The organism is Williamsia soli, from assembly GCF_017377795.1.
In the GTDB taxonomy this organism is placed as follows: domain Bacteria; phylum Actinomycetota; class Actinomycetes; order Mycobacteriales; family Mycobacteriaceae; genus Williamsia; species Williamsia soli.
Genome location: NZ_JAFRDR010000001.1, coordinates 400,233 through 515,575 on the forward strand (window position 1 = coordinate 400,233; position 115,343 = coordinate 515,575).

A 115,343-nucleotide genomic window follows, 5' to 3' on the forward strand; every position below is an offset into this window, starting at 1 on the left:
TCCCGCGAGGTCCCTGGCAGACATCCGAGGCCCTGTTGCCATACGTCGGGTACTCCTTCAGATCTTGAGTCGGTGCAGCGGGCAGTTAAAGCGAGACTAACAGCCGAGGTCGTCGCAGCCGGGCACTCAGCTCGGCCCTCTCCACCGGTACATTGGCTGACCATGCGTCCCCAGCGGCAGGCCGGCGCCCCGGCTGCCTTCGTGCCTGCGCTCGAAGGCATGCGTGCCCTGGCGGCTGTTGGGGTCATGACCACCCACGTGGCCTTCCAGACGGGCGCAGTGGACGGCAGTGTCCTCGGGGCGATCTGGGGTCGCTTCGACATGGCCGTCGCCCTCTTCTTCGCGCTCTCGGGGTTTCTGCTGTGGCGTCCGCACGCCGCCGCCGCGCACGATCCTTCGCGCACGCCCCCCGGCGTGATCCGATACCTGCGCCATCGCGTCGTGCGCATCTGGCCCGCGTATGTGGTGGTCGTGGTCGTCGTCCTGATGTTGCTGCCCGACGCCCGGCCCGCCGACGCCACCGTGTGGCTGGCGAATCTGACCCTCACCCAGGTCTTCGTGCCGCTGACGTTGACGGCCGGACTGACCCAGATGTGGAGCCTGTCGGTCGAGGTCAGTTTCTACCTGGCGCTGCCGCTGTTCGCCTGGCTGCTCGTGCGGTTGCGCGGGCGACGAGCGCGGTGGCGGATACCGATGTTGTCCGCTGCGGCCGTGTTCAGCCTGGGCTGGGCCTGGGTCGCCGACGCGCTGCCGCTGGCCGCCGGGGTCGAGGCCAAGAACTGGCTGCCGGGTCATCTGCCGTGGTTCATCAGCGGGCTGATCCTGGCCGAGCTGGTGGTGTCGAGGTCCGGGGGTGTCGTCGCGAGGCTGGGGTCGCGGCCCTGGTGGATGGCAGGCGTCGCGGCGGGGGCGTTCGCGTTGTCCTGCACCGAACTCGCCGGGCCCACCGGGTTGGCCCCGCTGGCACCCTGGCAGTTCGCCGTCAAGATGGTGCTGGGTGCGATTCTCGGTTTCGCGTTGCTCGGACCACTGGTTCTGGGGCCACCTCGGACTCATCGGATCCTGGACTCGGCGCCGATGCAGGCCCTGGGCCGGTGGTCGTATGCCATCTTCATCTGGCACCTCGCGGTCCTGGCCGCGGTCTTCCCGTTGGCCGGCGTCATCCCGTTCTCCGGTTCGATGGTGGTGGTCTGGTGTTTGACGTTGCTGCTCACGATCGGGGTCTCGGCGGCGAGCTATTCGTGGATCGAGGATCCGGCACGACGGTGGCTGCGTCGCTCCGAGCAGCGCGCTGCGTCAGCGTCGACGACGGTGCAGGTTCGCCCGGATCAGCCATCGAGGCAGTCCGATCGCATGCCACGCGACGAGTACGACCGCCAGCAGAGCCGGTAGCTGTACCCACCAATCCCAGCCGTTGTACCCGAGCGATGACCGCCACGGTCCGGCAGCGAGCCCGAACGTGGCGGCGGTCATCAACGACGCCACGAGCGCCGGAGTCCGCTGCTTTCCGCGCAGCGAGCGGGAGACGAGAGGTGCCGCGGTGCTCGTGATGGCGACTACTGCTGCCACGGCCACCGCGATCGGACCTGTGAGCAGGTAGACCACCGCGCCGAGCAGCAGCGGTAGCACTGTGCGGCTGTCGAACGGCCGAGCCACCGGCAACGACACCGACGTTCGCCGGGCCGGGACGAAGGTGCAGAGCAGCAGTAGCGCCAGCAGGGCGAGTCCGCCTGCGATCGCCCACCGGTAGGGCTGATCGAGCGGGAAGGTCAGATCGATGGCGCCGGCAAAACCTGCCGGAACAATCCAACCCTGCTGCCAGCCATTGACGACGATGGGCTGCAGTTCGTCGTCTCCGGCATGCGCCTGCCACCCGGGATTGGTGCTCTCCGGCACGATGAGTACGCGCTCGCTGCTCTCACCGGCGACCGTGACGCTGCGATCGGTGGCGTTCCACCTGTTCACGGTCACCGGTGTCGGGGTGGCACTCGGTGAGGGGTCTTCGTCGCCGAGATCTGTAGCCGTGAGCTCGACCCCGGCCACGGTGAACGCCGGACCGGGGTTGACCGCGAGTTCCTGCTCACCGGCGGCAAGGTCGACGGGCCGTTGGTCGCAGGCCTGTGCACGGATCGGTGCTCCCGACGCGAGGGCCGCTGCGGTGGTCTTCAGTGAGAACCGCTGCACGCTACCGGCAATGGTCAGACCCGGCCCGTCGACACAGGAGACCTCGATCGGGCGGTCGGGGTCCGGCGGGGTCGGCACGCCCCCGAGGACGGTGATCTCGGAGATCCCGGACGGGGCGATGGCGGCGAATCCGAGACTGTTGACGTCGAGGACCTCATCCTTTTCGAGGACGGTGATCGAGATCGTCGAGGTGAGATGGGGATCGAGCGCGATCCGTCCGTCGGCGGGGATCGTCCGTACCTGGCGTCCGTTGCCGAGATCGATCCCCACCGTCACCGGTCGCGCCGGGAATTGGCCAGTGGGGACGGTGATCTGGAGTCCGTCGACCTCACGCGGACTCGGCAGCGTGAGTTCGATTGTCGGCCGCTCGGCGCCGGCACCGCTGTCGCGGGCCACCCAGGTGGTGCCGGGGTCGCCATCGACGGCCGCGCCGGCGTTGCCGCGGGGGTCGATGCTCGCCGACGGCGCGGTCGCGACGATCTGATCCTGGCCGGCCAATAATCGATTGAGTTCCTCGGAAGGGTTGGCGGTCAGTGTGATCGAGGGTTTCACCGTCACCGGGCTCGGCACCGACAACACCCGTCCGAAGATCCCGGGCTCTTCGGGCGCGAGTCCCAGTGCGCCCGAACATCGCGTGACGTCGCGGTCGGGTACACACGCGTCACGCCCGGGTAGTTCGGGGGCCAGTGCCCACCCCGCGATCTGTTGACCGGCCACCAATTGCGGCAGTACGACCCGGTGCCGAATGGGCAGCGTCCGCGCCTGCGTGGCATCGCGGAGCTCGATCTCCGAGATCGCGAATTGGTTCCCGGCCGTCCCGTTGTCGGTGCCGATGGCCCTGATCTGCACCCATCGGGTCGGACCGCTGGGCGGCACCACGGACGTGGGCTCGCCCGGGGTCACGCCGGTGGCCACGGTGCTCCCGGCCTCGGTGGTGATCAGCAGCGTACTGACGCCGGCGCCGAGTGCCTTGCCGACGGTGACGTCGAGGGCCAGCCGCTCCCGTGGTCTGGTGAAGTCGAGCTGCAACCACTGTCCCACTGCGGAGTCGAGTCCGCGGCTGACCCACGAGGTGTTCGGGTTCCCGTCGAATGCGGCCGCCGGTGAGCTACCAGGAGCACTCTGCCCCAGTTGTGTTGCATCGGAGGCGGACCCGGATGCACTGACAGACAATTGTCCGGGCTCACCGTCGAGCAGCCACTCGCCCTGGACCAGTGGCTGCCCGTCGACCGGGTAGTCCGTCGCGGCGTTCTGGGTCAGTCGTGGATCTCCGGGCGCGCGGATCGCCGAACTGTGGTCGTCGACGCGCCCGAAGTCGATTTCACGGTCGGTGGGGGTATCGGTGACGATCAGTGGTGCATCGGGGAGTCCGGCCCGCTGCGCATCGGCCTGCAGGAGGACGGGTCCCAGGGGTGGACGACCGCTCAGCGCCGCTGCATTCTGTAGTGGTGCAAGGGTTTCAGGTCCACCTGACACCCGGGGCATCTGGTTCAGCGGTACGGTGGCAGGCCGGGTACCGGGGAACGCGACGTCAGAGTCGACCTGAAAGATCTGCACTGCAGGCATCGTCGGACGCAAGCCGTCATCGGAGACGACGTCGTCGATGCGCGGCGGACCGACCTCGGGTCCGAACTGCGCAACCGGTGTCAGACCCGGCGAACCCGCAATCGCATTGTGGGCCAGGATCGGTCGCGCAGACCTCGAGGTGGACGGATCGAGGTCGGCGCGTACGACCACGTATGAAATACCCTGCTGGGCAAGCGTGGCGGCGAGGCCGGGGAGCGGTCGTCCGGCGGCGATCGCCCGCTGCACCGAATCCAGGGCCCGGATGGCGCCGGGCGGTGTCAGCGGGATGGCATCGCGCACCGCCCACGGTTCATCGGCGAGCACCTGCAGCGGTTCGTCACGGGTCAGGCCCCAGGTCTGGTTGGCGAAAGGGGAACCGGGGACGACCAGGGCGCGCCGATTCTGGTTCGCACCATTGTCTTCGAGCCACTGGGCCGTCTGCTTCCAGTACGACGGGATGGAGCTGTAGCTGCCCGGGGCTGCGAGGGAGGCGGTCCAGACCATGGAACCTGCGGCGAGCGCGGCCACCAGGACCACGATCGCGGCCGACACCGGCCGAGAACGCTCCGGGTGGGCGAACGCGCGGCCGGTACCGCGCCAGCCGGCGACGTCTGGGGTGGGGACGCGGGCAAGCAGGTGAGCGATGCCCAGTGCCAACGGGATCCGGATCAGCGGATCCCACTTGTGGACGTTGCGCAAAGGTGCGCCCGCGTCGTCGAGGAACACCCGCACCGACTCCGAGAGCGGCGACCCGAGCTGCCCGGGATAGCCGAGGCAGATCATGAGCAGCCCGATGATCACGATGGTGATGAGTCGACCGCGTCCGGGCATGGCCCGCATGGCGAGCCCGGTCAGTCCTGCCGCCGCGAGCAACCCGGTGGAGAGCACCGCAACCGGCTGAGTGACCAGGCTTGCCCCCGCGACCCGTTCCGGTGAGACGAACGGTGTCCAGGCGCTGGTCCCGCGCAACACCTCGGTCAGGGACACCCATTCTGTTGTCACCCGGGAAGATTCGATGAAATCCAGGAACGGCGGGCTGACGCGGGACAGGATGAGCAGCGGGACGACCCACCACAGGCATGCCGCCGTCGCCCCGAGCGCCCACCACCCGCCGAATCGCAACCAGCGCGCGGCCGGTCTCTTGATCGGGGTGTGCAGCAACCACCACAGTCCGGCGACCGACGCCGCGGCAAGTGTTGCGACCGCGTTCACCGCGCCCATCAGCGCCAGCGCGCAGGCAGATTGGAAAGCCAGCTGCCGCAAATTCTTTCGCGGCTCGCTGTGGTTCAGTGCGACGACGACGGGAGCGAGCACCCACGGGGCCAGCATCACCGGCAACGTCTCCGAGGAAATCGATCCGATGGTCGTCAGGACTCGCGGGCTCGCGACAAAGATCACCGCGGCGAAGATCCGGGACCACCGCGAGCCGACACCCACTGCGTCGGCGAGGCGGACGAACCCCACGAAGCCGACCCACAGCAGCAGGGCCCACCACAGGCGCTGGGTCACCCAGGGCGGAAGCGTGAGCAGGTCGCCGACAGCGAAGAAGGCCCCATGCGGGAAGAAGTAGCCGTAGGCCTGATTCTGCACCTGGCCGAGCGGTGCGATGGACGACCACAGATGCGCGGCGCGACCGAGAAAGCCGAGAGGGTCGGAGGTGAGGTCGAGTTTGGTGTCGGCGGCGATCAGGCCGGGCGATTGGGCGAATGACGCCACCAGCGCCCACAGAGCTGCAAAGAGCAGTCCCCGTTTGGTCAGTTTGTGACTCCGGCGTTGTCCCTGGTGCCGTAGTCGACCGAGCCCTGAACGAATCCGCTGTCGGCGTTGAAGCTGTTCACATCGGTTGCTGGCTTGTCCTCGGAGGTCAAGACGCCACCGAGGAACACCGCTCCAATGGCCACGACCACGCCGAGGAGGCCGGCGACAGCGCCGGCGATCAGGCGGTTGTTCATCATGGCTGCGAAGTTACCACCCGGGCCTTGCTCTTCCGGTCAGCCGCCTTCCGGCCGGCGACGGCGCCCTCGCCGCGGCGGGCACACCCGGCCGGGACCACGAGTACCGGGCGGTGGCAATGCTTCAGTACGTGCTCGGCAACACTGCTGTGCAGTAGCGCTCGCAAACCCGATGAACCGCGGGTTCCCGTGACGAGGATGTCGACCTCCAGGGTGTCCGCGGCATCGACCAGTGCACCCCAGACAGTCGTGTCGACCTCGGCGAGGCGGCCCTCGGCAGCCAGGCCCGCCGCCCGGGCCCGCGCGACGCCTTGGGAATTGCGGGTACGGGCGTCGACATGCAGTGCGTCGTCGATGTCCTGGTCGACGACCGAATGCAGCACGGGCTGCATCCCGCCCGACAGCGCGGACAGACGGGCGCTCTGGTGGACTCCCGATTCCCACGCCGTCACGACATAGGCGCGATGGGAGGCCAGAAAACGCCCCGCGTAGTCGATCGCGCGATCGGCGTTCTCGCTGCCGTCGTAGGCGATCATGATCGTGTCTTGGTGGGTGTCACCGATTTGACCGGACATGGCTTTTCCTCCCGCAGGGGCTGAGGGCTTCGAGGATACCCGGCAAATGTAACGTCCGTCACATCAGTGGCCCGTGCAAGACTCGACGCATGTTTTTCCCCGTGCAGTCCTCTCGTCGTGCCTCCCGTCCTGGGCGGTCGAGATGTCTGGCCGTGCTGACGGTGACGGTGGCGTCCGTGCTGGCCGCGTGCAGTAACGGTGACGGGGGTCCGGAGATCCCGCCGACCTCGGCCTACTCCAGCAGTACGGCTTCGAGTGTCCCGGTGTCGTCGTCGCCTGCGGTGACGCCGGTGTCGTGCGGGGAGGACGAACTCGAGTCGATGAGCCTGCGGCGCAAGCTCGCCCAGCTGCTGGTCGTCGGCGTCACCGGCACGTCGGATGCCCTGGACGTCGTGCAGACCGAACAGATCGGCGGCGTGTTCATCGGTAGCTGGACCGATCTGTCGATCCTGTCCGACGGCGGCATCGAGACGGTGCAGGACGCGGCAAAGACCCCGGTGATGGTCACCGTCGATCAGGAGGGCGGCCGGGTGTCGCGGCTGTCGTCGCTGGGAATCGACAGCCCGTCGGCCCGAGAACTCGCCCAGACCGAGACTCCGGCGCAGGTCCGCGCGCTGGCGAAGGCGCAGGGTCTGAAGATGAAGGAACTCGGGGTCACCGTCGATTACGCACCGGTGGCGGACGTGAGCGATGAGTCCACCGACGACGTGATCGGCGACCGTTCGTTCAGCGACGATCCCGAGGTCGTGACCCAGTACGCGAACGCCTATGCCCACGGCCTCCAGGATGCAGGCATCATGCCGGTGTTCAAGCATTTCCCGGGCCACGGTCACGGATCCGGCGACTCACACACCGGCACCGTCGCGACCCCGCCGCTGGACGAGCTGCAGGACGACGATCTCGTCCCGTATCGGTCGCTGATCCAGCCCGGCGTCGGGGTGATGGTCGGACATCTCATCGTCCCGGGTCTGACCAAACCCGACACCCCGGCGAGCATCAGCGAACCGGCGATGTCGTTCCTCCGCGAGGGCACCGGCTACGGCGGCAAGCCCTTCGACGGTCCGATCTTCACCGACGATCTGTCGGGCATGGCGGCCATCAGTGCCAAGTACGGCATCGAGAAGGCCGCGACCCTCGCGCTGTCCGCCGGCGCCGACATCGCGCTGTGGCTGTCCACCGACAAGGTGCCCGCGGTGCTCGATACGTTAACCGCGGCCGTGAAGGCCGGCGAGTTGCCTGCCACGCAGGTGGACGAGTCGGTGGTGCGGGTGCTCCGGGCGAAGGGCGTGCTCGACTGCTGACCTGCTCGACCCCGCGAATGCGGCGACGATTCCCCACTTCGGGAACCCGAAACTTACCGGCTGGTAAGGTAGTCCGGACGTCCATGTGTCCAGAAACTGGCAGGAAGAGTGGTTGTGGTGGCCGGAGGAACGAAGCGCCTACCGCGCGCCGTGCGCGAGCAGCAGATGCTCGATGCGGCCGTACAGGTGTTCGCCGCCAACGGCTTTCGTGAGACCTCTATGGATGCCATTGCGGCACAGGCCAGCATCAGCAAGCCGATGCTGTATCTGTACTACGGGTCGAAGGACGAACTGTTCGGCGCCTGTATCAATCGGGAGGGTGGCCGCTTCATCGAGGCGATGAGCGCCGGCTTCGACCCGAATCTCCGGCAGCACGATCAGGCCCGCACCGTCATCTACGACTTCTTGCGGTACGTCCACGACAACAAGGAGTCGTGGCGGGTGCTCTATCGCCTCGCCACCGGCCAGGCCAACTTCGCAGGACTGGTCGCCGCCAGTCGGGCGCGACTGATCGAGATGGTCGCCGACCTGCTTCGCCGCGGGACCACGGTTCCGCACCCGAGTGACACCGACTTCGAACTGATGGCCGTCGCGCTGGTCGGTGCCGGTGAGGCGGTGGCCGACCGGATCTCCGAAGGGGACATCGACCTCGACACCGCGGCCGACCTCATGGTCTCCATGGGCTGGCGCGGCCTTGCAGGCGACCGCCCCTAGCATCCGAAAATGGTGGGTTTTGGCGACCTCCACCTGGGGAAATGCTCGCCAAAACCCACCAATTCCGGGATTACCGGAGTGTCGCGGTGAGGTGCGGGTAACCCTTTTTCGGGTTGAGCACCGAGATGTCGAACGCGCCCGATCCCGCGCCCTCGACCGGCTTGGTGTAGACGTTCACCGTCGCGGGCAGGATGACCGGCTTACCGAACCGCACGTTGTACGTGACCTTGCCGTCGAGTCGTCCCTCGACGTTGGCCACCACGCGCGCGGCGGTCCACATGCCGTGTGCGATGGCCCGGGGAAAGCCGAACGCCTTGGCGCCCAGATCACTCATGTGGATCGGGTTGCGGTCGCCGCTGGCTGCCGCGTACTGCCGGATCAGACCCAGATCTGCCTTCAGCTTCGCGTCCGGGGGCGGGGGCCGATGGTCCTTCGGGGCCTCGGGCCGCGGTCCACCGGACAGGCTGGTGCGCTGCTGACTCAGGAACGTCGCGGTCTGCCGGGCGACCGGCTCATGGCCGACGGCGAACTCGGAGATGACGTCGACCAGCATGCCCTTGCGGTGTTCGCGGAGGTTCTCCGCATGCGTGGTGATGGTCAGCGGCTCGGTGACCCCGATCGGCCGGTACCGCTCGATGGTGTTCTCGATATGGACCGAACCGATGGCCGTGAGCGGGAAGTCGCCTGCCACAAGCAGTTTCATGACCAACGGGAACTGGAGGACGAACGGGAACGTCAACGGGAGCGTGTCGCCGAACCGCTGACCCGTCGCGGCGCAGTACGCGGCGAGCTGGTCGAGGTCGACCTTCACGCCGGACAGCGTCAGCTCGGTGTCGGGAAGAGTGGCGTCAGGAGACACCTTTCCCGACTTGCCGACCACCGGGAGCATCCCGATGATGGCCCGCCGGTAGATGTCGGCGGTCCCGGGGAGCTCTTTCAGTGCAATGGTTTTGGCCATGTCAGGCACCCAGCATGCTCTGGCCGCAGACCCGGACGACGTTGCCGGTGACCGCACTCGACGCCGGGTTGGCGAAGTACGCGACGGTCTCTGCGACGTCGACGGTCTGGCCGCCCTGCTGCAGCGAGCTGATGCGACGACCCACCTCGCGGGTGGCCAGCGGGATCGCGGCGGTCATGGCGGTTTCGATGAAGCCGGGCGCGACCGCGTTGATGGTGATCTTCTTCTCGGCAAGGATCGGCGCATAGGCGTCGACGAGTCCGATCACGCCGGCCTTCGAGGTGCCGTAGTTGGTCTGCCCGCGGTTGCCCGCGATGCCCGCGATGGACGACACGTCGATGACCGAGCCGCCTTCACGCAGTGCGCCCGCCTCGACCAGGTCGTCGACGAGCTGCTGCGGCGCAATGAGATTCACGCCGATGACCGAACTCCAGCGGGCGTCGTCCATGTTGGCGAGCAACTTGTCGCGGGTGATGCCTGCGTTGTTCACGATGATGTCCACTCCGCCGTGACGTTCGAGGACGTGTTCGGCGAGCTTCTTGCCGGCGTCGGCGGCGGTGACGTCGAGGGGCAGTGCGGTGCCGCCGACCTTGTTCGCGGTCGCCGAGAGGGCGTCGCCCGCAGCGGGGATGTCCGCGGCGATGACGTGGGCGCCATCGCGAGCGAGCACCTCGGCGATGGTGGCGCCGATGCCGCGGGCGGCGCCGGTGACCACGGCCACCTTGCCCTGCAGCGGCTTGTCCCAGCTGGCCGGGGCGACGGCATCTTTCTCGTCGACGCGGATGACCTGGGCGTCGACGAAGGCCGACTTGGCCGACAGGAGGAATCGCAGTGTCGATTCGAGGCCGGACAGCCCGGTCTTGGCGTCGGGGGAGACGTACACGAGTTGTGCCGTGGCACCCTTGCGAAGCTCCTTGCCGAGGGACCGGGTGAAGCCTTCGAGGGCGCGCTGGGCGATGTGTTCGCTCGGGTCCTTGATCAGCTCCGGGGTGGTGCCGATGACCACGAACCGCGCCGAGTTGCCGGTGGAACGCAGTGTCGGGCCGAAGAACTCGAAGAGCAGCGAGAGCTCGGAGGATTGTGTGATCCCGGTCGCATCGAGGACGACGGCGCCGAGCTTGTCCGCGCCCCGGCCCCCGGTGTTGTTCGTGATCAGTTCATAACCGCTGTCGGGATCGCCGAGGATCTCGCGCAGCGGTTCGATCAGCCGGCCGTTGCCGCCGAGCAGGACCGGGCCCGACAGGGCGGGTTCGCCGGCCTTGTAACGGCGCAGGACCGGCGGCTGCGGCAGGCCGACCTTGCCGGCGATGAACGATCCGGGTCCGGAGCTGACGAACGTCGAATACAGGTCGGTGGTTCCAGTGGCTGACACGAAGCACTCCTAGGTCGCTGACGGCATCTGAAGTTGTTTTCCGCCGCCCATCAGGGGTAGTCCCGGGCGGAGTCGACAACTAACTTACTCGCGAGTAAGAATACGCTATACGAGTCATCCACTACATGGGAGATCCACAGTGTCGACGAGCAATGGACCATCAAACAGCGGGCCAACAAACAGCGGGTCAGCGGAGACCAGCGGGGCTGCGACCACGTCGCGCGCGTCCCGCAGCGTGCGGCCGGTCGCTATCGTCGGTGGCAACCGGATTCCGTTCGCGCGCCAGGACGGTGCGTACGCCAAGGCGAGCAATCAGGACATGTTCACCGCCACGCTCGATGGCCTGATCAGCCGATTCAGCCTGCAGGGTGAGCGTCTCGGCATGGTCGCGGGCGGCGCGGTGCTCAAGCACTCGCGCGACTTCAACCTGATCCGTGAGTCGGTACTGGGTTCGGCGTTGTCGCCGTACACGCCTGCCTTCGATCTGCAGCAGGCCTGCGGTACCGGTCTGCAGGCGATCTCCGCGGTCGCCGACGGCATCGCCACCGGCAAGTTCGAAGCGGGCATCGGAGGCGGCGTCGACACCACATCGGATGCCCCGATCGGGGTTTCCGAAGACATGCGTCAGGTGATGTTGCAGGTCAATCGGGCTCGCAGTCTGGCTGACCGGCTCAAGGCCATTGCCAAGCTCCCGACCTCGCTGGGCATCGAGATCCCGCGCAACGGCGAGCCGCGCACAGGTATGTCGATGGGCGACCACGCGGCCATCACCGCAAAAGAGTTCGGCATCAAGCGCGAGGATCAGGACGAACTGGCTGCGGCCAGCCATCAGAAGATGGCGGCCGCGTACGACCGCGGCTTCTTCGATGACCTGATCACCCCGTTCCAGGGCCTGGCCCGCGACCAGAACCTGCGTCCGGGCAGCACGGTCGAGAAGCTGGCGACCCTCAAGCCGGTCTTCGGTGTCTCGCTCGGCGACGCGACCATGACCGCGGGCAACTCGACCCCACTGACCGACGGTGCGTCGGCGGTGCTGCTGTCCACCGACGAGTGGGCTGCGGAGAAGAAGCTGCCGGTGCTCGCGCATCTGGTGGACGTCGAGACCGCTGCGGTCGACTACGTCAACGGGCCCGACGGACTGTTGATGGCCCCGACCTACGCCATTCCGCGACTGCTCCAGCGCAACGGCCTGACCCTGCAGGACTTCGATTTCTATGAGATCCACGAGGCCTTCGCGTCGGTGGTGCTCTGCACCCTCGCGGCGTTCGAATCCGAGGATTACTGCAAAGAACGCCTCGGCCTCGACAACGCACTCGGCTCGATCGATCGCACCAAGCTCAACGTCAACGGGTCGTCGTTGGCTGCGGGTCACCCGTTCGCCGCGACCGGTGGCCGGATCGTCGCGCAGGCGGCGAAGCAGATCAAGGAGAACGGCGGCGGCCGCGCGCTGATCTCCATCTGTGCCGCCGGCGGTCAAGGCGTCACCGCGATCATCGAGGGCTGATCCACCCCCCCGATAATGGGGCCTTTTGGCGAACAAAACCCCAGGTGGGGTCCGCCATAAGGGCCCATCATCGGGAGGTGGGAAAAAAGTTTTGGCGGGTGTGTAACGTCCCGGCAGAACTCTGCGATGAACCAAGTAACTCCGGCTGAGCTGCACGACCCCCGACCCTGTAGCTCAGTCGGAGTTACCTAAATTCTGGCGCGATCACATCCTCGGCCGGACCTAGTTCTGAAGGTAACTCCGCGGCTTGCCCGTGCTCTCGTCGTCGCCGTACTTCTCGGTGAACTCGGTCTCGAGCGATTCCAGCGTTCGGCCCTTGGTCTCGGGCAGGTACAACTTCACGAAGGTGAACGCGCAGCAGCCCAGGACGAAGAAGATGAAGAACGTCGTGGAGATGCTGAACCAGTCCACGAGCTGCAAGAAGAAGAATCCGACCCCGAAGTTCACCAGCCACAGCACGCAACCGGTGACGCCGAACGCGAAGCCACGGATCTCGAGCGGGAAGATCTCGGAGAGCATCAGCCAGGTCACGGGTGACGTCGCACCCTGCTGGAAGGCCAAGAACGTCACCGTCAGGGTCAGTACCACGAACGCGCGGCCCGTCCCCGACGGCAGGATCAGCGAGAAGATCCCGATCAGCAGCAGTGCCGTGGCGGTGCCGGCGACGCCGACCATCAACATGGGCCGACGACCCACCTTGCCCAGCAACCAGATGCCGACAAACGTGGCTGCCACGGAGATGACGCCGTTCGCGATGTTGGCCGTGAGGGCGGCGTCCTTGTCGAAACCGGAGTCCTCCAGGATCTGCGTCCCGTAGTACATGATCGAGTTCACTCCGCTGATCTGCTGGACGACCGCGATGCCGCAGCCGATCACCAGCACCCGCCGGATCCACGGGACGTCGCGCAGGACGGTCCACTGCATCTTGACCGTCGACTTCTCTTCCTCGGCCATCCGGGTGATCTCGTCGGCCTCGATGCGGGCCTGCTGCTCTTCGCGGACCTGATGCAAGACGCGCAGCATGTCGGCGGTCCGACCCTGTCGGCCGAGCCAGCGCGGACTCTCGGGCATCACCAGCATGCCGAACCACAGCACCAATGCCGGCAATGTGGCGATGACCAGCATGTAGCGCCAGACGTGGTTGTCCTCGGTGAGGTTCGCGAGAATCGCATTGAACGTGAAGGCGAGAAGCTGCCCGCTGACGATCATCAGCTCGTTCTGGGTGACCATACGTCCGCGTTTCTCGGCCGGTGACATCTCGGCGAGATAGGTGGGTACGGTGACCGACGCGCCGCCGACCGCGAGTCCGAGCACGAAACGGAAGGCCACCATGACCTCCATCGAGGGGGCGAAGACACAGCCCAGGGTCGCGAAGAAGAAGATGACCGCCAGGCCGATGATGTTGCGTCGACGCCCATATCGGTCGGCGAGACGACCGCCCGCGATCGCGCCGACCGCGGCCCCGAAGATGAGCGAACTTGCCACCAGGGACTCGGTGAACGACGTCAGATTCAGCTGGTCCTTCTCGGCCATGTACGGCAGGGCGCCGTTGATGACGCCTGTGTCGTAGCCGAACAGCAGCCCGCCGAACGTCGAGATGATGGTGGCCAGGCGCAGGAACTTCGCAGGTGAACGGGTGGCTCCGCGCCGGCTCATACGCCTGCCTTCCGGTGTGATCTGGCTCGCTCTCGGCCAGCTGTGAAGTTAGCACTGGTCGGGGCCTGAAGCGGGGCGGAGCTCAAAGTGCGCGTCTGGCGTCGAGCGCTGGTTAGGGTAGCCTTCGTTTCATGGGATTTTCGTTTGGGCGCGTGGTCGAGAAGACAGAGCTGAACCCCCGGCTGATCCGGATCGTCTTCGCGATCGCCGATCTCGATCAGCTGCAGGTGCCGGATGTGGCCGACGCGGCCGTCGGGATCTACTTTCCCGAACCCGGCGAGCGCAAGGCGCCGGCGATGGAGAACCGCGACGGTGTCTGGAGCTACTACGACATCGATCCGATGCCGGAGGGGCGCAATTACTCCGTGCGTTATCTGGACCGTTCGGCGGCGACGATGACCATCGACTTCGTGGTCCACGACCACGGCACCGCGACCCTGTGGGCTCAGCGAACAGGGATCGGGGAGGAGGTCGCGATGTCGCACGCCCGGTCCTGGTATCGGCCGGAGCCCAGCACCGAATGGCAGTTGCTGGTGGCCGATCTCGCCGGACTGCCCGCGCTGGCGCGCATTCTCGAGGAGCTCCCCGCGAATCCGCGGGTGACGGCGATTGTCGAGGTGTGCGATGACGAGGATCTCTCCTACCTACCGAAGCGCGCCGACGTCGAAGTGATCGCGCAAGTGGGCAGTGGCAACGGATTCGGCGAGAGCAAGCTCGGTGACGCCGTCGAGGAGTTCGTGCACACGTACGGCCGCGGCTACTGCTGGTTCGCTGCCGAGGCCAAGGCGTCGCGGACTGCGCGCAAGCACTTGCGCAAGCAGTACGGCTGGAAAGCCGATCAGTGCGACATCATCGGCTACTGGCGCTTCGACGGTGAGGCCTGGGCCCGCAAGTTCGAAGAGGTTGGTGCCGAACTGTTCTCGGTGTATTCGACGGCGATCGCGGAAGGCAAGAGCGAGAAGATCGCCAGCGAGGAGTTCGACGACGCCCTCGAGAGAGCGGGATTGTGACCACGCAACCCTTAGCGTTCTAGGGTGGTGGGCACGCGCACGAACAACGGCTTGGGGGAATGTGTAGTGGACACCGACGCGATGTTGCGTCAGGAGGAATCCGACTCATACAGATCTGGCACCCGGTGGCCGGTCTGGTTCGTCCCGCCGGCTGACCCTGTCCGCGGCAAAGAGATCAGGGTTGATGCGGAGACCACCCCTCGACAACTGGCGGTGCGGACCGTCTTCGGCGCAGGCAAGTACACCCTGCCCGCGATGGTCCTGATGATCGGGCACTTTGTCGGTGAGGCGCTGGTCCCGGTGATCATGGGCATCGCCATCGATCGAGCGGTCGCAACCGGGGACGTCGGGTCTCTGGTGATCTGGGTGGTCGCGCTCGCCGCGAACTTCGTGTTGCTCTCGCACACCTGGCGTTTCGGTGAACGGTTGGCGGTCTACGGCCAGACCATGGTCGAGCATCACTTCCGGATGCGCGTCACCGACCGCATTCTCGATCCGATGGGCATGGCGGGGCCTGCGCGACTGCCGGGCGTGTCGTTGAACATCGCGACCTCGGACGTCAACCGCCTCTCGTACGCGGTGTTCCTGGCGGTGTTCCCTGTCGGTGAGATGGCGGCGGTGTTGGTGGCAGGTGGTGTGCTGCTGTTCATCTCGTGGCCACTCGGGCTCGCCATCCTGCTCGGGGCTCCGACCCTGTTGTGGATTCTCGACCTCAGTGGTGGCCCACTTCGCGCACGCACCGAGCACGAGCAGGAGGCCGCGGGCGAGGCCGCCGGGACGGCCGCTGATCTGGTCGCGGGCTTCAGGATCGTCAAGGGCCTCGGCGCCGAAGGCGAAGCGGGCCGGCGCTATCGGGTTGCCAGCCGCCGCGCGAGAGACGGAGCCATCCGGGCCGGACGCTCCCAGGGGGCGTACATCGGTGTCATGCAGATGGTCTCGGCGCTCTTCGTGGTCGCAGTCGGCATCGCCGCCGGTCTGATGGCGCTGAACGGCGCGATGAGCCTGGGTGCGCTGATCACGGTGGTGGGCCTGACGCAGTTCATCATGGGACCGCTGAACAACCTGGGCACCAACTTCGGCGCGGTCTGGAACACCGCTGTGCCCTGTGCCAAGCGGGTGCTGTCGGTGTTGCAGGCCGAGCCGTCGGCGCAGACCGGCCGCGTACGAGATGCGCGCGGCGCAGTCGCCTTCCGGAACTTCACGCTCGGGCCAGTCCACGATCTCGATCTGGAGTTGCCGCCGTCGGGGCTGATCACCGTGATCTGTGGACCCGAGACCACCGATGCCCTGACGTCGGTGCTCGCCCGCAAGGTCCATCCCGACGCAGGCAGTGTCACGTTGGGTGGCGTCGATCTGTTCGACCTGGACAACGACATCTCGCAGCAACTGGTTCGCGCCGTACCGCATTCGCCCGATCTCTTCGAGGGAACAGTGCTCGACAACATCGGCGCCGGAGCCGGAAACCTGCCGGACCGTGATTCCCGGGTCACCCGGGCGATCTTCGCCGCCGCCTGTGACGACGTCGCCGAGGTGCTGCCGCTCGGTCTCGACACCCCGGTCGGGGAGGCAGGGCGCATGTTGTCCGGTGGCCAGAGGCAGCGGGTGAGTCTTGCCAGGGCGCTCGCGGCGGACTCCGCGGTGCTCGTGCTCGACGACCCGACCACCGCGGTCGATTCGGTCACCGAGGCCACCGTGGCACAGCGACTCTCGCAGGCGCGACAGGGGCGGACCACGGTCATCTTCAGCAATTCACCTGCCTTGCTCGAGGCCTCCGATCAGGTGATCGTCTTCGACGGTGCCGCCTTGGCCTATCAGGGCGATCTCGCCGGTGCGCAGGCGGCGTACGCGAACTCGAACGGGGGCTCGCGATGAGCGCCACGCCGGCGCCGGTGGCACCCACCGGAAACAAGCTCGCGATCGCCGACTTCAAGGTGACGATGGGTTACCTGGGGCGAGAGATGCGCAGGCACACCTGGCAACTCGTGCTGCTCGCCGTGATCATGACGATCGCGGCGGCTCTGGGCCTGGTGACCCCACGCTCACTGGGCACCATCATCGATATTGCCAACGACAACGGTGACGCCTCGGAGATCTGGCGTCTGTCCGGGATCATGGCTGCCTCGGCGATCGGTGCCGCGGCATTCGCAGGTCTCGGAGTCATGCTGTCCGCGAGGATCTTCGAGTCGATCCTCGCCGATCTGCGAGAAGCGATGATCGATGCGTCACTCCGGCTGCGACTCAATCGGGTCGAGGCGGCGGGCAGCGGCGACCTGGTCTCGCGGGCGACGGCCGACGTCAGCACCGTCAGCGAGGCAATCGGCTCGGCGGTCCCGACCTTGCTGACCGCGGCGTTCACCGTCGGCGTCACGTTCCTCGGTCTGGCCACGCTCGACTGGCGGTTCCTGATCGTGCTGGTCGTGATCATGCCGGTGTACATCAACGGGATCCGGATGTACCTGCAGCGCGCGCCGGGGCTGTACGCCGCGGTTCGGGCCTCGACGGCCGATCGCGCCCACCATGTACTCGGCGCGATTCGCGGACTCGAATCGGTGCACGCTTTCCGGCTCTCGGAGTCGTTGAACCGGCGGATCGACTCACATTCGTGGGAGGTGGTCCGGTGGGAGATGCGAGCCAGCGTCTTGCAGAGCCGTCTCGGGGCACGGGTCAACCTCGGCGAATTCATCGGGATGACAACCATTCTGGTCGTCGGGTTCACCCTCGTCGACGCCAATTCCCTCACCATCGGTGCGGTCACCGCGGCCATGCTGTTCTTCCTGTTGCTGTTCGATCCGATCGGGCAATTGCTGTTCGTCGTCGACGACCTGCAGTCCGGCGCCGTCGCACTGGGCCGCATCGTCGGGGTGATCGAGGAGTCCAAGACCATCGTCGCCCCCACCTCGGACGGTTCCACAAACCCCACTGCACCACTGTTGGAACTGCAGGACATCACCCACGGTTACTCGGCCGACCACCTGGTGCTGCACGAGATCTCGCTGACCTTGTCTGCGGGCGAGCACGTGGCCGTCGTCGGATCGTCGGGTGCGGGCAAGACCACGCTCGCGGCAATCGTGGCGGGTATCCATCAACCGTCTCGCGGGCGGACACTCCTCGAAGGCGTCGACATCGCCACGGTCGAACCCACCCAACTGTCGCGTTCGATCGCGCTCGTGACCCAGGAAGTGCACGTGTTCGCGGGCACACTCGGGGATGACCTGAGGATGGCCGCGCCTGACGCCACCGACGAAGAACTCTGGTCAGCTCTCGAAGTGGTCGGCGCTGCGCAATGGGTACGAAAACTCTCGGACGGTGTGAAAACGACTGTCGGGCAGGAAGGTCACCAGCTCACCCCGATGCAGTCACAACAGCTCGCCCTCGCGCGGCTGGTCTTGCTCGATCCGAAGGTCGCGATCCTCGACGAGGCGACGGCCGACGCGGGCAGCGTCGGGGCAGGGATGCTCGAGGAGTCGGCCCAGGCGGCGCTACGCGGTCGCTCTGCTCTGATCATCGCGCATCGGCTGAGCCAAGCCGCGCGGGCCGATCGGATCGCGTTCATGGAGCGCGGCCGCATCGTCGAGGTGGGTACGCACGAGGAGCTGGTGGCCCTCGGTGGACGCTATGGGGCGCTCTGGAAGGCATGGTCGCGAGGTCGCGGCGATGTCGGTGGGAACTGAAGCCGTAGGGCACTAACTAGCCTTTCGTTTTGTGGGCCAGTGTGACGACGCTGACTTCCTAATTCTGCGTATTTTGTCTAGGCTATTCTTGTGAACGTCGGCGTGGTCCGGTGGCGCTCCGACCACCCACGAGGCGTAGACAAGGAGCTGAGGAATTGAGTCAGCAGAATGTGTCGACAACTCTGTCGCAGCAGCAGGTGATCGCCGATATAGCGGACGCACTCGGCGTTTCGCCCGCGAACCTGTCGATGGATGAGGACCTGTTCGACGCCGGTCTCGATTCCATCCGCTTGATGTCCTTGATCGAGAAGTGGCGGACCGCAGGCTCTGCAGGCGCGGACTTCCCGACGCTCGCGGCGGAACCTGCGCTCGGTACCTGGCTCGAGGTGATCCTGGGTGCCGATGCGCCTGCGGCCGGGGCGGAGCAGGCATGAGGACGTGCATGGCGACGGTGTCGTTGGGTGGGAGCCTCGAAGAGAAGATCGATGCGATAGCGGCCGCAGGTTTCGACGGCATCGAGCTGCTCGACGACGACTTGCGAAAGTCCGCGCTGACGGCGAGCGAATGTGCTCGCCGGTGCGCCGATCTCGGATTGAGCATTGATCTGTACCAACCCTTTCGGCGGGCCGAAGGTGTTTCCGGGCGCGAATTCAGGGACGTCCTCTCGCGCTTCGAACGCGAACTCGAGGTGATGCACGAGGTCGGTTGTGATTCGATCCTGGTGGTGTCCAACACCGATGACGATGCGGATGGCAGTCGGGACCTCTCGGTGGAACAGCTCGCGGCCCTGGGGGACAACGCGGTTGAGCACGGTATGACGGTGATGTTCGAGGCGCTCGCGTGGGGCACCCACATCAGCACGGTCGTCGACGCCTGGGATGTACTGCGCGAGGCAGATCACCCGGGTCTGGAACTGGTGGTCGACACGTTCCATCTGATCTCTCGCGGCGAGGGCGCAGACACCCTCGACGCACTTCCGCACGAGTCGGTCGGATTCTTCCAGCTCGCAGATGCCCCGTGGAAGTCCATGGATCTCAAGCAATGGAGCCGAGGACATCGCTGCTTCCCGGGCGAAGGTGAGTTGGACCTTCTCGCTCCCATCGCATCGGTTCTCGCCGGGGGATACAACGGGCCGCTGTCGCTCGAGATCTTCAACCCGGGCTATCGCGAGCGTCCGGCGCACGAGGTGGCCAAGTCTGGTGCCGAAGCGCTCAGCAGGATCGTCGCCGCGCTGGAGCGGGCGGCGAAGCCCGCCGAAGATGTGACCGAGTGGGTGTCTCGATGAGCGCGGGCAACTCTGATCGTCCTGAACTCGCCCCACTCGTGCTCGACGGGGTCGTGCCGTACCCGGAGGAAATCGCTGCGCGGTATCGCCGGGAAGGTCATTGGGTCGATCAGACCCTCGGGGAGATGTTGTTCGAGGTCGTCGAACGCGCTCCTGACAAGACCGCGATCATCTCGGGTGACACTCGGATCACCTACGCAGAGTTGGGGGAACTCGTACTCGGATACGCCGCGGGGTTCTCCCGGCTGGGCATCGGTCGTGGCGACAGGGTTGTGCTCCATCTGCCGAATGTCTCCGAGTACGTGCCGATCCTGTTCGGGCTCTTCGAAGTCGGGGCGATTCCGGTGTTGGCGCTCGCCGCGCTGCGACGTCACGAGATCGAGTACTTCGTGGAGTTCACCGAGGCCCGGGCGTACATAACCGTCGAATCGCATGCCGGCAACGATTTCGCGACGCTGGCCAGGGAACTCGAGCTCTCCTCGCCCACGTTGGAGCACACTGTCGTGTTGTCCACGACCGGCGGAGGTCGCGACGTGGAACGTCTGCTCTCCCACGGTGTCGCGACCCATCATCGGCGGTCCCTACCGTCGGACGTCGCCTTCCTGCAATTGTCCGGCGGCACAACGGGTCAGCCGAAGGTGATCCCGCACACCCACGAAGATTATCTGGCGTCCGTGCGGGCCAGCGTCGAGATCTGCGCAATCGCCGAGGACACCGTCCAACTCGTCGTTCTGCCCCTCTGTCACAGCTTCGCCATGCGGTCCCCCGGGTTCCTCGGTGTCCTCAGCGCGGGCGGAACGATTGTGCCGGTCACCAGCGGTAGTCCCGATGTCGCCTTCCCGCTCATCGCCGAACACGGCGTGACCGACGTCTCTGTGGTTCCGCCGCTCGCGATCGTCTGGCTCAACTCCTCCTTGAAAGACGACTACGACCTGACGAGCCTTCGCGTTCTGCGGGTCGGGGGAGCCAGATTCAGTGCCGAAGCCGCACGTCGGGTGCGCTCTGAACTGGGTGCGGTGGTGCAGCAGAGTTTCGGTATGGCTGAAGGTCTCACGACATTCACCGGACTCGACGAAGACGATGACACGATCACGACGCGGCAGGGCCGACCGACCTTGGTCGCCGACGAGGTGCTCGTGGTCGACGATGACGGACACGAGGTCGCCCGAGGCGATGCGGGGCATTTGCTGACCCGGGGGCCCTCGACCATCCGCGGCTACTACCGAGCACCTGAGCACAACGCGCAGAACTTCACGGCAGACGGGTTCTATCGGACCGGGGACATCGTTCGCGAGGACGAACGCGGATACCTGACCGTCGTCGGCCGCTCGAAGGATCAGATCAACAGGGGCGGGGAGAAGGTCGCTCCTGAAGAAGTGGAGAACCTGATCCTCGCGTTCGACGCCGTGCACGACGTCTCCGTCGTGGGCATTCCTGACGAGATGCTCGGTGAGCGTACGAAAGCCTTTGTGATGCCACGTAAAGGGGGCGACACATCGACACTGACCTTGGCCGGGATCAGGAAGTTCCTGCGGGACAAGGGTCTCGCCGCGTACAAACTGCCGGATGTGGTCGAACTGGTCGAAGAGTTCGAGCGGACGCCCGTGGGCAAGGTCAGCAAACGCGGGCAGCGAGCGCGTTGAGCCATATGGCCTTGGACAAAATAGCTTATACTTCGTACAACTAGGCTAACTGAGATAGGTCCGATAATGATCAATCGAGCGGGCTCCAGCGTGAGCCAGGCAGGAGGAGTCGATTCGTGAGTATCGACAGCAGTGCTCCGGTCGACGTGGTGGGTGTGGGCTTCGGTCCATCGAACCTCGCGTTGGCGATCGCGATCTCCGAACACAATGAGCGAGCGGACCCGTCCGATCGGATCACGGCCGGCTTCGTGGAGAAACAGCCGCGATTCGGTTGGCACCGAGGAATGCTGTTGCCCGGCACGACGATGCAGATCTCGTTTTTGAAGGATCTCGCCACGCAACGTGACGTGTGCAGTGAGTTCTCGTTCCTGAAGTACCTCTCCGATCGGGGCAGGTTGACCGACTTCATCAACCAGCAGAGCTTCTTCCCGACTCGGCTCGAGTTCCACGACTACCTGGAGTGGGCCGCGGCGAAAGTCGATCTGCCGGTCACCTATGGCGCTGAGGTGAACTCGGTGACCTGGTCGGGGGACACCTTCGAGGTCAGGGTCTCCGACTCCCGTTCCATCAGGGGGCGCAACGTGGTGTTGGCGGGTGGCCTTCGCTCGAAGGTCCCTGACGGTGTTCGCCTGGGTAAGAGGGTGTTCCACAATCATCGGCTGCTGCAGCACCTCCAGGAACTGCCGCCCTTGCAGCATCAGAGGCTCGTGGTCGTCGGGGCCGGGCAGAGTGCGGCGGAGGTGGCTGCGTACCTGCACGAGTCTTATCCTGACGCGGAGATCCACGCGGTGTTCGGCAAGTACGGCTACACACCTGCCGACGACAGCCCGTACGCCAATCGCATCTTCGATCCCGACGGCGTTGTCGACTTCCATCAGTCCTCCGAAGAGCTCCGCGCGCAGTTGCTCAGCTACCACCGCGGCACCAACTATTCGGCTGTGGACCCGCCACTGATCGAGGAACTGTATCGACGCGAGTACGGCGAACGGGTTTCGGGTCGGCGCCGCCTGTTCGTGCGGGGCGCATCTGAGACGAGCAGTGTGCGCGAGACCGACACCGGTGTGGCGGTACGGATCACACACCGTCCCTCTCAGGCCGTAGACGATCTCGACTGCGACGCAGTCGTCTTCGCGACCGGATTCGAGCCGACCGGCCTGAGTGACCTGCTCGGTCCGCTGGCAGACGCCTGCGACGTGGATGACAAGGGTCGACCTGTGGTCGACCGTGACTATCGGGTGGCGACCAGCGGGAAGATCGCCGGAGGCATCTACCTGCAAGGCAACACCGAACACACCCACGGTCTGACCTCCACCCTGCTGTCCAATCTGGCCGTCCGCTCCGGCGAACTGGTCGAGTCATTCGTCGAGACCAAGAGGTCGCGGGCGAGCGCGGAGCGTGTCACCCACACGAGCGAATCGCGAACAGAAGGAGAGAAGAATCTTGTCTACCAATCCCTTTGATGATGAAGACGGCAAGTTCTACGTCCTGATCAACGGCGAGGAACAGTACTCGTTGTGGCCGACGTTCGCAGCTGTGCCCGCGGGTTGGCACATCGTGCACGGCGAAGGCGGTCAGACGAGTCGTCAATCATGCCTCGAGTTCGTCGAGGAACACTGGACTGATCTGCGACCCAAGAGCCTGCGAGATGCCATGGACCGCGATGCGGCCGAACCGGTTGCGCGTCAGACCACCTGAGAACTCACCGTCACAGTTCACCCCAACCTCGAGGAAAGAACCATGCTCCGCACTCTGGTCAACGGCAAGATCCACCGTGCCACCGTCACTCAAGCCGACCTGCATTACGTCGGATCGATCACCATCGACGAAACGCTCATGAGGGCGGCAGATCTGGTGGAAGGCGAGAAGGTCCAGGTTGTCGACGTCACCAACGGCGCACGGTTGGAGACCTACGCGATCACCGGCGCGGCCGATTCGGGAGTCATCTGTATCAACGGTGCTGCGGCACATCTGGTCAACCCGGGCGATCTCGTGATCATCATGTCGTTTCTGCAACTCGAGCAGGCCGAGGTGATCGTCCACGAACCGAAGGTCGTCCATGTCGACGCGGACAACTCGATCGTCGCTCTCGGAAACGATCCGGCACAACCGGTCCCCGGGTCGACCGACCAGCTGCCGAGTCGGTAGTCCACGATTCGCGGCACGTCACGATTTCGACGGATCGGCTCGTGGATCCTGAGCGCAAAGGGTGTGATCGGCAATGGAACGTCGTCTGAGGTCGTCTGATGCCCTGAGGTCGGCTTCAGCCCTGAGGTTGTCTCACGCGCAGTGGGGTGTCTGGTTCGCGCAAGAACTCGCGCCGCAGTCACCGGTGTTCTCGATCGGGCAGATCGCCTGGTTGCCCATGGGGTCCGATGCGGAGCTGCTCTCCCGTGCGGTGGGGGTGGCGGTTCATGACGCCGAGGTGTTGTGGATGGTGTTCGACGTCGACGAGAGCGGCCCGCGGCAGTTCGTGCGACGTCCGGACAGCCCACCCGCCGTCGCCGTATCGATGTTCGACGGCACCGCCGATGCCCTTCGCGCCCAGGCGAGAGTGCGCGTGTCAGAGCCGGTCCCACTCGATGGTGATCAGCTCTTCAGCGCGACCGTGTGGCGGTTGACCGACGGGCAGCTCGCGTGGGAGTTCCGGGCGCACCACATCCTTCTCGACGCCTACGGCATCTCGTTGCTGACCCGTCGGGTGGCAGAGGTGTACACCGCGTTGGCGAGGGGTGCGGCGGTACCGGAATCCAAGTTCGGCACGGTCGCTGAGATGATCGCAGCCGAGGACGATTACGACAGCAGCGACGTCGCCGAACGCGACCGCGCCTATTGGCGCGCACTCGTCGAATCGTGGGGTCACGAGCGACGAGTGCAGGTTTCGGCGGCGCCTGAGCCGGCGATGCCGATCAGCGTCTCGGTGGAATTGGACCGAGACATCATCGATCGCGTCGACCAACTCGCCAAACCCCTCGGGGCGACCTGGGGCGACGTCATGATCGCCCTGTGGGGCTGGTTCAACGCGGTGAGAGACGGCGATACCGCGGCGACCATCGGTATCCCCGTCATGGCGCGCCGCGGAGTGGGACTGCTGACCCCCATGATGCAGGTGAACATACTGCCGCTCGACCTGCAGTTCGACCCTCATGACCGGGTCGGTGACGCGATCACGCGGGCGACTACCGCGATGAGGGACATCCGTCGTCACCAGCGGTTCCGTGGCGAGCGGCTCGTCGAGGTGGTCGACGGTGTCAAACCGGCACTGTCGCAGATCAATTTGCATGTCTTCGACTACAACGCTGACTTCGACGGCGCAGTGGCCGTCACCGAGGCGCTGGCCACCGGACCCGCAGAAGACCTGAACCTGTTCGTCTACAACGACCCGGTCAACGGGTTCGTGCTCGAGTTGAAGGCGAGCCCGGCCAGGTACGACGAGCCGGCGTTGCGAGTGCACCTGCGCCGGATCGAGAGTGCAGTCCGCGAGTTGTCCTCGCTGACAGGTGATGATCCGCTCCGCGCGCTCTCACCGGCCGATCACACCGACCTCGTATCGCTCGCCGAGTGGGCGTCGCAGCCGGCTGCGGTCCGCCAGACTTCTGTGATCAGCGGGACGACCCGGCCCGCCACGACGATCGACGCTCGCCTGCAGGCGGCCGCGCAAAAACATTCGACACGGGTCGCAGTCATCGCCGGAGACGACATCCGACTCACCTACGCCGACTTCGATACTCTGGTGAATCAGGTTGCGCGGTACCTGATCTCGATCGGCATCCGCACCGGCGACCGCGTCGCGGTGATGGCCGGGCGCGACGAATGGTTGCCCGTCATGTTGGCGGCCGTCATGCGAGCCGGCGCCGTGTACGTCCCGATCGATCCGGACAATCCGGTCGATCGAATTCGCTATCTACTCGGTGATGCCGCGCCGGGCGTCGTCCTGACGAATACCGGAACAGCGACAGAAATCGATGCGGTTCTCGCCGATGCAGGTACCCCGATCGTCGATCTCAGCGATTCGAAGACGCGCCGAAGGGTTGCCGAGCTGTCGCCTGCGCCGGTCAAGGATGTCGACCGGTCCCGTCGCCTGATGGCAGAGGACGCTGCGTATCTGATCTACACCTCGGGCACCACCGGAGCGCCGAAGGGTGTGGTGGTCAGCCATGCCAATGTCATCGCTCTCTTCGACGCCACGCAGCACTTCGACTTCTCCGCCGACGATGTGTGGATCCTCCTGCATTCCTACGCATTCGACTTCTCCGTCTGGGAACAATGGGCGCCTTTGACAACCGGTGCGACCCTCGTTGTCGTCGACCAGGAGGTCCTGCGCGACCCGATCCTGATCGGTGACGCGATCCGTCGACATCGCGTGACCGTGCTGAATCAGACGCCGTCGGCGTTCTATGCGTTGATCGACGTCGAAGACGATCGCCCGGACACGGCGGACCTTGCCTTGCGGACAGTGATATTCGGCGGTGAAGCACTGAATGCGGCGAGACTCTCGTCCTGGCAGCAGCGACATCGCGGTGGGCCGACCCTGATCAACATGTACGGCATCACCGAGACCACCGTGCACGTGTCCGAAACGGTGGTGACCGGCGAATCGGCGACCGGCAGTGCGTCGATCATCGGACGGCCGCTGCCCGGTTTGCGCGCCGACGTGTTCACCCCGCATCTGCAGTGCGCACCCGTGGGTGTGGTGGGTGAACTCTACGTCGCGGGACCGCAGGTGACCCACGGCTACCGCGGTCGTGCGGCGTTGACGGCGACCCGTTTCGTCGCGAACCCGAATGGGTCGGGCGACCGGATGTACCGCACCGGCGACCTGGCGAGGTGGAATACGACCGGAGAGCTCGAGTATATCGGCCGGATCGATGATCAGGTCGAGATCCGTGGCTTCCGAATCGAACCCGGCGAGGTCGCCGCGGCCGTCCAGTCACATCCGGCGGTGACGGCCGCAGCCGTCGTCCCGATCCGACAACCCGATTCAGGACATCTGCTCGCTGCGTACTACTGCACGCAGGCCGGCACCGACGTCGAAGGCGGGCCACTCGAGGACGCGTTGCGCGAGTGGGCGGCGGCAGCCCTACCCGCCTACATGGTGCCGTCGGTGTTCGTCAGGGTCGACGCGTTACCGATGACGAAAAACGGCAAGCTGGACCGACGCGCATTGCCGACCATCGACCTCGCTGAGCACGCTGGACGCGGTCGAGAGCTGCTGAGCGAGGACGAGTATGCGATCGCGTCGGTGTTCCGAGACGTTCTCGGACTGGTGCCCAACGCACCGATATCCGCCGATGACGACTTCTTCAAGCTCGGCGGCGACAGCATCGTGTCGATTCAGGCGGTGTCTCATGCCCGGCGCATCGGGCTGGTGACCACCGCCAAGCAGGTGTTCGAACACCGCACGGTCGCTCGGATCGCGGCGTCGGCCGTACCCGTCGCCCGCGTGCCAGATGTGTTCGGACGAGACTCGGCCGATGATCAGGGGGTCGGGGCGGGCGCCCCGCTCATCCCGATAGCGCACCGGCTGCACGGAACGGCCGGATTCGACTCGTTCGCCCAGACTTTCGTCTTCGCAGGCCCGGCAGCGGTCACGGCGACGCAACTTCGCGGCGCGTTCGAGAGGTTGGTCGACAGGCACCCCGCGCTGCGAGCGCGGGTCGGTGAGCGTGGCGGCGAACTTCAGCTCGAGATCGACTCGGCCGCGCACTCGGTCGCAGAGCAACTCGATCATCACGAGCTCGACGACGCCGCCACGTCCCACTGGGGCTCGCAGCGATGGCAACAGCAGCTCGACGCGATCACTGCGACGCTGGCACATTCACTGAATCCCTCGAAGGGCACGATGTGGCGCGCGACGTGGGCCACTGCCGAAGGCGAGGCGACGGGCCGTCTGGTGGTGGTGATCCACCACCTGGTCGTCGACGGGGTGTCCTGGCGCATCCTGGGAGACGATCTCGCCGCGGCGGTACTCGAGGGAGGCCACGGCTACGCGGCCCTCTCGGCGCCGGGTACAGGGCTGCTGGCGTGGTCGCGGGCACTGACCGCGGTCGCCGATACTGCTGCGCTCGAAGGGCAACGGCCGCTGTGGCTGTCGATGACGAACCCGTCGGAGCGGCCGCTGGGCGCCCGACACCTCGATCCGCGCCGCGACACCTACGAGCAGGTGCGGCGTGTGACGGTGAGCGCCTGCGGCGAGACCTCAGCGGCGTTGTTGGCCGAGATACCGCAGATCGTCTCGGGCACCGTCAACGACGTTCTGCTGGGTGCTTTGTCGGCGGCCCTCGGGATCTGGTCGAGCACCCGCGACGCAGGAATCGATCACGGGATCGTGCTGGGATTGGAGGGGCACGGCCGCGAAGAGAGTGTGGTCGAGGGCAGCGAACTCTCGACGACCGTCGGATGGTTCACCTCGTGGTACCCGGTGCGTCTGCCCGTGTCGACCGGGGACGCCGACGATCTGACGATGGCGTCCCCCCAGCGGTTGGTGGCCGCGGTGCTGGCGGTGAAGGAGACCCTGGCGGCCATCCCGGACAAGGGAATCGGCTACGGGATCCTCCGTCACCTCACGCAGGCCCCCGATGACTTGCTGCGGACGCTCGATCACCCGCAGGTGTCGTTCAACTATCTCGGGCAGTTCACGGTCGTCGATGACGACGTCGCGCCGTGGCGACCCGCTCCAGAAACCGGCGGGATCGCGCTGCATGTGGCTGATGAGGCCCCCGCGCCGGCAATCGTCGACATCACCGCGCGGTCGATTGTCTCGGACACCGGCGTCCGGCTGGTCGCGGATTTTGCCTACGTGCACACCGTCATCGATGAGGACGCGGTACAGGAACTCGCCGAGTTGTGGGTCCAGGTGCTGTCCACACTGGCCGAGTATGCCAGGGGGCCCCGGGCGGTCCTCTCACACTCGCCGAGCGACTTTCCGCTCGTGAACATCTCGTCGGCCTCCATCCGGGACTGGGAAGATGAGTTCGGAGAACTGGCCGACGTCCACCCCTTGACCCCGGCACAGCGCGGCGTGTTGTTCCATTCGCAACTGAGTATGGGACATCCAGGTGTGGACCTGTATGTCGCGCAGCACATCCGGGATGTCGTAGGCCCGCTTTCGCAGGACCGGTTGCAAAACGCGTGGTTGGCGGTGTCGGCAAAGCACCCGCAGTTGCGCGTGGCTGTACGGGCCGGCAACGACGGGACGCCGGTGGCGGTCGTGCCGAAAATCATGCACGAACCGGTGACCGTTCTCGATCTGCGTGCGAGTGACCACCCGGATCGCGACCTGGAACGGTTCGCCGACGAGGACCGCGCCCGGGGATTCGACCTCCAACCAGGCGAGGGTGGTGTCCGCGAGAGGGCCGCGCTGGTCCGTCTGGCCGTCGCGCTCGTGGATGACTCGACCAGCGTCCTCGTCCTCACCTCGCATCATGCGGTGCTGGACGGCTGGTCGACCCCGTTGCTCGTGCAGGAATTGCTCCGTGCTTACCAGGATCCGGAATCGGTGGCCTCGCGCGTCGATGACACGTTCCACCGATTCGTGCGCCGGTTGGCCGCCGCGGATGACGAACAGGCGGCGCAGACCTGGCGTGCCGCACTCGCCGCTGTCGACGAACCCACTCTGATCGCCGGGGGTTGGCAGCCGGATGGTCGCGGCTTTCCCGATACCACCGTCGCTGCCCTCACTGCAGAGGAGACGGCAGCGCTGACGGAACTCGCGGGGCGTCGGGGCGTGACCCTCAACACGGTGATCCAAGCGGCGTGGGCGGTGACCTTGCACGCCCACACAGGTTCGAGCACAACGGTCTTCGGGTCCGTGGTGTCGGGCCGTTCGGAGGACGTGGACGGCATCGAGACGGCGATCGGAATGTTCGTCAACACCATCCCCACTGTGGTGTCGCTGACGCCGGACATGACGATCGGGTCCGTGCTCTCCTCGACACACCGGTTCAACGTGTCGGTTTTGGACTGCCATCACACCTCGCTCACCGAGATGCACCGGCTGAGCGGACAATCGGTCCTGTTCGACACCCTTGTGGTGATGGAGAACTACGTCACCGACGATGCCGTCCTCGCCGAACTCGAACGGGCGAGCGGACTCTCTGTCGGACTCAGGCAATGGCGTGACTCGACGAACTATCCGCTCACGCTGCGGATTCTCCCTGCCGCAGAATTGTCGCTGGAACTGTCACACTATTCGGACGGGCTCGGTGCCGCAGCGGTCGAGCGAGTCCTCACCACCTTGGTCCGCACGCTCCGGGCGTTCGGCTCGGGTGTCGACGAGGTGGTGTCGCGCCTCGACCTGGTCGACGACGCGGACGCTGCACTGCTGCAGCGGATGTCGCAAGGGCCGATGATGCAGTTGCCGGACCTCACTGTCGACGCACTGTTGTCGGCAGCGGCGCACGAGCACGGTGACCGGCCCGCGGTGACTTTCCGGGACGTGGAACTGACGTACGCCCAGTTCGACAGCAGGGCGAACCGCCTGGCACGGCTTCTGATCGCGGCCGGAGTACGCGTCGGCGATCGGGTCGTGTCGGTCGCGGACCGAGACGATTGGCTGCCGATCTCGACGGCGGCCATCATCAGGTCCGGTGGTGTCTACGTCCCGGTGGATCCGGAGTTGCCCGCCCAGCGGCGGGATCAGATGATCGTCGATTGTGCCCCCGCGGTGATCCTGATCAACTCCGACGGGCAGACCCTTCGCGATCTACCAGAAGTCCACGACGGCGTCAGACTGATAGACCTGCGAGCGCCGTCGATCCATGATGAGATGGCCGCTGCTTCCGATGCGCGCGTCACGGACGCCGAACGAAGCAGACGACTGCTCACCGAGGACTCGGTCTACCTGATCTACACCTCGGGTACGACTGGCGTGCCCAAGGGTGTCGAGGTGAACCATCGGGCCCTGGTCAACAGGTTGTCTTGGGCCGCAGCACGATCGGATGTCCCGCACCCCGTTGGCGTCGCCAAGTCGGGCGTCGGGTTCATCGACGCGCTGACCGAGATGCTGCAGGTGATCACCGTCGGTGGTCGACTGGTCATAGCCGATCGCGACGCGGCGAAGGACCCCGCCCTGCTGTCGCAGTTGTGCGACGCGTTCGGGGTGAGCGACGCGGTCATGGTTCCGTCGCTGGCCCGCACCCTCGCTTCGGCCGGCATGACCCTCGGCGGCCTGCGCCGACTGACCTGTTCGGGCGAGCAACTCGATCCCGCGGCTCTGGATCAGCTCAGGTCGGCGTTCCCGCACGCCGCGGTGTCGAACTATTACGGATCGACCGAGGTCACCGGTGACGTGACCACTCACGCCGTCACGTCGGCGGATGCGGGACCCATCCCTATCGGTACTCCTGTCCCCAACAGCGGTGTGGTGGTCCTGGACTCGTGGCTGCGTCCCGTGCCACTGGGTGTCGTGGGTGAGTTGTACGCATCGGGTGTGCAGCTGGCACTGGGTTACCACGCCGGGTTCGCGCTGACCGCGTCCCGCTTCGTCGCGGATCCGGCAGGGACGGGGAACCGTCTCTACCGCACTGGAGATCTCGCGCGGTGGAACGCAGAAGGCCTCGTGGAGTATGTGGGTCGCGCGGACGATCAGGTGAAGATCCGTGGCCAGCGAGTGGAACCAGCCGAGGTCGCTGCCGTTCTCGGAACCCACCCAGAGGTGGGGGAGGCCGCGGTGGTCGCTGCGGCGGCGCCGGATTCGGCCATCATGTTGGTCGCCTACTACACGGTCGCCGACGACGCACAGCCGTCGGCGGTGGAGGGACAGGACCGTACCGGAGCACGGCTCGACCATCGGCTGCGTGACTGGGCCGGTGCCCGGTGTGCGGCGCACATGGTGCCGACGGTATTCGTCAGACTCGACGCGTTGCCGGTGACCGTGAACGGCAAACTGGATCGACAAGCGCTGCCGCCGGTCGATCTCGGTGCGCTCACCGGTGAGGGCCGAGCATTGGCGACCGGAACCGAGCGCGTCGTCGGGGAGCTCGTGGTCGAGGTACTCGGGCTCGGTGACACCGATTTGTCGGCTGACGACGATTTTTTCGCGCTCGGTGGGCATTCCCTGGTCGCGACGCGATTGGTGGCATTGCTCAACGAGCGGTGCGCGTGTGCGCTGACGTTGCGATCGGTCTTCGATCATCGAACGGTCGCCGCGCTGGCCGCTGCCGTCGACGCAGCGGTCGCCAACTCGGGGTCACGACAACTTCCACTGCCCGGCGACGTCTCGCGACCCGAGCAGATCCCGGCTTCGTCCGGGCAGCAGGCGCTCTGGGCGATCGAGGCGCTTTCCGACACGGACGCCCGGTACGTGGTGCCGGTGAAGTGGCGAGTTTCCGGCCGGTTCGACCCGTCGGCATGGGAACGGGCGATCGAGCTGGTGGTCCGCCGCCACGAGGCCCTGCGAACGAGACTGGTGGAGGCCGGCGCAGATGGTCTCGTGCAAGTCGTGGAGCCGGCCGAATCGGTGGGACGATGGCTCACCACCGAGCGCCTCGACCTCGACGGCAACACCGACAGCACCTGGGATGCGATCGAGGACTGGGCGCAGAGCCCGATCTCGCTTCGATCCGATATGCCGATCCGCTCGCTGATCGCAACAACCGCTGATCGAACCCATATCATCGCGGTGGCGATACACCACGCGTTCGTGGACGAATGGTCGATGTCGACGATCGCGAGCGAACTCTGGGCGGCGTACGAAGCGTATGTCGAGGGACGACAACCGTCCCTTCCGGAGATCCCGGTGCAGTATGCGGATTTCGCGGTATGGCAACACGAGCTGTCCGAGATCGGTGCGCTGAACAGCGATGCCGAGTACTGGGCCGAGGCGCTTGCCGGCGCCCCGGAGCTCTCGACCCTGCCCCCGGATCGATCGCGGCCGGCCACACCGACCTACGAGGGCGGCCATCGCGAAATCGTGGTCGACGAGTCGACAACCGCTGCACTGCAGAAGATTTCCAGCGACACCGACGCCTCGTTGTTCGTGATCGTGCACGCGGCCGTGGCGCTGACTTTGCACCGCATGGGAGCCGGCTCGGATCTGTTGCTCAGCTCGCCCACCGCGGGCCGAGCAAGTGCCGCAGTGCTGTCGACGGTCGGCTACTTCATCAACACGGTGGCGTTCCGCCATCGCCTCGACCCGACCCTGACACCGGGTGAGTTCGTGCAGGCAACGCGGGAGATGGTGCTGGAGGCACTCGATCACCAGGCGGTCCCGTTCGACGAGGCGGTCGCGGCGTCGAAGGTCGCTCGCGTGGCCGGCGCGAATCCGCTCTGTCAGGTGTTGCTCAATGTCATCACCGAGGACGAGCAGATCCGCGATGAGATCCGGGTGCCCGCAGGGCTCTCGCATCTCGAGAAGATCGGCGGCACCCTGAGGACTGTCAAGGCAGATCTGGAGATCGAGTTCCGGGTCGTCGGTGGTCGTCTCACCGGTGATGTGTCCTATGCGGCGCAGTTGTACGAGCCCGCGACCATCGACCGGCTTGTCGACGTGTTCACCGCCGCACTCGAGGTGATCGCGCACGATCGGGATCGGACACTGGGCGCGATCGAGTTCGGCGGATACGACGAGCACATCTTGACCGAGGCCCGGATCCCCGGTGCGCCTGTCCATCCCGAGCGGACCGTGGACGCGATGGTCCAGTCGGCCGTACGTGAGCGGCCGGCCGCGCGGGCGGTGGTCTTCGGCGATCGTACGTACACGGCTGGTGAATTCGACGCGCAGGTCAATGCGCTGGCCCGTCATCTGATCTTCTCCGGTGTACGGGTCGGTGACCGGGTCGCGGTGCTCATGCGCCGGCGACCCGAGCTGCCGATCGCGGTGGCCGCGGTGGTACGGGCAGGTGCGGCGTTCGTCCTGATCGATCCGGTGCATCCACAGGAGCGGATCCGCTACCTCATCGAAGACAGCGCGCCGTCAGCGATTCTCACCGCGGACCCCGCGGAAGACGTTCCGGTGCACGGCGACGAGGCCGTGATCGACCTGGTGGATCCGGGTGTGATCGCGACACTGAACGCGACGGACTCGGCCACTGTCGACGACAGCGAACGCTCCCGGGTCCTCCATCCTGACGACTCGGTATACGTCGTGTACACGTCGGGGACGACAGGGCGTCCCAAGGGCGTGGACATATCTCACCGCGCTTTCGGCGAGTTGCTCCGCCGCCGCCAGGAGCTGTGCGAGCTCACTCCGGGCGATCGCGTGATGGCCAGGACAGCAATCGGATTCGACCCTGCCGCGGCGGAGTTGTTCTGGCCCCTGGTCTTCGGGGGCGTGGCGCACTACCTCGACGACGACGAGTTCGCGGATCCGGCCAGGATAGTGGATCTGCTGAACCGCAACGAGTTCGTCTGGATCGACTTCACCCCCTCGCTCATGGAGGAGATGTTGCGGCACAAGGAGCTGACCCGGCTCTGTCCGCGGGTTCTGTCCCTTGGCGGCGAAACGGTTCCGTTGGCGCTGGCCCGAGAGCTCCACGAGCGATTCGGCATCCGCGCCTGGAACATCTACGGGCCCGCGGAGGCGACCATCGAGATCGTGGCAGGCCGGTTCGACCCCGCGGCCGAGTACCCCGGCGGCCGACTGCCGATCGGCCGGCCGCTGACCAACACGAACGCAGTGGTCCTGGATTCGTGGTTGCGGAGGGTGCCCCCCGGCACGATCGGCGAGTTGTACGTGTCGGGCGTCCAGTTGGCGCGCGGCTACCATCGTCGGCCAGGCCAGAGCGCCGCGAGCTTCGTCGCCGATCCGTGGAACACCGGAGGCCGGCTATACCGGACCGGTGATCTGGCCCGCTGGAATGCCGAAGGATCACTGGAGTACCTGGGACGCGTCGACGATCAGGTGAAGATTCGTGGACAGCGCGTCGAACCGGGCGAGGTCGCCGCGGTGGTCGCCGACCACGAGTGGGTGGGCTCGGCGGCGGTCGTGGCGGTCGATCGCGCGGTGTCGGGTATGACGCTGGTGGGGTATGCGACGGCGCGCGGTGCGGGCGCGGGCGTACCGGAGGTGGTTTTCGCGGAGCGGGTGCGGGACTGGGTCGCGGAGAAGGTCCCAGCGCACATGGTGCCCTCGGCGATCGCGCGACTCGATGTGTTGCCCGTGACGGCCAACGGAAAGGTCGACCGTAACGCTCTACCCGCGGTAGAGCCCGGTGTCGACACCGGGCGGGGCGGAGAGTTGACCACCGACACCGAACGTGTGGTCGCCGACGTCGTCGCCGCTGTGCTCGGGGTGGGTGACGGGACCCAGATGTCGGCAGGCAGCGACTTCTTCGCGCTCGGAGGTCATTCGCTGCTGGCGACGAGGTTGATCGCCACGCTCAACGAGCGGTGTGGATCAGCATTGACGATGCGGGCGGTGTTCGAGCATCCGACCGTCTCGGCGCTCAGCGCAGCAGTGGACGAGGCCGTCGCGGACACACGGTCGACGCCGAGCCCTCAGCTGCTCGATGCCCTGGATCGCCCGGAACACATCCCTGCGTCCTACGGGCAGCAGGCGCTGTGGGCCATCGGTCAGGCAACAGGACCCAGCAGTCAGTACGTCATCGGTGACGCCCTCCGGGTCGACGACCAGATCGATGCCGACACACTGCGCGCGGCGGTCGTGTCCGTGGTGCGGCGTCATGAAGCCCTGCGTACGCACTTCGCTTGGCAAGCGGACGATCTGCTGCAGATCATCCGCGATCCCGATGAGGCACAGTCAGTTCCGTACGACATCACCGAGGTCGCCGACGACGACGTGGCTCCGGTGGCAGGCCGGCTGCTCGGCCGACCACGGGACGGTTCGGAGGCGTGGCCGGTCGGGTTCGTGCATCTGCGCAGTCCCCGCGGCCAGTGGCTACTCGTGTCGGGGCATCACATCGTGTTCGACGAGACCTCGTTCGATGTCTTCCTGTCCGACCTCGACCTCACACTGCGCGCCGAGCGCGGTGACCGCGATGCTCGTGGTCGTCTCGCAGTGGGCGAGCGCGCACTTCGGCAGTTCGCCGATTGGGCTGTACGTGAACGCGCCGTGCTCGACGCTGCGCCGGGCGGTCGAGAAGCGCTGCTGGAGAAAGTCACCACGCGACTCGCGGAATATGTCGTCTATCCCTATCTGCCGTACGACCACCACGGGACGGGGCGTCCGGCGGCCTCCGAGTCGGCCGAAGCGGAATGTCTTCTTCCTCGATCGGTCGTCGATCAGTTGCAGCAGTTCGCTGCGCACAGCCGCACCACGCCTCTGATGCTCCTGAATGCGGCGCTGTCTGCCGCGTTGAGTTCGGCCGGGGCACCGGCACGGTCTGTGTACGGCACGCCGGCGACCCTGCGGGAAGGCCCCGACGAGCGGCAGTCCATCGGGTACCACCTCAACACCGTGCCGGTTCCGGTGTCGACCGAACCCGCGCTGAGCTTCGGCGAGAACGTGTCGGAAGCCCGCAGACTGATGCTCGAGTCGCTCGACACCCGGGACATGCCTTTCGAGTTCGTGGCCTCGTCACCGACGTTGCGGGTGAGTGCCGACAGTACATCGCCGGTCTTCCAGGTACTCACCGCATTTCGTGGCGCTGCACCGGAGGAGACCCATCGTCACCTGACCCGGGCCGTCGACGTCCTGGACGCCGGCCGCTCGGCGTCGGTCGCGAAGTTCGACCTCACGGTCGCAATCATCGCCGTGGGCGGGGCCTGGAGACTGTGGTTCAGTTATGCCTCGGCGCTGTTCGACGCCGCGACCATCGAACGCACGATGGAGGCCACCGCCTACCTCCTGGCCGCGGGAAGTCAGTCGCCGGAAAGCTCGGTGCGGCATCTGTACGACGAGTACCTGGCATCGGCGAAGTTCCGACGCCGCGGGTCACGGGGACCAGACCGCGCATTGTCGAACACCGATGTGGGATCGCTCTTCGGTCGGCAGATAGGTCTGCCCGCAGACAGATTCAGCATCAGTGAGGTCCGCGCCGCGACGCTGGCCGTCCTCGGTTGGAACCTCGCCGGGTCCGGCGAACTCGACCTGCCCTTTGAGGTGCTGCGCACCGAGGACGCGCCGATCTCGCGGCCGGCGGCGGCCGGACCTTCGGTCACGTGTCGTACCTCCGACGGCATCAATGCCGTTGACCTGCAGATCCGAGTCCCCGATGACGGCCGATATGATCTCGAATCCGTCGACGTGATCGCGAGTCTCGTGCGGGCGATCCTCGACACACCGGACAAGGCCACGCTGCAGATCGACCTCCCGTCCCCCGGGCTGGTAGCGCAAGAGCGCGATGCCGCAGGCAGACGTGTCGAGGACCTCACCGATCTGTGGCTGAACTACGCGGATACCGCTGACAGCGTGGATCCTGCGGTACCGCTGGTCGATTCAGAGCCCCGGTGGCGGGTGGGCGGGACCGTCGTGCACGCTGATCCCGCAGAGCACTCGGTCCGCATCACAGCGGTGTCGGCGACGGTCGGTGCGCTGGCATCGGCAGGCATTCTCGCGCCGGATGATCTCGTTGCCGAAGGCGTCATCGTCGATGTCGACGAACCATCGCGTGACGGCCTGCGCAGCTTTGTCGTCGGGCGTTCGCGGCGGACTTTCCCGGTTCTTGTCACGTGGCGTTCGGAAGCAGGCGACCTCGACGACGACAGCCGCGACGCCCTGTCGATGTCCGGCGACGAAGCCGAAGGCTTCCTGATTCTGCGCGACCACAGCCCGTCGACCATCGGCGTCTTCGACGAACTGCCCGATGCGCAGGTCGCGGTGCGTATCCACCACTCCGACAGCCACACCGCGCCCACCCCTGACCCGGCCGAAGACCACTGCATGATCGTCGACGTCATCGTGGCCCGGACGCAGGAGTCGCCTGTCCCGGTGACGGTCAGGGTGTCGACCGCGCTGGTGGTCGATGCACAGGACCTGGCCGAACGGATTGCTCGCGACATCAGTGCGACGGGAATCTCCGTGGGTGACCCGGCGGTGCTCGATCCCCGCGCAGCAGGTGTCCTGTCGGAGAAGGGTTCAGCTGACGAACTGGTTGCGGTGGAACCTCAGGTCGCCGATGAGTTGTCTGCGACGTTCGGGGCGATTGCAGAGATCCTGCCGGTCAGCCCGCTGCAGGAGGGTCTGCTCTTCCACCTGCTGTCCGCGTCTGCCGCAGAGTCGACGGACGTCTACTCCTCACAGTTCGTCATCGATTTCACCGGCCCCGTGGACCCCGCCAGGTTCCATGCTGCGACCACGGCGCTGCTGTACCGCTATCCCAACCTGCGGGCCGGTTTCCATCTCGACGGTGATTCGACGTTCCAGGTCATCGCGAGCCGGGTCGTGGCGCCGTGGACGTACTATCGCGCCGACGAGACGACCAGAGCCGGCCGCACGGCGATCTTGCGCGATGAACGTCGGCGGCCCTTCGCGGCCGACGCCCCGCCGCTGATGCGGTTCGCGTTGCTGCAGCACGATCCCGAGCGCTGGACCCTGTCCGTGGTGTTCGAGCACCTGTTGATGGACGGCTGGTCCAGCGGACTGATGGTGCAGGCACTGTTCGCGCTGTACGACGAGATCGACGTCGCGGCCGATGCCGTCCCCGAGCACACGGCCGCCGCCGAACCGGCGTTCCGGGATTACCTGCAATGGCTGGCTTCCCGCGACATCGCGCAGGGGTACTCGGTGTGGACACGTGAACTGGCGGGCATCGAGTCGCCGACCCTGATTCGTCCGGGGGTGACCGAACCGGCCCGGGCAGTCCACGCCCGGGACCACGACATCGACATCGACGACACGCTCGCGGCCGCGCTGCGGACGATCGCCACCGAAGCCGGCGTCACGCTGGCCTCGGTGCTCTACACGGCCTGGGGCGTGCTCCTCAGCAAACTGGTCGGCTCCGACGATGTCGTGTTCGGCACGGTGGCCTCCGGCCGGAGCCCGGACCTGGAGGACTCCGACCAGATCGTCGGATTGTTGTTCAACACGGTTCCCGTCCGCACGACGGTGCAGCCGGGGGTATCGGTTCGCGAGCACCTGCGCGCACAGCAGCGTAGCCAACTCGAGACCATCGATCACCCGTATGTGCAACTGTCGCAACTACACAGCGCGCTCGGGGTGGATCAGCTGTTCGACACGCTCTTCGTGCTGCAGAACCACCAATGGACCGACACGGACTCGAGGCGAATCGGCCCCGACGGAGCCATCGCGGTCGATGATGTCGCACTGGTGGATTCGACGCACTACCCGGTGTCGGTGGCATGCCATCCCGGAGACACGATCCACCTCCGATGCGCCTATCGCAGCGACCTCATCTCGCCCGACGAGGTCGCCTCCCTCATGGCGAGATTCGTATCCGTCCTGCAGGGTTTCGTCGCCGATCCCGGTGTCCCGATGGCCCGGATATCGGTACTGTCCGACGCCGAGGCAACGGCCGGGGTGACGGCGGAACTGGTCACGAGGCCGATTCCTCAGGAGACGATCGCTTCGTTGCTGGCCAAGCAGGTCGCAACCCATCCTCAGCGAATCGCGCTGGTGTCCGGCGACGTTCGCCTCACGTTCAGCGAGATGTCGACGCAGGTCCGCACGATGGCCGCCGAACTCATCCGACGCGGCATCGGTCCGGAGGATCGGGTTGCCTTGTTCCTGCGCCGCGACCACCGGATGGCGATCGCGATGTTTGCCGTGTTCGAGATAGGGGCGGCCTATGTGCCCATCGACACCGAATTGCCATCGGCACGTGTGGAATACATCTTGGCCGACTCTGAGTCGTCCATCGTGTGCACGTCCGTCGACCTGCTGCAATCGCTGCCGGACCCTGCGCCTGCGGTACTGCGGGTCGATGACGAGATCACCCCGATCGACACCGGTGACGCGGTCCGGCCGGTGGATCCCGACTCGCTGGCGTACATCATCTACACCTCCGGCTCGACGGGGGAGCCGAAAGGCGTTGCGGTTCCTTACCGTGGTCTGATCAACATGTTCTTCAACCACGTCGAGCGGATTTTTCGGCCTGCGACCGAGGGACGCGGCGGAGAACCGATGAAGATCGCGCACACCACGTCGTTCTCGTTCGACGCGTCATGGGAGCAGTTGTTCTGGTTGCTCGACGGGCACGCCGTGTACGTCATCGACGAGAGCATGAGAAAAGATCCGGCGGCGTTGCTCGCCTATTACGCGGAGAACCGGATCGATGGGTTCGACGTGACCCCTTCATACGGTGAGCTGCTGGTGGAATCAGGGCTGTTCACGCCGCGCCCCGAATCCGAGCACGGTGGTATCTCCTTGTTCTCGCTCGGCGGCGAGGCCGTGCCCGAGGCGTTGTGGAGGACGTTGCGGGAACGCGAGGGGATGTGGTCGTACAACCTCTACGGCCCTACGGAATACACGATCAATGCACTCGGTGCCAATCTCGCCGAGAGTGAACGCCCGAACGTCGGCCAGCCCATCTTCAACACCATGGCGATGCTTCTCGATCGGTCGATGACGCCGGTCCTGCCCGGCGTCGCCGGTGAGCTGTATCTCAGCGGGGTGGGCATCGGACGCGGATATCAGGGACGGCCGGGGCAGACCGCTGCGGCATTCGTGGCTCATCCCTGGCAGGCGGGCGAGCGGATGTACCGCACCGGCGATCTGATGCGGCGCCTGCCCGACGGCTCCCTGGAGTATCTCGGCCGCTCCGATGATCAGGTGAAAATCCGCGGGTTCCGGATCGAACCCGCCGAGATCGCCAGCGTGCTCGTGGCCCGTGACGACGTGTCCCGGGCGACGGTGATCGTCCGCAAGGAATCGACCGGGAAAGCGTTGCACGCCTACGTGGTTCCGTCGGGTGATGGGGTGGCCCTCGAGGTCACCGACCTCCGCGACCATCTCGCGGCCCGGTTACCCGAGTACATGGTGCCCTCGGCGATCGGTGTGGTCGAAGACATTCCGTTGACCGTGAACGGCAAGGTGGACGTACGCCGACTACCCGAGATCGACGTGGCCGACCACGTCGTCATCGGGCCACGGACCGAGACGGAGCGCACCATCACCGATGCTGTCGCCGACACGCTCGGGTTGTCGCAGGTGTCAATCGATGCGGACTTCTTCGGTATGGGCGGGCATTCACTTCTCGCGATGCGCCTCGCGGGGCGATTGAGCAACACGCTCGGCCGCCAGGTCTCTGTGCGGGCGATCTTCGACCATCCGACGGTGATCGAGCTGGCAGGGGTCCTCGATCGCGACGTCCGGTCCGATGCTGCGACCGAGGAAGCGGGATTGCCGAGGGTTGGTGACATCGAGCGACCGGCCCAGATCCCGGCATCCCACGGACAGCAGTCCCTCTGGGTGATCGACGAACTCGCGGGCGCGAGTCCGACGTACACGGTGACCATCCTGTGGCACATATCGGGAGAGTTGGCCGTCGACGCCTGGACTCTGGCCTTGCACGATGTCGTCGCCCGTCACGAGCCGTTGCGCACCAGGCTGGCGGAGGCCGCCGACGGCGCCATCACACAGATCATCGCGCCACCCGAGTCGGTGGGCCGGTGGCTGCAGATCGACCGTATCGAGGCTCTCGGGCGCAGCGATTCCGACACGATCGCACTCATCGAGCGCTGGGGACGCAAGCCGATGTCGGTCGGCGCAGACTCGACTCTGCGTGGTGTGATCGTCGACCGCGGTGACCATCACCACGTCGTGGGGATGGCGCTGCATCACGCGTTCGTGGACGAGGGGTCGATCGGCTCGGTGTCCGGTGATCTGTGGGGCGCCTATGCCGAGCGCCGTCGCGGCCTGGCACCTTCGTTTGAACCACTGCGTGTGCAATTCGCTGATTACGCCGTCTGGCAGCGCTCGATGTTCGACAGCGGCAGGTTCTCGGAAAGCGCGCGCTACTGGACCGACCAGTTGTCGGAGGCACCCGAGTTGTCGACGCTCCCGCCGGACCGGACCCGTCCGCGACAGCAGAGTTTCCGGGGTGTCGACGTGGCGATCCCGTTGGATCGCAGCCTCATGACTCGCCTCCGAGCGGTCACGGGACAGCTCGACGTGTCGATGTTCATGGCCCTGCACGCGGCGATCGCGATGACGATGAACCGCCTCGGGGCCGGCGCCGACGTCGTTCTGGGATCGCCCGCGGGCGGACGTGAAGACGAGGCTGTGGCCGACACTGTCGGCTACCTGGTCAACACCCTGCCCATACGTCATCGCATGTTCCCGCAGGACACCTATCGAGCCGTCCTCACCCGCGCCCGGGACACGGTGCTGGAGGCCTTCGATCATCAGCGGGTGCCGTTCGATCAGATCGTCGCCGCCAGGAATGGTGCGCACGTCGCCGGAGCCAATCCGTTGGTCCAGGTTCTCGTGAGTTACGTTGCCCAGTCGGCCGATTCGAACGAACGGGACCTCCTCGCTCGCTCGGGCCTGGATCTGCTCGAGCCGCTGGGCGGCAGCCTCGGAGTGGTCAAGGCAGATCTCGACATCTTCTTCGTCGACGACGGTGAGGGCATGGACGCGAACCTGTCCTACGCCGTCGACCTCTACGAGGAATCGACGATCGGGCGGTTCATCGACACCTTCATCAACGTCCTGCATGGGATTGTCGACGAACTCGATGTCTCGCTCGCTGCTGCCGAACCACTCGGGCGGCGTCACATGAGCCACGTCGGGGCTGCCGCGGGCACGGGGGATGCCGAGGGTACGGGTGACGCCGAGGGCACTGGGGACGTGGTGTCCACAGTCGATGGGTTGCTGACATCGGCTGCCGCCGCGCACAGCCCACAAACGGCCGTGGTGCACGGCACCCTCGAGTGGTCGTTTGCCGAATTCGACAGCCGGGTCAACCAGGTTGCGCGACAACTACTCGCCGCGGGTGTTCGGGTCGGCGATCACGTGGCCGTGGTCGGACGTCGTGATGAATGGCTACCGGTGATGGTCGCCGCCGTGCTCCGCGCCGGCGGTGCTTATCTCCCGGTGGATCCGGACCAGCCAGAGGACCGGATCGCCTATGTGCTCGGCGATTCGTCGCCGGCCGTGATTCTGACGAACTCGGCCGGGTGGCGAGCACCGGTGGGTGTCGAGACGGCCGTGATGGGCGCAGTGACCACCATCGATGTACACGACAGCCGCATTGCCCAACAGTCTGATTCGCCCATCACAGACTCGCATCGCAGTCGTGAACTGCTCATCGATGATGCGGCGTATCTGATCTACACCTCGGGGACGACGGGCCGCCCCAAGGGTGTGGTGGTGTCGCATCGAGCGTTGGCGAATCGCTTGCTCTGGGGTCGTGGCACCTATCCGCTCGCGGGTGGGGTGCTCGCCAAGACGCCGATCGGATTCGACGTGTCGTTGCCCGAATTGCTGTCACCGTTGGTCGAGGGGTACCCGGTCGTGGTGCTCGCCGCGGGCGACCACCGTGATCCGTGGAAGATTGCAGAGACGCTCAGGCGTGGTGACGTCGAGCGGGTGAACTTCGTCCCGTCGATGGCCGACGTCCTGGTGGAGAATGTCGATGCGGCCACGGGGGCCCGGGTGCGCGAGGTGATGCTCGCCGGTGAGGCACTGCGCTGGAGTCTCGCAGAGTCGGTCGGGTCATCGCTGGGTGCGAAGGTCTTGAACATCTACGGACCGACAGAAGCCGGGGAAGTGATGTACTTCGACTGCGCGACTGATTCCGGTGTTGCGCGAGAAGGCTACGTCCCGATCGGTCGTCCGGTGTCGAATTCCACTGTGGCGGTGCTTGACTCGTGGTTGCGCCCAGTCCCGGCCGGAGTGGTCGGTGAGTTGTACCTGTCGGGCGCACAGGTGGCCCGGGGATATCACGACCGGTTCGGTCTGACCGCGTCCCGGTTCGTCGCCGATCCCACCCGATGCGGTGAAAGGCTCTATCGGACCGGCGATCTGGTCCGATCGAATGTCCACGGACAGGTGGAATACGTGGGGCGCGCCGACGACCAGGTGAAGATTCGCGGGCAGCGGGTGGAACCAGCTGAAGTCGCGGCAGTGCTCGACACACATCCGCGGGTCTCGGCGGCGGCCGTGATCGCCGTGGATCACCCGGTGGCAGGCAAGACGCTGGTCGCCTACGTCACCTCGTCCGAACCCGATCTGGACGCGGCGGCGTTCGTTGCTCAGTTGCGTGATTGGGCCGGGCTGAGGTTACCGGCCCACATGGTGCCGACTGCGTTCACCACGCTCGAGACGTTGCCGGTGACGGCGAACGGCAAGCTGGACCGAAAGTCCCTGCCTGCAGTGGATCTGGGCGGAGGTGGTGGCGGCGGCCGGCAGTTGTCGCCAGGCACCGAGCGAGCCGTCGGCGAACTCGTCGCGGCGGTTCTGGGCCTCGAGGATGTGGAGCTGTCTGCCGACGACGACTTCTTCGCGCTGGGTGGACACTCGTTCACCGCGGTGCGGTTGGCTTCTCGCATTGCGGCAGAGTTCGGCGTGGTGGTCGGGGTTCGGCACATTTTCGACAATCCCGTGCTGTCTGCGGTAGCGGACCTCGTCGACCGTTCCGCAGCCCACACCGACGCCGACCAACTCCGTGAGTCGGTGTTGCTGGAACTGTCGCCGGCGATGGAGACGGGCAATCGAGAGCACCTGTTCTGCGTGTACCCGGCGTCGGGCTCAGCGGTCATGTACGAGCGTGTGGTGACGCACGTACCGGAAGGAGTTGCTGTCCACGGCCTGCAGAATGTGGCGCTCTTCGATCCCGATATCGATATGGGTGACCTGGAATCCACGGCGCGTTGGTATTTCGAGATCGTCGACGATGCTGCCGCCGGCGAAGACATCCATCTGCTCGGATGGTCGTACGGCGCCCATCTGGCGTTTGCGCTCGCGAAACTCATCGAGAAGCACAGCGATTCCCGGGTGCTCACCCTCACGCTTCTCGATTCCGGGCCCACCCCGGAACCCGGCTTCTGGGACCGGATGTCGATTCAGGAGTCGATCATCGATTTCTGCTACGCATTCGACATCGCTGATTCGGAAGAAATTACTTCGATTGACGAACTTGTTGCCCACGCTGTTCACGTCGCTCCGTTGTGGCCGGGTGTCAGCGAATCCGATGTAAGGGGAATGCTGAAATCCGGAGCCACCGCCACCGAGCACCTTTCGAGGCCGACTCAGGGGCAGGTTCACGCGGATGCTTTGCTGTTACAGGCTTCCGAGCGCGGCAATCTCGACACATTCAACTGGCGCGAGCACATCGTCGGAAAGGTGGAATATTCTACGACCATCAAGGGGCACAGAGAGATGCTCGACGACGATGTTGTCGCGCAGTGGGGAGGCCGGTTGCGCCGGATCATCTCCGGTACCCGACAGTGAAAGATGTACGAACCGTGTGGCTGGACACCCGGAAATGGTTTCCGGGTGAGGAAAGAGGACAAATGAATACGTGGAAGAAACTGAGACCGTGGTCGTTGTTGGCTGCGCTGACGTTGTTCCTGGTGGTGCTGATGACGGGATGTTCTGACAGCTCGGACGACAATGCCGAGTCCGGCGAGACCGTCACCGTCGAATCGGTGGATGGTCCGGTGGAGATCCCGGCAGATCCGCAGCGCATCGTTGCGTTGCGCGGCTCGGCCGAGGCGTTGTTGAGCCTGGGCAGTGACAATGTCGTCGGTGTGCCGGATCTCTACACAGAGGACTATTTCGGCGAGGACACGGCAGCATGGGAGAAATACCAGAGTCTGCCCAAAGTCGGAACCATCGCCCAACCGGACTATGAAGCAATTCTCGCCCTCGAGCCGGATCTGATCGTCGGAAACATGCTCGAGAAGCACTGGGAGACCGTTGACAAGGAGAAGCTGAAGGCCATTGCGCCGGTCGTGAATCTCGAGGGTGGGTCGCTGCTGGTCACCGACTGGTACGAGACGTTCGATGAAGCGGCAGGTATGGCCGGCATGTCCGAGCAGGCGCAGGAGCAGAAGGATCAGTTCCACGCCCGGGCCGACGAGATCCACCAGAAGTACGCCGACAAGATCGACGGCAAGAAGTTCGTGGCCGTCGCCTCCTGGTCACCGGGTACCTTCTGGGACCAGAACTCGGGAACGTATGTGCCGCACAAGCTCGAGGCCGCAGGCCTGACGTTCCCCACGGCGGAGGGGCAGGAGCGCTCGTACGAGCAACTCGGGATGCTCGCTGACTACGACGTGATCGTGTACCCGGTCAAGCCGGACGGTTCGGCGACGCCCGAGGTGCAGGCGATGCTCGACTCGGAGTTGTTCAAGAGTCTTCCCGCCGTTCAGGCCGGTCGGGTTCTCGCCGTGGCGTACACGGATCCGTTCACCTACTCGTCCGGAATGGCGAGCTTGAACAGTCTGGATGAACAGCTGGCCAAGCTTCCGCAGCAGTAACATTCGCGAGTAGAAGGTGGCGCCGACGGTTGTGTCGGCGCCACCTTTCGCGTATCGGCTCAGTGGCGCGCGGCGTCGAACAGCTCGCGGTACGACGGGTAGAACTCCTCGAGGACGCCCAGGTCGGTCGCGCGGTCGAAGTTGGGATGATCGCGGTGTTCACCGATGGTTCTCAGCTTCTTCATGCCGAAATACTCACCTGGGGAACTGGTCTCGAGCTCACCTGTCGATTGAGGCTCCCGGTCGAGGGTGCCGAGATTGTCGGTGAAGATCTCGTGGCAGGCCTCGGTCACCTGCAGCGAGAGGGTCTCCAGGGTCGTCGAGTCCGACATCGGGAACATACGTCGATCGATGATCGCGCCGGTGTCGATCCCCGCATCGACACGGTGCAACGTCACGCCGAACTCCCGCTCCGACTGCAGGATTGCGAACACTGCGGCGGCGATGGGCAACCCTCGATACTGCGGGAGAGGTCCGCCGTGGATGTTCACGATGGTCAGATCGAGTTCTAAGATCGGCTCGCGAAATATGAACGGATTGCCCACCGAGCACACGAGTTGGTCGGAGGTGACCTCGTCGATGCCGTCGGCCAGTTCGTTGACATCTGCAGTGGCCACACATTCGAGCTCGCCGGCCCAGTCCGGAACAATTTCGGCCTCGGGATGGATCACCGCGTCGACGGTTTTACCTGCTGATACGGCGTGTGCCGCAGCGCGCCAGAACAGGGCCCCCGAGCCGACCAGGATCACCGCGCGCACCCTTCTGTGCAGCAGGTTCTTCGCGCCAGACCTGCAGTAGAACTCATGTCGCTCTAGGGTAGCCTAAACCACATGACGACATTCGGGCATCCCGGAGACTCGCAGACGACTGGTGGGGATACGGCACTGCTGCACGAGCAGTGGAACGACCGATCGTCGCCGACGGTGACAACAAACGTCCCTGACCTGTTCGCCGCCGTGGTCGCGACAACGCCGGATGCGCTTGCGCTCGTCGACGGAGGGACGCGGCTGACCTACCGCGAGCTGTCCACCAGGGTGGGAGAACTGGCTGATCGCCTGCGCCGGTCCGGACTGGACGCCGAAGGCCGCGTTGCGATCGGTATGCCCCGGTCGGCCGAGATGGTCGTCGCCGTACTCGCCTCGATGACCGCGGGTGGCGCGTTCGTCCCGGTCGATCCGCAGTGGCCGGTGGCCCGTCGCCGTCAGGTGATGGCCGATGCCGCGGTGCACATCGCGCTCGTGGACCCCGATGATCGATCGGACTGGCAGGTCGACACCATCGGGGTGCGGCTGAAGGACTGGCACCACGAACGCACCGCCCCGCCACTGCCTCCGGTCGACATCGTCGGGGCCCAACTGGCCTACGTCATCTTCACGTCGGGGTCGACCGGCACCCCGAAGGGGGCGATGATCCGCCACGAGGCGATCTGTGAGCGGTTGGTGTGGCAGCGAGACCACATACTCATGTTCGGCCGCGACGACGCGTCGTTGTTCAAAGCGCCGTTGGCATTCGACATCTCGATCAACGAGATCCTGCTGCCGCTGGTCTCCGGCGGGTACGTGGTGGTCGCGGCGCCGGGTGGTGAGAAGGATCCCGAGTACCTCCTGGACGTCATCGCCGCCGAACGCGTCACCTACCTGTATCTGGTGTCGTCGATGCTCGACGCCCTGCTGGCACTGGATCGCGAGAGGTCGGTCGAGTCCGGGTCCGCGTTGGCCCCTGTCCGGCACGTCTGGTGTGGTGGCGAGGTTCTCACCCCCGATCTGTTCAGTAGATTCCGAGAGCAGTTGTCCACCACCCTGTATCACGGCTACGGACCGGCCGAGGCGACGATCGGGGTATCCCACGTCATCTACCGTGACCAAGCGGAGAGGATCGCGACCTCGATCGGCCGTCCGAACCCGCACACTCAGCTGTACGTCCTCGACGATGACCTGGCGCCGGTTCCGATCGGCGTCGGTGGCGAACTCTATGCTGCCGGATTCCTGCTGGGCCGTGGGTATGTCGGCAACTCCACCTTGACCGCTGCCAAGTTCGTGTCGAATCCGTTCGATCCTGACGGCTCGCGGATGTATCGCACCGGGGATCTCGCCCGGTGGCGCGAGGATGGGTCGCTGGAGTTCTTGGGCCGGGCAGACAATCAGGTCAAGATCCGCGGGAGACGGGTCGAACTCGAAGAGATCGAAGTGATCATCTCGGGGCACCCGCGGGTTCGCCAGGCCGTCGTGGCCTTGACCGGCAGCAGTGCGGGGGCGGACATCCTCGTCGGCTATGTGACCCAGAATCCGGGAGCCACAGTGGATCTAGAAGACCTCCAGGCGTGGTGCCGTGACCGGTTGCCGGAGTACATGGTGCCCACGAGCCTGATGGTGCTCGATGCTTTCGCGGTCACCGCGAACGGCAAGGTGGATCGCCGGGCACTGCCTGCGGTGAGCGAACCACGACGCGGAACACTGATCGCGCCCCGTACGCCGGGTGAGAAGCTCCTGTGTGATGTCTTCGCCGCCACCCTCGGAGTCGGTAAGGTCAGCGTCGACGATGACTTCTTCGCCCTCGGTGGTGACAGCATCGTCGCGGTCAAGGTGGCGCTGGCGCTGCGGCCCGCGGGTTTCAAGCTCCGATCGCAGGACATCGTCGCCCATCGGACCCCGGAGCGGTTGGCCCCGGTACTGACCGAGTCCGCGCCGGTGACACCACCGCAGAACGCTGAGTCGCAATCACCTCTGGTTCAGCTCGATACGCAGGAGACCGCAGAGATCTCCGCGACGGCAGGCGATCTGCGCGAGATAGTGCCGCTGACCTCGGTACAGTCCGGGATCTACTTTCACTCGGTCGCTTCGCGCGGCCACGATCCGTACACGGTCCAGCAGATAGTCGAGTTGTCCGGTCCGGTTGACGTTGCCAGGCTCGAGCGGGCTGCCCATTCGGTGATCACGCGGCACGGTGCGCTCGCGACCGGCTTTCACACCACCCGGTCCGGCAGGGTCGTCGGGGTGGTCGGCCCCGGGCACGCCCCGGAGTTCCGGACGCTGACCTTCTCTGGTGACAGCGATGACGAGGCAACGGCGTTCGTCGATCAGACCGCTGCCGAGGAACTCGAGCGACGGTTCGACCTCACCCGGCCGCCGCTCATGCGCTACACCCTGATCACCCTGGGTGCAGGACGGCACCGGCTCATCCAGACCGTGCACCACCTCATCGCCGACGGCTGGTCCGTGGCCCTGATCTGGAACGACATCGTGACCGCCTATGACGGTGAGAGGTTCGACTCCGCTGCCCCCCAACACCGCGACTTTCTCCGATGGTGGTCGCGAGAGCGAACGCCCGAGCGTGAGGTGTCGGCCTGGCAGCACTATCTCGAAGGTATCGACGGCCCGACACTGATCTCCGCGGTGCTGCCGAACGGTGCGGCAGGGAGCGGGTTCGGTCGCCGGCGCCGTGAGCTGGGCCGCGACCATCGGCAGGCGCTGACCGCCTACGCCCGCTCGCGATCGGTCAGCGAAGGCACCGTCATGACCGCGGCCTGGGGAATTCTCGTGGGTGCTCTGATGAGCCGCGATGACGTGGTCTTCGGTTCGACCACCGCTGGGCGTGGTGAGGACGTCGAGGGAATCGACCGAATCGTGGGCATGCTGATCAACACCGTGCCCACGCGCGTGCGCTGGTCGCTCGGCGAGCCGATCGACGATGTGGTGCAACGCTTTGTCGCCGCGGAGACCACCGTTGGAGATCATCAGCACGTGCCGCTGCTGGACCTCCACACTGCACTGGGCGTTCGTGAGTTGTTCGACACGCTGTTCTCGATCGAGAACCTCCAGCGCCCGGACAACGACGGCGACCTTCATCTGGGATCGATCGAATACATCCAGGCGCCGCACTATCGGTTGACCGCGCTGGTCACCTTGCATGAGTCCGTGTCGGTGGCGCTGACCAACGACCGCACCGCGATCGACGACGCGCTGGCCGATCGGATCGCGGATCTGTATCTCACGGTCGTCGAGATGATCATCGACGGCGGGCACCGCGACGTCGGTGGTTTCCGGGCGATCACGATGGCAGCCCCCGCCGATCGCGAACTCGTCGTAGACAGCTGGAACCAGACGGTGGTGGACACAGACTCGCCGGTCTCGGTCGCAGAGCTTCTGGCGCGGCGGTTCACGGAATCGCCGACCGCGGTCGCCCTGGTGCAGGAGGACACCCGCTGGACGTACGAACAGCTCGGTGTCCGGGTCAATCGCCTGGCACGGTTGCTGATCGAGGCCGGTGTCGGTCCCGAGAGGCGAGTGGCGTTGCTGCTCCCGCGGTCTCCGGAATTGGTAGTCGGGCTGCTGGCAGTCATTGCTGCCGGCGGTGTGTACGTGCCCATCGACACGCGTCACCCGGCCGACCGGATCCAGCACTACCTGACGGATTCCTCACCTGCGCTGGTACTCACCACCGACGTGATCGCGACAAGCCTGCGAGAGGCCGGAGTTCGGTTTCCTGGCCGGGTGATCGGAGTGGACGACGAAGAGACCGCACGCGGGCTCGCCGCGCAGTCCGGTGACCGGATCGACGACGCCGACCGGATTGCTGCGGTCAGGGCGGACAACGCCGCGTACGTCGTCTACACGTCCGGTTCCACGGGTGAAGCGAAGGGCGTACAGGGTTCCCAGGCCGCACTGGTCAACCGGCTTGCGTGGGCACGCGACAACTGGGCTGATGACGGGTCCGGGATACGGCTTGCGAAGAGTTCGATCGGCTTCATCGACGGGTCCACCGAAGTCCTCGGGGCGGTCGTGGCCGGCCACGGCCTGGTCATCGCCGACGAATCCGAGATGTCCGACGCAGAGCGTCTGGCTGACCTCGTTGCGGCGCACGGCATCACACAGTTGACCGGAGTCCCGACACTGTTGCGCGCAGTTGCCGAGGTGGGTGGGCATCGGGTCGCGGGCGTCGAGCTGTGGATCTGTAGCGGTGAGCCATTGTCGCCGGCAACGGTCAACGCGATTGCCGCTGTCGCACCAGAGGCGAGCATCGTGAACTCGTACGGATCTTCCGAGGTGGCCGGTGACGTCGCGTATGCCGCGATGTCTGCAGAGCGTGGTGACGGAGCGGTCCCCATCGGCGGTCCGGTGCCCGGCACGGCGACGTACCTGCTCGATGCCTGGCTGCGGCCGGTGCCGCCGGGAGCAATCGGAGAACTCTATGTCGGCGGGACACAGGTGGGTCGGGGTTACTACGGACGGCAGACCCTCACCGCTGCCCGCTTCGTCGCAGATCCGTTCGGACCCGCGGGTTCCCGGCTCTATCGCACCGGGGATCTCGCCCGGTGGTCTGTCGAGGGTCGCCTCCACTACCTGGGGCGAACTGATTTTCAGGTCCAGGTCAACGGCGTCCGAATCGAGCTGGAAGAGGTCGAGGCCGCCTTGACGGGCGTCGCCGGGGTGGCGGCCGCAGCAGCATTCGTCCACCAATCCGCCGGGTCGAACCGACTGGTGGGCTACGTGACCGCTGTGGCCGGCGCCAGGCTCGACGAGCGATCGGTGCGGGATGCGGTGGCCGCCGTGCTGCCCGTCCACGTCGTGCCGACGGTACTGGTGGTCGACTCGCTGCCGATGACGTCGACCGGGAAGCTCGATCGGGGTGCTTTACCCGCACCGGACTTCAGCTCGCGGGACAGGACCACGAGGGAGCCTTCAGGTGACGCGGAACGCGTCCTCGTATCGGCCTTCGCCGAGGCGCTGGGGCTACCGACTGTCGGCGTAGACGACGATTTCTTCGACCTCGGTGGCGACAGCATTTCCTCGATCGCGGTGGTGCGCCGCGCAACCCGAGAGGGGTTGTCCGAAGGCGGGTCGGCACTGACGATCCAAGACGTCTTCGGGCTGCGCACACCCGCGCGGTTGGCGCAGGGGCGAACGGTGAACCCATCTGAAACCGCAGCACCGCACCCGGATTCGCAGGCGGCGACTGTTACACCCACCGTGACCCAACACCGATTGCGGCTCGCGGACCTGGCGATCGACGACCACGTCCTGACGGAGGTGCTCGATCTCACGCAGCGGGTCGACCCCGCGGAGCTGCAGTCGGCGGTCGGCGAGTTGCTACGCGAGTTCGATTGTCTTCGCCACCGGGTGACACCTCGTCATCGGTTGCTGTGGACGACGGAAATCGAACCGTACGCGGAAGGTTTCGAGGTCGGCGCGGTCGCAGAACACGATCGATCCGATGAGTCGGCGGCGCAGGCCATCCGTGCCGTACGGACAGACGTGATCGAGCGCGTCGACATCACGACAGGCCGTGGTCTGCACGTCGCGCAGGTGACGTCGGCCGAGGGTGTCCACCTGGTGGTGGCAGTGCACGGGGTGGCCGCCGACCGTCGAACCGTCCATCGGATGACCGCGGCGTTGGCTGCACATCTCGACGGGACCGATGCCGGGAAGTCGGCTCGTGGCCGATCGACGTCCGATGCGGCGGAAGAGTTGGCGGGCCTTGCGCAATCGCCCGAGGCCGACGCCGTGCTCGCCGACTCGGTCGAGCGCGTGCTCGCGTCGCCGGATGCCGAGGAAGTGGAGACGGGTGCCGGCGCGCACCTCGCGACGCGCGAGGTGACGGTGAACTGGAAGTCGGAATCTGTACGGGCTCGGCGAGAATCGGTCGAGCGTACTTTCCTCTCCGCCGTCGCGGACTGGTCGTACCCCGACCGAACTGTCGACCTGGAGTGGGACCTACGGACCCATTTGGCTTCGGAGGACGAGGCGCCGGGTGCATTCACCGCCGCATACCCGCGGCGCGCGGGAGCAGCGCAGGCCGAAACGCCCGCCTACGCACCCTGGTACGACCTGCTGCGCTTCCAGAACAAGGCCGGCCGCAAGAAGTTGCGCCGCGCACCGACGCCGGCGGTGCTGCTCACGCAGTTGTACGGCAGGATGGCCGATCCTGCGTGTTCGGAGGGCTTCGAGGGGCTGTACCGCGTTGTCGCCCGGTATGGGTTCACCCCGGACGGTCTCGAACTCCACGTGCTGGGCCCGGAATCGGTGGATGGCTTGCTCGACCAGTGGGTCGCAGGTTTGGGATAGGTCAGATCGGGGGTCGCGGCCTCCAGTGGCGAGTAAGTGAACCGATGGAGGATTGATGACCGGCACCGTGCGCGAGCTGTCTGTGAGCCCCATATGTCTGCGTGAGTTCGATGTGGTGCGGGTGTGGGATGTGACGCCGGGGATGCGTCGAGTCGTACTGGGCGGGCCCGCGATCGGAGAGCACGTACGCGACGGCGTTCGGATTCCCGCGGTGCAGACGACCGGGTTCGACGACGATGTGAAGATCATGCCCCCCGACCCGGTCACCGGCGGGTTCCCGTTCGAGGTCCCGCGAAACACCACAACGGGTTTGGTGGAGTGGACTCCGGGAAGCTTCGAGTACACCCGTACTTACACGGTGCGCTCGTTCGATGCCGAGGCGGGCGAACTGGCCATCGATTTCGCGCTTCACGAGTCGGGTCTGGCCTCCACGTGGGCGCGCAGAACCAGGCCGGGCGAGAAGATCCTCGTTGCCGGACCGAAACATTCGGCCGGCCTGCCGACGGCCGCGGACTGGATGTTGATCGGCGGGGACGAGACCGCGTTGCCGGCCATCGGACACTGCCTCGAGAAGTTGCCTGCGACCCTGCCCGCGACCGTGGTGATCGAGGTGGCCGACCCGTCGCACCGGCAGGAACTGATCAGCACCGCACCCGTCGACATCACCTGGCTCTATCGCAGCGAGGCCGGCGGTCGATCGCGCCTTGCCGACACGATTCAAGCCGTCCCCTGGCGCGAGGGTCAGGTGTACCTGTGGGTTGCCGGCGAGACCCTGGCGGTAAAACCTCTGCGGCGATGGGCCAAGCGGGACAAAGGGATTCCGAAAGATTTCACTGACATCTCGGGCTATTGGCGGGCGCGCACGGTCGCCACCGTCGACGGTGATCCCCAGTTGGTCGATGTGTCGGCCGCAGGCCCGGATCCTTTCGAGGCGATTCACGAATACTCGGAGGTGTTACCGCCGTTCGTCTTACGTGCTGCGGTGAGTCTGGGGGTCTTCACCGAGATCGACGCGGGGGCGACGACCACGCAGGACATCGCTGCGGCCTGCGGGGTTCGGGCGGAGACCTTGCACAAACTGTTGCGACATCTCGCGGCCATGGGATTGCTGGTCCACGACGGCGGAACGTTCTCGCTCACCGAACAAGGGGCTGTGCTCGCCGATCCCGACGCGCCCTGGGTCGAGGAACTCAGAGTGGATTCGGTGCAGTCCCAGATGCAGCTGTCGTTTGTCGGTGTGGTCGACGTCATCCGTACCGGGCGCCCGATCGGGATCGGTGGGATGCCGATCCCCACCTGGCAAGAAGATCCGGTGCGGGCGGGTCAGTTGCATGGCGAGATCGTCGAGTGGCCGGTCTACCTTGCGCCTGCGCTGCCGGGCGCCATCTCGTTCGACGAGGTCCGCACCGTGGCCGTGGCCGGAGAGGGCGGCGGACCGTACGTCGATGCGATCCTGCGAGCATTCCCGTCTCTCGACGTGGGCGTGGTCGGTCTTCCGTCTCTCACGGATCGCATGCTCGGCGATGTCGCGGCCGAGCGTCGACCGTCGGTCAGGCGCATCGCCGGCAGTCATCTCGCGCCCCTGCCCACCAAGGTGGACCTGTTGCTGACGGCGGGCGTCGTCGACTACCTGCCTGATGACGACGCAGTCGTCGCGCTGGCCGCATACGCGCAGTCGGCGGACCGGGTGTTGATCCCGACTCGACTACTGGATCCGGCGACCACGAACGACCACGAGACAGAAGACGATCTCCTCCGGCTGTGCGTGTTCGGATCGGGGTTCCGTACCGAGGCCGAGTTGCGGGCGCTCATCGAGGCGGCCGACGGCGAAGTGGTGTCCGTGGACCCGCTCGGCTGGGGAGCGAAAGTCGTCGAGTACCGGAGCTGACCCGCCCGATCGTGGGTCGTAGGAGGCCCGGCGGTCCCGGCGCCGCACTGCACGTGACGGTCGTGAGGGTCTGGCCGTCTGCGGATATGAGTGTTAGGTTTGTCTTGCCTTACCTGCAAAGGGGGGCCGCGGGGTGCGGACATCTCGAGTCAGATGAGCATGTGGGGAAGCTTTTTACGAGAAGGGCCTGGCAATGGGTGCAGCACAGCTGAACACCATTTTGGACGACGCCGTCGACCGTCACTACTGCCGCCCGGCAGTCGTCTGTGGTGATCACGAAACCGATTTCGAACGCTTCGACGAGGCCGTCCAATGGTTGAGCGACGACCTGGCCGCCCGGGGCGTGCAGCCCCGTCAGCGGGTCGGTATCTGTATCCACGGCGGGTGGGAGTTCCTCCTCGCCTTCCACGCTCTCGTGCGTCTGGGCACCGTCGTCGTACCCATCGACCCGTTCGACGAGACCGCAGCCATCGCTGCCGGGGATCTGGACCTACATTTTCTTGTCTCGCACCATGGCGACGACTGCCTCCTGGAAGAGACCGTAGAGGTTATCTGCGGTGACAACGTGTGTCCGATGTTCGATGTCGCGGAGGAGTTCACGCTGATCGTGGTGGCGGCGCAGTCCGAGCTGCACGTCGAAGCAGGACTGTTCCTCAACGACCTCGGCTATCGCTTCTGGCCGGACGACGAGGTGGCCGATCGCATCAGTGGCCTGCAGGCGAACCTCGACCTCAATTCGGGTGCGCGCGCCGCGATCTGTGGGCCGTGGAGTTCCCCGTCTGCCGTGCTTCTCGTGTTGGCGTGTGCCGCATCCGCATCCTGCGTGCATACCGTGCCGCCGTTCGGTGATTCCGGACTGGTGTGGGGGGAGATGGCCGCGGGGGATGTCTCGGTGTTGTTCGCCCCGCCCCTGCTGATGCACGACCTCGTGCGGGTCGCAGATTCTGCCACGTGGGCTGCGAGCCGCCCCCGCATGGTCCTTCCCGACGGTGAGGTGTTGCCCGAGGTGGTCCTGCGGCGACGCGGGCTGACGCGGCAGACCCCGGCTGACCCGCCGGTCTACGAGTTCATGTGGGACGACGGCTACGCGCCCGCGCAACTGCGTCCGGTCAGCTGAGGGCGGCTGTGACCAGAGCTTCCAGCTCCAGTTCCTTTCGGTGGCGCAGCGCGGCGATGACGGTGGCGGAATCGGAGTCCTGCGGCAGGAACAGCGAGCTGACCAGCACCTCGACGAGCTCGGTGCGGTCGAGGGTTCCTTCCGGCTCTCGACCGAGTCGCGCGAAGATCGCCTCCACCGGATCGGTGGACGGATCAGGGCGTTGACGTTTGACGTCGAAACCACCAGGGGTGAACTCGAGGAAGATCGGATCGCCCAGCGCAAGACCGAGGTCGACCGCAAATCGCTTGATGGTGCCCACTCGTGCCTGCACCGACACCCACATCAACGACTGCGGCCCGAGGCGCGACTGCAGCTTCACGGGGTTGCCGGGGCCGACACCCACGAGTCCTGCGAGTGCCGAGGGGATGTTGAACGCCGACCCCTTCAGGTGTGCGGCACCGACCGTGGTCGCCCAGCGGATGGTGTCTCCGTCGCGGTACAGCGACCGAGTTTTCGCGGGAGATTTGCGGTGGACGTAGCGCTCGCTGCGGCGGCTGACCACGTCGTCGCGCATCACGAACTCACCGGCGCCCGCGTAGGCCCGGATGCTCGATTCGGTCACGTCGTATCTCGCGCTGATCTGCGCCACCAGGTCTGCGATCTCGATCTTGCCTCCCGCTTCGTCGAGGATCCGACCGATCTGGCGATGGACAGGGAGGTATTTGTCGCCGCCCCATCGCCGCAGCCCATAGGTGGTGCGGTCGGTCTTGACGATTCGATCGTCGGTGACCAGCGCGTTGCGCACGCTCGATCGTGACCGCGGTTCGCCGGCCAACCCGGTCATGATCTGGTCGAAAGTACGTGGCGTGCCGGCGATCGAGAGTACGGCGCAGACCAGGTCACCGGTCGAGGTGGGGCCGTTGACCACATGATCGTCCAGCACTGTGTAGCCACTGTTCGTCAGCCACCGCACGGCCTCGGAATCGGAGAGGTTCAATCCGGCGGCGACCGCGCGGATGGGGACCAATCTCTCGTCGCCGGTGTGGGAATCGAGGATCTCGCCGACCAGGTCTGCGATCTGTGAGGGCGGCCTGCTCACGATCCAACCGTTGACGCCGGCGAGGTCGTTGGAACCGGCGATGAGCAACTGGCCGACCGAAACCCCCAGTGCGGGAATCTCGGTGGCGAACAGTGGGAGTGCTTTCGCGACCTGCGCGGCGTCGGCGACCGGGTCGGCGAGCGCCACCGTTTCGGCGAGCAACCGACGCAGGTCCACCGAACCGTCGACGGTCTCGGACAACTGCAGGCGCAGGGTGCGGTCGATCTGATTGACCCGTTCGCGCGAGAGTCCCATCTGTTTGGCCAGATCGGACTGGGTGCGCGGCTTGGTGGCGAAGATCCTCTCGTGCAGAATGATTCGGTCCCGGTCATCGACCGACTCGATGAACGCCGCGAGGGAGGGGTCGGTGAGAACTCTTCCGCCGCTGCGGTCGTCAGCGCCCCGCGGGGTCCGGGTGGCCTGGGCGACCAGCGCCGCGACAACGTCGACAACGGTGGCCCTGCCGACCTGCGGCAACCCCAGCAGGTGGTTCGCGGACGCGGTGAGTATGTCGCCGACGGTGACGATCTCGTTGTCCTGCAACGCCTTTTCGCTGTGCCTGCCCAGCGCGAGAGCAGACAACGGAGCCGCGGCCCCGACGGTCGGGAAGTCGTCGGCGAGGGTGGCGTCGGCGCGATCTTGGAGGTGGCGAAGCGCGACCAATTCGCAGAATCGGCTGAAGTTCTCGGAGTTCAAGGCATCCGCGGGGCTACCATCGAGCCAGGCATTGGGGATCAGCTCGTTGCTGGCCAAGATCGAAGGGCCCGCTCGGTATTCGTCCAGCCACGGCAGCAGCATGGTCCACGGGGTCTTCGACATCGGCGCTGCCGTCTTCGAATCAGACATGCACCGAGCCTTTCGTGAACGTCGACGTCGAAGAGATCAGCCTATCTGCAAACCAGGTTAACTGCCCGAGGTTCATCGTCCCAGGGCGGAGAGGATCGTCCTGAGTTTGGCCGATGTCTCGGCGAGTTCGAGCTCTGGGTCCGAGTCGGAGACGATGCCACCACCCGCCGAAGCCCGGATCGTCAGGCGGTCCGCAGACAGTTCTGCACAACGGATGCCGACCATCCACTCGCCGTCACCTGCGCCTGCGCACCAACCGATGGCGCCCGCGTAGAACCCGCGGTCACCTTCGTTGGCCAGGATGAACTCCCGCGCGTCGGCGGTGGGTGTGCCGCACACGGCCGGGGTGGGGTGCAGGGCGACGGCGAGGTCGAGTGCCGTCGTCGCCGGATCGCGAACGGTCCCGACGATGCGGGTGCCCAGATGCCACATGTCCGGGGTCTGGGTCAGGGTGGGTGTCGCCGGCACATCGAGGTCGCGGCACAGCGGCGCGAGTGCCGTAGCCATGGCGTCGACGACAAACGCGTGTTCACGCTGGTCTTTGGCCGACGCCGCGAGCATCTGACCGTTCGTCCGGTCTTCGGCAGCATCTGCCGCTCGCGGCGCGGACCCCGCGAGCGGGTGGCCGATGACTGTCGAACCAGACTTTCGCACAAGGAGTTCCGGGCTGGACCCGATCAGGTGCGCGCCGGTGTACTGCGGGCCGGCGGACGAGAGATCGACGAGTAGGCCGTTGCTGCCGGGGTCGGCCGCGACCAAACGCGTGAGCAGATCGACGGGGTCGATGAAGTCGCTCGCGCGAAGGATCACCGTGCGGGCCAGGACCACTTTGGCGAGCGGGGCATGCGGGTCGGAGAGCACCCGGATCGCAGCGGCGACCCGCCGTACGTGCTCGTCTGGTTCCGGGTCGAAGCCGGCGATCGTCACTGCGGGCAGTGCCGGGGCATCGGGTTGCCAGCGCACATCTCTCCGCGCAAAACGGGCGGGCGCGGTGAGAGCGGCGGGGCCGTCGGGATCGAACGGGAGAGCGCCGACGATGTACTCGTGCGAGCGGTCGTACAACGCCGCTCTGGCGGCGTCGACGGTGTCGAACCGGACGTCGGCTCCGAACGCGGACACATGGTCGGTGGGGCGCGACAGTACGAAGTTCGGTACTTCGACACCGATGTCGGAAGAGGAGGACCCGGGGATAGTCGTCTCCCTTCAGCGCGGACGCCCACGTGCCCGTCGAGGTTAGCAACGCGGGCACGCGCGAGGCGCGACGGCTTGTCTGACTAAGGTGAGGTATACCTACGACGGATGGGGCGAGGATGCGGGACCACATGCGCCGGGTTCGGCCGTGAGTGTCAGCACTGACCGCCGGACCCGGGTGAGCCTGGTCAAAGGGAGCGGCGCCGCTGCTGCCCAGCCGAGTTCGCAGGGGCTGGCCCGGACCAACGCCCGACGCGCGCTCGGCTGGTGTGTGGGTGTCGCGATACTGGCCCTGGTCTGCCTGCTCAGCATCGCCATCGGAGCCAAGGACATCCCGTTCGGGACTGTCTGGGATGCACTGTGGTCCTACGACAACTCGGGGGACCACATCATCATCCGCGACCTGCGGATACCGCGGACCGTGCTCGGACTGCTCGTCGGGATGGCATTGGGTGTGGGTGGCGCGCTGATCCAGGCGATGACCCGCAATCCGTTGGCCGACCCGGGAATCCTCGGTGTCAACGCCGGCGCGGCCTTTGCGGTGGCGCTCGCGGTGGGCGTCCTCGGATTCACCGGCATCTGGGCGTACATCTGGTTCGCTTTCGCCGGGGCGGTGGTGGTGACCGTGGTCGTCTACGCGCTCGGCTCGGTGGGTCGGGGCGGCGCCACTCCCATTCGGCTGACGCTGGCCGGGGTGGCCATCGGCGCCGTGCTCACCGGTGTCACCACCGGGCTGATCCTGCTCGATCCGCAGGCCTTCGATCAGATGCGCTTCTGGAATGCGGGCTCGATCGCCGGTCGTGGACTGGATGTGTCAGGTGCGGTGACGCCCTTCATCGTCGTCGGCCTGGTGCTCGCGTTTGTCATTGCCCGCCCACTCAATGCGGTGGCCATGGGGGATGACCTCGCGCGATCACTCGGGGCGAACGTGACCCGCACCAGGGTCATCGGTGTGATCGCCGTGACGCTGCTCTGTGGTGCCGCCACCGCAGCAGCCGGCCCCATCGGATTCGTGGGTTTGATGATCCCGCACGTCGCCCGCTGGATCGTCGGTCCCGATCAACGCTGGATCCTGGCGTACACGCTGGTGGGTGCCCCGATCCTGGTACTGCTGTCCGATGTGATCGGCCGGGTCATCATCCGGCCCGGAGAGATGCAGGTCGGCATCGTGACGGCCTTCGTCGGGGCGCCGGTCCTGATCTTCCTGGTCCGTCGGGGCAAGGCGAGCGGCCTGTGAGCATCCGGATTCCAGGAAGAGTGCCTGCGGGCCAAAAGGAGAAACTGTCGACGCCCTCGGCCATCGACTTCGGTCGCCGGATCACGATTCTGCGCAGCCCCGGCGGTACCCCCTCCGGGAGAGTCGACCTGCGCGCCGTCACGGTGATCGTCGCATTGGTTGCCCTCGCGCTGGTGGTGGCAGTACTCGCGCTCGGTACCGGCGACTATCCCGTGTCCCCCGACCGGGTGGTGCAAGCGATCTTCGGTCAGGGCACCCGCATCGAGGAGCTGGTGGTGACCGAGTGGCGGATGCCCAGGGTGCTGCTGGCCCTGGTCCTCGGTGCCGCTCTGGGTGTCAGCGGTGCGATCTTCCAATCGATCACCCGTAACCCGCTCGGCAGCCCGGACATCATCGGCTTCAACACCGGGGCGTATTCGGGTGCGCTGGTGGTCATCTTGGTCATCGGGGGCGGCGGCTACTACGGCACCGCGATCGGAGCACTCGTGGGCGGCATCGTCACTGCTCTGCTGGTGTATCTGTTGGCCTTCAAGCGGGGCGTTCAGGGCTTTCGGTTGATCATCGTCGGTATCGCGGTCAGTGCCGTGCTGGCGTCGGTGAACACCTGGCTGATTCTCAAGGCCGACCTCGAGGACGCGATGTCGGCGGCAGTGTGGGGGGCCGGATCGCTCAACGGGGTCAACTGGACGCAGACCCGTCCGGTGCTGATCATCGTCGCGGTGCTGGTGCCGCTCCTCGTCGTCGCGTCCTACCGGATGCCGATGCTGGATCTGGGGGACGACGCCGCGAAGGCACTCGGGATCCGGGCCGAGCCGACCCGGCTGGCCCTGATCATCCTGGGAGTCGCGCTGACCGCTGTGGCCACTGCGGCTGCGGGCCCGATTGCCTTCGTGTCACTGGCCGCGCCGCAGTTGGCCCGGAGGCTGACGAGGACACCCGGGGTGTCGTTTGCGCCCGCGGCCGCGATGGGGGCCCTGCTGTTGGTCGCGAGCGACTTCATCGCCCAGCGGGTCTTCCAGCCGGCGCTGCCCGTCGGCGTCGTCACGGTGTCCATCGGCGGTCTCTACCTGGTGTGGCTGCTCGCCAGAGAGGCGCGCAGGCAGTGACGACCTCCACACGATCTTTACGAGACAGGGCTGATGAATGGACATGAACAAGGTCGCCGACGGTCCTGCGGACACTGTGCCCCGGGTCCGCGCCGCCGGGTCACGGTTGAAGGCGGATCGCGTGACGATCGGGTACGACAAGCGGGTCATCAGTGAATCGCTCAGTGTCGACATCCCGGACGGCGCGTTCACCGTCATCGTCGGACCGAACGCGTGTGGCAAGTCGACCCTGCTCCGTGCGCTGTCGCGCCTGCTGGCGCCGAGTTCCGGGTCCGTGTTGCTCGACGGCAAGGCGATCAGTTCGTATCCGGCGAAGGAGGTTGCTCGGCGATTGGGTCTGCTGCCACAGTCCTCGATCGCTCCCGACGGCATCAGGGTCGCCGATCTTGTTGCGCGCGGCCGTTATCCTCACCAGAAACTGATCAGGCAGTGGTCCAAGGACGATGAGGCAGCGGTGGTCGAGGCCATGGTCTCGACGGGTGTGACCGAGCTGTCCGGCCGACTGGTCGATGAATTGTCCGGCGGCCAGCGCCAACGGGTCTGGGTGGCGATGGTGTTGGCGCAGCAGACCCCGCTGATGCTGCTCGACGAGCCGACCACGTTCCTCGACATCGCCTACCAGATCGACCTGCTCGAGCTGTGCTCCGAACTCAACAAGACCAAGGGCCGCACCCTCGTCGCCGTACTCCACGACCTCAACCACGCCTGCCGGTATGCCGACCACATCATCGCCATGAAAGACGGCGCGATCGTCGCGGAAGGCCGGCCCGCCGACATCATCACCGCCGACCTCGTCCACGACGTGTTCGGTCTACCCTGCCGGATCATCGACGATCCGGAATCGCATACACCACTTGTCATCCCGCTGGTGAGGCATTAGATAGGAGCAATATGATGTCGCAGAGCCGAATCTTCGCGACCGTCGGGCGGCTGGCGGTGGTGGCCACCGCGCTACTGCTACCCGTCGCGTGCTCGAGCGACGACGGCGAGTCATCGTCGAACGGCGACGCAGCGGTCACCGCGACCGGGGCGTTCGGTGACGCTGTTGTCGAAGAGACGCCAGAGCGGGTGGTGGCCCTGTCGACGACGGATGCCGACTTCCTGTTTTCCGTTGGTGTCACCCCGGTGGCGGTCCCCAAGGCCACAGCCACCGATCCGACGACCGGCGGGACGGGCATCTACCCGTGGGAAGAGGGCCGGTACCCGGCCGACACCCCGACGCTCGCCACCCCGACAAAGGACATCAGTCTCGAGTCGGTGGCTGCTCTCGAGCCGGATCTGATCGTCGCGACCGGCTTCTACGGTCTCGATCAGCAGACCTACGATTCGCTGAGCTCGATTGCGCCCGTGGTGCACTTCGACAGCAAACCGAATGCCGACGCCTGGCAGGACAGCGTACGAAAGATCGGGCAGGTCCTCGATCGTACGGCCGAGGCAGAGTCGAGCATCGAGACCGCGGACGCCGTCATCGCGTCCGCGCGTACCGACAATCCGGCACTCGCAGGCAAGACGTACAACGCAATCATCTCTCCGTCGGCCGACGGGATGTTCGTGCTGTGCTCGCAAGATGACAACATGGCCCGGGTGATGAAGGATCTCGGACTCGAGTTGAGCGCTTATGCGCAAACCGTGGACTGCAACAACGGCAAGGGAAAAATTGCCTGGGAGAACGTGTCCGCGCTCGACGCGGATCTGCTCTGGGTGGTCCCTGACAACGCCGAGCAGGTCCAGGTCCTCGATTCCCAGGCGCTGTGGAAGCAGCTGCCCGCGGTCGAACGCGGCGCAGTCGCCACCGTCCCCAAGACCGATGGCGTCCCGTTCGCGTTGGCCTTCCCGTCGCCGATCAGCCTCGAATGGGGAGTTGGCCAGTTGGTGCCTCAATTGGCGACAGCTGCAGGCAAGTAGATGGCCGAGCAGGACGGCCCGGACCCGCACGCGATCACCACACTCGCCGATCTCGAAGGCGTCCTCGGGGCCGCGCATCCGAACGTGCTGAGCAAGCACACCACGTTCCTGACGCCCCTGATCGTCGAATTCATCTCGCACGCCCGGTTCTTCGTGCTGGCGACCGCGGACGCCGAGGGCAATTGTGATTCGTCGCCGCGCGGCGATCTCGAGTCCGCGGTGCTCGTCCGAGATGATCGCACTCTCGTCCTGCCCGATCGCCTGGGTAACAAGCGGGTCGACTCGTTCCGGAACATCCTCGACAATCCGCATGTGGGCGTGCTGTTCCTGGTCCCGGGAATCGACGAGGTGGTGCGGGTGAACGGTCGCGCGAGCCTGCGCACAGACCCGGACCTGTGCAGCGCCATGGCGATCAAGGGCAAGCCGGCGACGCTGGCGGTGGTCGTCGACATCGATGAGGTCTACGTCCATTGCGCCAGGGCGGTGCTGCGATCAGATCTGTGGAACCCCGAGCGGTTCGCCGATCCCGACGAGGTCCCCACGGTTCGCGACATGATCTCCGAGCAACATGCGCTCCCTGTCGATCCGGATCAGCCGCGCAGGCAAGAGGAGTACCGCGCGCACCTGTACTGACTCGGTCCTACTCGACGCGGTCTGCGACCAGCGGGGGCACGGTGTCGAGTGCGTACTGGACCGACAGCACAGAGTTGGTGGAGTAGGCACGCGAGATCGTCGTGTCATCGAATACCAGGTAGCGTCCGGCCGCGACAGCCGGGATCGCCCTGAAGACGGGTTCTGCTTCGACCTCGGCGGCGGTGCGCCCGATGGGAAAGACGACCAGCATGTCGGCGTCGAGCAGCTGCAGGTTCTCCTCGGCGACGGGGATCGAGAAGCCCTTGGCGTCGGCAGGATCGATTGCAGGGTTGGCGACGAACCCGAGTTTGCGCATGAACGCCACCCGCTCGGTGTCGGGTGCGTAGGCGCCCCACCCGTTCCCGGACCGCGCCGCGACGGTCACCGTCTTCCCCTGGAAACCAGGGTTCTGGGCTGCGACCTCTGCGAATCGGGTGTCCAGCTGAGCAACGAGTTCGTCGCCCTTCTCCGGAACGCCGAGGGCTTGCGAGACCAGCGTCACCTGCTCTTCCAGCGTTGTCTTGTAGCTGTCCGCCCCCGCGGGCAACGCGACGGTAGGCGCGATCTCCTTCAGGGTGTCGTACCGCTTCTGGTCGCCCGAACTCTTGGTGTCGAGGATGAGGTCGGGCTCGAGGGCGAGGATCTGCTCGAACGAGGGCTCCCGGGTGGCGATGATCTCCGGGGGAGAGTCGTACAGGCCGGCTGCCCAGGGGCCGACCCCGTCGCCGCCGAAGTCGAGCCAGTCGCTGGCTCCGACGGGCTGCACTCCGAGTGCCAGCGCGGTTTCCGCATCGCCCCACCCGAGCGCGACCACCCGTGTCGGTGGCTCCTCGATGGTGACCGGCCCGAATTTGGTGTCGACGGTGACGGGGTACGAGCCGGATGCCGAACCGGACGACGACGGTTCGTTGCTGGTCGAGTTGCTGGAGCAACCGGCGACCAGGAGGAATGCAAAGGTGGTGAGGCAGAGAACTATGCGGCGAAACATGTATGAAGGTTAGCCTTGCCAACAATGTGCGAACTAGGGGGGTGAGACGGCCGCGACCGGTCTGCGATATGCCGGGCACTTGAACCGAACAAGCGCTCGGCCATATGGTGCGGTGGTGGAAATCAATGGAGCAAGTGCAATCGTTACGGGTGGGGCATCGGGAATCGGTGCCGCGGTGGCGCGTCAACTCGCCGCCTTGGGTGCCAAGGTCGTCATCGCCGACCTGCAGGCCGACAAGGGCGAGGCGCTCGCCAAGGAGATCGGTGGGGCATTCGTCAGCGTCGACGTGACCAAGACCGAGCAGATCGAGGCAGCCGTCAACAAAGCGCTCGAACTGGGACCGGTTCGTGCGCTGGTGAACTCGGCGGGGATCGGGTCGGCGCAGCGAACCATCGGCCGCGATGGCGAGTTCTCGTCGGCGCACGACATCGAGGCCTTCAAGAAGGTCATCAACATCAACCTGATCGGTAGCTTCGACGCGACCCGGCTGGCAGCGACCGCCATCAGCCGCAGCGAGCCCACCGAGACCGGCGAAAAGGGTGCAATCGTGTCCCTCGCCAGCGTGGCCGCCTTCGACGGACAGATCGGACAGGCCGCCTACTCGGCGTCCAAGGGCGGCATCGTCAGCCTGACCCTGACCGTGGCCCGCGATCTCGCAGCCGCAGGAATCCGGAACAACACCGTCGCCCCGGGCCTGATCGAGACCCCGATCTACGGCACCGGCCCCGAATCGGAGGCATTCAAGGCCAAGCTGGGCGAGAGCGTGCTCTACCCGCGCCGTCTCGGTACCCCTGATGAACTGGCCTCGATGGTCGTCGAGCTGATCACCAACTCGTACATGAACGGTGAGGTCGTCCGCGTCGACGGCGGCGTTCGCCTCCCACCGAAGTAACCCCTGCACGCACAAACCCACCCGTTCCGGTCAAAACCACGAGGCGCACACCCTTGGTGTTGCCTAGAGCGGGTGGGTTTGCCGGCTCAGGACGGTACTACGCCGAATTCGCTGGCGAGCTCCGTGATTCGCTCGGCGCGTTTGAGGCGGGGGAGGTCGCTGCCGTCGCGGACGACGCGTCCGCGGGCCTCGAAGTCCGAGAGGAAGCCGGTTGCCCAGGCGGTGTCTTCGGGGCTCGGGCTGATGACGGTGTTGATCACACCCGTGTGGGCCGGATCGAGGCACAGCTTGCCGGTGAGTCCGAATGACACACTCGTAGAAGTCTTTTGCCGCAGAACCGCCTTGTCGTCGGTGACCGCGGGCCCGTCGATGGGTCCGGTCAAACCGGCCACTCGGCTGGCGACCACCAGTCGCGAGCGGGGATACGCCATCACCAGATCGTCTGCGTCGGTGGCGGTGTCGCGCCGGTAGTCGCCGCTGCCGAAGGCCAGTCGCAGGACCCCGCGCCGGCGGGCGATGTCGACGGCGTTCTCGATCCCCATCGCCGACTCTATGAGCGGTATCACCGGCACCCGCCCGCCGAGTCGGTCATAGGTCTCGTCGACTTGATCGGGGTATTCGGTTTTGGCCAGCATGACGCCGCCGAGTCCCGATGCGCCGCGGAGATGATCGACGTCCTCGGACCAGAACGGCGTGGTCCGGTCGTTGATCCGAACCCAGGCGCCGGCGCCGCGGAGCCAGTCGGCGACGCTGTCGCGGGCACCGCATTTCGCGGCCGGATCGACGGCGTCCTCTATGTCGAGGATGATCTGGTCGGCCTGCGATCGAGCGGCCGCCATGTACGCGGGCCGGACCGAGGCGTTCACCAACAACCAAGAACGAGCGATGGTTGCGTCGATGCGGGGGCGGGGCTGCACATCATCTGGTGACATGTGGTCAGTGTGACGACGCCGGTGACGTCAGTCATCCTTGTGTGCATTTCGTTCATGTGCAACGAAAAAGTGGGCCGTCCCCCGACCGGGCCGACCCACTTCTTCGTCAGATTGCTAGAACGATGCTTCGTCCAGCTCCATGACGTCATTGTCGATCTTCTCGACGATGCCCCGCGTTGCGGTGAGGTCCGGCAGCACATTCTTCGCGAAGAACGTTGCCACGGCAACCTTGCCGTTGTAGAACGCGGTGTCCGCCTCGGAGGTACCTGCATCCAGGGCGTTGAGTGCGACCTCGGCCTGCCGCAGCAGGAGCCAGCCGATCATCAGATCTCCGACGCCCATCAGGAACCGGACGCTGCCCAGTCCCACCTTGTACAACTCACTCGGCTGCTCCTGGGCACCCATGAGGAAACCGGTCAGGGTCGCCGCCATGCCCTGGACGTCGTCGAGTGCGGTCTTGAGCAACGCACGCTCGGTCTTGAGCCGGCCGTTGCCCGCCTCGGACTCGATGAACGTGCTGATCTGTCCGGCGACATGTGCGAGGGCCTGGCCCTTGTCGCGGATGATCTTGCGGAAGAAGAAGTCCTGAGCCTGGATTGCGGTGGTGCCCTCGTACAGCGAGTCGATCTTGGCGTCGCGGATGTACTGCTCGATGGGGTAATCCTGCAGGAAGCCGGAGCCACCCAGGGTTTGCAGCGATCCGATCAGCTGCTCGGAGGCCCGCTCGGAGCCGACGCCCTTCACGATCGGGAGCAGCAGATCGTTGACGCGGAAAGCCATTTCCTTGTCGGCCCCGGACACGAGCTTCGCGGCAGCGAGGTCCTGGTGGGATGCGGTGTACAGGTATACCGCACGCAGGCCCTCGGAGTACGCCTTCTGCATCATCAGCGAGCGGCGTACGTCCGGGTGATGGGTGATGGAGACGCGAGGCGCTGCCTTGTCGGTCATCTGGGTCATGTCTGCACCCTGGATGCGCTCTTTTGCGTACTCGAGGGCGTTCAGGTACCCGGTGGACAGGGTGGCGATCGCCTTGGTGCCCACCATCATTCGAGCGTGCTCGATGACGTCGAACATCTGCGCGATGCCGTCGTGTACCTCGCCGACGAGCCAGCCCTTGGCCGGGACGCCGTGCTGGCCGAACGTCAGTTCGCAGGTCGCCGAGACCTTGAGGCCCATCTTGTGCTCGACACCCGTGACGAAAACGCCGTTGCGCTCGCCGAGCTCACCGGTCTCGTGGTCGAAATGGAACTTGGGGACGAAGAACAAGGACAGTCCCTTGGTGCCCGGGCGCGCGCCTTCGGGGCGGGCCAGGACCAGGTGGATGATGTTCTCGGTCATGTCCTGGTCGGCCGAGGTGATGAACCGCTTCACGCCGTCGATGTGCCAGGTGCCGTCGTCCTGCTTGATGGCCTTGGTGCGGGCGGCGCCGACGTCGGATCCGGCGTCGGGCTCGGTGAGGACCATGGTGGCGCCCCAGCCGCGCTCGGCGCTGATGGTGGCCCACTTCTTCTGCTCTTCGGTGCCGTTGTTGTAAAAGATGTTGGAGAAGCCTGCGCCCGCGGCGTACATGAAGGCCGCCGGGTTGGCGCCGAGCAGCAGTTCACCGATCGCCCAGTACAGCGACCGCGGGGCGGGCAGGCCGCCGAGTTCTTCTTCGATGCCCAGTTTGTCCCAGCCACCGTCGATCATGGTCTGGTACGACTTCTTGAACGATTCGGGGATCGTGACGCTGTGGTCCTCGGGGTTGAACACCGGGGGATTGCGGTCGGCATCGGCGAAGGATTCGGCCAGTGGGCCCTCGGCGAGGTTCTTCACCTCGCGGAGCATGTCGATGGCGGTCTCTTTGTCGAGATCGCCGAAGTCACCGCTGGCCAGGACCTCCTCGAGCTGGAACAGCTCGAACAGGTTGAAGTGGAGGTCGCGGAGATTGCTCTTGTAATGCCCCATTGCAGAATCCTTTGCAATCGTTGAACTGCTGTCGAAGTCGGGTGGCGAGTCGAACGCAGTCAGGCGTTCGGGCGCTATGTTACTCGCCAGTAACAACACAAATATACATCCGGATATTCCGGCGCACAAACGCAATGTCGATAACTAAAGATGACGTGCACCACACGAAAGACCCTTGATACAGGTGGGTCACGGCCGGCTGCGCGCCGCGAAAGCGCAGGCCCCGACCACCAGCACCACCACTCCGGCCACGACGGTGCTCAGACTCAGGCTGAAACCCAGCGCCAGGCATCCGATGACACCGAACGCAGGCAACACCCTGGCCGAGGCGACGCCGCGACGGGATGGCTCGCGACCTGCCAGCGACCATGCGCTCGCGTTGGCGACGGCGTAATAGACGAGCACGGAGAACGCAGAGAACCCGATGGCGTCCCGGACGTCCAGGGTGGCCACCAGGACGCCGACGACGATCCCGACAGCGATCTCGGCGTGCCGCGGAACGGCGTATCGCGGGTGGACCGTCGCGAGGATGCCGGGCAGGTAGCGGTCTCGGGCCATCGCCAGCGTCGTCCGGGACACCCCGAGGATGAGGGTCAGCAGCGCTCCGAGCGCGGCCACCGCGGCGCCGATCCGCACCACCGGCGCGAGGCCGTCGTGACCCGACAGCTGGACCACGTCGACGAGAGGCGCCGACGACCCGCTCAGCGCGGTGTGCCCGACAACCAGCAACGCGGTGACGCCCACCAGTGCGTAGAGCGTCAGGACGATGACGAATGAGATGGTGATGGCGCGCGAGATGGTGCGCTCGGGGTCGCGGACCTCTTCGCCCAGGGTGGCGATGCGGGCATACCCGGCAAACGCGAAGAACCAGAGGGCGGCGCCGCCGAGCACACCGCTGACGGTCGAGCCGCCGAGGTCCAGACGGTCGGTCGCGACGGCGGAGGAGGTGAGGCCGACGACGACCACCAGCACGAGGACAATTACCACCACCGCGACGATGAGCCGAAGTGCCCAGGCGGACTTGCTGATCCCGAAACAGTTCAGGGCGGTGAACGCGAGAACGGCGACCACCGCGACGGCGTGGGCCTGTTCGGGCCAGAGGTAGTACCCGGCCGTGAGCGCCATGGCGGCACAGGAGGCGGTCTTGCCGACCACGAAGCTCCAGCCGGCCAGATGTCCCCAGAACCGACCTAGTTCCTCTCGGCCATAGACGTAGGTACCTCCTGCGGCCGGGTATGCCGTCGCGAGCCGGGCGGACGAGCGGGCGTTGCAGTAAGCGACTGCGGCCGCGAGGCCGAGCGCGAGGAGCACCCCGGGGCCGGCGGTCGCGGCGACCGGTGCCAGGGTCACGAAGATGCCTGCGCCGAGCATCGCACCCAGGCCGGTGAGTACCGCGTCGGTGACACCGAGGCGGCGGTGCAGGGCCGGTTGTCCGGCAGTGCTCATCCGTGGCCACTCTCTCGATCGCATGTGTTCATCGTTCCCACACCGCCGCCAACCACCAAATGAACTTCTGGGGTCCGGACGCGGTCGGGCACGATGGAGGGCATGAGTGACGTGGTCGACGACGCAATCGAAGGACGTTCCCCAGACGGGCCGCTGGTCCGCTGGATGGCTGCCGAAGGCGGCGATCGGGACCTCGCCCCCGCTGACTTGATCGAGATCGGCCACGGACTGCGCAAGTTCATGCTGCCGTTCCAGTTCGCGATCAACGAGATCGTCACCAAGATCGAGATCCTTCGCGATGAGTTCGCCTACCTGAACGATTACAACCCGATCGAGCACATCAGCTCTCGGGTCAAGAGCCCGGAGAGTCTGCTCGCGAAGGCAAACCGGCGCGGCATACCGGTGGACCCGGAATCGCTGCAAAATCAGCTCGACGACATCGCCGGCGTACGGGTGACCTGCAGCTTCATCACCGACGCCTACCGGCTGACCGAGTTGTTGTGTGCCCAACCCGACGTGATGACGCTGCAGACCAAGGACTACATCGCCAACCCGAAGCCCAACGGCTACCGCGGACTGCACACGATCGTCGAGACTCCGGTCAACCTGAGCACGGGTCAGATCCCGGTGAAGGTCGAGCTCCAGGTCCGGACCATCGCAATGGACTTCTGGGCCAGCCTGGAGCACAAGATCTACTACAAGTACGACAAAGCCGTCCCGACCCATCTACTCGATGAACTGACCGTCGCCGCCGACACCGCGAACACTCTCGACGAACGGATGCAGGCCATCCGGAACGAGATCCACGGCAGTAGACCCTGAGATCGTCCCCCTGAGTGGGTGCCGAGGGCTATATGCCCGTGGGGGCTGCGCTCGGGGACGATCTCAGGGGAAAACAGAGCAGATCAGGCCAGGGCCTTCTTCAAGTAGGCGATGTCGTCGGCGAGCCCCTCTTCGGGCGTCTCGAGGATGACCGGGGCACCGGCGGCCTTGATCACGGCGACCAGGACCTCGGGATCGATCTGGCCCTTCTCGAGATTGTCGTGCCGGTCGCGTCCCGAATCGAACTCGTCGCGCGAGTTGTTCAGGTGGACCAGGTCGATGCGGCCGGTGATGGCCTTGACGCGCTCGGCGATGTCGACGAGATCTTCGCCGCCGGCCCAGGCGTGGCAGGTGTCGAGGCAGAAGCCGGCGTTCTCGTATTCTCCGACCGCATCCCAGAGGCGGGCGATGTTGTCGAGGCTGCGGGCCATGGCGTGATCGCCGCCGGCGGTGTTCTCGATCAGGATGGGGACGGGGAAGCCGCCCTTCTCGTTGGCGCGCTCGAAGAGCTTGCGCCAGTTCTCGTATCCGTCTTTGGCGTCTTCGTCGTCGCGGAGATGACCGCCGTGGACGACGAGTCCGAACGCGCCCAGTTCTTTGGCTGCCAGGGCTTGATTGATGACGGCCTGCCGGGACGGCATGCGCAAGCGGTTGTTGAGGCTCGCGACGTTGATGCGGTACGAACTGTGGACCACCACGTCGATCGGCGAGTCACGGATTTCCGCGGCTTTGGGATGTGGTTTCGGCTTGCCCCACTCCTGTGGATCTGTGACGAACATCTGTAACAACTCGGCGCCGAGTTCCTCGGCCCTGCCGATCGGATCACTGTCTTGTCGTACGTGGGCACCAATGCGCATGTCACCAGCTTAGGACGTGCTCACCCCTGCATTTGCCACACGGTGTTGTCTATTTGCTTGACGGCCGTATTTTTATCGAGGTTCCTCAGGTAAATCTGGGCCGGTGAGCGCACAGTGGACTTCGATGACTGTCCCGGGGAGAAGGTGGCGTGAATGGAACGCTTGAGTGGGCTCGACGCATCGTTTCTCTATCTGGAGACGCGATCGCAGCTGATGCACATCGTGGGTTTGATCGAGCTCGACCCGACCACCGTCGAAGGCGGCTATTCGTTCGAGAGGATGCGCGACGAGCTCTCGCGACGGATCGGCGCGCTGCCGACATTCCGGCGCAAGGTGCGCGACTCGATCGTCAATCTCGATCATCCGGTCTGGGTGGAGGACCGGCACTTCGACATCGAGCGGCATGTGCACAGGGTGGCCGTGCCTGCTCCGGGTGGGCAGCACGAGCTGGCCGAGTTCTGCGCCCATATCGCGGGGGTCCCACTCGACCGCAGCAAGCCGCTGTGGGAGATGTGGGTGATCGAGGGACTTGCCGACGGCAAGATCGCTGTGCTGCTCCGCATGCATCACGCCGGGGTGGACGGGGTGACGGCCTCGGATCTGCTGGCCCAGCTGTGCACCCTCACACCCGAGCCGCCCGAGCTGGACAAGGAAGTCCTGGCCCACACGGCAGGCGATGCGTCCTTCGCCGGGCTCGCGCTGGACGGTGCATGGCAGGTGGCGCGCCGCCCGCTCAGTTTTGCCAGGCTGTTGCCGAAGACCGCGCAGCTCCCGTTCGACTGGATCGCACGAGCGCTGCGGAACGAGGCGATGCCTGCCCCGTTCCGCGCGCCGCGGACCTCGTGGAACAAATCGATCACTGCGCATCGCAGTATCGCGTACACGCAGGTCTCGCTGAGCGACCTCAAGCGCATCAAAGATCACTTCGACGTCAAACTCAACGACGTGGTGCTCAGTGTGTGCTCGGGTGCGCTGCGCGACTACCTCGACAACAATGACGAACTGCCGGACCAGCCACTGGTCGCGATGGTCCCGGTGTCGGTGCACGGGGAGAGCGACGCCGGTCTCGTCACCGAGGGGACCAACAAGGTGACGGGGATGTTCACCAAACTGCCGGTCGAGATCGCCGACCCGGTGGAGCGGATCAAGGCCATCGGTTCGCAGGTGCGCACGGCCAAGGACCATCACGGGTCGATGGACTCGAACCTGCTCCGCGGCTGGGCGCAATTCGTACCGCCTGCGACGCTGGGCATGGCGATGAAGCTGTACTCGTCGCAGGAACTGGCCGAACGGCATCCGGTGATCTACAACCTGGTGATCTCGAACGTGCCCGGACCGGACTTCCCGCTGTATTACCTCGGCGCCAAGATCGAGGCGATGTATCCACTCGGGCCGGTGTTCCACGGGGCGGGCATGAACATCACCGTGTTCTCCCAGAACGGTCTGCTCAACATCGGTGTCATCGCGTGCAAAGAGTTGGTACCCGACCCATGGCCGATCATGAGGGCGTTCGAGGAAGAGGTGAAGTCGCTGCTAGAAGCCTGCGATCCCTGACCTGATCGGCTGTGTGCCGGGCGGCGTCGAGGAATTTCTGGATGAACCGATCTGCCTCGAGCACGCAGCACGCGTGGCCGCCGTCGACCTCGTAGGTGGCCACGCCCGGGATGTTGTCGGTCAGAATGCGCTGGCGCCAGAGGGGGATGACCCGGTCCTTGAGTGAGACCAGCACTGCGGTGGGGATGTCGATCTCGGCAAGCCAGGATTGAGAGTCGAAGTGGCTCATGCCATCTCCGAGTATTCCGAGGCGCGAGACCGGAGTCGACAAGAATTGCCGCATCGCCCAGACGGTGTCGGGTACGGAGGTGTCGTCGAGTTTGGCGGCGTTCGGCTGGATGTGCGGCGGGTGGATGAGCTTCATGATGCGGCCGACGTTCGACATGTTGGTCTGCCGGGCCGGATCGTTGCTGCCGAAAAACGGTCCGGTGGAACACAGGATCATCGCGTCGACGCGGTCGGGGTGGCGTCGCCAGGTGATCTGGGAGATGCCTCCACCCATCGAGAAGCCTGCGGCGGTGAAGGTGTCGATACCCAGGACGTCGGCCAGAGCCACGACGTCGTCGGCGCAGTCCTCGAGATCGAACGGGGCACTGCGGATCCCGCGGCCGTGCCACCTCTGATCGAGGGTGATCACCCGGAACTCCTTGTTGAGAGCGGGGATCAGCGGGTACCAGCACAGCAGTCCGTTGGTCAGGACCGAGTGCAACAAGAAGATGGCCGGTTTGTCTCGGGGGCCCGAGTCGGTGACGTAGGTCGAGCCGCGTCCGGGTAGGTAGACCATGTGGCCGCGGGGCAGATCGCGGACCGGATACGGCTCGATGAGGCGGTCGACCCGGCGAAGTATCTGATCGCGGGCGGTGGTGAGGGCACTGTGCACCGAACCGAGGCTACTGATGATGCCGAATGCGCGCTTGTGTCTGCCTACTCGGAGTAAAATCAGGGTTTCGTCCGGTATTCCTGGCGAACCTAGGAGTCATCATGCATTCAGGAACTGCACTGCACCTACGGAGAAGTCTTGTATGGCCGGCCGGTTGGCTCGCCTTCTTCACAACATTGGCCGGAGCGGCCGCCACCGCACTGACGATCATCACCCTCGCCAGCGAGCATTTCGTCGAGGCTGCCGTCGCCGGCGGGTGTGCGATCGGATTGTTCGCCATCGCGATCACGTCCTTCAAATCGATGTCGCACATCGCAGACGCGCACACCCGCGAGGTCGAGGCCAGACGCGATCACGCCGTCTACCGAGCGCGTTATCCGCTCTAGCTCGGCAGCGGGATGTTCTGCAGGCGCAGCTGCCCGCGAGCGAGTTCTTTGCCGCGCGACTCGTCGGTGATGGTGACGAGCCACAATTGCTGCGTGCGTCCTTGCACGATGGGCTCGGCAAGCACTCGCGCCCGGCTGCCGCCGGTGCTGGACCGCAGGAAGTCGGTGCTGTTGTGCAGCCCCACGGCGAACTGACCGCGATCGTGGACGGCCGCGCTGGCGCCGACGCTGCCTGCTGATTCGACGATCGTCGTGTACACGCCGCCGTGCACGACGCCCCAGGGCGTCAAGTGGTCCGCGCCGAGGTCGACGTACCCGGACACTCGTGTGCCGGATTGCTCCTCGATGACAAACCCGGTGACCTGGAGGAATGCGCTCATGTCGGTCAGTGCGGTGCTCGGCGACTCGGTCATCACCTGACTTTAGACATTGAAAGTCAGGTCCGCAAGACTCGGAATCGATGACATGCCCACGCGGGCAGGTGCCGCGCGTCGCAGCCGCCGCGGTCTAACGCCGCAACGCCGCGCCGGCATCGAACTGCTCGGCCCGCCGACCGGACTGCCACCGGTGCCATCGCTGCCAGCGGTGCACTGCCCCCTGCTGGAGACGCTCATCGATCGCGGGCGAGAAGCGGCGGGCGATCTCGCCGATTGCGGTCAAGGGTGCGCGCAGCAACAGGAGAGCCAAACCTGGCCAGGGGGAGGGCAATTCGTAATTGCGCCGATTCCACGGCAGCATGAACAATTGCGTGTAGCCGGCCTGCAGGGCCAGGTGATAGCGGGCGCGTGCTCGTCCGACCGCACCCATCGATGGCTGGGGTGCGAACGCCGGCACGAACGACTCGACGAGTTCAGCGCCCACGGGACCGCAATCGTGCGCGCGGGTGGCGTCGAACAGATACAGCAGCCGAATCCCCTCGGCGGCGGTCCGCGGATAGATGTCGTCGACGCGAACACCGACGAGGTGGCCGAGGTACCGATTGAAATGCAGGAGGGCCTCGATCTCGCGGGGCGAGGTGAGATACCCGACGCTGTAGAGACCCAGTCCGGGCCCCACGCTGCCGCCGAGCAGCGTGAGCATCATCTCCGCCTGGCTGATGGGCAAACCCCAACGTGCGCTGTCCCATTCGTCATGTCGGGCGACGCGAGCCCGTACCGATACGTGCATCACTCGCACCTTGAGTGAGATGTCCCTGGCGAGTGAACCCGGGGTCAGGATGGCCCCGGGCCTGCACACCTCGATCCACCATCGGCTTGTCTCGAGGTACCTGTTCAACGCGCTGGCCCCGGCATAGCCACCGGCCAGGGAGAGTGGAACCGCAAGTGAGCCCTCGGTATACGTATCCATGGTGCCCGCGTTGCCGACCGACCCGAGTGCATAACCCCACCGCCGCCAGCACGCGGCGCCTCGTTCGATCAGATCCTCCTCGACCCAGGCGGGTATCTCCTCGAACTCGTCGAACAGTGCCCGCATCTCCGGTGGGGCGTCGTCGATGGTGTCGATCCCGTCACGCAGTGCGGTCTCGAGCAGTTCGCGTGCCGCGGCCGCACCCATCGGGCCGTGATAGGTCGCCGCCACGAAGTCTTCGGCGACCGGGTCGCCCACCGTCAGCAGTTCACCGTAGCGGGCGGCGATGGAATCGCTTGGCAGCAGGTCGAACCCGGTGAACCGTTTGATGCGTCTGCGGATGCGTGCGTGCGGACCGTCGCCGGCCAGGGCCTCGACCCGGTAACAGCTGGGCATCACGGTCGGTTCGTGCGTCATGGGCGCCGGTCCACCAGATACAGGTGCTCGGTCACATGGGCGCTTCGTCCCCGCAGGTTACGGCTGCCGCGGAAGGTGTTGTGACGCTGCGTGAACTCGCTGACCGTACCGACCGCACCGAGCATGTCCCGCATCTGCGCCGGTGGTATGAATCCCTCGTCGTTGAACGAGATCAGCAGGAAGCGTGCATCGAGATCGTTGATCAGTCGTCGCAGCAACGTTGCGGCGCTCGACCGCACGTTGTATCCCGAACGGTTCCAGTCCTTGGGTATGCCGGAGATGGCGCTCATCGCCGTGGGTTCCCGATTCTCGGCGATCAGGTTGAGCATGAAGTAGTTGGACCCATACGGGTGCTGGTTGTAGGGCGGATCGAGGTAGGCGACGTCCACCGGGCCGACGACGTCAGGAAGCATTGCCGCATCCACCTGGAGTACCTGCCGCTCGCAGTGGTGATCGCTCAATACGGGTGCGGCCAGGGTGATGGCCCCGGTGATGCGCCCGAGCGCGTCGGCGCCGCTACCTCCGAACCGGCCGAGACCCGTGGCGCGATCCTTGTGGAACCCCTTGAACACCCCGGAAGTGTTGGCGTGCACCGAGGCCTCGGACAACAGCGGGCCGAGCAGCAACGTTCGCACCGGCTCCGGCTCGGCATGGATCAGCTCGATGTACGCGTCGAGTCGGCGGGCGTTCTCGCTCGTGTAGAAGACCCGCTCACCGGCCCTGATGCAGGTGTCATCGGCCGGTGCGTAGTGCTTGGCGATGAACCCGTTTGTCACGTAATCCGATTCGACCGTGCGATTGATGGCTGCCACCTTCGCGGCCAGCTCGCCGGCAGGCACCTCGTCGGCATTGGTCAAGAAGCACTCGCTGATGACCCGGGCGTAACTCTCGAGATCATTCGAGATCACCCGACGCGATCGGGCCTTGGCGAGCCGGGACACCACCCCGCTGCCGGAGAAGGCGTCGAGAAAGATCAGCGGCCGTTGCAGCTGTTCGTGGACGTGGGCGAGCGCGTCGTCGATCAGCCCCAGCAGCTGACGTTTGTTGCCGATGTAGGTGATCAGCTGGCCGCTGCGATAGGCGACGTCATCGCTGTGGACAATGGCCTCGGGCACAGATGTGACCCTATAGCTCAGCTCCACCGACGCCCTCGGTCACCGACACCGGAGACCTTCGTGCGGTCAGTCATCCAGACAGAGTTCGGTCTCGATGGAGATCGGGACGCCCGTCGCGATCAGCAGCCGGCAGGGTGCCTCGGAGTCCCGGTAGAGGTTGAGCCACTGATGGCCGCGGCTGCCGTCCGCGTAGACCGCTTCGAGCGTGCGGTTCAGCCGCGCCTCCGCTTCGTTGTTGATGATGTATCGCTGGTCGCCGTATCGCAGGTACTTGTTGGGCACGGGCGCCTCCGGAGGTCGTGTGGTCTGCTTCGTACCAGTGTGACTCAGACCACTGAGGAGGTTTGTGGCTTTCATCCGACGCGATCGACGGTCGAACGCATAGGTTATGGACGGGAACACTGAACGAACACGAGACGAACAGCGGGTGGCGGATGAGTACGGGGTGGCATGAGTACACAGGAGGCTGATCGCCCCGCTGTGTCGTCACCCGAGGTCACGATGGGTTGGCGCGAACGGTCATGGCGGAACCGGCTGACGGATCTGACGCTGTGGCGATGGGTCGCGCTCTCGGTCTGGCTGGGCGTGGTGATCTGGCATCTCGCGGTCCTCGGCCTGGCGTTCGACCGCACCCGGCTGTTGCTGCTGCTGTGCACCGGGCTGGCCGCTGCGTGCATCGGCAGACGGAATGTGCTGACCGTCCTCGTCGACTGGTTGCCGTTCGCTGCGATCCTGTTGCTGTACGACTTCACCCGCAACATTGCGCAGTGGATGGATATGCCGACCCAGTGGGCGCTGGCCATCGACTTCGATCACGCACTGTTCGGGGTGAACCCGACCGCGTGGCTCCAAAGCCAGCTCAAGCAGGATCAGCCGCCCTGGTGGGAGGTGATCACCAGCGTCGTCTACATGTCGTACTTCATCGTTCCGTACGCGGCGGCCGCGGTTCTGTGGCTGCGGAACCGGCACGTGTGGCGTCGCTACGCGGCGGGGTTCCTGCTGCTGACCTTCCTCGCGCTGATCGGATACACCCTGGTACCGGCGGCGCCGCCCTGGGCGGCAGCTCAGTGCAATGCCGTGGAGGTGCAGGACCATCCGCGTCACCCGTCGTGCATGGACCGGGCGCCCTACGCTGGTGGCGGGATGTTGGGTGAGGTCGATCCCCACCACGACGGCGCCGAGCCGTATGTGCAGCGGATTTCCGCACGCGGATGGGAAGTCCTCGACATCCATGCGGCGTCGAGTCTGTTGAAGCTCGGTCAGGCGAAGGCAAACCTGGTCGCCGCCGTCCCGTCTCTGCACGCCGGACTGACGATGTTCCTCGCGCTGTTCATGTGGCCGCGGGTGCGCGCTCTGGGCCGCACCCTGTTCCTGGGCTACGCGTTCGCGATGGCGTTCACGCTCGTCTACACGGCCGAACACTACGTCTTCGACATCGTTCTGGGCTGGGGTCTGGCTGCGCTGGTGATCGTGATCGTCAATGTGGTGGACCGCCGGATGCTTGCCCGCCGGATCCGACCGCAGGCCCCCGAGACGGTGTCGCTCTGACCGGTCAGCTGGTCCCGGGTCGGTCAGCTGCCCTTGCTGCGTTGGCTCTCCGCGTCGCGCTGCGGGGGTAGGTCACCGACGACGCCGGCCCCGGACTTCTCGTTGGACGACGTCGACCGCTGTGTGCGTCCGAGCCGCCAGCCCCCGACCGACGGCTCGGCCTCGCCGAAGTGATCGGCGTCGACCGAGCTGTACAGCGCGACCAGCACCGCGCCGACGACCGCGCCGATGAACCCGATGACGGCCAGCCAGGCGAGTCCTGGTTTGGCGCTGTCGTCGAGGAACACGACGCCGATGATCCCGGGCCCTGCGGTTTCTCCGACGACCAGCACCGCGGTGATCCCGTTCACCTGACCCAATTGCAGCGCGACCGTTTGCACGTAGAAACCGACGGCGCCGGCGATGGCGATCGTCCAGGCGGCCGGATCGGTGAGCAAGGTGACGATGTCGAACGGATCGACGCCGCGCAGGATCCGGACCGAGATGGCGATCACGCCGAACAGCAGCCCGGCTGCGGCACCTCCCACGATGGCGCCGCGCTTGCCGAGTTTGTACACCGCCAGCAGGGCCAGGGTCGCCAGCACGCAGGTGGCACCGAGCAACCCCCAGTGGAAGCTGATCTGTTCGCCTCCACCGTTCAGATGTGAGGACGACAGCCCAAGTGCACACAGAGAGAAGACGACCGTGCACATCGCGACCCAGTCGCGGCCGTGCAGGCGAATTCCCAGCACTGCGGTGCCGATGAGCGCGGTGACGATCAGATTGGCCGAGACGATGGTCTGTGAGAGGAACAGGGGCAGGAAGCGGGCGGCGACTGCGCCGGCACCGAAGCCGATCACGACCAGGGAGGTGCCGATGATGAAGTCGGGTGTCTTGAAGGTGTCGATCGTGGACGACACAGATGGTCCGCCGGCAGCCGTGAGTTGCCCGTCTTTGTGGGCATTACGGGCCTCGACAGCAGCTTTGCGTGCGCCGAGGGCACGCAGCACCGTCGATACGCCATAGGCGACCGCCGCCGCGCTGGCGAACAAGACCCCGATCAGGAACACCCGGACACCTCCGTCGCCGTCTTACGACGGCAGCCCACCCCGCGCCCGTCCGTGGGGCGGATATTAAGCTACCATGCTGCAGGTGTTAGCCATTCTTCTGCTCAGTGGTGGGGCCTGATGTCAACTCGTTCGGGCAAGAACGTGCTCATCACATTCGGCAGATCGTTTCTGACCCTTGAACTGGCGCGGCTGATGAATGCCGGCGGGCACAATGTGTTCATCGCGGATTCGATGCGATTTCCGATCTCTCGATTCTCGAACTCCGTACAGAAAGTATTTCGGGTGCCGCGCCCGAAGTTCGAACCACGTGAATACGTCGACGAAATAGCCAGACTGGTTCGGGCCGAGTCCATCGACCTCGTTATCCCGATCCACGAAGAGACCGACATTCTTGCGATGGCGCAGGATCAATTCCCGCCTGAATGCGAATTATTGCTCTCTGATTTCCTGACCGAAAATCGCCTGCACAACAAGTTCGAGTATCAGGTGCTGCTCGACAGTTTGGGAATCCCGACGCTGAAGTACGCCCAGGTGCGTTCTGCGGAGGAGTTGGCGGCACTCGACTTCGATCGGCCATTTGCGCTCAAGCAGGTTTATTCGCGAGGTTCGCAGCAGGTGTACAAAGTCAATCCGGGTGAGGTACCGGAGGGCCTCGAGTTCGATCCGCTCAATCCCTGGCTGGCGCAAGAGTGGCTCAAAGGCGACAAGTACTGCACCTATTCGGTGTGCCATCGCGGTAAAGTCTACGCGCACACCGTTTATCCGGTGCGGTATGCCATCAATGGGCAGTCCTGTCTGAGCTTTGAACCGGTAGTCCATCCAGGTATCAATGATTGGGTGGAGCGGCGGGTAAAAGATATCAATTTCACCGGTCAGATCGGCTTCGATTTCATCGAGCATCCCGATCGCGGGCTCTACACCATCGAATGCAATCCGCGGTCGACGAGTGGCATCTTGATGTTCGAACCCCACAACCGAGTAGATCGCGCGTTCTTCGGAGAGAACGACGAGGTGATCACCCCTGACCCCGATGCGCGAAAGATGCTCGGTCCCGGAATGCTGCTCTACGGCTGGCGCAAATCAGCGCTCGAAGGCAACACCCTGCGAGGGTTTGCGCGCGACTATCGGCGTACCGATGAGGTCATCAGTCAGCGTGACGACATCGGCCCGCTCGCCGGAATCCCGCTAGCCATGGGTAACATCTTGTTGAACTCCATGCGCTACAAGGTCGGACTCGCCGAGGGATTCATGCACGATCACGAGTGGGACGGCCAGCAGATCTGAGAGCGGGACTGAACCGATGAATCTATTTGGTGTGCAGTAGTTTAAGACCCAAGAAGGTTCCCTGGAATCAGTGCCAGTGGTGAGATGGGTCAGGGCCGGTGCTGACTACAGAAGGCCGTGATCCGTTCGATGCTGTCGCCGGGCCCGGTGAAGAGGCCGCCGTGGGCTGCACCGTCGATCTGGGCGAAGACCGAACCCGGGATCAGCGCAGCGGTTTCGCGCGACTGCGCCGGTGGAAAGAACAGGTCATGCTCGAAAGCCAGGACCAGTGTGGGGATGTCGATCTCGGCGAGATGTCCGGGCAGGGGTTCGCCCGCGCTGATCCATGCGTAGGAGGCCGTGAGCTGGCCCTTGAAGCCATCAGGGCTTGCCCACCCGCCATCGGACGCACTCAGGATGTCGCGCCAACTGGCCACCGTGGCGGAGTCCTGGAGCAAGGTGGTGTGCAGGGTCGTCATCAATTGTTCGAAAACCAGCACTGCCTGAGGTATCTCGCCGATCTGCTCGATGAGTCCGATTTCCATCTCGCCCACGAGGGCTCCGATGGGCGTCGGCTGTAATCCGGCGAAGAGCACTGCCGCTGAGATCAATTCAGGTCGACTGCGCAGCATGGACTGGGTCACGTAGCAGCCCATCGAGTAACCGATCACGATCGCCTCGGTGACGTCGAAATGGTCGAGTAGCGCCTCTGCGTCGCCGGCCAGATCCGCGATCGAATAGGGTGCGGGCGGGGCTGACGATGGAGACAGTCCCCGTGCGTTGTAAGAGATCACTGTAAAACCTGCATCGACCAGCGAGGCGGTCAATCCACACAGGTCCCAGACCATGGCCGGCATCCCGAGACCACCGTTGAGCAGCACAGCAGGTCCTGAGCCGACTCGACTGGCGCCCAGGGTGATTCCGCTCGCGAGCTCTACGTTCTCCATTGCCCCTCGGTGTCTAGACCCGACCGCTTCTGTTGGTGAAGTCGATCTGTGCTGCGGCATTGCTGACAGCGGTGACCATACCGGTTCCGTAGGGGCCTTTGAGGTCGTACAGGGTCGCCGTTCCCACCGAGATGCCGTCCGCGGTGAGGTGGGTATCGGCTTCGATCCCGAGTTGCGGGCCCTCCGGAAGACGGGAGAGCGCCATCGTGACGTCGCAGTTGATGTAGCCGATGCCCTCGGTGCCGAGATTGGTGACCAGACTCGTCGACTCGGCAGACTGGACCGCGTGCACGAACGGTGACGCGGGTTCGTCGGGTACGACGGCCATGGCTGTGCTCCAGGCGCGCTTACGGGCGACGTTCTGGTGGGTACCGATGCCTCGAGTCCAGTCGGTGTCGTCGGTCTGCATCCAGGGGTGGCGCGACCGGGAATCGTCGGCGACCGCCTCCTCCGGTGGCGTGAATGTGGTCGACGAATGCCATTCGCTGCCCGGAGGGGGGCCTGACCTGCGTAGGAACACGCTTGTCGCGCGAGCGACGACGACGTCTTCTTGCATGACCTCGACATCGGCGACCTTGATTCGTCGACCGGAACGGACCAGGCGGGTGTGCAGCGTCATTGGCTGGTTCTTCGCGGACTTGAAGAGATCGAACGTCAGCCGTGCGGGGACGAAGTCGGGGTCGGAGAACTCTTGCTCGAGAACCCGCGCCGCCGCCGAACACACAGCCGGTCCGTTGAGCGAATCCGCACCCCATGCGCTCATCGACCACTTGGTGGGGATCAATGCATCGTCGCCGGGTCGGATGCTGAAGAAGCTGAATGGGTCAGACACCAATCGATAGTGTCAGAGCCGCGCTGACATCGCCGGATCGGGTGTGGCCGGTGCGCCGGACGGGTGGCGCCGGGCGCTTCGGGTGACGAAGAGCAGGGTTGCCGCGGCAGCGACCGCACCGAACCCAAACATCCACGGGTAGGTCACGGCGGGGATGTACTCGTGTAGATACGCCAGGGTCGCGGGCACCGCGAACCCGAGGTAGGTGAGTGCGTAGTACACGGCGGTGAGTCCGGCGAGGTCGCCGGGACCCGCGATGCGCTGGACCTCCGACAATCCTGCCACCAGTGCGATTCCATACCCCGCGCCCAGGACCACGGCGGCAAGCAAGACGGCCCAGATCGTCAACAGCGCCGAAGCCGCTGCGGCAGTACCCATCCCGAGAATCAGCAATGTCAGCGCCACCTGGCCGGCCCGGGCGGAGTCAGGCCGGTCGATTCGCCTGGCCACCGTCTGGATGGCGAAACCACAACTCAGCGTCACGACAGAGATGAGGGCCGCGAACGCCATCGGCGCCGCGTCGACCTCCGGTGCTATCAGCGACGGCAAAATTGCCTGGCATCCGATGGCCGCCCCGAACACCCAGGGCGCCAACGGCACGACCACCAGCAGGAATCGGGCATGACCTGCGGATGGGATCTTCAGATCGGACAGCAGACCCGACCGCGCGCCCGCCGTTCTCGGCTTCGTCTCCGGTAGATGGTCGAGCTCCGCCTTCGGCTTCGTCTCCGGTCCATTGTCGAGCTCCGCCTTCGGCTTCGTCTCCGGCACATTCCACACCCACGCCGCGCCGACCAGGCAGATCGCAGCGTTGAGGACGTACGAGAACGCGTGCGGCCAGGGCCCCCACTCGGCAAGAACGCCCGCGGTTCCTGCGCCGATGCCGAACCCGGCCGTCAGGCTCATGGCGGCACGCTTCGCGCCGCTGCCGACCCCTGCGTAAGAGTATGGGGGACTCGACAACTCCTTGAGCCAACTGGTGCCCACCGCCATTGCCAGCCCGATGGCGATGCCACCGAGGATCCGGCCGATGGCGAGCAAGAAGACGCCATCGGTGGCAACTGCCAGCACCAGCGAGCCGGCCGCTGCGATGAACGCGGCGGGACGCATGAGCGGACGACGTCCGTAACGGTCGGACAGCGGACCGCCGATCAGCAGTGCCGGGATCATGCCGAGTACATAGGCGAAGAGCAGTACATCCACCGTGGGCCCGGACATCTCGTACTCGTGCTTGTAGAACACCAGCAGTGGGGTGAACTCGTTGCCACCCCAGGCGATCGCGAACATCGCCGCGCACACGCCGAACCATGACCTGGGCGTCGCGTCCTTCATGACGGTGGCCTGCGTAGATCGTGCACCGCGGTCAGGTGTGCCGACAGTGTCTCGGAGAAGCCCCCCACGTCACCGTTCTCGATCAGGTCGGTCAGCTCGATGTGGTGTTTGATGATCCGCTGCATCTGGGCGTGGTCGCGCTGCACCGATGCACTGGTCATCCGGAGCTGACGGTCACGGAGCGTGTCGTAGAACGCCGAGAGCAGGGGGTTGCCCGCCGCTTGCACAAAGATGCGGTGGAAGGTGGCGTCCTCCTTGGTGAAGGCATCGACGTCGCCGGCGTCGGCATGCGTGATGTGCCGCTCGATACCGGCACGCAGTTCCCGCACGACTCCGGAGCGGTCGGTACCGGCCAAGATGCGGACCGCGCCCGTCTCCACCAAGAAGCGTGCACCGATCACATGTTCTGCCTCATCGGGTGGCACCGGGACGATCAGTGCCCCGCGTTTCGGGTAGAGCTTCATCCAGCCTTCGGCCTCGAGGCGCAGGAAGGCCTCACGTACGGGGGTGCGCGACATCTCGAGCGAGGCGGCGACCTCGCCTTCGCTGATCAGCTCACCACCGGCGAGGGACCCGGACAGGATCCGGTCTTTGACGCGGCGATAGGCACGCTCAGCCGCAGACAACGAAATAGACACAACTTGTATCTAAGCACAATCGGGCGTCACGAGAATCCGCGCCACCTGCGTGCGTACGCGACAGTTACAACCGGCGCGTACGCACGCAAGCCGCGCGAATTGTGAGAAGGAAGGCTCAGCGCCCGGTCGGTTCCGGGGATTGGTGCAGGTGGCGAGTGGCCGCGTCGCGGAAGACGACCGCTCTGCGGTGCTGGCCGGCGGCTGCTAGGACGTCGGCGGTCCGGGTGCAGAGCTGTGCGGCCTCGTCGCGGCGGCCCAGACCCTCGAGGGTGGCGATCATGTGATCGGTGACGTCGAGGGTGTCGGGGTCGGTCGGTCCGTGGGTGAACGTGTATTTGGCGAGTAGATCGCGGCACATGGGTTCGCAGTCAGCCCACAGCTTCAGTCGCACCTGGCAGCGGATCACGTCGTGCAGATTGGACAGGCACATCAACGAGTACGGGCCCTCGCGGCGGCAGCGGATCTCGCGGAGCACTGAGAACTCGGCGAGCGCGTGGGTGTACTCACCGGCTGCAAACAGCTCGGTGGCCTCGCGCTGCATTTCGTCGAGCACGTGACCATCATCGCGTACGGACGCGCTCCGCTGTGGGGATTCTCCGATATCTGCCTATGGTGACCGGATGAGCCGAGCATCTGGACCTGACCAGCCGCACAGTCATCAGCACAGTCACGGAGACGCAGCGAAGCGGAGCTCGACCCACAGCCACGGAGACGCAGCGAAGCGGAGCTCGACCCACAGTCATGGCCTGGTGGATGTGGATCTACATCCGGTGGTGGCGAAGGCGGTGGTCGGGCTCCTGGCGGCGAGTGCGCTCGCGGTCATCGCGGGACTGATCATGCTGTGGCCTGGCGACCGCGACCATGATGTTCCCGTCATCTTCCAGTCGTCGGGCGGTGGTTCGGTGCAGATCGAATCCGGGCAGGTGGTGGCCCAGGCGACGGCGGATTGTCTGAACCCGCAGTCCGGCAAGGTATTCGCGGGGGACCCCGCGGTGCTGACCGTGAAGAACGGGCCCTGCATCCAGAACACGGTGGCGCTCTCCAGCGGTCCGAACGAGGGCGCCAACACCCTCATCGAGGTTCCGACGAACCGGGTCCAGGCGGGCGTTCAGCAGGACGCCGGCAGCGATGAGCTCACTCCCGAACAGCTGGCCAAACCGCAAGCCGGCCAACCGGATCTGAGTATCGGTGACGAGATCAAGCTGTCCCGGTCGGCCGGGGTGGACGGTGCCGACACCTACGCGTACTTCGACCACGAACGGTCGACGTCTGTCCTGGTCTGGGCGCTGGTGTTCGTCGCGGCCATCGTGTTCGCGGCCTCGTGGCGCGGATTGCGGTCGGTGATCGGTCTGGTTTTCGCGTTCGTGGTGCTGTTCGGATTCACCTTGCCGTCGATGCTCGACGGGAAGTCGCCGGTGGCCGTGGCGATCGTGTCGTCCGCCGCGATCCTCTTTGTCGTGATCTATCTGGCGCACGGGGTGAGCCTGAGAACCAGCGCGGCGTTGCTCGGAACGTTGGTGTCGCTGTTGTTGGCCGGCTTCCTGTCGTGGCTGTCGATCGAGACGATGAACATCACAGGCCTGGGGCAGGACCAGACGACCAACCTGCAGATCTACAACAACGCGATCTCTGTTGATGGGATCTTGTTGGCCGGTTTCATCATCGGTGCACTCGGGGTGCTCAACGACGTGACGATCACGCAGGCGTCGGCCGTATTCGAGCTTTCCGCGGCGGACGGCGGAGATCGCGTACAGACGTTCACCGCGGCGATGCGGGTAGGACGTGATCACATCGCCAGCACCGTCTACACCCTGGTGTTCGCGTACGCGGGCAGCACGTTGCCGCTCCTGCTGCTGTTCTCGGTGTCGGGACAATCGTTCTCGACGCTGATCACCACCGACCTGGTGGCCGTCGAACTCGCCCGTTCGTTCGTCGGTGGTATCGCGATCGCGCTGTCGGTGCCGCTGACCACGGCCGTCGCCGTGATGTTGACCAGTACGGGTAAGACCGCGACACCGTCGCACCATGAGCCCGCCCCGCGCACCCGCACTCCCGAATCCCCTGAGCGGCGCTCGGGCGGTAGGCACTCGCTCCCGGAGTGATCCGGTTCAGCTGGGATCTGCGACCGTGTTCGTGACCGAGCCGATCGAATCGATCGACAGGGTCACCTCGTCGCCGGGTGAGATCCACCTGTTCAACTCGAGGCCGCAACCATTCGGCAAGGTGCCCGAGGTGATCAGTTCTCCGGAGTGCAGGTTTTCGGACTGGCTGGCGTAGGCCACCACTTCGCCGGGGCTGTAACGCAATCCGCGGGTACTGGTCGACGACCACCGCTCACCGTTCACGTGCACGGTCGCGCCGAGTTGGTCGATCTTCGGCAACACCTCGTCGGCGGTGACAACCACCGACCCGATAGAACTGCCGAACGTCTTGGCCTTGACGACGGGTCCGAATACACCGTTGCGCTGCTCTTCCCATTGCACGTCCCGGGCACTGAAGTCGTTGAAGACCACGAAACCGCCGATGGCCGCAGCGGCCTTCTCGGGGGTCGCGTCCCGGACGGGATGTGCGAGGATCATGCCGAACTCGAGTTCGAAGTCGAGTTCGGTGGTGTAGGCAGGCCACGGCATCGGCTCGCCGTCACCGATGACGGTCAGGTGATTTCCCGTGTAGTAGACGGGGTGATCGTAGAACGCAGGTTTGGGGCGCAGTGGTGGAAACACCTTGCGGGTCAGACGTTCATAGCCTCGGGAGACCGGCCGGGCTGCCGGGAGGTTGCGATCGAGGAGTCTGTGCGCTGCTCTGATCCAGTGTTCCTCCCAGCCAAGGGAGCAGCGCAGTGAACTGGGGTAGTAGGGGAGCGCGGGGGCGGGATCAGGCGCCACGCCAACGCCTTCGGCGGCCGCCCAGTCAACCAGTTCGATGATTCGAGCCCTGGAATGATCGCCCGTTGCCAGTAGCGCCAACAGATTTGCCGGCAGGTGCGACAGTTCGTCGAGACCGCTGCGGGCGTCGAGTGCCGCACGCAGGCTGACCCAACTCCGGGTCGGCTCGTGCAAGATCGCCAGGGATGCGGGTTCACTCAGCCGCCGGATCTTCACCGCGCGAGCTCACGTTGCAGGGTTCCGGCGTCGGCGAAGGCGCGCGCCCGCCGGGCGAAGGTCGGCGGCGCGGGCTGCCGGCCGTCCCACAGGCGGTACAGGGTGCCGAGGTTGACCACGATGCGCTCCGACGATCCCCATTGCGAGAACGGCGTGAACTCCGCACTCCGCAGCATCTCCCGTGCGGCACGGAGCGGTGGTGTCCCGTCGACGAAGTGTGCTCTGCCGGCCTCCTCGACCCACTGCCAGTAGTCGCGGAGAAGCTCGATCTCTGTGCGCCCACAGATCGGTCCGTGTCCGGGCACGTACGTCTCGGCGTCGAGGCCGATCATGTGATCGAGTGCGTCCGTCCAATTACCCAGCGGCCCATGCCAGATGATCGGGGTGGAGCCGATGAACAGCAGGTCGCCGCTGAACACGACGCCGGCGTCGGGTAGATGGATGATGAGGTCGCCGGGCGTGTGCGCGGGGCCGAGGGTGCGTAGATGGGTATCGCGACCACCGACGGTGATCGTCTCGGTGGTCTCGAATGTGTGGTCGGGCAGGCGTGGCAGCCTGCGAGGCAGGTCGGCGCCACCGGTCACCTGTCTCATGTAGCGGCCGAGCGACCCGGCAGGTCCGGGGAGGACACCTGCGACGGCGCCGAGTGCAGAGAACCGCGCCACCGCACCGGGCGGGGTCTCGTCGGTCATCGCTTCCAGGGACGCGACCGAGGTGGTGATGCGCGCAGCCGCCGGCAGCGTGCCGTTGCCCCACCAGTGGTCACCATCGGAGTGGGTGTTCACGGCCTCGGTGATGGGCACGCCAGCGGTCAATTCGGCGGCGGCCTCGGCGAGTGCGCGCGCCCGCGGCCGGTCCCAGGCGGTGTCGATGACCATCGCTGCGTCGTCGCCGACCACCAACCCCGTGTTGGTCTGTCCCCAGCCGCCGGGTAGATCCATGAAAGCGTATGTACGTCTGTCGATTTGGGTGACGGTGTCGTGCCGAACTGGCATCGGGGTGTCCTAGCGTGGGTTCTACTCGACCCGCCGATCGCGTGCAGTGCAGTGCGATAAGTGGCCGCGGCAACTGTTCTCACTCTACCGATTGCCCGGCGACTGCAGACGTGTGTCTGCGACTACCGGAGCTCCGCACCGCGATCGAGGCGATCAGGCGTTCGAGCGGACCCCGACCGAACCGGTGGATCCAGAGGGAGGAGAGGGCGATGGCGACCGCCGTGAACAGCAGCCAGGTCCAGAAGTTCTGCCACGGGTAGTCGCCCGAGGCGCCGCGTCCGGTCACCGAACACAGCACGAAGACGGCCACGATGTGGACGCTGTACACGGTCAGTGCCATCATGCCGGTGGCCCGCAGCGGGAAGTTCCAGGGCGAAGGTCGCGGGCAGAGAATCAGGCAGCCCCCGATGACGACCATGCTGATACCCGCCGAACCGAACACGTCGAACGGCGTGCCCGAATGGGCGTCCGCTCCGAGGAGTCCGAGCAGGTCGGACCAGGTCCAGCGGAAGCCCTCGCCCGGATTGTCGTAGGGCGCGAAGAACTTCGACGGGGGTTCGAACCGACGATCCGGATCGACGGTGTCCTGGAGCTGCACGAGCGCGGCAGACAGTAGATACGCGGCGGCAGCAATACCTGCCCCGAACCCGATCATCCGCCGAGCAACCGTGGGAGAGCGAAGGTCGAGTCGCCCCAGTCCGAGGCCGAGCAGCAGATACGCGGACCAGATGAGCGCCGGATAGCCGCCGCTGATCAGGATGTCGGACAAGGCGTTGTACGGAGAACCCCATGCGCCGATCGCGGCGTGCAGGGGCGGGACGATCGCCGGCATCACCATGGCCAGCACGCCTGCTGCGATGAACAGGGTTCGCGGCGGCACGCGAAGGAGCGGTAGGGCAACGACAAACAGGAAGCTGTACATCACCAGGATGACCAGGATCGGGGTGCCGAGCGTCTGCAGCAGTCCGCCGAGCAAGAAGATGCAGCAGGCCCGCACGAGGAGCTGATGGCGTGCGATCACCAGTTGTTCCGGTGTTCGTGGCCGGGTGCCACCGGTGACGAGCGCGATCGAGACGCCGGCCAGTACGGCGAACGTGACCGCGGAGTGTCCTTGAACCAGCGACCCGTAGGTGGCCGGATCGGTCCAGCGCAGATCATCGAGGTCGAGGATGTGGGCGGCGAACATGCCCAGGACCGCCAGCGCCCGGGCGACGTCGACACCGGGGATCCGTGTCGTTCGATCGACCTTCATCAGTTCATCTTCGCTCAGACAGCTGTTAGCGTCCGAACCACAGCGAACGGCGACCACAAGGGAAACGAGACCCGATGAGCACCAGCGACGCCCAAGACATCGCGGACCTCAAACGTGAGGTGCGGCGGCAGGGTGAATTGATCGACGATCTCTACCGCAGGCTGGGTGAGCCGGCTCCAGCGCCCGGACCGTCGGCCACTGTGCCCGCCGCGATCACCGATGCGCTGCGCGCCGGGAAGCTTCCGGTCGCGATGAAGCTGTGGCACGAGCGCAACGGCGGGAGTCTCGGAGACGCCAAGAAGCAGGTCGAGGAGTACGCCCGCTCGCTGGGGCTTTAGTCACGCCGCAACCAATAGGCGCTCGAGGCGAATCCCGACAGGGGTTGCCGACGATCGTGATCGTGACCGCGCCGAGTCCGAGGCCGGCCATCCCGATGTTGGCAGTCGACCCGATCATGGGCAGGCTGGTCGCCGGCATTCCGAGTGCACGACGACTCGTTCGGCGATCGCGGTGCGGACCTCATCGGCTGAGCCGTACTCGTGGAACTCGAAGTTTTGCGGAGCAGGCGTCGTGAGGGTGACTTTCATCGGATCATGTGATTGGAAGGTTGTAAGTTCATCCCATGACGAACATTGTTGTCCCTCAGTCCTTCCCCGATCAGCTGCGCAACGCGGTTCGCGCCGGGCTCATCGCGAGCGCTGTCATCGGGATCATCATCGGAATCGTGGCGCTCATCTGGCCGGGACCGACGCTGCTGGTTGTCGCCATCCTCTTCGGAATCACCCTGGTCTTCACCGGTATCTACCGGCTGACCATGGCCTTTTCCGCGAAGTTGCTGCCAACCGGGATCAGGGTCTTCCTCGGTGTGATGGGGGCGATCATCTTGATCGCCGGTCTGGTGTGCCTGTTCAATCCGGGCGAGTCACTGCTGCTGCTGGCGATCTTCATCGGAGTCGCCTGGATCTTCCAGGGAATTCAGGAAGTGGCTGCCGGGCTGTCCGGTGCGCACTACGCGCCGAAGTGGTTCCTGATCGGATCGGGCGCGTTCTCGATCATCGCCGGCATCATCGTGCTGTTCCTGCCCGGCGTCGCGATCGAGACCTTCTTGTTGGTCGGTGCCATCTTGCTGGTGATCGTCAGCGTCGTCACGCTGTTCACGTTGCCGCGTGCGGCAGCAGCGCCTCAGTAACCCTGCGCCCAACCGCGGACGTTCGACACGTAATCCATCGAGTTGTTGTAGCGCAGCACTGCGGTGACCTGCTGGGCGGGATCGCGGAGGTCGAGGTTGCCGTCGCACAGGTAACGTCCGGTGGTCAGTGCCGCGTCGAACAGGTTCTGTGGGTCGGCAACGCCGTCACCGTTGCCGTCCTCCGCGTAGTGTTTCCAGGTCTCGGGCAGGAACTGCATCGGCCCGACCGCACGGTCGAAGTCGGGGTCGCCATCGAGGGCGCCACCGTCGGTGTCATGGATGACGTTGTTACCGGCGAGGCTGCCGTCGAGAACCGGGCCGAGGATCGGGATCTCGAGGTTGCCCGTGGCGTCGGCCTTCCCGTTGTTGGCGTGGGTGGATTCGACCCGGCCGATGCCGGCGATCAGTTGCCATGAGATGCCGCAGCCGGGCAGTTCCTGGGCGAGCTTGGAGCCCGCGGCGTGGTAGGCCTCCCAGTTGATCTTGGGAATGGCACCGGTGGTGACACTCGCGGGCACGGCCTCGGGGGCCTGCGAGGGCACCGGTGCGGGCGGCTCGGGGGTCGAGGCGACGGGCTGCGCAGTCGCCGGTGCTGCGACGGGCGCGGTGGAGGCGTCGGTGGCATCTCTGGGCGTCGGCGTGTTGTCGGCGACCTGGCTGGTCGGGCTCTCGGTCAACTGATGACCGGCTTCCGCGGTGGCTGCCGCTGCTACGAGTCCGATGGGGACGAGCGCGACCAATGCGAACGGTGAGCGCGGCTTTCTCTTAGGGGCTGAGTGCTTACCCAAGGCGGATACCTCCTGTTTCGGGCCTCAGGCCCCTGTGGTCCGCGCCGACGCTACCCGAAACAAGCCGTTAACCCGTTATCGATCCGTGACCAAACGGCGGCCTGCTCACGGGAGGGGCATCGGGGTGTGCAGGTCAGTGGTTCGCAACGCTAATAGTGTGATGTCGGCCATACCGACACGTGGATCGACTTCTGCGTAGATTCAGCACAGTGAAGAGTTCCCCGGTACCGACGTCGTCAGGGCTCGCAGTGCGCATGCTGGAGTCGAATGACGACATCGTGTCGCTCGTCGGTTTGTTCGACGACATCTGGCGGCCCGACCCGGGCAATCGTCCGGTCAGTACCGACATGTTGCGGGCGCTGATCCACGCAGGCAATTACGTCAGCGGCGCGTATCTCGATGATGTGCTGGTGGGCGGCAGCGTCGGATTCTTCGCGGCACCGGCCGGTCGCGTGCTGCACAGCCACATCACGGGGGTGGGAGATCGCGGCCGCGGGCGGAGCGTGGGTTACGCGCTGAAGTTCCATCAACGCGATTGGGCGCTGGCGCAGGGCATCTCCGAGATCACCTGGACGTTCGATCCGTTGGTGGCCCGCAACGCGCATTTCAACCTGGCGAAACTGGGTGCGGCGCCGCTGGCCTACCACGTCGACTTCTATGGGGATGTCGGCGACGAGATCGGTGGGGGCGACGACAGCGACCGACTGTTGGTGACGTGGCCACTCGGCGATCCGCGGCCCCCGATGCCCCTCGACTCCGGATCGCTCGTCGGTGCGGTGACCGCAATCGACACCTCTGATCCGGCGGCTCCGCGAGTGACCAGCCATCGCCTCTCCGAGGCCGACGTGGTGCTCGTTCCCGTACCCCGCGACATCGAGGCCATGCGCCGCGACGATCCAGCGGCGGCCTCGCGGTGGCGAATTGCCCTGCGGGAGGTCATGTCCGAGCTCATCGGCAAGAGCGGCAGAGATGTCACCTTCCACCGCTCGGGCTGCTACGTGTTCACGACATCGGAGCGATCATGAACATCACCGGAATCGAACTGCGGCTCGTCGACCTGCCGCTCGTTGCGCCGTTCCAGACCTCTTTCGGCGTCGAACTGTCCCGCCATGCCCTGCTGGTACGGGTCGCGACCGCCGACGCGGAGGGCTGGGGTGAGTGCGTCGCCATCGACGACCCGATCTACTCGTCCGAATACGCCGGTGGCGCAATCGATGTGCTCAGGCGATTCCTGATCCCCGGAGTGCTGACACCAGGACAGGTGACGGCGGCCGGAGTGGCACCGCTGCTGGAGAAGTTCAAGGGACACCGAATGGCCAAGGCTGCCTTGGAAACCGCGGTTCTCGACGCCGAACTGAGGATCGCGGATTCACCGTTGTCGGGATACCTCGGTGGGGTGCGCGCGTCGGTGCCGGTCGGCGTGTCGGTGGGCATCACCGACAGCATCGACAGACTCCTCGACACCGTGCAGGGGTACCTCGACGAGGGATACCGGCGCATCAAACTGAAGATCCAGCCGGGCTGGGATCTCGAGCCGACCCGGGCGGTCCGTGAGCGTTTCGGCGACGGCCTCATGCTGCAGGTCGATGCCAACACCGCCTACGGCCCGACGGATCTGCCGCACCTGGCCAAGCTCGACCCGTTCGATCTGTTACTCATCGAGCAACCGTTCGACGAGGAGGATCTGCGCACGCATGCCCGTCTGCGGGAGATGTCGACCACGCGGGTGTGCCTTGACGAGTCGATCTTGTCTGCGCGATCCACGGTGGACGCGCTGGCGATCGGGGCCTGCGACATCGTCAACATCAAACCCGGAAGGGTCGGCGGGCTTCTCGAAGCCCGCCGGATCCACGATGTCTGTGTGGCCCATGGCATCCCGGTGTGGTGCGGCGGCATGCTCGAGACCGGGCTGGGTCGGGCGGCCAACCTGGCCCTCGCTTCACTGCCGGGGTTCACCCTTCCCGGGGACATCTCGTCGTCAGCCCGATACTTCGACCGCGATCTGACGGAACCCTTTGTGGCCGAGGGTGGACTGATGGCCGTACCCACCGGTGCCGGGATCGGGATCGATCCTGATCCCCAGGCCCTGACGGAACTGACCACCTGGAGTGAGTGGATCACGCGCTGAACCGCCGACGCCCGTGTCCGCAGCTCACCTAATCTGCGGGCCGCTGGGTACCAACAGGTGAATGGAAGATCGAAGGCATTGCGGTAGAGATGTTTCCGGGTGCGATACCCAATACTCGTGACCGGTCATGATGGCGGCGGTGGTGGAGTGAGCGAAGGCGATCTCGAAGAGTTCGTCGCCCCGCCAGAGACCGCGACGTCGGATGAAGTCGGCGACTGCCTCGCGCCACTGCCGGTACAGCGCCGACGCATGGGACTGCACTGCGGGAACGGTCAGCACCAGCTGAGTGCGGTGCCGCGCCCACTCCTCGTCGCCGGGGCCGAATGCGAGCGCCGAGACTATCGCGTCCTCGACGACATCGCGGGGCGAGGCGGTGCCGTCATCAGCGGCCAGAAAGGCCGTGAGCCGGTCGAACTCGGCATCTGACTCGACCCACAACACGTCGGCCTTCGTCGCGAAGTAGCGAAAGAACGTGCGGCGACTGACCCCTACTGCCGTCGCGATGTCCTCGACACTGGTCTGTTCGAAGCCCCGGTCGACAAAAAGCCGTTGGGCTGCTGCTGCCAGCTCGTGCGCGCTGGTCGCTGCGGGACGACCGCCACGATCAACTGTGTCGGTCACTGCGGCGTGGACCTCCCCGTCTGCCATCTGGCTATCGTCTCACCTCCGTACCCCGTTGTGCGGGTTCGTCGGAAATCAGCACTGGTGTTCTGGCACTAGGTGACATAACCTCGAACTGAGAGCTGGGTCACAACGTGGGCAGGAGTAGTCACCATGGGCAAACTCGAAGGCAAGGTCGCCTTCATCACCGGTGCCGCGCGCGGTCAGGGCCGCAGTCACGCGGTCCGGCTCGCACAGGAGGGCGCGGACATCATCGCCGTCGACACGGCGCAACAGGTCGCCACCGTCCCCTACGACACCGCCACCGCCGCGGATCTGGAGCAGACGGTCAAAGAAGTCGAGGCCCTCGATCGCCGGATTGTCGCTTCCGAGGTCGACGTTCGGGATCTGTCGGCCCTGCATAAGGCCGCCGATGACGGATTCGCCGCGCTCGGGCGGATCGACATCGTGCTGGCCAATGCCGGCATCAGCACGATGGCGCCCACCCTCGAGATGGAGGAGGAGCAGTGGCAGACCATGATCGACATCAACCTGACCGGGGTCTGGAAGACTGTCCGCGCGGCAGCGCCGCACATCGTCGCAGGTGGACGCGGTGGTGCAATTGTGCTGACGAGTTCCCTGGCCGCGATGTGGGCCAATGAGAACATCGCGCACTACTCGGCTGCCAAAGCCGGTCTCGTCGGATTCATGCAGGTCCTGGCGAAAGAACTGGCACCACAGAGTATTCGCGTCAACACGGTGCACCCGACAACCGTGGCGACGCCGATGATCCTGAACGACGCCACTTACCAGCTGTTCCGTCCCGATCTCGCAGCACCGACCCGCGACGACTTCGAGGTCGCGGCGCGGGAGCTGAATGCCTTGCCGATCCCGATGGTCGAACCCGTGGACATCTCAGAGGCGGTCCTCTATCTGGTCTCCGATTCCGGCCGATACGTGACCGGGACCACCCATGTTGTCGATGCAGGTGGAAGACTCTAGGGCGTGCAGAACAACGGCTCGGTGGTCGAAGCGGCGTCATTGTCGGAGGTGCGGTCTCGTATCGCGCACAAGGTGGTCGGCCGTGAGCGGGAGACGGATCTTCTGCTCGCGGCGGTCGCCGCCGGCCGCGACCTGATGCTCGAGGGTCCGCCGGGTACGTCCAAGTCGACGCTGCTCGGCGCCATCACCTCCGAATGGGACATCCCGTTGGTGTTCGTCGAGGGCAACGCGGATCTGACACCGAGCCGTCTTGTCGGCCACCACAATCCGGCCCGGGTACTCCGGGAGGATTACACGGCCGACAACTTCGTCGAGGGTCCGTTGATCGAGGCGATGCGCACCGGTGGGTTTCTCTACATCGAGGAGTTCAACCGAGCACCGGAGGACACCTTGAACACGCTCCTCACGGCGATGGCCGAGCGCGTGATCACCGTCCCGCGAGTGGGTAGCGTCACCGCGCTCCCGACGTTCCGCATCGTGGCGTCGATGAACCCGTACGACAACATCGGCACCACGAGGTTGTCGACGTCCGTTCACGACCGGATGTGCCGACTCGTCATCACCTACCAGGATGCGGCGGCCGAACGTGAGATCGTCGTACGGCGAACCGGAGTCGAGTCGGCGCGCGTGGTTGCCGATGCCGTCGCGGTGACCAGGGCGACGCGGGAGCGCGACGACATCCGTCAGGGAAGCAGCGTCCGGGGTGCGATCGACGTCGCGTTGATGGTGGCGCAGCTCGCTCAGATGCGAGGCGTGGAGTTGCCTGCTGCCGATTCTGTGGAACCTCCGCGCGCATTGCCCGAGGACTACACGGCCGTGGTGCTCGACGCCATGCTGGTGGCCCTGTCCGGCCGAATTCATCTTGATGACACTGCTTTCGAGACACCCGAAGCGGTATTGCACCAGATCTGGCAGGACCACTTCATTCTGTTGCCCGCCGCTGCCGAACCCGGTTGAAGAGCAGTTCCGGCCGACGGTCCGCTGTCGCGACCGGGGAGGAAGGGTGCCGGACACGATCGCGCCCACATGAAGCCGTTGCGGAGAAAACCGAAGCAGCTCGACGAAGAACCTGAGCTGCTGAAGCCTGCATCCGGCGGTCGTGGTGGGTTCACGCTGATCCCCAAAGGGGGCCCATCGGGTAAGCCGATGCAACTCCCCGGGTCGTCGGCTCCGGGGGAAACGAACGATGACGGTGAGCTGTCGGCAATCGGCGGGGCCCTGGTCATCGATGAAGCCGGTCGCCGGCGGGCGAAGCAGATCGCGCGCAGACTCGCACTCGCGCAACCGATGCGGCAGCGTCGTGCGCGGCGTGCCAGTGCAGGCACCCTCACGACCATGCGCTGGCGCGGTGGGACCGACGAGCTCGATCTCGACGCGACCCTGGAAGCGATTGCCGGTAATCCGTTGCCCACCGACGACGACATCCTTGTTCGGGAGCGGGTCCGCAACCGACGGTCGATCGTACTCGTCGTCGACATCTCGGGCTCGACCAAAGGTGAACAGGTACGTACCGCGGCGGCCACGGTCGGCGCGATGGTCGGGGAGTTGGCGCGCGATGACGTTGCAGTGGTGGCGTTTTGGTCAGACGCCGCGCTTCTGGTTCGGCTGGGGGAGCGGGTGGGTCCGGAGACCGTGCTCGATCAGCTGCTGACCCTGCCTACGCAGGGTCTGACCAACGTCGCGTTCGCGCTGGAGGTCGCGGCGCGTGAACTGGTCGGTGTGCCACCCGCCGATGCGAGGGTGCTGCTGCTCAGTGACTGCGTACACAACGCCGGGCCGGATCCGCGTGGTGTCGCGGCGCGGTTGCCGCGACTCGATGTACTGCTCGACACCTCGGGCGAGAACGATCTGGATCTCGGCCGCGATCTGGGGGTGATCGGCCGCGGACGGTGTCGGGTGATCCGGGATCACCACGACGTGGCGCCCGCCTTGACCTCGATCTTTGGCTAACTGAGGTCGATCTTCGGGCAGTAGGTCAGAACCCGCCGAAATCCCCGCCACCGAAATCCCCGCCACCGAAATCTCCGCCACCGCCGAAGTCTCCACCACCGAAATCTCCCCCGCCGCCGAAGTCCCCGCTGCCGTAATCCCCGCCGCCGTTGTCGCCACCGGAATCTCCACCGAAGTCGCCGGAATCTCCACCGGAGTCACCGCCCGAGTCCAGACCGTCCTGATAGCCGTCGCCGTAGCCACTCTCGAAGGCCGCGCTGTCGTAGCCGACGCCCGCCATCCCGCCGAACATCGCGCTGAACAAGAAGACCGAGCCGACGCCCCAGGCGCCTGCCACCAGCGCCGGCTTCCACCAGGGTTCGGAGTACCAGCCGGCCGGTACGGGGCGTCCTGCGACGCGGCCACCCGGGTAGTAGTTCGGGGTCTTGTCGGACGGGTTCGGTGACGCGGAGACCTGGCGGCCTTCGAACTCGATGTCGCGGCTCTCGGTGACCTCACCGGAGGACTTCTGTCCGTCTAGTGTGGCGATCTCCGGACCCGGATCCATGTCCATCGCGAGTCGAGCTGCTCGGATATAGTAAAGACCTTCCAGCGCAGTCTGTTTGGCCAGCTGTGCCTGTTTGGGCGTGGTGGCCTGCTCGATCTGCGAACCGGCGGCGTTGAACCGTTCGGAGGCGTCGGACAACGCGGACTTGGCGGGTTCGTTGGAGCCGATCAGGGCGTAGACCTGCCCGCCGAGCCGCTCGATCGATTGGCGGGCATCAGCTTTCGCGTCAGCGAGGATGGACTCCTCGCTACGGCGACGGCTCGTGCCCTGACCCCGGGCCAGGACGACGATGCCGACGACAACGGCGATCACGGCAAAGATCAGCAACAGCTCCACGATGGCACCTTTCGATTCTCACCCCCGGTGAAATCGGACATCTTCCACCCTACCTGGGCGCCGAGTACCTCGATCCCCATCGTGGGGTGGGCCCCGGTGCTCTACATTGGCGTCCATGTCGACAGCCGAGAGAATCATCGTCCAGCAGCAGGCAACGGTCGCGCAGGCGCACGACGTGTTCGACAGTGCTGCCCCCGTGGAACCCGATTTCATGATCGGTACCTGGAAGGGCGCGGAGTTGCGAACCGGCCACCGGATGGACGGGATGCTCGGCGCGAGTGGCTGGTGGGGGAAGGCGTTCGTCGATGCCGAGACTGTGCATCCATTGCTGTTCCCGACTGCGGACGGTCGCGCGTTGTGGGCACTGGATCCGCGTCGGCTGCCGTTCGGGCTGTTGATGAGGGCGCCGCTGCCGTCGCTCGAGGGCCGGTCGCTGGCCGGACTGGTCGCCGCATCAAGACCGGTGATGGGCACCAGAAAGCCCAAGGCCCGGTTGCGGACCACCGAGTACGGCGGCGTGGGGTCGGCGACGATGGTCTACGACGCGCATCCGATCAATGACGTGTTCCGCAAGATCGACGACGACACCGTGATCGGTTTGATGGATCTGCGCGGCGCGCAGCCGTACTTTTTCTCGCTGCGGCGCGACGGCTCGCTACCGGTGCTGGCGCAGGGGCGCTAGCTCGTCCGAACCTTGGTGAGGTCGGTGCGCAGCAACATCACGTTGTAGCTGCCCCAACTCGACGCGGTGAAGTACAGGTCTTTGCCCGTCGACGAGGGATGGATGAAGGGGGCATAGACCCCCGGCAATTGCAGCGAGTTGTACAGGGTCGTAGGCGGACCGAACGGGCCCTCCGGGTTGTCGGCTGTCCGGATCACCGTGCCGCCATTGAGGTCACTGGTCCCGTAGAGAACGATGTACTTCTGCAGGTACTCGTTCCAGGAGGCCGACATCTCACTGACCGGTGCGGCGAGAACTGGCCTCAGGTTGCCGAGCTCTTCTTTCCATGGATCCACCGGGTCGTTGGTGTAGTACTCGTACGCGGCGAGGTTCACGAAGTCGGCCGGCTTCACCCGGGCGAGGTATGCGCTGCCGAAGCGGCCGTTCGGGGTCCCGTACTGATAGATGTACGGGTCGCCGGGCTTGCCCTTCGCGTACGCATTCATCTGGAACTTGTCGTTGTCCGCTTGGACTTGTCGAACTGTCGGAACGGTGACGGGTGCGTTGACACGTATCGTGTCGAGCTTGGTCTCCCAGGTCTGACCGTTGTCTCCCGATTCGGCGATCGCGGAATAGTTGGTGTCCCAGCGCCCCGCGTCGCCCCATTTACGGACAGACATGAAGTTGATGTACTGCTTGTTCCCGATCGAGATCGCGGCGGTCGGGATCTTGGTGACCTCGACGTAATCGAGACCGACGGCTTCGATCAACTGCCGCGCAAAGTTCGGCCGGTCGGCCGAGACGACCGATCCGGACGTGACGTTCCCGGGCTGGGCGTTCGGGACCGTGATGCCATCTGCCAAGTCGTTGTCATTCGACCGCAACAGCACGTTGAAGCGCCATTCCTGGCCGGCCGCGTTGCAGTTGCCAAAGGTGTCGCCGTACGCCATCAGGGTCTGACCCTGTGCGTTCTTCCAGCTGATGCCGAGGTCGGTGCCAGAGATCCCGAATCTGTTGAGGGTGTCGTTCTCGCTGCGGGGTCCGGTCACCCACGAAACGGTCTTGGTGGTGGCGCCGTTGAACCGGGGCAGTGCTCCCTGAGGTCCGCGGCCGCTTTGTCCGCCGGGTCCGCCGCTGCTCCCGGTGCCCAACCCAGGGATGCCGCTCGAACCGCTGGTTCCCGGGTTCCCGCAGGGTGCGGCCGCAGCAGGTGCTGCCAGTGCGACGGTTCCCGCCGCAGCCAGGGCGAGCACAGTGGTTCCGATTGTTGCTGCCCGCAAAGCGCGCATGGGTCCCCTCATCCGACGATCCGTGTTACCCCTGATGCTGAAGTGACTGATGGGGGTTAGATACGTCAGTGTTCCAGAGGTGTGAGGGTTTGCGAGTCTCGCTTCCGCAACGATCTGATGTTCGATGGAAGTACTCGGAGGAGAGGGGCGCACGTGATCACACGGCCTGCGGAGCTGATCGATCGGATCGAACGGCTACGGAAGACACGTGAACGTGTGCTGATCGGGATCGTCGGTGAGCCGGGGTCCGGGAAGAGCACGGTGTCCGCTGCCGTGTCGGATGTGCTGGGCGTCGACGCGGTGGTGGTCCCGATGGACGGCTTTCACCTGTCGAATGAGCAACTCGCGCACCTCGGCAGATCCGGCCGGAAAGGGGCGATCGACACCTTTGACGCGTTCGGTTATCTGCAGTTGGTGAGGCGGCTTCGCAGCCGGGACGAGCCTGTGGTCTATGCGCCCGACTACGTGCGCGGGGTAGAGGAGGCGATCGCGGGTTCGATCGCGGTCCCCGCAGACGTGCCGGTCGTGATTACGGAGGGTAACTACCTACTTGACGGCGACAAACCGTGGTCCGGGCTGCGTTCTCTGCTCGATGAGGTCTGGTATATCGAAGCGCCGCACCACCTTCGGCTCGAACGACTCGTGCAGCGACACATCCGGTTCGGAATGTCTGAATCCGCCGCGTGGCGTTGGGCCGAAGGTCCGGACGAGAGCAACGCACAGCGGACGAGGGCGAAGCGTCAGCTCGCCGATCTGGTCATCGACGTGACAGCGTTCGCTGCCGACGAACAGGACTGATCATGGGCGCAAGCCGAGGCCACGTGTCAGAGTGGTCGCAGCGAACTGTGCGGCGGCGTCCCAATCATGGGTGTGCAGGTGCTGCCGCGCACCGGTGAACTGGTCGGAAAGGCCGGTGATGGTGGCCCAGAGCAGCGTCAGAGCGCTTGTGATCTCGACTCTTTCGGCCTCGGGTTGTGCTGAATACATGCGATCGAGTGAAGTGTGGAGCACGGCCAGGACCTTGCGAGCAGCCGAGGCCAACGATTCCGTGTGGGCCGACGATTCGGCGGCCCCGATGTCGGCGAGCAGGGACCAGATGTTCAGCTCACGGCCGTAGATCCGGTACACGTCGAGGTACTCGGTGGCCACCAGGACGAACAGCGCGGCGGGATCGTCCGCTGACAAACATTCGGGCTCGATCACGTTGTGCAGCAGATGGAGGCGCTCTGCGTAGAGCTCGGCGAACAGCGCCTCTTTGGTGGGAAAGTACGTGTAGATCGTGCCGGGACTGATGCCTGCGCCCTTCGCGACATCGCGCATCTGCAGTGCTGCATAGCCCTTGTCTGCGAGCAGTGCGGCGCCGGCGGTGAGGATGTCGCGGCGCCGTGCGTCGCGGTCACCCCATTTGGTCGCCAACAACACCTCTCTCGGGGTGCGTGATCAGGTAATCCGACGACAGAGGCTGTCCGAGGAACTGTTTCAGCGTGGCGAGATCAAACGGCCAGAGGTCGACCGTGCCGTCGTCCTTGAAATACCAACTCTCGCAGCCGGTGTTCCAGACGGTCGGCTGTAAGGCTTCCACCACATCGGAGTTGAAGCGCCGCGTTGCCTTCTCGGACACCTCGACAGTCGACATCTCCCCGTTTGCGAACGCCGAGATCCACCGGATGATGTGGTCGCAGGTCAGCTCGGCCGCGGTTTGCAGGTGGATGCTGCCGACGGGGCTGTTGGGGCCGAGGATGGTGAAGAAGTTGGGGAAGCCTGGGATGCTCGTCATCGCGAACGCGTGCGGCCCGCTCTTCCAGGCCTCGTCGATCGTGATGCCATCGCGTCCGGTCAGGTTCATGGGCCGCATGTAATTGTGGGCTTCGAATCCGGTGGCGAGGACGACGACGTCCACGTCGTGATGGTGGCCGTCGGCGGTGACGATGCCGGTCGCGTCGACGTGGTCGATGCGGTCGGTCACCACCTCGACGTTCGGCTGCTGGACGGCCCGGAAGTAGTTACCGGACAGCACCTGTCGCTTACACAGTGGTTGGTAGTCAGGGCGCAGTCGCTCGCGGAGGTCGCGGTCGCGGATCAGCCGTAGGCAGAGCCGGGCGTAGCCCTGCACCGCTCGCCGCTTGATGCCGGGATGGATGGTCAGGTCGGTGAACAGGGCGCTGGCGCGAACCCACGCTCGAAATGATGCCTGCGCCAGTGCGGGTTTCCGCTGGAACAACCTGGTCACGAACTTCGGCTGGGGAAGGGTGGTCGGTGCCCACAGCACCCATTGCGGACTGCGTTGGAAGAGTGTCAGTGTGCGCGCGGTGGGTTGCAGTGCGCCGGTGATCTGCACGCCCGTCGAGCCTCCGCCGATGATGGCGATGCGCTTGTCCACGGTGTCGAGGCCGCGATCCCATCGTGCGGTGTGGACAACGGGGCCGGCGAAGTCGTCGAGCCCCGGGATGTCGGGGTGGTTCGGGTGGTGCAGTACGCCCGTCGCGGCAACCAGGAAGTCCACGGTGAACTCGTCGCCGGCGGCGGTGTCGACATGCCAGACGTCGTCGGCGAACCGAGCGGCGACGACCTCGGAGTCGAGCCGGATGTGAGGCCACAGGTCGTGATCGTCGGCGACGCCGCGGTGATAGGCCAGGATGTCGTCGCGCGAGGAGAAGATGTTCGGCCAGTCGGTCTTGTTCTGGAACGAGTACCGGTAGAGCAGCGATGGGACGTCGCACGCGAGGCCCGGATACCGGTTCCAGAACCACACCCCGCCGACGTCGGCACCCTTTTCGAGGATGGTGAAGTCGTCGAACCCGGCGGCCTTGAGTTTGACGCCCATCGCGAGTCCGGACATACCTGCGCCGATGACCAGCACCCTGGGGCCGGTCATGAGAGAACCTGGTCTCGCGAACCGAGCCCCATTATGAACATTGTTCAAAAGTAGAGACTCGACGCGTTCGAGTCAACGGTCGATGTCACCATTGCCGATTCCCGGGACGCCGGCGGCCTCGACCTTCGATACTGTCGTGCCGTGACTGTTGCGCCGTACGGATCGTGGACCTCACCCATTGCCGCTGCCGACCTCGCCGCGAGTGGGCACCCCGTGTCCGGGGCCCGTTTCGTCGGGTCTGATGTCTGGTGGGCGGAGGGCCGACCCACCGAGCGCGGTCGCACCGCGATCAGGCGGGCCGGTGCCGACGGTGAGCCTGTCGACATCTTGGCTGCACCGTTCGACGCGCGCACGCGTGTCCATGAGTACGGCGGCGGGGCGTGGGCGGTCACCGAGGACGCGCGGCTCGTCTACGCCGAGTACTCCGATCAGCGTCTCTACGTGGTGGAGGACGGGCACCGCACCGCGTTGACTCCCGAGACCAACTCGCAGGTGCGCTATGCGGACTTGGCGGTGCGCGACCACGAGGTCTGGTGTGTACGTGAGAGTCACGACGACGATGGAACTATCGTCCGGGACATCGTGGCGATCGGATTGGACGATGCCTCGGTCCGTTCGGTCGTGTCGGGCTCCGATTTTCTCGCCTATCCGCGGGTCTCGCCGGACGGTACGCGGCTGGCGTGGATCGCCTGGAACCATCCGCAGATGCCCTGGGACGGAACGGAACTACGCGTGGCTTCGTTGGGTGCCGACGGGGTCGCCGGTGAGTGGATCGTCCTCGCGGGTGGCACCGACGAGTCCGTGCTGCAACCCGAATGGACGGGACCGGGTCAGGTTCTCGCGACCAGTGACCGCAGCGGCTGGTGGAACCTCTACACCTTCGATCTCGACGGTGGTGAGCCGCAGGCCGTCGGCGCCGTGGCGGCCGACATAGGGGCGCCGTTGTGGCAGCTGGGCGCTGGGTGGTACCTGCAGTCGGACGACGCGACGTGGTTGACCGTTCGGACGCTCGGAACCGACACTCTCGCCCGACTCGACACGATCACAGGCGAATTCGATGACATCGACCTCGGTGATCACACGAGCATCGGGTTGCTCGACATCGACGGACCACGGGCCTTGCTGCGGTCCGCGGGCGCTCAGACGCCGGGCGGCATCCGGATCCTCGACCTCGCATCCGGTGAGCTCACGGATGTCCGGCTGTCCCTCGACGAGGTACCGCCCGAGCAGTATTTACCTGTAGCGCAGCAGATCACGTTCGACGGACCGAAACGCGAGGTGCACGCCGTCGTCTATCCACCTCGCAACCCGGACCACACCGGGCCCGACGATGCACTGCCGCCGTACATCGCGTTCGTCCACGGTGGCCCGACCGCGCACGTGGCACCTCGGCTCGATCCGGTGTACGCGTTCTTCACCTCACGCGGCTACGGAGTCGTGGACGTCAACTACGGCGGATCGAGCGGGTACGGCCGGGAGTACCGCAATCGCCTGCGCGGGCAGTGGGGAATCGTCGACGTCGAGGACACCGTCGCCGCCGTGGAGGGTCTCGCCGACCTCGGTTTGGCCGACCGTTCCCGGCTCGCCATCGAAGGTGGATCGGCCGGCGGGTGGACCGTCCTTGCTGCATTGACGTCTTCCGACGTGTTCGCCTGCGGTGCCTCGTATTACGGTGTTGCCGAACTGGAGAAGTTCGTCGCGGAAACCCATGATTTCGAATCCCGCTACATCGACGGTCTCATCGGTCCGCTCCCCGAAGCCGCCGAGCTCTATCGCAGCCGCGCCCCGTTGAACAACGTGGACGGACTCAGCTGCCCGGTGCTGCTCCTACAAGGTCTCGACGACCCGATCGTTCCGCCGGCCCAGGCAGAACGTTTCCGTGATGCGCTGGTGGCAAAAGGGATTCCGCACCGGTACATCGCCTACGAAGGCGAGTCCCACGGTTTCCGCAAGGTTGAAACCATCATCGACGCACGCGAGTCGGAGCTGGCGTTCTACCGGGAGTACCTGTGACGGAAGGGGCGCCCTCTAGCCGCCCTCGACCGTGAACCCGACGCGCTGGAAGTACTTCTCGAAGCCTTCGACGTGGTCGCCCAGGTGATGGATGAGTTTGGCAGTGTCGTGTTCGTGCTGAGTCGTTGCCAAACCGCGGATCTCCAGTGCCCACGGTAGGACCGCGCGACCGCCGTCGGCCACGACGTAGTTGAAGCGGTCGACGAGTGCGCCGCACCAGAAGAAGTCGGCAAAGCAGAGTCTGACCGTCTTGTCGTTGAATGTTTTCGACCATTCGAAGATCCGGGCGTGGCTCTGGTCGCCTTCGTGCTCGAAATCGAGGCCCATTCCCCAGGCGATCGTGATGTTGAGGTCGGGCTTGTAGGACGCGGTCGCGTAGTGACTGTTCACCTCCAGGCGATAGCCGTTCGCACCCGGAGAACCATCGAACCAGTTGTGGTAACTCGGGCCCTGGTGTTTGATCACGTTCCAGTCGTCCGGCCCCGAGCTCTGGATGATGCGACGGAAGTCTTCGAGATGCAATGCGCGTCCTTTCGTTGGTCGAAGGATAGCGTGGCGGATGGTCGCCAGGCGGCCGACATCTGAGTTCGCCTGCCGCACAGGCATGGTGACTTCGAATGAGGCATTAGCTGAACCAAATATGCTTCGTTTTGCTGACAAATCGGACGATGGGTGACATTGTCAACGCTGGTTGTCGAATGGAAGATCCTCGACCGCCGATCCAGTGAAACCGTTGCTGAAAGGAACTCCTGTGTCTTCTGAAATCGCCCTCACGGTTGTGTTCGCGTTTCTCGGTCCGCTGCTCGCGCTGTACGCGAACGGGAGCTAGCTGCGAGACCTGTCAGGCTCTGATGGGTTGAGCGTCAGTGCGCGCCCGGGTGCTGCAGACCCCGGGCGTATGGCCTGGCAGGGAGCCTGTCGAACGTGGAGCCGATGACGGGAATCGAACCCGCGTGTGCAGCTTGGGAAAGTGTTATTGGCGTTAGAACGAGCGTTCGCCTGGCCTGTAGTTAGGCGAACCGTGATCAGTCCTTTTACACTGCATAACAGTCACTTTGGAACGGTCGCACTCGTGCCGAAGCGTCTCACACGCGGGTCGTAAACAACCCACGGTTGCACCACGTGGAGTGCCTGGGGAGTGTACGGGCTGCGGCGCTACCGGTTGAGCGGGACGGCGAGCTTGCACTGCCAGCATTCGTATCCCGGGAGACTGGAGTCGACGTTTTGCTTCGCATTGCATCGAGGGCACACGACAGCTTTAGTTCCTTCTGGGGGCGGTGGGTCGCCGGGCGCGGCTAGCGCGGCGGCGAGGACGCCGATGAGCGGGAGCAGCAGGCCGAGCATAAAGAATGGTCCGGTGTCTCGGTTCTTGCTCTTCGCAATCAGGCTGGCAACGATCGCGCAAATGATGCCTGAAATTATCCAGACGAGCAGCAGAACGCCAGTGGCGTCTGATGCTGTGTCAACCTCGCTGATTTGGGGCCTCCAGATTCATAGCAACCCTTGCCGGGCTGCGCCGAGCGCAGTTTAAGTGCGATACAGCGCGCTGACCGGTGCATGCGGCGAGATTCATCTGCTCGATGTACTGCCATCGTCTGTCCAAGGTCGCCGGCTAAACCGTGAAGTTGCCGCCACCGCTCAAGTTCCACGCGCTGTGCCACACCTACGCCTCGCTCTGCGTTGCGGTGGGTATCCCACCGATGGAGATCGCCAGATTCATGGGGCACGTACACGGTCACCACCACGCTGACCGTGTACGGGCACCTGTTCGAGGACGACCACCCCGACGCGATGGCCGCACTCGGAGCGATGGGCACACCCCAGGCCGAGAACGTAGTCCAGCTGCGCGGTTAGGCAGGTTTCTCAAACAATGCTCGACCACGCGGAAGAAATCTGCTCAGCCGAGTCTCCGTGCTGACACCAGTCGCGAAGCTAGTCGTCATGTCGGGGCTTTCCCAGAACTCTTTCACTACCGATTCGACATCAGTCCGATACGAATCTACCCGCCCGACGTGATACCCCAGCCCCAGTGCGATCACCTCGTATGAAGTGTTCAAGAACGAGCCAGCAAATCTTCTGTCGGCGGGTATCCAACGACGGAATGCGTTCTCGGCACAATCGTGCGCGATTAAATCGAAAGTCTTCTTGAATGTAGCCTCAAGTTTAGTGCGAACCCTCTTCGGTGCTGAGGCCAACGCAATAGTTTTATCGTCCAAATATGACGAGAAATTTTTGAGGTCTTTGGCTTTGATATTCGCCTCATTGTGCAAAACCAGGAACCGCAACACCAGTTCGATGTCGTATTGCTCATCAATGAGCCGTTCGGGGATTTGAACTGAGTCACGAAACCCTCTGTACCGCGCGATTTTTTCAACCCACTGGAGGAACTCGGGATCCACGCTGACGAGCATGCAACTGCGGAGCTCTTGGGTCGTGAGTTGCGAACCGTAGCTGTTGAGCCGCTGAAAAAGGTCATACTTCGTGTCACTGGAAGAATCGCGTTGGATAATCTGCACGTCAATTCGAGAGCGCTTAATATCTCGCCGCTGAGCGGTGGCCAGAGCTAACGGCATGGCCTCCTCCTCTGGCCCAATTGGCCAGAAGTGCCCTTCGAGTGCAGGAAGGTATTTCGTAGCCGACAGAGTGAGACGCTTGATTGCCTTCCCGTCGGCGTCTTTCAGTAAGCCCTGAAGCTGCAGTAGCGTACTCACGCGTTGAAGCCCGTCGACGAGCTCCCATTCTCCGGATTTCGACGCCGCAACGAAAATGGAAGGCAGCGGTATTCCGAGGAGAATGCTCTCGATTAGGCGCGACTTCTGAAGGTCGTCCCAGCGAAAAAAGCGCTGAAATTCGGGATGAACAATTAGGTCTCCATCTGTGTATAGCGAGGTTAGCTCGCCTAGAGACATACCGTATCGGTCGGTTGAAATTTCGCGGCGGCGTTCGAAAATTTCGGCCTCTAGGTTACTTGCGGACTCAACCATCTGACGGCCACCCTTCGAGGATTGTTAGTTCTGCTGCCAAGCTCGACAAATCTGGGAAAATCATTGACTCGGTGAAGCCGAGGAACCTCAACTGGTTCATTAGGTCCGCCGAGCTACCTGAGAACACATACTTAGTGAGGTAGCCCGCCCAGTTCGTGTCGTCGCACGGGAGCTCATCCATTCCGAGCCAGGTGTCGCCCGCGATAGTGAAGGTTCCCCGCTGAGCGACAATCCGAGGACTGTTATGCACTCCGTACAGCGCAACCGGGTACTTCGCGCGCTTGGCTAGTCGGTCTCCGGTGGAGGTGGCTGGCTCCCAACGCTGCGCCTCGTCGTCGGCGACCGTGAGGACGCCTATGCCTGTGTCGCTCAGCTGCGGAACTCGTGAGTTCCAGCCCAGCGGATCGAGTGTCCACACCGTCGGCTTTCCTTCGCTTTGTGACGGCGGGGTTGTCGCTGCGAAATAAGTTGCCACCAGGAGATTTTCACTCCAGTCAAGCAGCCTCGTCGGAACGCCGTGGTGCTGCATCGAGAACAAGTGTTCCCAAGGTTGCTGGGGATAACCGGCGGGCCAGAATGGGAGGCTGCGCTCTCTGAAGCGAGCCACTAGACGCGCCTCGCGCTGATAGACCTCGTCCATGGGTCGTGATGGCCCGCGCATCAATTTGGGTGTCAACTTGTATTCGTTGCTCGGCTGACCGCGAAACCAAAGTGGGCTGTCAGACAATCGGCCGACGACCTTGCTAACGAGGTCACTTACAGAGTCAAACTCAAGATCGTCGATCATGTGCTCCAGCCTGCGACTGTGGACTTTACGTTAAAGCATATGGCACGTCCTGACTTAGTCTGACGCTGCGCGCAGTCACGTGGGGGGTATGGGCAAGTGATAGACCATGGCGAGTCGAGGGCAAAAGCCGCTCTCCCCTGCGGTGACGTGGAGCCGATGACGGGAATCGAACCCGCGTGTGCAGCTTGGGAAGCTGCCGTTCTGCCATTGAACTACATCGGCGTGCGGCCCGAAGGCTGCGAGAGCGATATTAACAGGCTGCCGGCATAGAGCGTTTGGCGACACCGTCTTGGCTGGTGAGCGCTGCTGCGGACCGTTGTCAGACCTCGAATGTATGTTCTATTCATGGGGTGGGGCACGGCAGTGACTATGGATGCTGAGGCGTCGGAGTTGTTGTCGCGCGTGCAGTCTGGGACTCGTGAGGTGAATCAGGCGTGGGCGGCGCGTCTTGACGATGGTCTCGCCTATTACCGATATGTCTCCTCGATCGAGGATGAGCACGGGACGCGGGCAGCGGCGTGTGAGATCGCTGTGGCGTGGCGGTGCACGACCGGTCAGGCTGATCATCTGTTGCGGTGCCGGCGGTTGCTCGATCATCTGCCCGAGCTGGCGGAGGCGTTCTCGGCGGGGGAGCTGTCCATCGAAAAGTTGAAGGCTTTGTATCACCGCGCGTCACGGGGGTATAGGGACGCGTTGATGGATCTCGATGGCGTACTGGCTGAGGATGCGATGTTGTTGGGTGACAACACCTTCGCCGAGGAGCTGGATCGCCATTTGATGCCGTTTGAACCGGACCGCCCTGATGATGATGGTGCGGCGGATCCGGCACGCCGGGTGAGCGTACGTCGTCGGGCCGGTGGGATGGCGAGTCTGACCACGGGGTGCACGGCTGAGGAGGCGATCCGGGCCAAAGCTCAGCTCGAGGAGATGGCGCTCGATGACCCTGCGGGTGAGGTCGATGCGGTGCTCGATGCGATTGCGAAGGCCAACGCTGCAGCTACCGAGGATGCCGAGCCCGAGCCCGAGCCAGAAGTAGAACCCGAGCCCGAGCCTGCGGCCCGCCCGTCTGCTGCTGCACCTTCGCACACTGCCAAACGTGCCTGGACGGAGTTGGTACTCGATCTACCAACCCTGCTCGGGCTGTCGAGCAACCCCGGCTACTTGCTGGGGTACGGGTCGCTTGATTGTGATCAATCGCGGTCGTTGGCGGGTCGTTCCCGATGGAAAGCGCTGGTGACGATCGGCGAGGACGCGATCGCGGCGCTGATGCAGTTGATCAACTCCGCGCAGGGTCAGCCGGTGACGGCACAGGATGTCGCGACGGCGCTGATGAATGCCGTCGACGGTGGTGATCGGGTGATTCTCGGGGAGAAGGATGTCGGCCCGGCCCCGCCGGTGAAAGCGCCGCCTTCCAAGGATGGTCACGGTGGGTGGAAGAGGCCTCCGCGGGGTGCGTTGAAATACAAGCCCGGGCGCAAGCTTGCCCGGATCATCCGAGCACTCGATGGGACGTGCCGATTCTCCGGGTGTAAGAAGCCGGCGAAGGATTGCGAGATCGACCACATCGTGCCGTTCAACCACAACAACCCCATGGCCGGCGGCTGGACGATCGAATCGAACCTGGCGTGCCTGTGCAAGGAGCATCATGACCTCAAAACCCGGGGCATCATCCGGGTGGAGATGCGCGGCAACCGGGAATACTGGATCGACACCCGAGCCGGGCAAAGGGTTGTCACCACACCGGCTGTACGTAGGCCGTCAGGCTAGACAACTTCTGAGAAGTCGATACGTGCAAGCCTTTCCGGGTCCGAGATGATGTTCATCGCGACGACACGTCCGTCGGCGACCGTGAAAGCCGCGATCGCCGACACCGCGTCACCGTCGAACGACAACACACCGAAGCCGCCGTTCACCCGCACCATCTGACTGCGCGCCTTGGCGCGCCGGTAGATGATCGCCCCGCGGCCCACCTGCTGCGCGCCCACCAGTTCCATCGGTTGCTTGTCGGGGGCGCTGTCATTGCGTAGGACGACGTCGGGGTCGAGGACCCTCAACAGGGCGTCGAGATCCCCACCCTGAGCCGCGGCCAGGAAAGCCTCCACCACTCGTCGCTGCTCCGCCGGCTGCGGTGACCGGGGCGTTCCACCCTGCACCCTCACCCGCGCTCTGCTCGCCAGCTTCCGTGCAGCTGCCGGTGTCTTACCGACGATGGGAGCGACCTCGTCGAACGGCATGGCGAACAGATCATGCAGCACGAAGGCCAGGCGCTCGCTCGGCGTCAACGTCTCCAAGACCACCAGTAGTGCCACGCTCACCGAATCGGCCAGCAGCGCTTGACTTTCGGGATCGTCATCGGAGTGGAGCGGTGTCACGATCGGATCCGGGAGGTGCACTATCTCCGACGGTTCCTCGTTTCGGGTTCGCCGTGACCGCAATATGTTCAGGCATACCCGCGAGGTCACCGTGGTGAACCATCCGCCGATGTTTGCGATCTCATCGGTGTACGCTGCGGCAACCCTCAGCCAGGTCTCCTGCACCGCGTCCTCGGCCTCGGGCAGCGACCCCAGCATCCGGTATGCGACAGCTCGCAGATGCCCGCGATGCGCCTCGAACTCGCTGACCAAAAACTCGTTGTCGTTCATCGGTCACATATCCCTTCCCCGGAGTGTCAGAGCTATGAACCGCCCGACACCGACGATGTGACAAGACGTCGCCGGTCAACCTGAGGAGCACCCCATGTCTGCACGTATGACCAACCCCGCCACCATCCTGCCGCAGGCGTACGCGGCTGTCCCGGCCCTGCTCGGTGCCATCGAGCAGGGCGGGGTTTCCACAACGTTGCGTGAGATCATCATGCTTCGCGCCAGCCAGATCAACGGCTGCGCCGCCTGCGTGTACGCACATTCGGCGACCCTGCGGAAAGAAGGGGAATCCGACGACCGGATCGACACGGTTGCGGTGTGGCGGGAATCGCCATTCTTCACCGACTCCGAACGTGCCGCGTTGAATCTGGCCGAAGCGGCAACGCGTCTCGCCGATTCCCGCGGCGCTGCGGTGCCCGACGCCATCTGGGACGACGCCGCCGATCACTTCGACGAAAAAGAACTCGCGGGCATCGTCTTGGCGATCGGGACCATCAACTTCTTCAACCGCATCAACGTCACCATTCAGGAACCCGCAGGCACGACGTGGAGCTGAGGGTAGAGCGGCTAACCTCGTCGTGTGCTGCTCTCAGACCGCGACATCCGCGCCCAGATCGCTGATGGCCGTCTGGCCATCGAGCCCTTCGACCCCGTGCTGGTCCAACCGTCCAGCATCGACGTCCGGCTCGATGGCCTGTTCCGGGTCTTCAACAACACCCGGTACACCCACATCGATCCCGCGCTACGGCAGGACGAGCTGACCACGCTGGTCGAGCGCACCGAGGGCGAGCCGTTCGTGCTACACCCCGGCGAGTTCGTCCTCGGGTCCACGCTCGAGGTGTGCACCCTGCCGGATGACCTGGCAGGCCGGCTCGAGGGCAAGTCCTCGCTCGGCCGACTCGGGCTGCTGACGCACTCGACCGCCGGCTTCATCGATCCCGGGTTCACCGGTCACATCACGCTCGAGCTCTCGAACGTCGCGAACCTCCCGATCACCCTGTGGCCGGGCATGAAAATCGGTCAGCTCTGCCTGATCAAACTGTCGAGTCCGGCAGAAAACCCCTACGGCAGCGCGTCGGTGGGATCCAAATATCAGGGTCAGCGCGGACCGACCCCGTCCAAGGCGTATCTGAACTTTCCGCAGGACTAGTGACCGCGGCGGCCCTGGTCGCACAACTTTCGCCGGATGATGGCCGGCACGTCACCCAAAGTGCGCCGGTTGGACAGACATACTCCGTACGCACATGGGTATGACCACGGGTATGAGAGTGACAGTGTTCGGCTGCGGCTATCTCGGGGCAACCCACGCTGCATGCCTGGCCGAGTTGGGCCACGAGGTACTCGGAGTGGACGTCGACGAGAAGAAGATCGCGACGCTGACGTCGGGGGAGTTGCCCTTCTACGAACCAGGGCTGGTCGACGTGCTGCGGCGCAATCTGGAATCAGGGCGCCTGCGCTTCACGTCGGACTACGACGACGCTGCCGCGTTCGCCGACATCCACTTCCTCGGCGTCGGCACGCCGCAGAAGAAAGGCGAATACGCGGCGGATCTGCGCCACGTGTACTCGATGGTCGAGGATCTCGTCCCACGACTGCGCGGTGAACATCTGATCATCGGCAAGTCGACGGTCCCGGTGGGAACTGCGAGTGAGCTGCAGCGTCGCGCCGACGCTGCGGCGTCTGCGGGCACCACGGTCGAGGTCGCCTGGAATCCGGAGTTCCTGCGAGAGGGTTATGCGGTCAAGGACACACTGCATCCCGATCGGATCGTGCTCGGTTTCTCTGGGGAGAAGAGCACAGCCGAGGCCAAGGTGCGTGCGCTGTACGCCCAGCTACTCGACGAGCAGATTCCGTTTCTGTGCACGGATCTGGCAACCGCCGAGATGGTCAAGGTCTCCGCCAACGCCTTCCTGGCCACCAAGATCTCGTTCATCAACGCGATCAGCGAGGTCTGCGAGGCCGCGGGCGCCGACGTCACGATGCTCGCGGACGCCATCGGTCACGACAACCGCATCGGGCGCCGATTTCTCAACGCGGGGCTCGGCTTCGGCGGCGGGTGCCTGCCGAAAGACATCCGCGCCTTCATGGCCCGCGCCGGCGAACTCGGTGCCGACCAGGCACTGACCTTCCTCCGTGAGGTCGACTCGATCAACATGCGTCGCCGGACCGCGATGGTGGAGCTCGCGACCGAGGTGTGCGGTGGCAGCCTTCTCGGCAGCAACATCGCCGTACTGGGCGCGGCCTTCAAACCCGAGAGCGACGACGTGCGCGATTCGCCCGCATTGAATGTCGCCGGCCAGTTGCAGCTGAAGGGAGCTGCGGTCAGTGTGTTCGATCCCAAGGCGATGGCGAACTCACGCAACGTCTTCCCGACACTGAGCTACGCCGACACTGCCCGCGAGGCATGCGATCAAGCGGACGCTGTCCTGGTGCTGACGGAGTGGGATGAGTTCGTTCACATGGACCCCGAGGAGCTCGCTCCCGTGGTCCGCCGGACCAACATCGTCGATGGCCGTCGGTGCCTCGATGCGGGCGTCTGGCGGCGGGCAGGCTGGCACTATTCGAGCCTTGGTGGGCCGGTACGCAGCACCGACGTTCGAGATCCGATTCTGATGTGATGCGGACACCGGCCATCGGCGGGTGCACAATGACGAAACAAGCTAACTGGCCGGGGAGGGCGAGAGAAGGCAGAGATTGTCGGTAACGACGGGCACGGGAACCGATCCCGAAGTCAACGAGGTGCACGCACGTGGCCACCTCGCAGCACCACTGCTCGCCGAGATACGCGGCGCACTGGCCGACATCACCTCCGCGGCCGGCTGGCCGGCGTTTGTGCTGGTCAGACTTGATGACACCGGCCTGCGGGCCAGCGCAGTCGACGCCGAGACCGGTGAGAGGCTGATCGAGTTGTGCGAGCCGCTGGTGGAGCCGGCGGCGCTGGACCGGATGCTCGCCGACCACCTCGTCCGCACCGGCCGGGCGAAGTCGCCGGAGACGAGGTCCGAGGCGCTCGAACTCATCGGCCTGATGCCCCTCGTGCGGATCAAGCTCGCCGGTGCCAGCGGCGCCTTCGTGATCGGGCGCAACAGTGTCGGGCTTGTCCGGGTGACCCACCACGACCTCGACGAGGCTCTGGCGCCGGCTCTGTCTCGGGCCGCCAGCCTGGCCCGATCGGTCACCATCGGGTCTCCGGAGCCGGTGACGTCGCTGGTCGTCATGCCCGGCCACACCCGTTGGCCCGGGCTCCTCGAGGGGCTGACCGCCGCCATGGGGTCAG

At 65.2% G+C, this 115,343-nt stretch carries 84 protein-coding genes and 1 tRNA gene (2 of these 85 cut by a window edge); 45 read left to right on the forward strand and 40 right to left on the reverse strand.

What is annotated here, in order from left to right; all coding sequences use genetic code 11:
- Window positions 1-42: the start of a cell envelope lipid trafficking protein PgfA gene (gene pgfA / locus J3S28_RS01850; RefSeq protein WP_207836712.1), read on the reverse strand. Its footprint begins 1,485 nt before the window's first position; 42 of the gene's 1,527 nt are visible here — the first part of the coding sequence; it begins with the start codon at window positions 40-42; its stop codon lies beyond the left edge, outside the window.
- A gap of 120 nt (window positions 43-162) precedes the next feature.
- On the opposite strand from pgfA, the gene J3S28_RS01855 reads away from it, so the two are divergent.
- The gene (locus J3S28_RS01855) at window positions 163-1,392 is read left to right on the forward strand and encodes an acyltransferase family protein (protein WP_237340921.1); all 1,230 of its coding nucleotides are present in this window, start codon (window positions 163-165) and stop codon (window positions 1,390-1,392) included.
- Here J3S28_RS01855 and J3S28_RS01860 read toward each other — a convergent pair.
- Genes J3S28_RS01860 through J3S28_RS01870 form a run of 3 tightly spaced genes read right to left on the reverse strand, consistent with a single transcriptional unit; the run spans window position 1,297 to window position 6,277 of the window.
- Window positions 1,297-5,466 (reverse strand): alpha-(1->3)-arabinofuranosyltransferase domain-containing protein, encoded by a 4,170-nt coding sequence (locus J3S28_RS01860; RefSeq protein ID WP_307796753.1) that lies wholly within the window; start codon window positions 5,464-5,466, stop codon window positions 1,297-1,299. The two genes, J3S28_RS01855 and J3S28_RS01860, sit on opposite strands and share 96 nt — an antisense overlap.
- A gap of 38 nt (window positions 5,467-5,504) precedes the next feature.
- Window positions 5,505-5,705, reverse strand: coding sequence for a DUF2613 domain-containing protein (locus J3S28_RS01865; RefSeq protein WP_084839348.1), 201 nt, complete (start codon window positions 5,703-5,705; stop codon window positions 5,505-5,507).
- On the reverse strand, window positions 5,702-6,277 hold the full coding sequence (locus J3S28_RS01870; RefSeq protein WP_237340922.1) for a universal stress protein: 576 nt from the start codon (window positions 6,275-6,277) through the stop codon (window positions 5,702-5,704). The genes J3S28_RS01865 and J3S28_RS01870 overlap by 4 nt, the downstream gene beginning before the upstream one ends.
- Window positions 6,278-6,366: 89 nt before the next feature.
- Here J3S28_RS01870 and J3S28_RS01875 point away from each other — a divergent pair, with 89 nt between their 5' ends.
- On the forward strand, window positions 6,367-7,578 hold the full coding sequence (locus tag J3S28_RS01875; RefSeq protein ID WP_207836714.1) for a glycoside hydrolase family 3 N-terminal domain-containing protein: 1,212 nt from the start codon (window positions 6,367-6,369) through the stop codon (window positions 7,576-7,578).
- Between the two features lie 117 nt (window positions 7,579-7,695).
- The gene (locus J3S28_RS01880) at window positions 7,696-8,292 is read left to right on the forward strand and encodes a TetR/AcrR family transcriptional regulator (protein ID WP_084839608.1); all 597 of its coding nucleotides are present in this window, start codon (window positions 7,696-7,698) and stop codon (window positions 8,290-8,292) included.
- Window positions 8,293-8,362: 70 nt separating this feature from the next.
- Here J3S28_RS01880 and J3S28_RS01885 read toward each other — a convergent pair whose 3' ends face one another.
- Window positions 8,363-9,250 (reverse strand): MaoC family dehydratase, encoded by an 888-nt coding sequence (locus J3S28_RS01885; protein ID WP_207836716.1) that lies wholly within the window; start codon window positions 9,248-9,250, stop codon window positions 8,363-8,365.
- Window position 9,251: 1 nt separating this feature from the next.
- Complete coding sequence (locus tag J3S28_RS01890) at window positions 9,252-10,622, reverse strand: 3-oxoacyl-ACP reductase (protein ID WP_207836721.1); 1,371 nt, start codon at window positions 10,620-10,622, stop codon at window positions 9,252-9,254.
- A gap of 139 nt (window positions 10,623-10,761) precedes the next feature.
- On the opposite strand from J3S28_RS01890, the gene J3S28_RS01895 reads away from it, so the two are divergent.
- Window positions 10,762-12,126, forward strand: a complete 1,365-nt coding sequence (locus J3S28_RS01895; RefSeq protein WP_207836729.1) for an acetyl-CoA C-acetyltransferase — start codon at window positions 10,762-10,764, stop codon at window positions 12,124-12,126.
- A gap of 222 nt (window positions 12,127-12,348) precedes the next feature.
- On the opposite strand, the gene J3S28_RS01900 is transcribed toward J3S28_RS01895, so the two are convergent.
- Window positions 12,349-13,782 carry a sugar porter family MFS transporter gene (locus J3S28_RS01900; RefSeq protein WP_207836731.1) on the reverse strand — a complete coding sequence of 478 codons (1,434 nt, stop codon included), beginning with the start codon at window positions 13,780-13,782 and terminating at the stop codon, window positions 12,349-12,351.
- A gap of 131 nt (window positions 13,783-13,913) precedes the next feature.
- Here J3S28_RS01900 and J3S28_RS01905 point away from each other — a divergent pair, with 131 nt between their 5' ends.
- From J3S28_RS01905 to J3S28_RS01955, 11 genes are all read left to right on the forward strand, one after another.
- On the forward strand, window positions 13,914-14,792 hold the full coding sequence (locus J3S28_RS01905; RefSeq protein ID WP_207836734.1) for a siderophore-interacting protein: 879 nt from the start codon (window positions 13,914-13,916) through the stop codon (window positions 14,790-14,792).
- 66 nt (window positions 14,793-14,858) lie between these two features.
- The gene (locus J3S28_RS01910; protein ID WP_307796755.1) at window positions 14,859-16,664 is read left to right on the forward strand and encodes an ABC transporter ATP-binding protein; all 1,806 of its coding nucleotides are present in this window, start codon (window positions 14,859-14,861) and stop codon (window positions 16,662-16,664) included.
- Window positions 16,661-18,463 carry an ABC transporter ATP-binding protein gene (locus J3S28_RS01915; RefSeq protein WP_207836736.1) on the forward strand — a complete coding sequence of 601 codons (1,803 nt, stop codon included), beginning with the start codon at window positions 16,661-16,663 and terminating at the stop codon, window positions 18,461-18,463. The genes J3S28_RS01910 and J3S28_RS01915 overlap by 4 nt, the downstream gene beginning before the upstream one ends.
- Before the next feature lie 155 nt (window positions 18,464-18,618).
- Window positions 18,619-18,897, forward strand: a complete 279-nt coding sequence (locus J3S28_RS01920; protein ID WP_237340923.1) for a phosphopantetheine-binding protein — start codon at window positions 18,619-18,621, stop codon at window positions 18,895-18,897.
- On the forward strand, window positions 18,894-19,748 hold the full coding sequence (locus J3S28_RS01925; protein ID WP_207836739.1) for a sugar phosphate isomerase/epimerase family protein: 855 nt from the start codon (window positions 18,894-18,896) through the stop codon (window positions 19,746-19,748). Before J3S28_RS01920 ends, J3S28_RS01925 begins: the two co-directional genes overlap by 4 nt.
- Complete coding sequence (locus J3S28_RS01930; RefSeq protein ID WP_207836757.1) at window positions 19,745-21,391, forward strand: (2,3-dihydroxybenzoyl)adenylate synthase; 1,647 nt, start codon at window positions 19,745-19,747, stop codon at window positions 21,389-21,391. Before J3S28_RS01925 ends, J3S28_RS01930 begins: the two co-directional genes overlap by 4 nt.
- Window positions 21,392-21,507: 116 nt before the next feature.
- Window positions 21,508-22,851 carry a lysine N(6)-hydroxylase/L-ornithine N(5)-oxygenase family protein gene (locus J3S28_RS01935; RefSeq protein ID WP_207836760.1) on the forward strand — a complete coding sequence of 448 codons (1,344 nt, stop codon included), beginning with the start codon at window positions 21,508-21,510 and terminating at the stop codon, window positions 22,849-22,851.
- Complete coding sequence (locus tag J3S28_RS01940; RefSeq protein ID WP_207836762.1) at window positions 22,832-23,086, forward strand: MbtH family protein; 255 nt, start codon at window positions 22,832-22,834, stop codon at window positions 23,084-23,086. Before J3S28_RS01935 ends, J3S28_RS01940 begins: the two co-directional genes overlap by 20 nt.
- Before the next feature lie 42 nt (window positions 23,087-23,128).
- Window positions 23,129-23,536 carry an aspartate 1-decarboxylase gene (gene panD, locus J3S28_RS01945; protein WP_084839334.1) on the forward strand — a complete coding sequence of 136 codons (408 nt, stop codon included), beginning with the start codon at window positions 23,129-23,131 and terminating at the stop codon, window positions 23,534-23,536.
- Window positions 23,537-23,609: 73 nt separating this feature from the next.
- Window positions 23,610-44,639 (forward strand): non-ribosomal peptide synthetase, encoded by a 21,030-nt coding sequence (locus J3S28_RS01950; protein ID WP_207836769.1) that lies wholly within the window; start codon window positions 23,610-23,612, stop codon window positions 44,637-44,639.
- Window positions 44,640-44,701: 62 nt separating this feature from the next.
- Complete coding sequence (locus J3S28_RS01955; RefSeq protein WP_207836772.1) at window positions 44,702-45,670, forward strand: ABC transporter substrate-binding protein; 969 nt, start codon at window positions 44,702-44,704, stop codon at window positions 45,668-45,670.
- Between the two features lie 59 nt (window positions 45,671-45,729).
- Here J3S28_RS01955 and J3S28_RS01960 read toward each other — a convergent pair whose 3' ends face one another.
- Window positions 45,730-46,419 carry a formyltransferase family protein gene (locus J3S28_RS01960; RefSeq protein WP_207836775.1) on the reverse strand — a complete coding sequence of 230 codons (690 nt, stop codon included), beginning with the start codon at window positions 46,417-46,419 and terminating at the stop codon, window positions 45,730-45,732.
- Between the two features lie 81 nt (window positions 46,420-46,500).
- Between J3S28_RS01960 and J3S28_RS01965 the strand changes: the two genes are divergently transcribed.
- The 3 genes from J3S28_RS01965 to J3S28_RS01975 all read left to right on the forward strand — a co-directional run bounded on the left by J3S28_RS01965 (window position 46,501) and on the right by J3S28_RS01975 (window position 55,736).
- Window positions 46,501-52,731 (forward strand): non-ribosomal peptide synthetase, encoded by a 6,231-nt coding sequence (locus J3S28_RS01965; RefSeq protein WP_207836788.1) that lies wholly within the window; start codon window positions 46,501-46,503, stop codon window positions 52,729-52,731.
- A gap of 55 nt (window positions 52,732-52,786) precedes the next feature.
- Window positions 52,787-54,619 (forward strand): siderophore-interacting protein, encoded by a 1,833-nt coding sequence (locus J3S28_RS01970; protein WP_207836802.1) that lies wholly within the window; start codon window positions 52,787-52,789, stop codon window positions 54,617-54,619.
- A gap of 193 nt (window positions 54,620-54,812) precedes the next feature.
- Window positions 54,813-55,736, forward strand: coding sequence for an AMP-binding protein (locus J3S28_RS01975; RefSeq protein ID WP_207836804.1), 924 nt, complete (start codon window positions 54,813-54,815; stop codon window positions 55,734-55,736).
- Here the strand turns inward: J3S28_RS01975 and J3S28_RS01980 are convergent.
- Both J3S28_RS01980 and J3S28_RS01985 read right to left on the reverse strand, forming a co-directional pair.
- Complete coding sequence (locus J3S28_RS01980; protein ID WP_207836807.1) at window positions 55,729-57,663, reverse strand: sigma factor-like helix-turn-helix DNA-binding protein; 1,935 nt, start codon at window positions 57,661-57,663, stop codon at window positions 55,729-55,731. The genes J3S28_RS01975 and J3S28_RS01980 overlap by 8 nt on opposite strands.
- Window positions 57,664-57,735: 72 nt before the next feature.
- A complete protein-coding gene (locus J3S28_RS01985) occupies window positions 57,736-58,782 on the reverse strand; it encodes an isochorismate synthase (protein ID WP_307796757.1) in 1,047 nt (348 codons plus the stop codon).
- Window positions 58,783-59,086: 304 nt separating this feature from the next.
- Between J3S28_RS01985 and J3S28_RS01990 the strand changes: the two genes are divergently transcribed.
- Genes J3S28_RS01990 through J3S28_RS02010 form a run of 5 tightly spaced genes read left to right on the forward strand, consistent with a single transcriptional unit; the run spans window position 59,087 to window position 63,735 of the window.
- Window positions 59,087-60,091 carry an iron chelate uptake ABC transporter family permease subunit gene (locus J3S28_RS01990; RefSeq protein ID WP_237341026.1) on the forward strand — a complete coding sequence of 335 codons (1,005 nt, stop codon included), beginning with the start codon at window positions 59,087-59,089 and terminating at the stop codon, window positions 60,089-60,091.
- A 20-nt stretch (window positions 60,092-60,111) separates the two neighbouring features.
- Window positions 60,112-61,197: a FecCD family ABC transporter permease gene (locus tag J3S28_RS01995; RefSeq protein ID WP_307796758.1), complete on the forward strand. Its 1,086-nt coding sequence runs from the start codon at window positions 60,112-60,114 to the stop codon at window positions 61,195-61,197.
- 43 nt (window positions 61,198-61,240) lie between these two features.
- On the forward strand, window positions 61,241-62,077 hold the full coding sequence (locus J3S28_RS02000) for an ABC transporter ATP-binding protein (protein ID WP_207836816.1): 837 nt from the start codon (window positions 61,241-61,243) through the stop codon (window positions 62,075-62,077).
- Between the two features lie 14 nt (window positions 62,078-62,091).
- Window positions 62,092-63,102: an iron-siderophore ABC transporter substrate-binding protein gene (locus tag J3S28_RS02005; RefSeq protein WP_207836817.1), complete on the forward strand. Its 1,011-nt coding sequence runs from the start codon at window positions 62,092-62,094 to the stop codon at window positions 63,100-63,102.
- Entirely contained in the window at window positions 63,103-63,735 is a 633-nt protein-coding gene (locus tag J3S28_RS02010) for an MSMEG_1061 family FMN-dependent PPOX-type flavoprotein (protein WP_207836828.1), read from the forward strand. It abuts the gene before it with no gap.
- 7 nt (window positions 63,736-63,742) lie between these two features.
- Here the strand turns inward: J3S28_RS02010 and J3S28_RS02015 are convergent, their stop codons facing one another.
- Complete coding sequence (locus J3S28_RS02015) at window positions 63,743-64,723, reverse strand: ABC transporter substrate-binding protein (protein ID WP_207836830.1); 981 nt, start codon at window positions 64,721-64,723, stop codon at window positions 63,743-63,745.
- 115 nt (window positions 64,724-64,838) lie between these two features.
- Here J3S28_RS02015 and J3S28_RS02020 point away from each other — a divergent pair, with 115 nt between their 5' ends.
- The gene (locus J3S28_RS02020) at window positions 64,839-65,615 is read left to right on the forward strand and encodes an SDR family oxidoreductase (RefSeq protein ID WP_207836840.1); all 777 of its coding nucleotides are present in this window, start codon (window positions 64,839-64,841) and stop codon (window positions 65,613-65,615) included.
- Between the two features lie 86 nt (window positions 65,616-65,701).
- Here the strand turns inward: J3S28_RS02020 and J3S28_RS02025 are convergent, their stop codons facing one another.
- The 3 genes from J3S28_RS02025 to J3S28_RS02035 form a co-directional block, all read right to left on the reverse strand.
- A complete protein-coding gene (locus J3S28_RS02025; RefSeq protein WP_207836842.1) occupies window positions 65,702-66,547 on the reverse strand; it encodes an HpcH/HpaI aldolase/citrate lyase family protein in 846 nt (281 codons plus the stop codon).
- A gap of 114 nt (window positions 66,548-66,661) precedes the next feature.
- On the reverse strand, window positions 66,662-68,494 hold the full coding sequence (locus tag J3S28_RS02030) for an acyl-CoA dehydrogenase (protein WP_207836853.1): 1,833 nt from the start codon (window positions 68,492-68,494) through the stop codon (window positions 66,662-66,664).
- A gap of 189 nt (window positions 68,495-68,683) precedes the next feature.
- Complete coding sequence (locus J3S28_RS02035) at window positions 68,684-69,940, reverse strand: APC family permease (RefSeq protein WP_207836856.1); 1,257 nt, start codon at window positions 69,938-69,940, stop codon at window positions 68,684-68,686.
- Window positions 69,941-70,042: 102 nt separating this feature from the next.
- Here J3S28_RS02035 and J3S28_RS02040 point away from each other — a divergent pair, with 102 nt between their 5' ends.
- Window positions 70,043-70,762: a GTP pyrophosphokinase gene (locus tag J3S28_RS02040; RefSeq protein WP_207836859.1), complete on the forward strand. Its 720-nt coding sequence runs from the start codon at window positions 70,043-70,045 to the stop codon at window positions 70,760-70,762.
- Window positions 70,763-70,845: 83 nt separating this feature from the next.
- On the opposite strand, the gene J3S28_RS02045 is transcribed toward J3S28_RS02040, so the two are convergent.
- Window positions 70,846-71,619 (reverse strand): deoxyribonuclease IV, encoded by a 774-nt coding sequence (locus J3S28_RS02045; protein ID WP_207836861.1) that lies wholly within the window; start codon window positions 71,617-71,619, stop codon window positions 70,846-70,848.
- Between the two features lie 153 nt (window positions 71,620-71,772).
- Here J3S28_RS02045 and J3S28_RS02050 point away from each other — a divergent pair, with 153 nt between their 5' ends.
- A complete protein-coding gene (locus J3S28_RS02050) occupies window positions 71,773-73,173 on the forward strand; it encodes a WS/DGAT/MGAT family O-acyltransferase (protein ID WP_207836863.1) in 1,401 nt (466 codons plus the stop codon).
- On the opposite strand, the gene J3S28_RS02055 is transcribed toward J3S28_RS02050, so the two are convergent.
- On the reverse strand, window positions 73,118-73,957 hold the full coding sequence (locus J3S28_RS02055) for an alpha/beta fold hydrolase (protein ID WP_207838108.1): 840 nt from the start codon (window positions 73,955-73,957) through the stop codon (window positions 73,118-73,120). The genes J3S28_RS02050 and J3S28_RS02055 overlap by 56 nt on opposite strands.
- Before the next feature lie 197 nt (window positions 73,958-74,154).
- On the opposite strand from J3S28_RS02055, the gene J3S28_RS02060 reads away from it, so the two are divergent.
- On the forward strand, window positions 74,155-74,439 hold the full coding sequence (locus J3S28_RS02060) for a hypothetical protein (RefSeq protein ID WP_207836865.1): 285 nt from the start codon (window positions 74,155-74,157) through the stop codon (window positions 74,437-74,439).
- Here the strand turns inward: J3S28_RS02060 and J3S28_RS02065 are convergent.
- From J3S28_RS02065 to J3S28_RS02080, 4 genes are all read right to left on the reverse strand, one after another.
- Window positions 74,436-74,852, reverse strand: a complete 417-nt coding sequence (locus J3S28_RS02065; RefSeq protein WP_207836875.1) for a PaaI family thioesterase — start codon at window positions 74,850-74,852, stop codon at window positions 74,436-74,438. The two genes, J3S28_RS02060 and J3S28_RS02065, sit on opposite strands and share 4 nt — an antisense overlap.
- Window positions 74,853-74,946: 94 nt before the next feature.
- Window positions 74,947-76,203: an oxygenase MpaB family protein gene (locus J3S28_RS02070; RefSeq protein ID WP_372435926.1), complete on the reverse strand. Its 1,257-nt coding sequence runs from the start codon at window positions 76,201-76,203 to the stop codon at window positions 74,947-74,949.
- Window positions 76,200-77,318 carry a DNA adenine methylase gene (locus J3S28_RS02075; protein WP_207836878.1) on the reverse strand — a complete coding sequence of 373 codons (1,119 nt, stop codon included), beginning with the start codon at window positions 77,316-77,318 and terminating at the stop codon, window positions 76,200-76,202. Before J3S28_RS02075 ends, J3S28_RS02070 begins: the two co-directional genes overlap by 4 nt.
- A gap of 66 nt (window positions 77,319-77,384) precedes the next feature.
- Complete coding sequence (locus J3S28_RS02080) at window positions 77,385-77,600, reverse strand: hypothetical protein (protein ID WP_023960130.1); 216 nt, start codon at window positions 77,598-77,600, stop codon at window positions 77,385-77,387.
- 219 nt (window positions 77,601-77,819) lie between these two features.
- On the opposite strand from J3S28_RS02080, the gene J3S28_RS02085 reads away from it, so the two are divergent.
- Entirely contained in the window at window positions 77,820-78,866 is a 1,047-nt protein-coding gene (locus J3S28_RS02085) for a phosphatase PAP2 family protein (RefSeq protein ID WP_237341029.1), read from the forward strand.
- A gap of 23 nt (window positions 78,867-78,889) precedes the next feature.
- Here the strand turns inward: J3S28_RS02085 and J3S28_RS02090 are convergent, their stop codons facing one another.
- Window positions 78,890-79,915, reverse strand: a complete 1,026-nt coding sequence (locus J3S28_RS02090) for a DMT family transporter (protein ID WP_307796761.1) — start codon at window positions 79,913-79,915, stop codon at window positions 78,890-78,892.
- Window positions 79,916-80,032: 117 nt separating this feature from the next.
- Between J3S28_RS02090 and J3S28_RS02095 the strand changes: the two genes are divergently transcribed.
- A complete protein-coding gene (locus J3S28_RS02095) occupies window positions 80,033-81,199 on the forward strand; it encodes an ATP-grasp domain-containing protein (protein WP_207838111.1) in 1,167 nt (388 codons plus the stop codon).
- An 89-nt stretch (window positions 81,200-81,288) separates the two neighbouring features.
- On the opposite strand, the gene J3S28_RS02100 is transcribed toward J3S28_RS02095, so the two are convergent.
- The 5 genes from J3S28_RS02100 to J3S28_RS02120 all read right to left on the reverse strand — a co-directional run bounded on the left by J3S28_RS02100 (window position 81,289) and on the right by J3S28_RS02120 (window position 85,480).
- Window positions 81,289-82,125 (reverse strand): alpha/beta fold hydrolase, encoded by an 837-nt coding sequence (locus J3S28_RS02100; RefSeq protein ID WP_207836890.1) that lies wholly within the window; start codon window positions 82,123-82,125, stop codon window positions 81,289-81,291.
- 13 nt (window positions 82,126-82,138) lie between these two features.
- The gene (locus J3S28_RS02105; RefSeq protein WP_307796762.1) at window positions 82,139-82,957 is read right to left on the reverse strand and encodes an acyl-CoA thioesterase domain-containing protein; all 819 of its coding nucleotides are present in this window, start codon (window positions 82,955-82,957) and stop codon (window positions 82,139-82,141) included.
- Window positions 82,958-82,969: 12 nt separating this feature from the next.
- A complete protein-coding gene (locus tag J3S28_RS02110; RefSeq protein WP_207836894.1) occupies window positions 82,970-84,289 on the reverse strand; it encodes an MFS transporter in 1,320 nt (439 codons plus the stop codon).
- Window positions 84,286-84,921 (reverse strand): GntR family transcriptional regulator, encoded by a 636-nt coding sequence (locus tag J3S28_RS02115; protein ID WP_207838116.1) that lies wholly within the window; start codon window positions 84,919-84,921, stop codon window positions 84,286-84,288. Before J3S28_RS02115 ends, J3S28_RS02110 begins: the two co-directional genes overlap by 4 nt.
- A gap of 121 nt (window positions 84,922-85,042) precedes the next feature.
- Complete coding sequence (locus tag J3S28_RS02120) at window positions 85,043-85,480, reverse strand: hypothetical protein (RefSeq protein WP_207836897.1); 438 nt, start codon at window positions 85,478-85,480, stop codon at window positions 85,043-85,045.
- A 67-nt stretch (window positions 85,481-85,547) separates the two neighbouring features.
- Between J3S28_RS02120 and J3S28_RS02125 the strand changes: the two genes are divergently transcribed.
- The gene (locus J3S28_RS02125; protein ID WP_207836900.1) at window positions 85,548-87,029 is read left to right on the forward strand and encodes a YibE/F family protein; all 1,482 of its coding nucleotides are present in this window, start codon (window positions 85,548-85,550) and stop codon (window positions 87,027-87,029) included.
- A 6-nt stretch (window positions 87,030-87,035) separates the two neighbouring features.
- On the opposite strand, the gene J3S28_RS02130 is transcribed toward J3S28_RS02125, so the two are convergent.
- From J3S28_RS02130 to J3S28_RS02140, 3 genes are all read right to left on the reverse strand, one after another.
- A complete protein-coding gene (locus J3S28_RS02130) occupies window positions 87,036-88,028 on the reverse strand; it encodes a fumarylacetoacetate hydrolase family protein (RefSeq protein ID WP_207836902.1) in 993 nt (330 codons plus the stop codon).
- Complete coding sequence (locus tag J3S28_RS02135) at window positions 88,025-88,969, reverse strand: MBL fold metallo-hydrolase (RefSeq protein WP_237340925.1); 945 nt, start codon at window positions 88,967-88,969, stop codon at window positions 88,025-88,027. The genes J3S28_RS02130 and J3S28_RS02135 overlap by 4 nt, the downstream gene beginning before the upstream one ends.
- A gap of 133 nt (window positions 88,970-89,102) precedes the next feature.
- Window positions 89,103-90,275, reverse strand: coding sequence for a DUF418 domain-containing protein (locus J3S28_RS02140; protein WP_207836905.1), 1,173 nt, complete (start codon window positions 90,273-90,275; stop codon window positions 89,103-89,105).
- 74 nt (window positions 90,276-90,349) lie between these two features.
- Here J3S28_RS02140 and J3S28_RS02145 point away from each other — a divergent pair, with 74 nt between their 5' ends.
- Together J3S28_RS02145 and J3S28_RS02150 are read left to right on the forward strand one after the other, a co-directional pair.
- The gene (locus J3S28_RS02145; protein WP_207836916.1) at window positions 90,350-90,613 is read left to right on the forward strand and encodes a hypothetical protein; all 264 of its coding nucleotides are present in this window, start codon (window positions 90,350-90,352) and stop codon (window positions 90,611-90,613) included.
- A 284-nt stretch (window positions 90,614-90,897) separates the two neighbouring features.
- Window positions 90,898-91,464 carry an HdeD family acid-resistance protein gene (locus J3S28_RS02150; RefSeq protein ID WP_207836926.1) on the forward strand — a complete coding sequence of 189 codons (567 nt, stop codon included), beginning with the start codon at window positions 90,898-90,900 and terminating at the stop codon, window positions 91,462-91,464.
- On the opposite strand, the gene J3S28_RS02155 is transcribed toward J3S28_RS02150, so the two are convergent.
- On the reverse strand, window positions 91,458-92,252 hold the full coding sequence (locus J3S28_RS02155; RefSeq protein WP_207836929.1) for a lytic transglycosylase domain-containing protein: 795 nt from the start codon (window positions 92,250-92,252) through the stop codon (window positions 91,458-91,460). The two genes, J3S28_RS02150 and J3S28_RS02155, sit on opposite strands and share 7 nt — an antisense overlap.
- A gap of 209 nt (window positions 92,253-92,461) precedes the next feature.
- Between J3S28_RS02155 and J3S28_RS02160 the strand changes: the two genes are divergently transcribed.
- Window positions 92,462-93,277, forward strand: a complete 816-nt coding sequence (locus J3S28_RS02160) for a GNAT family N-acetyltransferase (RefSeq protein WP_307796763.1) — start codon at window positions 92,462-92,464, stop codon at window positions 93,275-93,277.
- Complete coding sequence (gene menC / locus J3S28_RS02165) at window positions 93,274-94,380, forward strand: o-succinylbenzoate synthase (protein WP_207836939.1); 1,107 nt, start codon at window positions 93,274-93,276, stop codon at window positions 94,378-94,380. Before J3S28_RS02160 ends, menC begins: the two co-directional genes overlap by 4 nt.
- 24 nt (window positions 94,381-94,404) lie before the next feature.
- On the opposite strand, the gene J3S28_RS02170 is transcribed toward menC, so the two are convergent.
- Window positions 94,405-95,028, reverse strand: a complete 624-nt coding sequence (locus J3S28_RS02170) for an acyl-CoA-like ligand-binding transcription factor (RefSeq protein ID WP_207836942.1) — start codon at window positions 95,026-95,028, stop codon at window positions 94,405-94,407.
- 126 nt (window positions 95,029-95,154) lie between these two features.
- Here J3S28_RS02170 and J3S28_RS02175 point away from each other — a divergent pair, with 126 nt between their 5' ends.
- From J3S28_RS02175 to J3S28_RS02185, 3 genes are all read left to right on the forward strand, one after another.
- Window positions 95,155-95,982 (forward strand): mycofactocin-coupled SDR family oxidoreductase, encoded by an 828-nt coding sequence (locus tag J3S28_RS02175; protein WP_207836945.1) that lies wholly within the window; start codon window positions 95,155-95,157, stop codon window positions 95,980-95,982.
- 3 nt (window positions 95,983-95,985) lie between these two features.
- On the forward strand, window positions 95,986-96,939 hold the full coding sequence (locus J3S28_RS02180) for an AAA family ATPase (RefSeq protein WP_307796764.1): 954 nt from the start codon (window positions 95,986-95,988) through the stop codon (window positions 96,937-96,939).
- Between the two features lie 69 nt (window positions 96,940-97,008).
- A complete protein-coding gene (locus J3S28_RS02185) occupies window positions 97,009-97,932 on the forward strand; it encodes a vWA domain-containing protein (RefSeq protein WP_207836948.1) in 924 nt (307 codons plus the stop codon).
- A 25-nt stretch (window positions 97,933-97,957) separates the two neighbouring features.
- Here J3S28_RS02185 and J3S28_RS02190 read toward each other — a convergent pair whose 3' ends face one another.
- Window positions 97,958-98,770 carry a DUF1542 domain-containing protein gene (locus J3S28_RS02190; protein ID WP_372435932.1) on the reverse strand — a complete coding sequence of 271 codons (813 nt, stop codon included), beginning with the start codon at window positions 98,768-98,770 and terminating at the stop codon, window positions 97,958-97,960.
- 160 nt (window positions 98,771-98,930) lie between these two features.
- On the opposite strand from J3S28_RS02190, the gene J3S28_RS02195 reads away from it, so the two are divergent.
- Complete coding sequence (locus J3S28_RS02195) at window positions 98,931-99,497, forward strand: DUF4334 domain-containing protein (protein ID WP_207836951.1); 567 nt, start codon at window positions 98,931-98,933, stop codon at window positions 99,495-99,497.
- Here J3S28_RS02195 and J3S28_RS02200 read toward each other — a convergent pair.
- A complete protein-coding gene (locus tag J3S28_RS02200) occupies window positions 99,494-100,765 on the reverse strand; it encodes a glycoside hydrolase family 183 protein (RefSeq protein WP_207836953.1) in 1,272 nt (423 codons plus the stop codon). The genes J3S28_RS02195 and J3S28_RS02200 overlap by 4 nt on opposite strands.
- A gap of 153 nt (window positions 100,766-100,918) precedes the next feature.
- Here J3S28_RS02200 and J3S28_RS02205 point away from each other — a divergent pair, with 153 nt between their 5' ends.
- Window positions 100,919-101,563, forward strand: coding sequence for a nucleoside/nucleotide kinase family protein (locus J3S28_RS02205; protein WP_307796767.1), 645 nt, complete (start codon window positions 100,919-100,921; stop codon window positions 101,561-101,563).
- Here J3S28_RS02205 and J3S28_RS02210 read toward each other — a convergent pair whose 3' ends face one another.
- Together J3S28_RS02210 and J3S28_RS02215 are read right to left on the reverse strand one after the other, a co-directional pair.
- Window positions 101,564-102,181, reverse strand: a complete 618-nt coding sequence (locus J3S28_RS02210) for a TetR/AcrR family transcriptional regulator (RefSeq protein WP_207836967.1) — start codon at window positions 102,179-102,181, stop codon at window positions 101,564-101,566.
- Window positions 102,162-103,640, reverse strand: a complete 1,479-nt coding sequence (locus J3S28_RS02215; protein WP_207836969.1) for a flavin-containing monooxygenase — start codon at window positions 103,638-103,640, stop codon at window positions 102,162-102,164. The genes J3S28_RS02210 and J3S28_RS02215 overlap by 20 nt, the downstream gene beginning before the upstream one ends.
- Before the next feature lie 141 nt (window positions 103,641-103,781).
- On the opposite strand from J3S28_RS02215, the gene J3S28_RS02220 reads away from it, so the two are divergent.
- On the forward strand, window positions 103,782-105,653 hold the full coding sequence (locus J3S28_RS02220) for a dipeptidyl-peptidase 5 (RefSeq protein ID WP_207836971.1): 1,872 nt from the start codon (window positions 103,782-103,784) through the stop codon (window positions 105,651-105,653).
- 15 nt (window positions 105,654-105,668) lie between these two features.
- Here the strand turns inward: J3S28_RS02220 and J3S28_RS02225 are convergent, their stop codons facing one another.
- The 4 genes from J3S28_RS02225 to J3S28_RS02240 form a co-directional block, all read right to left on the reverse strand.
- Complete coding sequence (locus tag J3S28_RS02225) at window positions 105,669-106,175, reverse strand: hypothetical protein (RefSeq protein ID WP_207836985.1); 507 nt, start codon at window positions 106,173-106,175, stop codon at window positions 105,669-105,671.
- Between the two features lie 1,328 nt (window positions 106,176-107,503).
- The gene (locus J3S28_RS02230; RefSeq protein WP_207836995.1) at window positions 107,504-108,637 is read right to left on the reverse strand and encodes a DUF262 domain-containing protein; all 1,134 of its coding nucleotides are present in this window, start codon (window positions 108,635-108,637) and stop codon (window positions 107,504-107,506) included.
- The gene (locus tag J3S28_RS02235; protein WP_207836997.1) at window positions 108,630-109,424 is read right to left on the reverse strand and encodes an FRG domain-containing protein; all 795 of its coding nucleotides are present in this window, start codon (window positions 109,422-109,424) and stop codon (window positions 108,630-108,632) included. Before J3S28_RS02235 ends, J3S28_RS02230 begins: the two co-directional genes overlap by 8 nt.
- 148 nt (window positions 109,425-109,572) lie before the next feature.
- Window positions 109,573-109,646 (reverse strand) — tRNA-Gly (locus tag J3S28_RS02240).
- Window positions 109,647-109,787: 141 nt separating this feature from the next.
- Here J3S28_RS02240 and J3S28_RS02245 point away from each other — a divergent pair.
- Window positions 109,788-111,191: an HNH endonuclease signature motif containing protein gene (locus J3S28_RS02245; protein ID WP_207837007.1), complete on the forward strand. Its 1,404-nt coding sequence runs from the start codon at window positions 109,788-109,790 to the stop codon at window positions 111,189-111,191.
- On the opposite strand, the gene J3S28_RS02250 is transcribed toward J3S28_RS02245, so the two are convergent.
- Window positions 111,188-112,066: a sigma-70 family RNA polymerase sigma factor gene (locus tag J3S28_RS02250; protein ID WP_207837009.1), complete on the reverse strand. Its 879-nt coding sequence runs from the start codon at window positions 112,064-112,066 to the stop codon at window positions 111,188-111,190. The two genes, J3S28_RS02245 and J3S28_RS02250, sit on opposite strands and share 4 nt — an antisense overlap.
- A 94-nt stretch (window positions 112,067-112,160) precedes the next feature.
- Between J3S28_RS02250 and J3S28_RS02255 the strand changes: the two genes are divergently transcribed.
- The 4 genes from J3S28_RS02255 to J3S28_RS02270 all read left to right on the forward strand — a co-directional run.
- A complete protein-coding gene (locus J3S28_RS02255) occupies window positions 112,161-112,622 on the forward strand; it encodes a carboxymuconolactone decarboxylase family protein (RefSeq protein WP_207837011.1) in 462 nt (153 codons plus the stop codon).
- A 24-nt stretch (window positions 112,623-112,646) separates the two neighbouring features.
- Window positions 112,647-113,216, forward strand: a complete 570-nt coding sequence (dcd, locus tag J3S28_RS02260) for a dCTP deaminase (protein ID WP_207837014.1) — start codon at window positions 112,647-112,649, stop codon at window positions 113,214-113,216.
- Window positions 113,217-113,328: 112 nt separating this feature from the next.
- On the forward strand, window positions 113,329-114,684 hold the full coding sequence (locus J3S28_RS02265; RefSeq protein ID WP_207837016.1) for a UDP-glucose dehydrogenase family protein: 1,356 nt from the start codon (window positions 113,329-113,331) through the stop codon (window positions 114,682-114,684).
- Window positions 114,685-114,760: 76 nt separating this feature from the next.
- On the forward strand, window positions 114,761-115,343 hold the 5' portion of the coding sequence (locus J3S28_RS02270; protein ID WP_207837018.1) for a hypothetical protein. The gene runs 605 nt beyond the window's last position; the window shows 583 of its 1,188 coding nt (coding positions 1-583); its start codon is at window positions 114,761-114,763; its stop codon lies beyond the right edge, outside the window.

What these genes read in the sequence shown, in the direction of transcription:
- panD (WP_084839334.1), top strand. Translation starts at nt 23,129, where the DNA reads ATGCTCCGCACTCTGGTCAACGGCAAGATCCACCGTGCCACCGTCACT.
- J3S28_RS02170 (WP_207836942.1), bottom strand. Translation starts at nt 95,028, where the DNA reads ATGGCAGACGGGGAGGTCCACGCCGCAGTGACCGACACAGTTGATCGT.
- J3S28_RS02195 (WP_207836951.1), top strand. Translation starts at nt 98,931, where the DNA reads ATGTCGACAGCCGAGAGAATCATCGTCCAGCAGCAGGCAACGGTCGCG.
- J3S28_RS01970 (WP_207836802.1), top strand. Translation starts at nt 52,787, where the DNA reads ATGACCGGCACCGTGCGCGAGCTGTCTGTGAGCCCCATATGTCTGCGT.
- J3S28_RS02135 (WP_237340925.1), bottom strand. Translation starts at nt 88,969, where the DNA reads ATGGATCTACCCGGCGGCTGGGGACAGACCAACACGGGGTTGGTGGTC.
- J3S28_RS01915 (WP_207836736.1), top strand. Translation starts at nt 16,661, where the DNA reads ATGAGCGCCACGCCGGCGCCGGTGGCACCCACCGGAAACAAGCTCGCG.
- J3S28_RS01870 (WP_237340922.1), bottom strand. Translation starts at nt 6,277, where the DNA reads ATGTCCGGTCAAATCGGTGACACCCACCAAGACACGATCATGATCGCC.
- J3S28_RS02125 (WP_207836900.1), top strand. Translation starts at nt 85,548, where the DNA reads ATGAGCCGAGCATCTGGACCTGACCAGCCGCACAGTCATCAGCACAGT.
- J3S28_RS01975 (WP_207836804.1), top strand. Translation starts at nt 54,813, where the DNA reads ATGGGTGCAGCACAGCTGAACACCATTTTGGACGACGCCGTCGACCGT.
- J3S28_RS02055 (WP_207838108.1), bottom strand. Translation starts at nt 73,957, where the DNA reads ATGGTCTACCTACCCGGACGCGGCTCGACCTACGTCACCGACTCGGGC.
- J3S28_RS02255 (WP_207837011.1), top strand. Translation starts at nt 112,161, where the DNA reads ATGTCTGCACGTATGACCAACCCCGCCACCATCCTGCCGCAGGCGTAC.
- J3S28_RS01855 (WP_237340921.1), top strand. Translation starts at nt 163, where the DNA reads ATGCGTCCCCAGCGGCAGGCCGGCGCCCCGGCTGCCTTCGTGCCTGCG.
- J3S28_RS02110 (WP_207836894.1), bottom strand. Translation starts at nt 84,289, where the DNA reads ATGAAGGACGCGACGCCCAGGTCATGGTTCGGCGTGTGCGCGGCGATG.
- J3S28_RS02015 (WP_207836830.1), bottom strand. Translation starts at nt 64,723, where the DNA reads ATGTTTCGCCGCATAGTTCTCTGCCTCACCACCTTTGCATTCCTCCTG.
- menC (WP_207836939.1), top strand. Translation starts at nt 93,274, where the DNA reads ATGAACATCACCGGAATCGAACTGCGGCTCGTCGACCTGCCGCTCGTT.
- J3S28_RS01955 (WP_207836772.1), top strand. Translation starts at nt 44,702, where the DNA reads ATGAATACGTGGAAGAAACTGAGACCGTGGTCGTTGTTGGCTGCGCTG.
- J3S28_RS01930 (WP_207836757.1), top strand. Translation starts at nt 19,745, where the DNA reads ATGAGCGCGGGCAACTCTGATCGTCCTGAACTCGCCCCACTCGTGCTC.
- J3S28_RS02150 (WP_207836926.1), top strand. Translation starts at nt 90,898, where the DNA reads ATGACGAACATTGTTGTCCCTCAGTCCTTCCCCGATCAGCTGCGCAAC.
- J3S28_RS02235 (WP_207836997.1), bottom strand. Translation starts at nt 109,424, where the DNA reads ATGATCGACGATCTTGAGTTTGACTCTGTAAGTGACCTCGTTAGCAAG.
- J3S28_RS02145 (WP_207836916.1), top strand. Translation starts at nt 90,350, where the DNA reads ATGAGCACCAGCGACGCCCAAGACATCGCGGACCTCAAACGTGAGGTG.
- J3S28_RS01875 (WP_207836714.1), top strand. Translation starts at nt 6,367, where the DNA reads ATGTTTTTCCCCGTGCAGTCCTCTCGTCGTGCCTCCCGTCCTGGGCGG.
- J3S28_RS02215 (WP_207836969.1), bottom strand. Translation starts at nt 103,640, where the DNA reads ATGACCGGCCCCAGGGTGCTGGTCATCGGCGCAGGTATGTCCGGACTC.
- J3S28_RS02040 (WP_207836859.1), top strand. Translation starts at nt 70,043, where the DNA reads ATGAGTGACGTGGTCGACGACGCAATCGAAGGACGTTCCCCAGACGGG.
- J3S28_RS02010 (WP_207836828.1), top strand. Translation starts at nt 63,103, where the DNA reads ATGGCCGAGCAGGACGGCCCGGACCCGCACGCGATCACCACACTCGCC.
- J3S28_RS02230 (WP_207836995.1), bottom strand. Translation starts at nt 108,637, where the DNA reads ATGGTTGAGTCCGCAAGTAACCTAGAGGCCGAAATTTTCGAACGCCGC.
- J3S28_RS01900 (WP_207836731.1), bottom strand. Translation starts at nt 13,782, where the DNA reads ATGAGCCGGCGCGGAGCCACCCGTTCACCTGCGAAGTTCCTGCGCCTG.
- J3S28_RS02095 (WP_207838111.1), top strand. Translation starts at nt 80,033, where the DNA reads ATGTCAACTCGTTCGGGCAAGAACGTGCTCATCACATTCGGCAGATCG.
- J3S28_RS02045 (WP_207836861.1), bottom strand. Translation starts at nt 71,619, where the DNA reads ATGCGCATTGGTGCCCACGTACGACAAGACAGTGATCCGATCGGCAGG.
- J3S28_RS02250 (WP_207837009.1), bottom strand. Translation starts at nt 112,066, where the DNA reads ATGAACGACAACGAGTTTTTGGTCAGCGAGTTCGAGGCGCATCGCGGG.
- J3S28_RS02175 (WP_207836945.1), top strand. Translation starts at nt 95,155, where the DNA reads ATGGGCAAACTCGAAGGCAAGGTCGCCTTCATCACCGGTGCCGCGCGC.
- J3S28_RS02265 (WP_207837016.1), top strand. Translation starts at nt 113,329, where the DNA reads ATGAGAGTGACAGTGTTCGGCTGCGGCTATCTCGGGGCAACCCACGCT.
- J3S28_RS02060 (WP_207836865.1), top strand. Translation starts at nt 74,155, where the DNA reads ATGCATTCAGGAACTGCACTGCACCTACGGAGAAGTCTTGTATGGCCG.
- J3S28_RS02085 (WP_237341029.1), top strand. Translation starts at nt 77,820, where the DNA reads ATGGGTTGGCGCGAACGGTCATGGCGGAACCGGCTGACGGATCTGACG.
- J3S28_RS02070 (WP_372435926.1), bottom strand. Translation starts at nt 76,203, where the DNA reads ATGACGCACGAACCGACCGTGATGCCCAGCTGTTACCGGGTCGAGGCC.
- J3S28_RS01865 (WP_084839348.1), bottom strand. Translation starts at nt 5,705, where the DNA reads ATGATGAACAACCGCCTGATCGCCGGCGCTGTCGCCGGCCTCCTCGGC.
- J3S28_RS02050 (WP_207836863.1), top strand. Translation starts at nt 71,773, where the DNA reads ATGGAACGCTTGAGTGGGCTCGACGCATCGTTTCTCTATCTGGAGACG.
- J3S28_RS02065 (WP_207836875.1), bottom strand. Translation starts at nt 74,852, where the DNA reads ATGACCGAGTCGCCGAGCACCGCACTGACCGACATGAGCGCATTCCTC.
- J3S28_RS01950 (WP_207836769.1), top strand. Translation starts at nt 23,610, where the DNA reads ATGGAACGTCGTCTGAGGTCGTCTGATGCCCTGAGGTCGGCTTCAGCC.
- J3S28_RS02000 (WP_207836816.1), top strand. Translation starts at nt 61,241, where the DNA reads ATGAACAAGGTCGCCGACGGTCCTGCGGACACTGTGCCCCGGGTCCGC.
- J3S28_RS02185 (WP_207836948.1), top strand. Translation starts at nt 97,009, where the DNA reads ATGAAGCCGTTGCGGAGAAAACCGAAGCAGCTCGACGAAGAACCTGAG.
- J3S28_RS02025 (WP_207836842.1), bottom strand. Translation starts at nt 66,547, where the DNA reads ATGTCACCAGATGATGTGCAGCCCCGCCCCCGCATCGACGCAACCATC.
- J3S28_RS01885 (WP_207836716.1), bottom strand. Translation starts at nt 9,250, where the DNA reads ATGGCCAAAACCATTGCACTGAAAGAGCTCCCCGGGACCGCCGACATC.
- J3S28_RS02100 (WP_207836890.1), bottom strand. Translation starts at nt 82,125, where the DNA reads ATGGAGAACGTAGAGCTCGCGAGCGGAATCACCCTGGGCGCCAGTCGA.
- J3S28_RS02035 (WP_207836856.1), bottom strand. Translation starts at nt 69,940, where the DNA reads ATGAGCACTGCCGGACAACCGGCCCTGCACCGCCGCCTCGGTGTCACC.
- J3S28_RS01980 (WP_207836807.1), bottom strand. Translation starts at nt 57,663, where the DNA reads ATGTCTGATTCGAAGACGGCAGCGCCGATGTCGAAGACCCCGTGGACC.
- J3S28_RS01925 (WP_207836739.1), top strand. Translation starts at nt 18,894, where the DNA reads ATGAGGACGTGCATGGCGACGGTGTCGTTGGGTGGGAGCCTCGAAGAG.
- J3S28_RS02030 (WP_207836853.1), bottom strand. Translation starts at nt 68,494, where the DNA reads ATGGGGCATTACAAGAGCAATCTCCGCGACCTCCACTTCAACCTGTTC.
- J3S28_RS01965 (WP_207836788.1), top strand. Translation starts at nt 46,501, where the DNA reads ATGACGACATTCGGGCATCCCGGAGACTCGCAGACGACTGGTGGGGAT.
- J3S28_RS02140 (WP_207836905.1), bottom strand. Translation starts at nt 90,275, where the DNA reads ATGAAGGTCGATCGAACGACACGGATCCCCGGTGTCGACGTCGCCCGG.
- J3S28_RS02200 (WP_207836953.1), bottom strand. Translation starts at nt 100,765, where the DNA reads ATGCGCGCTTTGCGGGCAGCAACAATCGGAACCACTGTGCTCGCCCTG.
- J3S28_RS01905 (WP_207836734.1), top strand. Translation starts at nt 13,914, where the DNA reads ATGGGATTTTCGTTTGGGCGCGTGGTCGAGAAGACAGAGCTGAACCCC.
- J3S28_RS02005 (WP_207836817.1), top strand. Translation starts at nt 62,092, where the DNA reads ATGTCGCAGAGCCGAATCTTCGCGACCGTCGGGCGGCTGGCGGTGGTG.